Genomic DNA, 91,443 nt, shown 5'->3' on the forward strand with positions numbered 1-91,443 from the left:
AAAGGAAAAAGATGGTTATGCAGAATTTATGATAGAATTACAATATCAACAATTTTGTTTAGACTATACATTAGGAATAGAAATCAATGAGTTATTTTCTAGAATGGGATGTATTTTAAGCTATATTCATAGCTCTATAGATTATGTAGATAAATATAATCTCGTCAATTCAGATGATAAAATGAATATTATTATATTAACTGAATACTTTGAAACTGAGGAGCTATCTAATTTATTAGGGCTTTGTATTCTATTTGAACGGCAGGATTGGTTTGAAACTATCGTTAAAGCTGTCGATTTTGATCAAGAAAATCGAGAGAAAGCGTTAGATAGTTTAATTGCGATGAAAATTCCAAACTATCCAATTACTGAAGAAAAAACACCACGAGAACTAAGCTTTCGTAATCCCCTTTATAGCGCTATTCATGCGGAAACTGACAAAGATACATTAAAGTTTTTAGATGAATACTTACGCCATTGGTATGACGGATTGCGTAAAACTGGATATAGTTATATTGATAGTCATTTAAAACAACAGGGCGACTCTAGAGATACTTGTTCTTTTGTGGGCTACTGGTGTTTTGAAGCCGCTGCGGTAGCGTATTTAAAAGATATTGATGATAGCAGCCTACACCGTTTTATTTATTACCCAAAAGATATGGTTGAATATGCTCGCAATAATCGTAAATAGCTAAGCTATAAAGTAATTCGCTTTCTACTTTCTGGATTAACCTATAGAAGATGGTGGAATGGATTTGTACTCATTACTAATAAACAGGTATTGCATTAATAAAATATAAGGAGGCTATTGTGTGGTCTAAAGTTACCCTAGCAAGATTACCTGCAGTTAAACCAATAAAATTGGTTAATTGGCTTAGTATTTTCGTATTAGTTTTTATTTGCTTACTTTTTTTGATGCTATTTGTTTTTCAAATTGACATTATGAATAATAATTTTATTATAATACTTACTGTTGGTGCATTATTTATCTCTGGATTACTTTTTAGCATTCGTCTTTTTATTTATGGTCTAGCTATAGAAAATGTTAAAATTTGGGATGAAGAGATTAAACAGCATGAGGAAAGCTGGCAAAATTGGGCCAGTCAATCAGTAGCAGTGCTACAAAGTGTTGTTATTACGCCACAAAATTTATCTAGTGACGACTTCCAAAGCGATGAAAGCGACCTGAATTTTGCTGCTAATGAAATATTTAAGTTTAGAGAAACTGACGCTCAATTCTATTTAGACAGCTATGAGTGGATTTTTTCTAATTTATACGATTGTTTAAATTCGCTTGAATTAAGCTGCCCTCTACTTGTTTTACAATTGGATACAAATGAACAGAAAAAGAAAAAAGAAAAACTAATTCAAAAGGCATATAACAATGTAGGATTAAATTTACCCTTAGAATTTAGTTATCCAGATATGTTAAATGATAATAAATTCGATCTTAACCAATTAATTGATAATGAAGATAGTGCCCTCTATTTAATTATCACCGATAATGTTCAAGCAATAGATAGCTCTGCTTTTATGAGTGCATTATTGCTTACCAATGCTCCTTTATATACCAATATAACAAGTTTGCAGCCTGAAAGCTATCTGTTACGTACAATGAAAACCACTCACGATACATTTACTCAGGCGATTGCACAAATGAATGAAATTCAACAGGAATTTAAGAATATTCAACAAGTCTGGTATAGTCAACTTGACCAAAAATCCATGAGACAATTAAGAACACTTTTTTCTCAACATGAGATAATACTTTACGAATCAGATAATTACTTAGCAACTCATGACTTAGATGTCTACTTTGGATATCCCAATAAAGTACTAAGCTATTGGTTATTGTTAGCACTAGCTATCCAGTCTGTAAAAAAACAAAATCAAACCCAACTTGTTGCCACAAAAGTGGCTGATGAATTAGTATTCACTGTGATTAAACCTTGAATATCAGTATGACTCTCAAAACAATATGATCATATAAAAAAATTATGATTAAGGTAGATTTCTTGAATAGAGATAAATAGTTTCATATTTAGAAAACATTAAATAACTGTAGGTAGCTCAGACGACGCTGGTGTTGTAACTCATTAAAGAATAAAAATCATGATAGCCAGAATAGAACTCAATCAACTTGAAAAACGCATTAAAGACTACTTATTGACTTTTTTACTTTTTAAATGATGCATTGTTTAGTGAACTGGCTTATGACTATCGAAATAACCAAACTTATTAAGTATATTTTATTTCTACAAATCATCACCCAAAAAACCGTCAAAAATCACTTTGATTTTATTTATGTTTTTGTCTTTATGTTTGTACGTTAAATAAAAAGTGAAAGTTTAATAAAACTTACCTACATCTAAATAACAATAATTAACACCGTTAACAACTTATAAATATAAATAAAGCTAGCAATCTTATACTATTTATGGTATAAAACGTGCGCTACATTTCACATTATTTTTTTGCAAAAGTAATGATGGATAAAAGCATTAAATTTAATGATTAATTAACGTTATAACACACACATATCATTACACTTTTCCGGGGTGCCTTTTACTTTATGTATAGGTCGGATAGAGCGGATATGTGGAGGCATAACCCCAACGTCAAAATGAGGAAATCATGACTACAGTATCAATGCGCGATATGTTACAAGCGGGTGTACACTTTGGACACCAAACTCGTTATTGGAACCCAAAAATGAAACCATTTATTTTTGGTGCACGCAATAAAGTTCATATTATCAATCTTGAAAAAACAGTACCATTATTCAACGAAGCATTAGCTGAATTAAACAAGATTGCCGCTCGTAAAGGTAAAATTTTATTTGTTGGTACAAAACGTGCAGCTAGCGAAGCAATTAAACAAGCTGCTGAAAGCTGTGGACAATACTACGTTAATCACCGTTGGTTAGGTGGTATGTTGACTAACTGGAAAACAGTACGACAATCAATCAAACGTCTAAAAGATTTAGAAACACAAGCTAGTGATGGTACATTCGATAAATTAACCAAAAAAGAAGCACTAATGCGTGCTCGTGAAATGGCTAAATTAGAAAATAGCTTGGGTGGAATTAAAAATATGGGTGGCTTACCTGATGTGATCTTTGTTATTGGTGCAGACCACGAACATATCGCTATCAAAGAAGCTAACAACTTAGGTATTCCAGTCATTGCTATTGTTGATACTAACTCAGATCCTGATGGTATTGATTACGTTGTTCCAGGTAATGATGATGCGATTCGTGCAATTCAATTATATGCAAATGCAGTTGCTGAAGCAGTACGTTCTGGTCGTGAACAAAACCAATCTCCAGTATCTGAAGAAAGCTTCGTAGAAGAAGCGCCAGCAGCAGAGTAATAAACTCAAATATTTTCAGGGTCGATAATAATATCGACCCATTCTAATGAAAATCATCACAATGGTTAAATAGAGGATTAAAAAATGGCTGAAGTTACCGCTTCTATGGTAAAAGAACTGCGCGAAAGAACTGGCGCAGGTATGATGGAATGTAAAAAAGCATTAGTTGAAGCAAACGGTGATATCGAACTTGCAATTGACAACATGCGTAAATCAGGTCAAGCAAAAGCAGCTAAAAAAGCAGGTCGTGTTGCGGCTGAAGGTGTTATTATTTCTAAAATCTCTGCGGATAAAAAATTTGGCGTAATATTAGAAGTAAACTGCGAAACAGACTTTGTTGCTAAAGATGCAGGATTCTTAGCATTTAGTGATAAAGTTGCAGAGGCGGCATTAACAGAACGCATTAGCGATATTGCTGCATTACAAGCTAAATTTGAAGAAGAGCGCACAGCTTTAGTTGCTAAAATTGGTGAAAACATCGGTATTCGTCGTGTTGCTGAAATTGCTGGTGACGTAGTAGGTAGTTACCAACACGGTGCTCGTATTGGTGTATTAGTTGCTGCAAACGGTGCTGACGATGAATTAGTTAAACACATCGCAATGCACATTGCTGCAAGCAAACCAGAGTACGTTGATCCAAGTGACGTACCTGCTGACGTGGTTGAACATGAACGTAACATTCAAATTGATATCGCAATGCAATCAGGTAAACCACGTGAAATCGCTGAAAAAATGGTTGAAGGCCGTATGCGTAAATTCACTGGTGAAGTATCACTAACTGGTCAACCATTTGTAATGGAACCTTCAAAAACTGTTGGCGACTTATTAAAAGAAAAGAGCGCAGCAGTTACTTCATTCATTCGTTTTGAAGTGGGTGAAGGTATTGAAAAAGTCGAAGTTGACTTCGCAGCAGAAGTTGCAGCAATATCAAAACAATCTTAATTGTTTTATAAAACCGCCGTTAAGGCGGTTTTGTTTATCTACAAAATATTTTAAAATTACTGCTAGATAGGAGCCCTAGCTCCTTATTTTATTAAATAACGAAACAGTGAGACATCATATGGTAACCCCTTTTTATAAACGTATTCTTCTTAAACTCAGTGGTGAAGCACTACAAGGTGACGAAGGTTTTGGTATTGATGCAACCGTTCTTGATCGTATGGCTCAAGAAATAAAAGAGCTTATTGAAATGAATGTTGAAGTTGCTGTTGTTATTGGGGGTGGTAATCTATTTCGTGGCGCAGGGCTTGCTAAAGCGGGAATGAACCGAGTAGTTGGTGATCACATGGGCATGCTTGCAACTGTCATGAATGGACTTGCGATGCGAGATGCATTGCACCGAATAGAAGTAAACGCTCGCCTAATGTCAGCCATTCCATTAAATGGCGTGTGCGATGACTATCGTTGGACTGAAGCAATTAGCTTGCTTCGTCATGGTAAAGTCGTTATCCTTTCTGCTGGAACTGGTAATCCTTTTTTCACAACCGATTCAGCAGCATGCTTACGGGGTATTGAAATTGGTGCAGATGTTGTCTTAAAAGCGACCAAAGTAGATGGTGTTTACTCTGCCGATCCTGTTAAAGATCCAACAGCAACACTTTATAAAACACTAAGCTATGAAAAAGTGCTTACAGATGAGCTTAAAGTAATGGATTTAGCGGCATTCACATTAGCAAGGGATCATAATTTACCAATTTGTGTCTTTAATATGAATAAACCTGGAGCGTTGCGTCGTGTTATATTAGGTGAACAAGAAGGGACATTAATTAATAACAAAGCAACAGTAACCAGTTAATTATCTTTATTTTAAATAAGGCTTTTATTATGTTAAACGAGATTCAAAAAGAAGCGCAAACGCGCATGGAAAAAAGTATTGATGCGTTTCAAAATCATATTTCTAAAGTAAGAACGGGTCGCGCATCACCAAGCTTATTAGATGGTATTATGGTTGAATATTATGGTAGTCCAACGCCATTACGCCAACTAGCTAACATCGTTGCTGAAGATGCAAGAACGCTAGCGATTACTGTATTTGACAAATCACTTACGCCACTAATTGAAAAAGCAATCTTAACATCAGATTTAGGACTTAACCCAGCATCAGCAGGTACCGTTATTCGCGTTCCATTACCGCCACTAACCGAAGAACGCCGTCGAGACTTAACCAAAATTGTCCGTAACGAAGCAGAACAAGGTCGAGTATCGATCCGTAATATTCGCCGTGATGCCAACGACCAAATCAAAGCATTACTAAAAGATAAAGAAATATCTGAAGATGATGAACGTAAAGCACAAGATTTAATCCAAAAAGCGACAGATGCCGCAATTAAAAAATTAGATACAGTGCTTGCCGATAAAGAAAAGGAACTAATGGAATTCTAATTTTTATCTTCTTTTTTCTCTTTTCTTCCAAACGCTTTGTTTTATAAAGCAGAGCGTTTTTCCTTGATTTTAAAAATCGGTCAGTAAATGAATTGATTTTATTTATTTTTTAATCTAATTTTCATCCAAAACAGCCCCCTAAAACAGTCATCCAAAACCGAACTCCAAAAAAACATCCCACAGCACCAACATCCGCCGTTACCTCACTACGCACAATTATTTACAAAAAAGTCCGCCAAAAAACTAGCCAACTATTTTATAAATGGTTATACTTTTATCGCTGTAGGAAAACAAGCTTATTAAATAAGCGAATAATTATAAAAATTCAAATAAAATAAAACAAAATATTACTTGACACGAGGAGCGTAATGTATTATCATTTTAGCTACCAGGCACTGGTAAACCTATGTCTTAAATTTATCAAATAACCCTATTCGACGATTTTTTGCACGAAACTCATTTATATCATCGAAATTATCTCTCGAATTATTATCGAAATTATTCACAAAATTATTTGCAAAAATCTCATTAGCATTAGCGCCATTGTTGTTATTGCCGTACTCTTTAGAATCGCAGGCATTATCGGCCACGACTTCTGAGCGCATTCATGGTACTGCACCTTATTTAACCTTTGATGGCGGTGTTACTAAAGTGACTAAAATAGAGGACTTATTAGGTATTAAGTTATCGGATGGTCGAACATTCACACCGCAAAATAATCCTTCATCATCGACAGCGCCAATCGAGTTACCTAATGTAGGGGATGCTTTTGCTGATATTGAAATGATAGTTCCGTCATCAAGCGACTCAATAAATATAAATGACTTAGTAACACAAGGTAAATGGGGCGATGATGATGGCGATGGACAGGGAGTGGATGGAGTTAGCGCATCAGGGAGTATATCGTTAGTAATAAAAGATAAAGATGGCAATACCGTTAATCGTAGTGATACATTAAGTCTATGTAAGGCACCTTATAAGGTAACCTTAGATAGTTCAGAGGGAACTTTAAAGACTCGTTATGGCATGCCGAATAGTAGTACTTTTAGTGGAGGAACAGCGGAGTATTATATCACTCCGCCATCACAGCCCGTTATTTGTTCGGTCAGGCCGAATCTAAATTATGGCACAGGCAAGTATGTAGGCCCATCTAGCATGTGGAATCCAGCAAAGCGCTTTCTAACTCAATCAACAACCCCATCATCTTACGGTTTAAATTTTCCAACGACTGGTTCAGATGGATTGTATTTTGATTTGGATATAGGTGGAATAGATGTAACTCAGTTGAATTGGACAGTTAACACGAGTGGTAGTCTAAATGCAACAGTGAGTTGGACAAGGCCGCTAACAGGGTCATTCACAACCCCATGGGGAGGAACGATGCCAGCTGATGACTGGATTAAAGATAAATCCAAGAATGTAACACGGGTAACGTTGCATGGTCCAGAGGCAAGAAGCCAGTGGAAGAATCCTAGTCCTAGTCAAATTACCGTGCCATCTTTGCCGCAGACATTTGAGTTGGTTGGTAGGGATAGAAGTGGTAATGAGGTGAGGTATGGCTTTGTGTTGAGGCAGTGGTTCGTCAATCGTGGTGATCAATCGAAAACTTATAGTGACCAGTTAGCATGGTGTAATGGTTTGGGTTATTGCATACCGAGGGTAAGGGATTTAACCAATGCGAAGTGTGGTACAGGGGGGGATGAGTTTTTTCCCATGTATAAATGGCATAAATGGCGCAGCACCTAGTTCATCAGATAATAATTACATGCGTCACATAGGCGCTGGATTTTTCACGGAGTGGGGCGACATGCACGTCTACCCCCCTGATGCGGGCTTCGTCTACGGCTACTACTGGACGGGCGACGCTACAGGTAGCAGCCAGTTCAATGTCTACTCGTACCTCGGCGGCGTCCACAGCGACAGTGCCAGCAACTCCCGCTATGGCCTTTGCACCGCACCTTAGCTTTTAGCGTTTAGTTCTTAATCCTTAGGGAGCAGAAGGTCTTATGGTGCCTGAGAGGACAATATAGATAAGAATAAAGCCCCCGCGCAAGTTGGGGCTTTTAGCAGGCAAAGCTTGCGAGCCTTGCAAATTTATGGTTCGCCAATAAGTAGTTAAATGTTGATTATTATCCGTAATAAATCAGCAAAAAATTAATCAACTTTATTTTAGCCTTAATTTTGTTACGTTTATGCCGATTTTATGTATATAATTAACGTAAATTCATCTATTGTGTATTATTATGGCTAATGTATCTTCGTTTCGCCAAAAGCAAAGCACTATTTTTGTCGCATTTCTAGTCACAACTTTTATTGTTGGTATTGCTGGTGCTTTACAATCTCCTACTTTAAGTCGATTTTTAACTTTTGAAGTTAATGTTAATTCACGGCTAGTTGGACTTTTTTTTTCTGTTAATGCTTTAGCAAGTATTGTGGGTAGCTTTTTATTGGCTAAATATTCCGATAAAAAGGGCGATAGGCGTTATATTGTTATATTTTGCTGTTTAATGGGCATTGCTAATAGCATTACTTTTGCGTTTACACGTCACTATTTGGTGTTAATCACGCTGGGTGTTTTGTTTGCTGCGTTATCGTCTGCTGCTATGCCACAAATTTTTGCTTTAGCACGCGAATATGCCGTTAAAACTGGGCGTAATGTTGTGGCATTTAATTCACTTATTCGAGCTCAACTTTCGCTTGCTTGGGTATTTGGCCCACCAATTTCTTTTGGCTTAGCTATTAATTTTGGTTTTACGGCAATGTATTTAACGGGCATGTGCATGTTTATGGTCGCGATGCTGTTTGTTGCTATTTTTTTACCTTCGGTTGAAAAAAATCCTACCTCACAACTAAATAACGAAGCAGAGTTACAAGCAGCAAATCAACCACTTTGGAAGAATACAAATGTGCTTTGTTTATTGCTATCTACGGTATTTATGTGGACAGCAAATATGATGTATATTATTGATATGCCAATTTATGTTGATGTTGTATTACATCTTTCAGATTCATTGCCGGGTGTATTGATGGGGCTTGCTGCTGGTATCGAAATTCCAGTTATGCTTATCGCTGGATATTTAGTGCCACATTTAGGTAAACGAAATCTGTTTTTTATTGCGATTGTTTGCGGTTTGATTTTTTATCTTGGTATGATTTTTTGTACTGGTAAATATGCCTTATTAGCATTACAGCTCTTTAATGCTCTATTTATTGGTATTGTAGCTAACATTGGTATTATCTATTTTCAGGATTTATTGCCTACTCGAATGGGAGTGGCTTCTACTTTATTTAATAATGGTATTATTTTCAGCATAATTATAGCTGGAATGTTGCAAGGATTTGTATCAGAAGCCTATGGACATGAGGTTATCTATTGGATTGCGTTAGTAATGGTTGCGATATCATTGTTATTCTGTACGTTGGTGAAAGATGTAAAAACTAACGTGGGCTGAAAGTAGATGAATAGTTAGATAATTAATAACAAAATCAATAGTAAATAAATAATTAAGTGTAATTTGTCTTCTTAATAGTTAGGAAGACAAATTACTGAAACAATTAAAGATTAGATGTGTTTAACAGTTTTTCATAAAAGGCATAATCGGTCCTTTCATAACCCAATGGCGTAATGGCAATAAAGTTGGCATTAGCGGCATCAAGTTCTTTATTGTCATCAAGTATTTGTAAATTGCGTTTTGCTCTAAACCAAAAGTAATCGTTGCCTTCGGGATCTTGTGTTGGTATCACCATAAAACGACTTACATCGCTATCGCCTTGTTTTGTTATTTTCAAACCTTTAATTTGTTGTGCTGTACATGCAGGAAAATTAACGTTAAAACAAATATTTTGCGCAGATGGTAACGAAAGTAATTTAGCAATAACTGTTTGAGCGTGATGTTTAGCACAACTCCAGTCAGTTGGCTGGTTATCTTCACTGGTTAATTGACTCAATGCAATTGCAGGAATGCCCAAAGCCATAGCCATCATTGCCGCACCAACAGTGCCAGATAACACTGTTTCAAATCCTACATTTGAGCCATTATTAATTCCAGATAGTACTAGATCGGGTAGGTTGTTAGCCATCAAATATTTAATTGCAAATAGTGAGCAATCGGCAGGTGTGCCATAAACGGCAAATTCTTGTTTTCCACGTTGAACAACTCTAAATGGCGTTTTTAAGCTCACTGAACAAGATACTCCACTTTGATCTATGGCTGGTGCAACTACCCAAACCTCGTGAGCTATCTTTTTTGCCACTTCTTGCAATAGTTTAATACCTGGTGCATCAAAGCCATCATCATTGACTAGTAAAACGCGATTAACTAACTTTTTTAACATATTATTTCCTTATTGAGCAAATGTATTACATTCGTTTATTGCACCGTTATCAAACCCACGTTTAAACCAAGTATAACGTTGCTTAGATGTACCATGGGTAAAACTATCAGGTACAACATAACCTTCGCTTTGTTGTTGCAAGCGATCATCACCAATGGCTTTTGCGGTGTTTAAAGCTTGTTCAATATCACCTTCATCCAGCCGATTTTGCTGTTGCATTGCATTGCCCCACATGCCAGCAAAACAATCGGCTTGGAGTTCTAATTTAACCGACAATTGGTTATTTGTGATTGTGGACTGACCTTTTTTTAATTGTTCAACGTGGCTAAATGTGCCTAGCAAATTTTGGACATGATGACCAACTTCATGCGCAATTACATAACCTTGAGCAAAGTCGCCACCACCACCGAGTCGCTGTTTCATCTCTTGATAGAAAGACATATCTAGATAGACAGTTTTGTCAATACTACAATAAAATGGTCCCATAAAGGTTTGACCAGTGCCGCAAGATGTTCTTGTAGAGCCGTTATAAAGTACTAGCTTAGGGGGAGTATAGGTTTTACCTAAACGTTGAAATTCTTGATGCCAATAATCTTCAGTACTTGCTAAAATGATAGACGTAAATTTGACGGCATCTTCATCATCAATTGAATATTGATTAGTATTTTGTTCGGTACTGTTCGTATCAATTAGTGTTGAATCTAGCAAGCCAGTTAAATCAACACCATAATAGCCAGCAATTAACACTACAATAAATAAAACAACCTTACCTTTACCACCAATAGGAAGTCTTGTTCCTATTTCACTTCCTGATTGTGAGCGACGATCTTCAATGTTATCACTCTCTCGTTGGTCTCTCCAGCGCATAGGAATTACCTTGTCAGTTTTAGTTTAATTATTTTAATGGATAACAAATAAGTATTCTAGATTAAGTTATTAGCGTTGTTATAAATTGAACAAATTAACCATATAAAAATAAGTAAAGTATTTGTTTGTAAATTTGGTTATTTCTTGCTTTTTTTAGGTATATAATAGAATTCATACCATTATATCTTCATACTAATATTTGGGTATTGTTATGCCATATTTATTGCTTACTTTGGCGGCTTGTTTTTGGGGGGGTAATTACGTTGTAGGGCGTGTTTTAGTTACTCAAGCCGATCCTATGGTAATATCCGAAGGTCGTTGGGTTATTACTGCGCTGTTATTATTGTGTTTATATCAACGTCAAGTTCGTAATGACTTATCCAAAATTAGAAAATCAATTGGTCCCATTTGTTTGTTAGCCATTTTTGGGCAGATTTTGTTTCCATTAACACTTTATGTTGGATTGCAATATACTTCATCGCTTAATGCATCAATTTACCTTTCTGCAACACCATGTATGGTGTTGGTTATGAATAAATTGTTATTTAATGATACGATTTCAAAAAATAATATTTTAGGCGTGCTATTTAGTTCAATTGGCGTGATTTATTTGATTTTACAAGGAAATCTAACCAATTTAAGTGAGTTGAGTAATATTAATAAAGGGGATTTGTGGGCAATGGCATCAGCAATGAGCTGGGCTTGTTATAGCGCATTTATACGGTTAAAAGATAAATCTATATCTGGCAATGCTTTTGTGACTGTTAGTGCCGTGTTAGGTTCGGTTATGTTACTTCCTGTTGCGTTAGTGTATTTTTATTTTTACCCAGTTTCCAACCTAGCGCATTATACCTCAACAAGTTTTTTGCTTGGCTTATTATATATTGCTATTTTTGCGTCTTGGTTATCTTATTTATTTTGGAATAAAGGTATTATGGATATTGGCGCAACACGTGGGCAAATCTATACTCATATTATCCCTTTGTCAGCAGGAATTTTCAGTATTCTATTTTTACATACGCTAGTTGCGTATTTTCATATTGTGTCGATAGTGCTAATAGTTATTGGGATCTATTTTTGTTCACGGAAATAGTTAATAATACAAACAATCGTTTTTAAAATAGCTTTAGTTTTAACTTAAAAATCAAGAAAATTTTACAAAATGAGGTTATTTTGCTATAATTAGCACTCAATTTTCACAAAAAGGAATTGTTTTGTTGTTATTTAGTAGAAATTAAAACAAACAATAAAACATTAGTTTTTGCTTTTTTATTATCCTCTTTTTTTATCTTTGCTGTATTTTGCTTCAATTTTAATTAACTGATAAACACTTTTTCAAAGTGTAATCTAAAAAGTATTGTTCTTTGTGTATTAAAAGGTAACCGTTTACCTTGTTGCATCATTCCTTTTTATTATTTGTATGTAAACAGGCGGTATTTTATGAAAAAAATAAGACAGTCCCAAAATAAACCATTAAACATCAACGATATTACTATAATTGATGATAGCAAGTTAAAAAAAGCCATTACCGCAGCAGCACTTGGTAATGCGATGGAGTGGTTTGATTTTGGTGTATATGGCTTTTTAGCCTATGTTTTAGGGCAAGTATTTTTCCCCGATGCATCCCCTAGTGTGCAAATGGTTGCCGCACTTGCCACGTTTTCCGTACCATTTTTAGTTCGGCCGTTAGGCGGTTTAGTGTTTGGGATCCTTGGTGATAAATTTGGACGTCAAAAAGTATTATCAATAACCATCATTATTATGTCGTTAAGCACTTTTTGTATTGGTTTAATTCCTTCTTATGCCTCAATTGGTATTGCTGCGCCAATATTATTATTGCTAGCTAAATTTGCGCAAGGATTTTCAATAGGGGGGGAATATTCTGGTGCGGCTATATTTGTTGCCGAATATTCGCCAGATCGCAAACGTGGTTTTATGGGGAGTTGGTTAGATTTTGGTTCGATTGCTGGTTTTTTAGTTGGAGCAGGTTTAGTCGTGCTTTTATCTAGTATTCTTGGCAAAGTTGCATTTCATGATTGGGGTTGGCGAATTCCATTTTTATTCGCTTTACCGCTAGGACTAATTGGGCTTTACTTACGTCATGCACTAGATGAAACACCTGCATTTCAACAGCATACCGATTTGATGGATCAAAATGTTCGCGATCATATTACTAATCAACCTAAAATGACTTTCAAACAGATTATTATCAAATATTGGAAAAGCCTATTAGTCTGTGTAGGGTTAGTGATTGTTACTAATGTGACTTATTATATGTTGCTTACCTATATGCCTAGTTATTTATCTCATAACTTAAATTACGATACAGATCATGGCGTACTAATTATTATTGCTATCATGATAGGTATGTTATTTGTTCAACCATTAATTGGTTTTATTAGCGATAAAATAGGTCGCAGGCCGTTCATTATTGGGGGAAGCTTAGGTTTATTAATTCTTGCTTATCCGTCATTTGTTATGATCAATAGTGATATTATAGGTCTTATCTTTTTAGGATTATTGATTTTAGCTGTATTACTTAACTGTTTTACTGGTGTTATGGCCTCAATTTTACCGGCTATCTTTCCGACTAGTATTCGTTACAGTGCTCTAGCTATATCATTTAATATCTCGGTATTAGTTGCTGGTGCTACTCCAACAGTGGCGGCTTGGTTGGTTGAAGAAAGTAATAATTTATACATGCCAGCTTATTATTTAATGGTTGTGGCATTAGTGGGTTTACTTACAGGCATAAAAATGAAAGAAACCGCAAACCGTCCACTCCGCGGCGCAACGCCCGCAGCATCAGACAGGTCAGAGGCAAAAGAAATATTATCGGATCACTTTGACTCAATAGAACAAAGAGTCGAAGATATAGAACAGCAGATCGAAACATTACAACAACAGCGTCAGAATTTAGTCGATCAGCATCCTAAGTTAGATTGATGTGGTTATTTTTTGGTTTTGTATATTTTGTTTAACATGCAAAACCAAAATTTAATAAAATCAATACGATACGTAAGTAATTTTTAACGGTAAAATTGATCCATCATAGAAATAGCTAAAACACTGCCAACCCTTTTTTTATTAATAAATAAAAGTAAATAAAAACAAAGTATTATGTAAGATCTATAAAAAAGGTTTTGAAAACAGAAATCCTATTTGCCTTTTGCTAAACAGAGTTTATAGTATATCGGTTTCTAGTTTACCTCCGCATAGGCGGTTTGGAAGTCATTGGTTATGTTATCCAGTGATTATTTTGCCTGGATAGGTTTTGTTATAGTGTTTAGTTAGCTTGTTGTCTTAATTTATCTTCAATGGACTTTTTAACTTTAACCAGATGTTTAATTCCATAACCAATGGTTTTATAACGTTTACCTTTACAGGTTAGAGGCACAAACAGCTTCAATCGGACTTTCTTTAGCACGCTATAAATGGTCGTCAGACGACTAGTCATAAAACGTTTAGCCAATTCAGTGACAGTTATTTTTTCTTTATGATATAGGTGACATATCTCTTGTTTTTGATAAAGGTTTATTTTTTATTTATATTCATTATAATGTCTTACCAAATTACTATAAACAACTAAGCGAGTAAACTGGCTGATGAATTAGCAGATCGTTCATATGTTGGTGGCGGTAAGAAAGAATCTAAATCTAAAGTAATGAGAAAAATTTAGTTGAAATTGATGAAAGCCAATATGAGGAATTAGAAGATATTGCAATAAAAAATAAATGGCGAAGTTGCCTTTAAAAACAATACCTGATTTACTTAGGTTAGCTGTAGATGATTTTTTAATAAAATACAATAAAGCTTAATCTAATATTAACCAACGATTTTAAGGAATTTATATGAAAAAGATACTAGTATTAATTACAGCCATGTTTTTATTTGGATGTAATGAGAAGACCTATACTGTGGATGATTTCAAAAATAACAAAGAACTACTAGATGAATACCGTAAAAAATGTGAAAACGGTGAAATTGATGGTGATAGCTTAAATTGTCAAAACTCTCACAAAGCAATAGTTTCAAAAAATAGAGTTAGTAATGCAAGTTGGAATTAATGCAAGTTCAGAAAGCCACTCATGTAGTTGTTAAAGTTCTATCTGTGATAAGTTTATAGACTTAATTTGCTCCTTATTTGTAGGAAAAAGCTTATGAGTTTTTAGATGATTATTTTAATCATGAAGTGTAAACAATTCGGCATTTTCCTACAGTTTATCTATTTTTTCAATTATAAAAATAGCATTATTCTAATATATTTTGTTGTATGATGATGCCATTTAGCAATAAATATAAGGATCAGCTGATGGATGAAAAAATAGGAAAAATCAAATTCAATAAGAAAGTCATCGTCAATGCGTTATTAACAGTATTGAATATTGAAAAAATATCTCCCAGTTTTATTCGCATACAGTTTAGTAGCGATAAACCAGTAAATATCGATCCATTATGGGTTTGTCCGTATTTAAAATTGCTTTTTCCTGATCCTTCGACCAATGTAATTACTTTCCCTAAACTTGATGATAATAATAAAATCGCTGTTGATGATAAGCAACGTCAGCTAGTCCGTAGTTATAGTGTGCGCGAATTTGAGCGTGCCTCTAATCAATTTTTTGTTGATTTTGCTATTCATGATACAGGATTGGCTTCAGTGTGGTCGCAAAAAACTAAGATTGGTGACCAAATTGGTTTGATTGCGGCAGCCAGCAAGTTGCGATTTACTGATAATTGTTTGGTGTTAATGGGGGATATTTCGGCTGTGCCCGCCATATGTTATACGCTTGAACATCTTCCTCAAAATCAGAAGGCTTTTGCCTTTATACAGGTTAATCATAAAAGTGATATAGTGCCGTTGCCAGATAATAAAAATATTAAGGTGAATTGGTTTATACAAAATAGGGATAATCCCTTTCAATTAGTTGATGCGGTAATTAATGCTGATTTATCAGAGCAAAATAAGTTGTTGTTTTGGGGAGGGATGGAGCGTTCGTTGGCACAATCTGTTCGTCATGCTATTAAAGATAAATATATACATTTGTCGCCTGATGCTTTTCATATTACTAGTTACTGGCGAGAAGGTTTCGCCGAAGGCGAATTTAAACATCGTGAATAATTAACGGTTACTTTTATGAATATTCTTGCTCATTTGCATTTGGCTACGTTAGCACGTAGTTCGTTGATTGGTAATACAGTTGCTGATTTTGTTAAAGGTGATCCTTATTTAATTTATAACTCTAATATTGCCGATGGCATTATGCTACACCGTAAAATTGATAGATTGACCGATAGCCTGCTTGAAGTTAAGAAAGCCAAGCTGCTGTTTAGAAAATCGCATCAGCGAGTTGCACCCATTACATTAGATATTGTGTGGGATCATTTTTTGTCAAAGCATTGGGCTAATTATGGTTTGTTGTCGAGTGTGTCTCAATTTAATCAAATAACAAAAGCTCATATCCAACCTTATATTGACGTTTATCCGGTAGATTATCAGCATTTTATGAATTCAATGTGGCAAGGGGAGTGGCTCGAAAATTATGCTTCTATTGACTTTGTTGGTAATGTCCTTAGTGGCATGGCAAATAGACGACCAAAATTATATTTGTTAAAAGAAACAATTGTTGATGTTAAGCAGCATTATGCTCAATTAGAGTCGTTATTTTTTTTGTTATATCCCAAAATCTGTTTAATAGTAAAAGATAGCACCAGCTAAACTGGATTTTGGTGCTACCAGTTCAAGCCGCTATGCTTAAACCAGTAGTGTTTTAGATTATTTGCTGTTAATTTGGCAATATCAGTTTGCCATCTGCTTTTTGGATAATGCTGTTGCTATTTGGCGTTTGAGCTATCGGTTTTAGGTTGTTGTCGGTTATTTGTGGCGCATAACCGCTTTTACCTCCACGAGTTTTGGTACGTACAACTTGGCTTACTGGTAGCGTAGCGTTGTTGGTTAAGTTAGCCCATAACCACTCGATGGCATCTTCGCCATAATAATCAATTGGTAGTAATGTGTTGTCAAATGGGGCTCGGCCATCTAAGTAGCTGGCGTTTTCTACTTCAATATATCGCAGTTGTGATTGTTTACCTTCAACTAAGCTATTTAGTGCGACATAAGCGCGCGATGTATAATTTGGTAATTGTTTAACATTGTTCCGACCATGGACAATAAAGGTTTTTATACCATGTAAGTTACCCGATGCCATAACTTGTTTTATGCCTTCTTTAATGCGTGGTTCTTGTGATTTTTTATAAACACAGATCGATCCTTTAGTGCCGTAATCGATTGTATTTTTCGTTTGCGAGCTAGAATAAAATTCACGTCTTGGGGTGTTGAGATCTTCGTTTTCAACTAGATCCAAAACCGTTGCATTACGGCCATTCCAAAGCGGTAAATGGCCGTTAGCCATTCCCCATATTTGTTCAAACGAAATTTCTTTTAATGGTGCAACTTTTCCTGTGTTGTTAATTGGGTTTTGCTGGGTGCTTGCTACCGAAAAATTGCACATATTTTCGGTGACACTATATTTGCCATAGGCACTAATATATTGATATGGTAGACCAATAGATTCAGTGTAGTAAAAATAGGGTAGTTGAATATCCATTTCTGGTGTCCAACCATTTTTATGTAGTTTTTCTAACGCTTCTTTTGGTGTTCCTGTAGTAAGTAACTTTGCTTTTTTAAGGGCGTTACAGCGCTCTTGTGAATAAAGAAAATAATCAGCATAAGGTACATAAGCATCGTCTTTATAAGCTGTTATGGCTGGTATGGCACATGGTATATATAACGCACCATAAGCACTGTAATTAGCAATAGATTTGGCTTCTAACTTTTGCGAGTTGTTGTTGCCGATTTTGAGTTTAACTGAGGCTTTGTCAAGATTTGGTTGAATTTGTGGATTAACTGCAACAATACCGTCAATCATATTTTGATCATCTAATTCGCCAGCTTTTAATGCTGCTCCACCACCATCGCTTGCGCCATAGACTAAAACCAGAGTGTTGTCTTTGTTAAATATAGCTTGATCATTCGGTGAAAACATAATATTAAGTTCATAAAAAGCAAATTCTAGGGATTTTAATACGTGTTCCCCCCAGCGGGCTTCGGCATTGAGTTGCGAGTGTAGTTGTTTTATAGCATAGCGGTGGGGATATTTTTTAATATATTTTTCTTCATTATTAATCCAAGGAGAAAATAAGATGTTACCATTTTGCACTTCTCCCCATACGGTGAACCCAAGTTTGCGTTCAATATCATAAATGCCGTTACCTAGCCCTTTGTCGTTATATACTACTGCACAGTTGTGACGGAGTCCCCACAATCCACGAATTTGTATATCTTTGGTATTAAATACTCCATCCGAATCACTAGCGGGAACCGCAACAATGCAAGGTTTATTTTTGTTAAAATCAAGTGGAATTTGTAGCAACATGCCAACACCGTCTTGTCTTTGTACGGCTGATATTTCGGTACCTGCAATTTTACCGTCAAACAAAGGAGTTAGTTCTTGCTTTCTAAAACCAAATAGTGTTCCTTCACCAATTTTGGTGTCAATATAGCGATTTAGTTTAGCTTGTCGGCGTTCTTGAAAGTTTGGTTTAGCTGGAATTTCAACTTCTGGTACGATAGTGGTGGTTGATAATGGGGTAAACCCAAGCCCAGCTGTAACAAGGTCATCACTATCACCATCATAATAAGCCAATGTATTGCGGACTAGCCACTTTGGCTTTTTAATTGTGTTATCAATTGGGGATGGCGTGCTGCTGTTAGTTTCAGTATTGGTTGTTATAGTTGTGGTTGACGTTGCCGTTTTGCTGTCAGCTTTTGTATTGTTTTTGCCAGTACCAGCGTTTATGTTAGAGGTGGTTGGTTTTGTGGTATTGGACTGTGCCATTAATGGCATAGTAACAGCGGCAAAAAATATCAATGAGGCTAACGTTCTTAATTTTATCTTTTTCATTTTCAATACCATGCAATGTTATTCTGCTACATAAAATCTTAATAAAAAATTAGGTATATGCTAGTTAACACGTTATATAGTTTTAATTTTTTGAGGTGTGATTATACACTATATTTTTGTTATGCGTTATTAGGTAAATTGAGATTGCAAATTGCCCAAAAGGCAGCAATGATTTTCTCTGATAATCTTCTTTTTTGTACACAAATACCAACATCAAACGGTTCCATTAAGTTTGTTGACCATTCGGTTATGCGCTCTCTTATTCGTTCAGGGCTATTGTCCATTACGACTTTAGGTAATAAGGCTACCCCACAACCTAAAGCAACCATCGATACAATGGCTTCGTGTCCTGCGACCGTAGCATAAATTTTGGGATTGGAAATTTTTCTTTGCTTAAACCATAAATCAATACGGTGGCGACTAGGGCCATGTTCAGGCAATATAAAGGGAATATTATGCCAGTCAGGCTGTTTTTGATGTAATCTGTCACTAAACGTGCTATTAAGTTTAGGTATTAGCAATACCATTTCAATTTCGCCAAATTTTAAAAACTCAATACCAGTAGGGAGCTGTTTTGGTTTGCCTGCTATAGCTAAATCGGCTTCATTTGCTTGAATTTTCTTTACAGCGTCAGCAGCATCACCCGTTGATAGTTTGATTTCAACTAGAGGATAGTGGATCCTAAAGCGATCAAGTATTTCAGGTAGATGGCTATATGCAGCGGTGACTGAACAAAATAGAGTGAGTTCGCCGACAATTTGTTGGTTAGATTGATCTAAATCATATTTTAGTTGTTGGTGCATGTTTATTACTTGTTGAGCAAAACGTTTAACTTTTTCGCCCTCCGAAGTGATTTGTACTTGCCTATTGTCGCGAATAAATAGCGCGTGACCAAAATGTTCTTCAAGTCGTTGGATCTGCCTTGATAAGGTTGATGGACTAACATGCATAGCATTTGCCGTTATACCAAAGTGACAGGTTTCGCATAAATGTAAATACAATTTTAAATCACGAATGTTCATAGCAAATCCCAGTTTTTATACTTAAACATATAGTTACCTGAAACTTTTTAACAAAAAGCAGTAAATAGTGCATTACTTATTAAGTCAAATATTATGCATAGATAAATAAATAAGGCAAATAACGTTGCATATAACATCAATAGCAAAACAGACAGATACCTGCTAAAATATGTGATTATTTTTGTGTGAGTTAAAACAGTTTTATGATAGAACAAGCTTATTTAGACGAAGTTAATGCACGTCGCACTTTTGCAATTATTTCTCACCCCGATGCTGGTAAAACAACCATTACCGAAAAAGTATTGTTATTTGGTCATGCAATTCAAACAGCTGGTACAGTTAAAGGCCGTGGCGCTAATGCCCAGCATGCTAAGTCAGACTGGATGGAAATGGAAAAGCAACGTGGTATTTCAATTACTACATCTGTGATGCAGTTTCCTTATAATGACTGCTTAGTTAATTTATTAGACACTCCAGGGCACGAGGATTTTTCTGAAGATACTTATCGTACGCTAACAGCGGTTGATAGTTGTTTGATGGTAATTGATGCAGCAAAAGGGGTTGAAGATCGTACTCGCAAATTAATGGAAGTGACACGATTACGCAATACACCAATTTTAACCTTTATGAATAAGTTAGACCGTGATATTCGCGATCCAATGGAACTGCTTGATGAGGTTGAAAACGAGTTAAATATTATGTGCGCCCCTATTACTTGGCCGATTGGTTGTGGCAAGTTATTTAAAGGTGTTTACCATTTAGCTAAAGACGAAACTTACCTTTACCAATCAGGGAAAGGTCATACAATACAAGAGGTCCGAATTATTAAAGGGTTAACTAACCCTGATTTGGATTTAGCGGTGGGTGATGATTTAGCGCAGCAACTGCGTGAAGAGCTTGAATTAGTGCAAGGCGCATCAAACGAATTTGATTTAGATGCTTTCTTGTCAGGCGATTTAACGCCAGTCTTTTTTGGTACGGCATTGGGTAATTTTGGCGTGGATCATATGCTTGATGGTTTAACAGCTTGGGCACCAACTCCTCAACCTCGTCAAACCGATAAGCGTGAAGTCGAATCATCAGAAGAAAAGTTCAGTGGTTTTGTTTTTAAAATTCAAGCCAATATGGATCCTAAACACCGTGACCGCGTTGCATTTATGCGCATTGTATCGGGTAAATATGAAAAGGGCATGAAGTTACGACATGTACGTATTGCTAAAGATATCAATATTTCTGACGCCTTAACATTTATGGCAGGTGATCGTGAACATGTTGAAGAAGCCTATGCTGGTGATATCATTGGTTTACATAATCATGGCACGATTCAAATAGGTGATACTTTTACACAAGGTGAAGATCTAAAATTTACAGGCATTCCTAACTTTGCACCAGAACTGTTTCGCCGAATTCGCCTTAAAGATCCGCTGAAACAAAAGCAACTTTTAAAAGGACTGGTTCAGCTTTCAGAAGAGGGCGCAGTACAAGTTTTCCGCCCATTAACCAATAATGACTTAATTGTGGGTGCTGTTGGGGTTTTACAGTTTGATGTGGTGGTTGCTCGATTAAAATCAGAGTATAACGTCGAAGCCATTTATGAGCCAGTTAATGTGACAACAGCGCGTTGGGTTGAGTGCTCAGATGTGAAAAAATTGGAAGAGTTTAAACGTAAATGCGAACAGAATTTGGCATTAGATGGTGGTGATAACCTTTCTTATATTGCGCCAAGCATGGTTAATTTGAATTTGACGCAAGAACGGTATCCTGATGTTGAATTTAGAAAAACTCGAGAGCATTAAATTTTTTATTTTTTAATTACGGACTTTATTAAGATACATTTGTATTTTTATTAAATTACTTTTTGTATTATTTTTTAAACTGAGTTGAGTGAGCAGATATTATGGTTTATAAAGACAAAAAATTAATTAATTTTATTTTTAGTGGGGTTATTGGGTTACTGCTTGCCACTTCACCATCTTTTGCCATCGAAAATAAGCTTACAAAGCCAGTTTTGATAGAAAAGGTACAACAAAGCGAACGTGATAAGCGTCAATATGAAGTGATTGAGCTAGCAAATAAAATGCGAGTGTTGCTTGTTTCTGATCCTAAAGCAGTTAAATCATTGGCATCATTAGCACTGCCCGTTGGTTCGTTGCAAGATCCTAAAGATCAGCAAGGTTTGGCGCATTATACTGAACATATGGTGTTAATGGGGTCAAAAAATTATCCTGAACCAGCTAGCTTTTCTCAGTTTTTAAGTCGTCATGCGGGTAGTTATAACGCCAGTACTGCCACACATCGAACTGCGTTTTATTTTGAGGTCGAAAATAGTGCATTTGATAAAGCGCTAGATCATTTAGCCGATGCTATTGCCGAGCCCAATTTAGATCCTAAATTTGCCGATAAAGAACGCAATGCTGTTAATGCCGAAATGACGATGGCTAGATCGAACGATGGTTTTCGTATTGAACAAGTTAATTCCGAAACTATTAACCCTAATCACCCATCGTCACAATTTTCGGGTGGTAATTTAGAAACATTAAGTGATAAACCAAGTAGTAAATTACAAGATGCTTTAGTGACTTTCCATAAAGATTATTATTCGTCTAATATCATGGTGGGGGTAATTTATAGTAATCAGTCGATCAATAAATTGGCAAAGTTAGCTCAAAACACTTTTGGTAAAATCCCTAATAAAAATATTAATGCTCCAATAGTTGATAAGCCAGCGATCACACCAAATGTGCTAAGCAAACGGATTGCAATGGTGCCAGCGCAACCTAAGAAATTGCTATTTTTACAATTTCCAATGGAAAACAATTTAGATAAATTTGCTGATAAAAGCGATGAATATATTACTTATTTAATTGATAATAGTAGCTCCAACACGTTGTCTGATCAGTTACAAAAGCAGGGGCTTATTGAAGGTATTAGTTCGTCTATCAACCCTATCCGTTATGGTAATAGCGGTATGTTGAGTATTAATGTGAGCTTAACCGACGATGGTCTCGCTCAAAAAGATAAAGTTATTGGCGCTATTTTTAATTATTTACAGTTAATTCAAAAGCAAGGAATTTCTGATGCTTATTATGAAGAACTTAAGAAAGTCTTAGCGTTAGAATTTAAGTATCAGGATGTTGAGCGTGATATGTCTTATGTGGAATGGCTATCTGATCAGATGTTGTTGTACCCCGTTAAAAATATATTAAATTCTGATTTTATTGCTAATAATTTTGATAAAACAGCGATCACCGCTCGTTTAAAAAGCCTAACGCCCGATAACGTTAGAGTTTGGATTATTTCACCAAATCAAACAACTAATAAGACAGCTTATTTTGTAGACGCACCTTATAAAATCGATAATATTACTAGTGAGCAAAAAGCGAATTGGTTGGCTTTAGGCAAAAATTTCACATTTAGTTTACCTGAATTAAATCCTTATATTCCCGACGATTTTTCAATTGTGAAGCAAAACCGTGCTCAAGCTCAACCAGCTGGGTTTAGTAAACGGGGTAATCATCTTCATTTTGTTAGTCAATATTTCAAAACTGAACCTAAAGCGGCGATTGTGGTTTCGTTACGGAATAACGAGGCTTTTAGTGATGCTAAAGCAGAGGTCGCTTTTAATTTACTTGATTACATTGCAAGTCGTAATTTAGAACAATTACTATTTCAGGCAGGCGTTGCGGGTATTTCGTTGTCAACGGATGATGATAATGGCTTAATGATTTCAGCCAGTGGTTTTAGTCAGCATTTACCAAAAATGGTGACAGCAATTCTTAATAGTTATCGCAATGTGACGATTGATGATCAAAGCTTAGTGTTAGCTAAATCTTGGTATTTGCAGGAATTGGATAAATCTGAGCATGCTAAAAGTTATTGGTTGGCGGTTAATCCTGTTAATGAATTGTCAGATTTACCATATTTTGAACGGGATGAAAGACGTCAAATTACAGCAACCATGACTATTAATGACGTGTTAACTTATCGCGATAATTTATTAACCCACTCAGTACCTTATATGCTTAGCTTGGGTAATTTGTCTAACGAGGATTCTTTAGATCTTTATCATTCCATCCAAAAAACACTAGTGCGTGATGTTGAATTTACTCCTGTTGATAATATTCAGATTAAAAAATCATTGGAGGCCAAAATGACTCAATATGCGAAAAGCACTGATAATGCTTTGATGATGAGCTATATTCCAACGGGTTATGATCGAATTGGTAGTAGTATGTTAAGTTATACGCTGTCTAAAATCATATCACCATGGTTTTTTGATCAATTGCGTACTAACGAGCAACTCGGCTACGCTGTATTTGCTGGCCCTGTTACAGTTGGAGATTCAGTTGGAATGAGTTTTATCATTCAAAGCAACCAATACGATCCAGCTTATTTATTTAAGCGTTACCAAGAATTTTATCCTGTTATATCAAATAAGCTTAAAGCATTATCTAAAGAAGATATTGAGCAATATAAAAAAGCGGTACTTGATGAATTGAAAATGCCTCCGCAAACATTGGATGAAGAGTTTAGTCGTTATATGGCTGACTATCGAAATTCGCGTTTTACGTTTGATTCACGGCACAAAAAAATTGAACAATTGAAAAAAATCACTCAACAAGATTTAGTTGATTTTTATAACCGTTCAGTGATGGATAAAAAAGGTTTTGTATTTGCATCGCAAGTTCTTGGTAAGCGTGAAGATAATGCTAAACAACCAGAGGCAATTTCTGAGTTTACTGAATTTGAAAATGTATCGGCATTGCAAGATGTGTTATTAAAATAGTTGTTAAAAATATAGGCTACACCTAAAACATTTTGCCAAAAATTGGCATTGCTATCACCTTGTGATACACTGCCAAAATCCTAATAGTTTGAGTGTATTATGATTACTGGATCGATTGATTATTGTGCTATAGGTCAGCGTCTGCGTGCGTATCGGATTGCTGCCTCTTTGAAGGCTGAAGATGTTGCAGAAAGTCTTAAAATTTCAAGAGCAGCAGTATATCGGTTAGAAAAAGGTGAGATCGTTAAAATTGAAACTCTAGAGCGATTGGCTTCCTTACTTGATACGTCTTTTGCTAGTTTACTTGGCATTGATACTGAATACTATTCGAGTGGTGAAGGCTTTTTTGAACGTATGCGTCAATTAGAAGAGCAATCAACTCATATCTATTCTCATTTCGATCCTTTTTCCTTTTTATTAACTTCTTCTGATTATTTGTCTCATTTAGCAATGATGTTAAATGAATCGAGTAACCCCGCTGATCCTCAAAAATATGCCACTACCTTATCCATTTTAAAAGATCGTAAAACTCAGTTCTGTCAATCAATTCCAAAAGTTATTAATTTAATCAGTTTACGTAATGTAGAACGTTTTTTACATATTGGTTTGGTTGGTAATTTAACCATTTCGCCGGGTAAAAAATCGGAAAGAATGCTACTAGCACGCAAAGAAGTTTATCACTTAATTCAGTTAATTGAACAACAATCTCTTGCGCCAACAATTGCTATTACACAAGAAGCTATTCCGTCAATTGCTTTTCAGATTTTTTATCAAGATGGGAATCCTATTTCATTAGCAATGAGCCCATTTCGATTAGGTGAGTTACCTAATGTTACTACCGGTATTGCATCGATTACGTCATCTTATGATGCAATTAAACGGTATCGCCATTTATTTGATAAGTTATGGGAAAATAGTGCTAAAGATAAGCAAGCAATTGATTTATTGAAAGCGACGTTAGAGAAATTTTAAAGAATATTAAAGAGAGTCCTTATGTTATCCTTAACATTACAACCGATAAAAAGATTTAATGGTACTATCAATTTGCCTGGTTCAAAGAGTGTTTCTAATCGTGCTTTATTACTATCAGCATTGAGTAAAGGTAATACACGGTTAAAGAATTTACTTGATAGTGATGATGTGCGTTATATGCTTGATGCGCTTGCAGCGTTAGGTGTGAAGTATCAGCTATCACACGATCGCACGATTTGTGATGTGCAAGGTGTGAGCGGTATTTTGCAACCCGACCATGCATTAGAGCTTTTTTTAGGTAATGCTGGCACAGCAATGCGTCCTTTAGCTGCTACGTTATGTCTTGGAAATAATAATATTGTGTTAACGGGCGAACCTCGCATGAAAGAACGCCCAATTGGTCATTTGGTCGATGCTTTGCGACAAGGTGGAGCTAAAATTGATTATCTTGAAAATGAAGGTTATCCACCACTACATATTCAAGGTGGTTTTACAGGTGGTGATATTAAAGTTGATGGTTCGGTCTCTAGCCAATTTTTAACTGCACTATTAATGGCTGCGCCATTAGCAAAACAAGACACAGAAATTACTATTATTGGTGATCTTGTTTCTAAACCTTATATTGATATTACAGTCAAAATGATGGCTATGTTTGGTGTTTTGGTTACCAATCACAATTATCAAAAATTTACTGTTAAAGCTAATCAGTGTTATCAATCGCCGGGAGATTATTTAGTTGAAGGGGATGCGTCTTCTGCTTCTTATTTTTTAGCAGCGGCTGCAATTAAAGGTGGTAGTGTTAAAGTAACTGGCATTGGAAAAAATAGCTTACAAGGCGATACCCAATTTGCTCATGTGCTTGAAAAAATGGGGGCTAAAGTTATTTGGGCTGATGATTATATTCAATGCTCTCGTGGTGAATTACACGGTGTTGATATGGATATGAATCATATCCCAGATGCAGCAATGACTATTGCCACAACAGCGCTGTTTGCTAAAGGTCCAACTACAATTCGTAATATTTACAATTGGCGAGTTAAAGAAACTGATCGTTTATATGCGATGGCAACAGAATTAAGAAAGGTTGGCGCAACTGTTGATGAAGGTCACGATTATATTACTATTATTCCTCCAGTTAAATTAAACCATGCCGAAATCGAAACCTATAATGATCACCGTATTGCTATGTGTTTTTCGCTAGTGGCGCTTTCTGATACTTCTGTGACGATATTAGATCCTAAATGCACAATGAAGACTTTTCCTGATTATTTCGAACAATTTAAACGATTAAGCGAAGAATGAAATGAATAAATCTGTTCCCGTTATTGCTGTTGATGGACCAAGTGGTGTCGGTAAAGGTACGTTATGTCAAGCATTAGCCAATCATTTTAAATGGCATCTTTTAGATTCTGGTGCTATCTATCGTGTGCTAGCACTTAGTGCGCTTAAGCAAGATATTGCGCTAGATGATGCCAATAAACTTGAACAACTAGCTCTTAATTTGCCACTAACGTTTGATACGCAAGGTTATAATGTTAAAGTGTTATTAGATCAGATTGATGTGACTAAAGAAATCCGTACAGAACAGACGGGGGGAGCCGCATCAAAAGTGGCGGCAATTAATTCGGTTAGAGTAGCTTTATTACAACGTCAACGAGACTTTAAGCAAGCACCTGGATTGGTTGCAGATGGTCGTGATATGGGCAGTGTAGTATTTAGTGATGCCCCTGTTAAGATATTTCTTGATGCTAGTGCCCAATCTCGTGCAGAAAGGCGAATGAAACAGTTGCAAGATAAGCAAAATAATGTTAAATTCGCCGAAATTTTGCAGGAAATAACTGTGCGTGATGAAAGAGATCGTCATCGCGCCGTTGCGCCACTTAAACCTGCAATTGATGCTCTAATAATTGATACTACATCACTGTCTATTGAAGATGTTTTTAATCAATCTATTAAGTATATAAACGAAAAACTTGCGTTGTAACTTAAATTATAGCGTGAAACTAGCTCCATTATAAGGATGTATGGAGTATTATAAACAACCCCACAAGACAGGATGTAATGTGGACGTTAAAATTAACTTAAGTATATAAATATGACTGAATCTTTTGCTCAACTCTTTGAAGAGTCTATCAATCAACTAGACACTCGTTCTGGTAATATGATCCGTGGTACTGTCGTTGCAATCGACAAAGATGTTGTTTTAGTTGACGCTGGTTTAAAATCTGAATCAGCGATTCCAGTAGAGCAGTTTAAAAATGCCCAAGGCGAATTAGAAGTTCAAGTCGGCGACGTTGTTGACGTTGTGCTTGACTCAATCGAAGATGGTTTTGGTGAAACTATCTTATCTCGTGAAAAAGCTAAGCGTCATGAAGCATGGCTTACACTAGAAAAAGCAGTTGAAGATGCTGCAACAGTTTTAGGTGTTATCAATGGTAAAGTTAAAGGTGGCTTTACGGTTGATCTTAATGGCGTTCGTGCGTTCCTTCCAGGTTCACTAGTTGACGTTCGTCCATTACGCGATACTTCTCATATTGAAAATAGAGAAATCGAATTAAAAGTTATTAAATTAGATCAAAAACGCAACAACGTTGTTGTTTCACGTCGTGCAGTTATTGAATCTGAAAATAGTGCAGAAAGAGAACAACTTCTTGAAAATCTACAAGAAGGTTCTGAAGTTAAAGGTATCATCAAAAATCTTACCGATTACGGTGCATTTGTTGATCTTGGTGGGGTTGATGGGTTACTTCACATTACAGACATGGCTTGGAAACGTGTTAAACACCCAAGTGAAGTGGTTGAAGTTGGTCAAGAATTACTTGTTAAAGTACTTAAATTTGACAAAGATCGTTCACGTGTATCACTTGGCTTAAAACAATTAGGTGAAGATCCATGGGTTTCAATCGCTAAACGTTATCCAGAAGGTACTAAAGTAACAGGTAAAGTAACTAACTTAACTGACTACGGTTGTTTTGTTGAAATTGAAACAGGTGTTGAAGGTTTAGTTCATGTTTCTGAAATGGACTGGACAAACAAAAATATTCATCCATCTAAAGTTGTTAGCTTAGGTGATGTTGTTGAAGTTGTTGTGCTTGAAATTGACGAAGAACGTCGTCGTATTTCTCTTGGCCTTAAACAATGTAAACCAAACCCGTGGTTACAATTTGCTGAAACACATAATAAAGGTGATAAAGTTAGCGGTAAGATCAAATCAATCACTGATTTTGGTATCTTTATCGGTTTAGAGGGCGGTATCGACGGTTTAGTTCATCTTTCAGACATTTCTTGGAATATGCCTGGCGAAGAAGCTGTTAAAGCTTATAAGAAAGGTGATGATATCGAAGCTGTTGTTTTACAAGTTGATGCAGAACGTGAACGTATCTCTCTAGGTATTAAACAATTAGAAGATGATCCATTCAGTAGCTTTGCTTCTAACTATAAAAAAGGCACAATAGTTAAAGGTACAGTAAGTGCAGTTGACGCTAAAGGTGCAACCATCGAAATCGCTGAAGGTATTGAAGGCTACTTAAAAGCACAAGATATCGCTCGTGAGCGTATTGAAGATGCAACAACTGCATTAAAAGTTGGTGATGAAGTTGAAGCTAAAATTGTTAACATCGATCGTAAAACTCGTGCAATTTCGTTATCAGTACGAGCGAAAGATGAAGCTGATGAAAAAGAAGCTCTCGCAGCAGTAAACAACACAGCAACTCAAGAAGATGCATCATTTACTAATGCAATGGCAGAAGCATTCAAAGCTGCATCAAAAACTGAGTAAAAAATATTTATGTAAAGAGTAAAGAGGGCTTGCCCTCTTTTTCTTTTATGGGATAAAATGAAATAGTTACATGCCACATAAATAAATTAGGAGTGATCATGAACAGATCAGATTTAGTAGAACGAATTGTTAACTGGCGGACACATCTCCCTGTTCAACTAGTTGATGATTCAGTTAGAGATATCATTGAACAGATCGCTTTAGCTATGGAAAGTAACGATCGTGTAGAAATTCGAGGTTTTGGTAGTTTTAGTTTGAACTATCGGGCACCACGTAAAGCAAGGAATCCAAGAACTGGTGGTAATGTTGAAGTGAAACATAAATATATACCTCACTTCAAACCAGGTAAAGAATTACGTGAAAGAGTAAATAATGCTGCAAACGCATAATCTTTAAATTTCACACCTAGATGGAAGCCTTTGAGTTAAATCAAAGGCTTTTTTGTTTTAGCTAGTTTAATTTCTATCATCTAGTCGTACTTACTTATTTAAATAACCTTTACCATTTATCATTAAGGAAAAACCAGTCAACGTTATGTTGATTTAAGTCGTTAAATCCCTCTTTTAAAATATGCAATATTGCGAATAATTTCAGTAAATTTCATTAAGATTAATGATTAAAATGGAACAAAGATCGAAAAATTCAACATCAATTATTTTTTTATAATATCAAGTGATAAACTTATATTGTTCAATTTAAAGATGGTAAAGTGCTAGTGCAAAAAATTTGTTCTTTGGATTTAATGGCTATCATGTTTTCATTAGGTTGTTTGCCATTACTCTTTTTGCCCCATTTATTGTCTGATCTATATTGGTGTTTACTTGCTTTTATCTTGTTTTTAATTGTGTTAACCGTTCCTGTTAATTTTCGTTGGTATTTATCTGTTTTTGTTGCATTTAGTTTAGGTTTTTTGTGGTCAACTGCTTATTCTAAGCAATATTTATCCAACATTTCTCCCTATATTGATAAAACGCTAGTTGTTCATGCCAAAGTAGTTAATATCAATACTCATCAGGCAGCAACGGTCAACGGACCTTATTACATGTCATTTTCTATTTTTTCCATTTCAGATGTTACGCTTGCAAATGATATTCCGATTTCTGTTTACTGGGATAGGTTAGATCCTCCTAAATCTGGGGAAATTTGGCAATTGACACTAAAAACAAAAGTTGTACATGGATACTTAAATGATGGAGGATTTGATAGCCAACGCTTTTCGATAGCAAATCGTAGCTTATTATCGGCTAAATTGGTTGATGCCAAGTTATTAAATGATAAATCTGACTTAAAACAATATATTACTGATTTGGCTATACCTTATATCGATTTATTTATTTATAAAGGTATTTTGCTAGCCCTTGCTTTTGGTGATCGTTCTCAATTAGATGACGAGCATCGTATGGTAATGATGCAAACAGGTATTGCTCATTTAATGGCTATATCTGGTATGCATATTTTAGTTGTTTATGGACTTAGTTGCTTTTTGGCTAAAGCTATACTGTTTTTTATTCCAAAGCGTTTTATCTATTTTTTTGTACCAATTATAATAGGGTGGTTATGTGCATTTTTTTATGCATGGTTAACAGGTTTTAATCCGCCTACTTTGCGAGCTATTGTTGCTTTGTCAATTTGGATCTATTTTCGTTATAAAAAATATAAAATAAGTTCATGGCAAAAAATCAATCGGATCATTGCGTTGTTATTATTATTTGATCCATTGATGATTTTATCTGAAAGTTTTTGGTTATCTTGCTATGCAGTAATAACTTTAATTTTTTTGCATGATTGGGCGCCGCTTTCCAAAGCAGTAAGGCATAAAAAACGTTGGTATATAATTAGGATATTGTATTTGCAGTGTGGGTTAACCTTATTGCTGCTTCCAATTCAGTTTTTTGTTTTTCAAGGTGTTAGTGGAGTTTCGATTTTAACAAATCTAATTGCAATTCCTGTTATTTCATTAGTTACATTTCCTACCATTTTATTGGCGTTAATATTTAGTATTTTTGATTGTTTTTCTATTGCCTTATGGTTTTGGCTAATTGCTGATAAATCTCTAGAATGGCTATTTTTGAGTTTAAATTGGCTTAATCAATTATGGATTAACATCCCTTCAGATTTTTATTTATTAGGTCTTTTAGGTTGGTTAACTTTAGTGATAATCCGTACAGGTGTTTGGCAACGCTTTAGCATTACTTTGCTCGTAATTTTGATGATACTGGTTACCCCTTTTTTTAAACAGCAACACTATCGTTGGCGGTTAGACATGTTAGATGTAGGTCATGGATTAGCTATCGTTATCCATGATGGTAAGTCTGCAATTTTGTATGATACAGGAGCTAAGTGGGAAAAAAGTTCCGCTATGGAAAGGGTTATTATTCCTTTTCTACAATGGCATAATTTGAATGTACAAGGTATTATTATTAGTCATCAACATAATGATCATGTTGGCGGTTTGAAATTAATTCAACTTATTTATCCTGAGGCATGGTTAATGAGTTCGTCTTCTGACTTTAATAATGATTATCAATGCTTAGCAGGTAATAGTGTTATTTGGAATGATCTGACGTTTAATGTGCTGTGGCCTAATCAGCTGGTTAGCGATGCTCAAAATAAGGATTCCTGTGTGGTGCAAGTTACCGATGGACATTTTTCTGTATTGTTAACCGGAGATCTAGAACGTAATCAGGAATATCAATTAGTTACTAAATATCGAAATCAGCTAACGTCTACTATTTTACAAATCCCCCATCATGGTAGTAGTACATCGTCAAGTTATACATTTTTAAATCATGTTAAACCAGTAAAGTCTTTGGCGTCTACATCTCGTTATAATCCTTGGAAACTCCCCTCCAATAAGGTAATGGCAAAGTATAAAGATTTACAATTAGACTATTATGTTACTGCTAGAACAGGTCAAATAAGTCTTTTTTTTGATAAACAAACATGGAAGCTAAAAACTATGCGAGGTGAAATTAAACCTAGATGGTATCATGATTGGTTTGGTAGTTTACCAAATTATGAGTAAAATAGGCTATCGTTTGCTATAGGCAACTATAATAATTGTTATATTGAGATATAAAACAATTTTACTAAATGTAATTGAGTGATGTTAAAGTTATGATTGAAAAACTGTGGTATGGTAAAAATCGTTTATTTTGGTTATTCATACCATTTTCCTTATTATATGGTTTAATTGCTATTTTCCGTCGCTTTTTATATCAAGTTGGTATTTTAAAATCTTGGCGATCTCCTGTACCTGTTATTGTTATTGGTAACTTATCTGTTGGTGGTAACGGTAAAACGCCACTAGTTATTAGTTTAATTGAATCGTTAAAACAAAAAGGATTACAGGTTGGAGTCGTTTCACGAGGATATGGAGGCAAAGCTGATAACTATCCGCTTATTTTAGATAATACAACCACAACCGAACAAGCAGGTGATGAACCTGTGCTTATTTATCAACGTACTAGTGTACCTATTGCTGTCTCACCTTATCGCTCTGAGGCTGTTCAAGCGTTATTAAAGCACTACCAATTAGATGTTATTTTGACTGATGATGGTTTACAACATTATGCTTTAGCGCGTGATATTGAAGTGGTGGTGATTGATGGAAAGCGCCTATTTGGTAATGGATGGTGGATGCCGGCAGGGCCAATGCGAGAGCGTGAAAGTCGGTTAAAATCGGTTGATCTTATTGTCATCAATGGTGATAGTGTAAATAATTTAGCGCAGCAGTATCCTAATAAAACCTTTACTATGCAATTAATGCCCCTGTATGCAGTGAATTTACTTACTCAAGAAAAAAGAGCGTTATCTTCGTTGTCAAATATATGTGCTATTGCTGGTATTAGTAATCCAAAACGTTTTTTTGATATGTTAAGTAAATTGCAAGCGGATGTGGTTGAAACCGTTTCCTTTGCCGATCATCAAAAATTTACTTTACCGTTGTTAAACAATGTTGCACGTAATAAACAAACACTTTTAATGACTGAAAAAGATGCAGTTAAATGTAGACAATTTGCTCAACAAAATTGGTGGTATCTGCCCATCGATGCGGTAATACCTGTGCAAGTTATTGATCAAATCTGTTTATTACTAGCTAAGACAAAATCCCAAGAGAAGAAAAAATGAAAGATATCCTATTAAACGCACTTGCTTGTCCTAAATGCCATGGTCAATTGCAATATAATGCTACTAATCAGCAGTTAATTTGTCATACAGATAATTTAGTTTATACAGTTAAAGATAATATTCCGGTGTTGTTAGAATGTGAAGCTAAACCACTTAACCAATCTGAATGTATTCAAGAATAAATAATAAGGTCTTAATTATGAACTTTTCGGTTATTATTCCCGCTAGGTATGCTTCGAGCCGTTTACCTGGTAAGCCACTAGCGGATATTCATGGTAAACCAATGATTGTTCGTGTGATGGAGCAAGCAAAAAAATCATCAGCCAATCGAGTGATTATTGCCACAGATCATCAACAAGTTTATGAGGTAGTCAAGGAGTATGGTGGTGAAGTCATTCTGACAAGTGATAAGCATAATTCAGGCACTGAAAGGTTAGCAGAGGTCATTAATGCCTATCAATTTGCTGATGATGAAATTATTGTGAATGTACAGGGCGATGAACCCTTAATTCCGCCTGTTATTATTCACCAAGTGGCAGAAAATTTAGTGCAATATAAAACAGGAATGGCAACGTTAGCAGTGCCAATTGATTCTGTTGAAGAAGCATTTAATACGGGTGCAGTTAAAGTTGTGACAGATAAAGATGGTTATGCGCTTTATTTTTCTCGTGCAACCATTCCTTGGGAACGCGATCGTTTTGCGAAATCAGCTGAACAGTTAAAACCATCGAGTATCGGTGATTTTTATCTCCGCCATATTGGTATTTATGCTTACCGTGCTGGTTTTATTCGTCAATATATTAAATGGGCACCATCAACGCTTGAACAAATTGAAATGTTAGAGCAATTAAGAGTACTTTGGTACGGTGAAAAAATTCATGTCGCTGTGGCAAAACAACCTCCTGCAATTGGTGTCGACACTTTCGAAGATTTAGAAAAAGTAAGAGCGTTATTTAAGGAGTAAGCAATGGCAAACTTTACTGGCTTTAGCCAAGCTGGACTTAATTTTTTACAAGACGCTTGGATTAAAAACAGCAAACAGTGGTTTGAAGAGCATCGTGCTATTTATGATAACGATTTAGTTAAACCGTTTAGGCTTTTGGTTGAACAATTAACACCAGAGATGCTCAAAATTGATGAGTGGTTTGAAACTCGTCCTGCTATTGGTAAAACGATTTCACGTATACATCGAGATACTCGTTTTTCAAATGATAAATCACTTTATCGTAGCCGATTATGGTTGACATTTAAACGACCAAATAAAGATTGGAAAGAAGCGCCCGCTTACTTTTTTGAAATTAGCCCAAGCAGTTATCAATATGGGCTAGGCTATTATTGTTCATCAAAACAAACAATGGATATCTTTCGAGACGAAATTCTTAACGATACTAAGAAATTTTTAGCAATGATACGTTGCGTCAAAAAACCATTTGAGCTTGTTGGCGAAAGTTATAAACGCCCATTAATTAAAGAGCAGGACGAAAAAGTTGCAACCTGGTATAACCGAAAAAATATTGCGGTTATGGTGACAAGTAATCATATTGAGGATGTGTTAAATAGCGATTTACCCGATAAACTAATTAAAGGTTTTAAACAGTTAGTTCCACTTTATGATTATTTAATGCGGGTAGAAATGATTAAAAATATACCGACTCTTTAGCTTTGTTGAGTCGGTGTTTAATATTAAATATTAGGAAAATTCAATATAATTTCTTTAATACCATTAATTATGAATTGAGTTCCAACACAAACTAATAAAAAGCCCATAATTCTTGAAGTGGCTTCAATGCCACTTTTCCCCATAAAACGCATTATGCTACCTGCACTGCGCATGCAAAACCAAAGGATAATACATAACAATAAAGGCACTAAAATCGAAGCAGTATAAACAACCCAAGTTGAAACGTCATAACCTCCACTTTTTACTGTTGATGACATGCTTATTATCATTGCTATAGTTCCGGGTCCTGCTGTACTTGGCATGGCGAGAGGAACAAAAGCGATATTATTTGAGATCTCTTTCTTTTTTGCATCTGCTTCAAGAGTTTTGTGTGATGGTTGTTGTGGAAATAACATTCTAAAACCAATAACGCCAACAATCATGCCACCAGCAATACGTAATCCGGGAATCGATATGCCAAATGTGCTCATCACTAGTTGCCCACAATAAAACGATACAACCATAATTATAAACACATAAATACAGGTCAATTTTGATTGGTAATTCCGCTCTTCATTGGTCATATCGCCCGATAGACCTAATAACAGTACCACAGTGGTTAAAGGATTCGTTAAAGGAATAAATAAAATTAAACCAAAGCCGACAGTTTGTATAAGTTCCAACATAGATTTATTTTAAATCCAACAAAATTTGCAGCTAAGTATAATTGAAATAGACAGAAAATGATATATGGAGGTAGTTGTAATTCGGTATCGGATTTTATTACCATGTTTGAAAAAATTGTAGGCACTACACTGATAATTATAGGTCTAATATTAGTAGAAATAATGTCAAGCGTGAATGATTTTTATGCATTAGTAGATAAAATGTAATATCAAATTAAGGTTTGAAAGGAGTAATATTCGACTCCTTTCATTAAATCAAATTGAACTTTTAATACTTAAAATGGAATATCGTCATCAAAATCCATTGGTGGCTCTGGTGTTGCTGCTGGTTGCGCTGGTGTATTTTGCGTTAGAGGACGAGAAGGAGCCACTGGTGCAGATGAAGAATTATTAGCACTTTGTCCCCAATTTTGTGAACCATCGCCCATGTTTTCACCACCATTGCGTGTTGCTAAAATTTGTAAAGTACCACCAATTGGGTTGACTACAACTTCAGTTGTGTAACGATCTTGTCCTGACTGATCTTGCCATTTTCGAGTTTGTAATTGCCCTTCAATATAAATTTGGGAACCTTTTTTTAAGTATTCGCCAGCAATTTCAGCTAATTTACCGAATATAACAACGCGATGCCATTCAGTACGTTCACGGTATTCATTTGTTTGTTTATCTTTCCATGATTCTGATGTTGCAATGCTAATATTAGCAACTGCATTACCATTAGACATATAACGAACTTCGGGATCTTGACCTAAATTACCAACTAAAATGACTTTATTTATTCCTCTATTGGCCATTATTAACTCCTAAACATGACATAAGTATTTTAAGCTGCATATTGTAACATGAGACTGTAGTAATATCAGCGAATTTAATTTAATAATGGAATTTTTCTCCCATTTTATAAAGATATAGAAAGATTGGTTTAAACATAGGAATTTGCTGCCATAGCGAGTATAATGCCAAGCATTTGTTAATGTGATGTTCTAAAAGATTTTTCCTATAGGAGGCCTTATGATTAATGCGTTTGGATTAAAAAACAAACAATTAGTAAAAATTAATGAAGGCGATATAAATAATGCAACTTGGATTGATTTAATTGAGCCAGAAGAAGCTGATCGAGATTTTGTTTTAACACATTTAGGACAAAACTTAGCAACTAGTATTGAACTTGACGATATTGAAGCGTCAGCTCGTTTTTTTGAAGATAACGAAGGTTTACACGTCCACTCTTTCTTTTTTTATGAAGATGCAGAAGATCGTGCAGGCAACTCAACAGTAGCTTTTACAGTGCATAATGGTCGTTTGTTTACACTACGTGAGCGAGATTTACCAGCATTTCGTTTGTATCGCATGCGATCGCGCTACCAAGGAATGAACGATGGAAATCCTTATGAAGTATTACTTGATTTATTTGAAGTTAAAGTTGAGCAGTTAGCAGATCAAATTGAAAATATCTACAGTGAACTCGAAGAATTAAGTTTAATTATTATGGATCGTTCAGCTCAAGAGCATTACGATGAAGCTATTACCTCGTTGGCTGAACTTGAAGATACCGCGTGGAAAGTTCGTCTTTGTTTGATGGATAGCCAACGTGCAGTTAATTATTTAGTTCGCCGAGCAAAGATGCCAGTAGATCAACTAGAACAAGCTCGTGAAGTTATTCGCGATATTGAATCGCTTGTTCCACATAATGAGTCATTATTCCAAAAAGTAAACTTTTTAATGCAAGCTGCAACTAGTTTTATCAATATTGAACAGAGCCGAATTATCAAAATTTTCTCGGTTGTATCTGTTGTGTTTTTACCCCCAACGGTAGTTGCTTCAGCTTATGGTATGAATTTTGAATTTATGCCAGAATTAAAATGGGAATATGGTTATCCTTTTTCATTACTATTAATGTTGCTAGCAGGTGTTGCTCCTTATATTTATTTTAAACTTAAAAAGTGGTTGTAGATTTATTGATTTAAATTGAGTTTTTATTCGATAGTTTTTTAATATATTAGATGAAATTCTTATCGTACTAACTGCTTAGGATAATTTAATATAAATAATTATTAATATCAGCAATATACTTTCATCGAGTGATGGGTAAAACTTAATATTTTAACTGAAAGAATTAATTTATTATAAAGGAAGTAACATGAATCAATATGCACTTGTCACCGATATCGGTGGAACTAATGCTCGATTTGCGCTTTATAATTTGGCTACAAATGAGCTATCAGCAATAACTAAAGTTCTTATTGCAAAGGATGATGTATTGCTAAAATTAATTAAGAATTACTTACAAGCCCAATCGGTTACCGTTAAAATGGCTTGTATTGCAATTGCCTGTCCGATTAATGACGAAGATATAATTAGTATGACAAACAATGATTTGTCGTTTTCACGATCTGAATTAGTTAAGGAACTTAATCTTGAAAAACTAGAAGTAATCAATGATTTTACAGCAGTATCAACTTCAATTCCTAAATTATCTAAACAAGATCTTGTTCAGATTGGTGGTGATGAACCTGATTTAGATTATCCAATTGCAATTTATGGTGCAGGTACAGGACTTGGAGTGTCACATTTAATTAAAGTAAATGGACGTTGGATTAGTTTGTCAGGAGAAGGGGGGCATACAGAGCTTCCAATGATAAGTGATGATGAAGACCGTATTTTAGTGCAACTTCGCAAAAAATTTGGGCGTGTTTCTACCGAGCGGTTTTTATCAGGCAATGGTATTGTTAATATTTATCAAGCGTTGTTACAAATTAATAATCAACCAGTAATAGAGATTACACCCGACATTATTGTTGAGAAAGCGCTATCTAAAAGTTGTCCACTTTGCTTGCAAACTTTAACCTATTTTTGTACTTTTATGGGGCGTTTTGGTGGTAATTTGGCATTAACACTTAATACACAAGGTGGCGTTTATATTGCTGGGGGTATTGTGCCACGCTTTATCGAATTTTTTAAAACATCTCCATTTAGAGATGCTTTTGAACATAAAGGTCGTATGTCCTATTTAGTCAAAAAAATTCCTGTTTATGTAATAACACATGAAGATCCAGGCTTGTTTGGTGCAGGTGTTTATTTACAAAATTGTCTTAATAAATAGTATTAATGAGTAAAGGTTTTATTTTATGATGTGGTGTTATATTTACCGAAGTACCAAAAAAGAGAACTGCTATCTATATATGGAACATGAAAATGATTTTTCAACGATTCCTGAAAAAGTAATGTCTATTTTTGGTTCACCTGTTTTTGTCATGAAAGTATTACTTGACGGTAAACGAAAATTTGTAGTTGGTACCGCCACTGAAATAGAAGAAAAGATTAAAACTGATGGATTTTTCTTACAAATGCTAAAAGAAGATGATTTCAAAGTATGATTGAGCCATTTTGGGAATATAAGACATTAGCTCAGATGAGTGATGAAGAATGGGAACAGCTCTGTGATGGTTGTGGTCAATGTTGCTTAAATAAATTGATGGACGAAGATACAGACGAGATCTTATATACTAATGTTGCTTGTAATTTGCTTGATTCTAATACTTGTCAATGTAAACACTATTATAATCGCTTTGATTACGAACCTGATTGTATCAAGTTGACTCGTGATAACCTCCTTACCATTGAATGGTTACCTTTAACCTGTACCTATCGTTATTTTTCTGAAACAGGACAATTGCCTCATTGGCATCCGCTTATTACGGGTAATAAAAAGCTTATGCATAAGCTGAAGATATCGGTTAAAAATCGGATTGTTTATGAAAAAGATGTGATTTGTTGGGAAGACCATATTATTTAAAATAGGGAGCTACAGCTCCCTTTTGATTTTAATTTAAAGCACAATCCATAAATATCCAAATACATCAACAGCGAGCATATTTAAAAACATTAAAATAAATACAAAAATCATAAATGAGATATCAATCATTCCAAGCGGTGGCACAATACGGCGAATTGGTGCTATAAGTGGTTCAGTTAACTGAGCAAGTAATTCATCCGCGTTTGATTGTCCACGGCTAACCCAACTTAGAATTGCTCGAAATAGTAATAACCAGAATAATAAATGCCCAAATGCATGAGCTATGACAGCAATAGCATAAAGTAGGTATTTACTAGTCCAAATTGATTCATTAATCATTCCATAGTAGGAAATAAAAATAATTTTAATGACGGCAACAAAATATAAAAGAACCCATGTAGCGGTATCTATTTGTTTAATAGAAGGAATGACTTTGCGTAGTGGACCGATAACAGGTTGAGTTATTCGTACGATAAATTGGGTAAATGGGTTATAGAAATTTACACGCACACGCTGCATCCATAAACGCAAAATTAAAACATAGAGACATACCGTTAAGATGGTATTACCTAGAAAATAAAGCGATGTCATTTAAGACTCCTTAAAATAAACTATTCGGGCAATATATCACAAATACTGCCTTGCTCCAAAGATCGCTGTACCTATTCGAACCATAGTGCTACCAGCAACAATAGCAGCTTGCATGTCGCCACTCATGCCCATGGATAATGTATCCATAAATGGATAATCAGTTTGTAAAGAACGCAAAAATTCGTGCATTTTGTTAAAGACGTTTAGTTGTTTGTCAAAATCATTTTCAATTTCAGGGATCGCCATTAATCCACGTAAATTTAAATTGGGTAGTGTTATAATTTGTTTTGCTAAATCAGCAACTTGTTCAGGATAAACCCCCGACTTGCTGGCTTCTTTACTAATATTAACTTGAATAAGTACATTTAAGTTTTCCATATTAGCTGGGCGCTGATCATTTAAACGTTGAGCAATTTTAAATCGATCAATGGTATGCATCCAATCAAAGTGTTCGGCGACTAATTTGCTTTTGTTCGATTGTAATGGACCAATAAAATGCCAAGTTAATAAAGTATTGGGGAGAATTTGTTTAAAATACTGGATTTTTTCAACGCCTTCTTGAACATAGTTTTCACCAAAAGATAGTTGACCTGCATCTATCGCTTGTTTGATTAAGGTTACTGGCTTTGTTTTACTGACCGCAATAAGTTCGATTGTATTGGGATCTCGTTCGCATTTTTTTGCTATTTCTTGAATTGTGTTTTTTATAGTAAGTAAATTGTCACGTACTGTATTCATGTTAATTCCCAATTAATAAACTAATAGGTAAAATATAATGTTAAAATCGATGTTGTCGCTTAGTGTAACGCAAAAAGCATCCGATTTGCATCTTTCAAGTGGTGAAGTTGCACGCATTCGCATTAATGGACAATTACAGTGTGTATCAAACGAAAAGTTATCGCCGTTAGATTTAGAATCTGAACTATTAGCGTTACTTAATGAATCACAAAAATTACAATTACAGCAAGATAAACAAATTGATTTAGCCTATCAATCTCCTGAAATAGGTCGCTTTAGAGTCAATATTTTTTATCAACAGCGTGGTATTTCGGCAGTGTTTCGAATGATTAAAAAACAGATTCCAGATCTAGATGAAATAGGTGCGCCCGAGGTTTTTAAAAAGCTAATAACGCACGAAAGTGGTATTATTTTAGTGACAGGTGCTACAGGAAGTGGTAAATCAACGACGCTTGCATCATTAATTGAATATATTAACTCAACTCAATCCAAACACATTATTACTTTAGAAGACCCCATTGAGTTTATTTATCATAATCAACATTCATTAATTCAACAAAGAGAGCTTACAAATTTTGACTACGCACTTGATAGCCTTTTAAGGCAAGATCCTGACATAATATTACTTGGGGAATTACGTAATAAAAAATCTATCCAAACTGCATTAACAGTAGCTGAAACAGGGCATTTAGTTTTTGCTACGTTACATACATGTTCTGCTATTCAAAGCATTAATCGTATTATTGATGTATTTGATGAAAATTCGCGTAACTTTATTCGCACACAATTATCAAATAATTTAAGAGCAATTATCAGTCAAAAGCTAATATTAACAAAAAATGGGCGTAAAGCGTTGTTTGAAGTGCTTATCAATACTCCTGCTGTCAGTAATTTAATTAATGAAGGCAAAATTAAACAAATTATTTCCCTTATGCAGACGGGGCGACAACATGGTATGCAAATTATTACGGATCAATAATTACTGAAATTGAAATAATCTTTAATCATAAACTAATTTTATTTATTTACCTGTGACTACAAACGAATGGCAAAGCGGAAAGAGTGATAAAAACTTTGAATTGCGATATGACATAATCAGCAAATATTTATCGATTTAAAAGATAGAAAACAAAAATTTAAACGCTTTATTAATTTTTATAATACCGTTAAAGCACATAGAGCGATTTCAGGGAAAATGCCTTATGATTTTTAGAGGATTATTTTAACCATGAAGTGTAAACAACTCGGCGTTTTCCTGAAATTATCAAAGTTTAAAGCAATTAAAATTAACCCAAAAGCTTAATTGTAAAAAACGTTTACAAATGTTTACAAATCTTTACAAAAAAAATTTCATAAAAGTAGTCAAATTTTTTTTAATAGCTATACTTTAATAATTGAAAAACCTCAAAAGATTGAGTGTTAGTAATTGAAATTAGAGTAAAATAAAAAATATCTGACAGAGGGATATTATGTCAAACTATTTTAAATCTCAGCAAATCGATATCTTAGCTTTACAGTGTTATCGTGCTACCCGTATTTTTACGTTCATCTCATTTATATTCTCGACATTGCCTAAAAAATTATTGCCTGATTTAATGCGAAATTTAGTATCAAACGTTATATTTTTAGCTTCATTACTATTGTACTCTTTTGGTTCACAAGCATTAACATCTTATTCTGCCTATGCTATTCAAGGATCTGCACCATATTTTACGGTCGATGGTGGGCAAACTAAGATAACTTCGTCTGATGGGTTATTAGGGATTCGGTTATCTAACGGTACAATAATTACACCTTCAACTAATGATTCAACCACTGCAAATCCAATTGTGTTACCTAAGAGTGGGGAACGTTTTACTGATATTAGTATGTTTGTTCCACTATCAAAAAATTCTAGCGAGCTAAATATACCGTTAAACACACTTGTTACAGAACCATATAACTATTGGGGTGATGATGATGGTGATGGTCAAGTTTCAGCAACTGGCGAAATATCAGTAAAAATTACTGATAAAAATAATCGAGCTGTTAATCGTAGTGAAGTATTAACGATATGTCATGCACCTTATAAAGTAGTATTAAGTAATACTGATAGCACATTAAAAACAAAATATGGCACACCTGACCATATTATGGTTAGTGCTGCCACCACATCGTATTACATTAACCCAAAAGACTCACCAGCTGTTTGCTATGCCAGGCCGGGGCTACGTTATGGTGGTTTAGATTATGCAGATGATGAACGCTATCACGGCCCAGCAAATATATGGGATCCAGATAGAGGCTTTCTTACCCAAACTGCTACCCCTGAATCATACGCTCGTAATTTTCCAACGACGGGCGGTGATAATGTGTATTTTTATTTAGATATTGGAGGAATAGACGAAAAAGAGCTAACTTGGTCTTCGATTACAAAAGAAGGAATAACGGCGACAATAGAAGTAGTGCCACCAGATGATCGCGCTAGTAACCAGTTTGACCGTAAAGGGGGAACACGAGTTACTTTAACTGGCCCAACAGTGGAATATTTAGGTATGATTAGTTTTCCTGATCGAATATACAAACCAAACTTACCACAAACATTCGAATTAGTGGGCGAAGATAACCATGGTAATAAAGTAAAATACGGGTTTGTATTGAAAAAATGGTTTGTAGGTAGAACCGAATCAGGGTATGTTGAAGAGATGCCGCCTATCGATACGTGGTGTAGTCGTTTAGGAGATTATCGTGCGGTAAAAATAGAGGATCTGACCAATGCAAAATGTGGTATTATAGATAATAACGCTTATTTTCATTTTCCGTGTATAGATGGGGTAGATGGTGCGATGCCTTTCTCAAATGGAAATTATTACCAACGTCAAATAGGTGCTGGTTTTTTAACAGAGTGGGGAAGTTATGGTAATTACCCGATGTCTAAGTTTAGCAATAACTCTCACTTTGTGGGTTTCAGTAAAAATAATGATTATACTTTTGAAATTATAGCGGAGAACGGCGTAGTGTCTGTTAAGGAAAGAGGATATGTTGACGACAAATATCCAGGGATATGTGTTACCCCTTAACCTTTTAATCTGTAAGTTGGCATATAGTATTAAATAAGAATAATCATAATAAAAAAACAAAGCCCTAACCGCAAGGTTGGGCTTGATTTATATTTATACTTTTTAAATAATCATGTAACGATTTCCTAAAATAGTGTAACAAAAACTATAAAACTTTTATGATAAAAATAAAAGATAAATAGAAAAGTAGCTAAACATCAATTGCATCATATATTTAAATAAGGTAGATATTTAGGTTGGCTAAATGGTTGTGCCATTCCAAAAATTGACATAGTTTTGTTATGCTATAATGATATCGATTTGCTTTTAGGGTAGCAAGTTTCGTTCTATTATCAGTGTTGCTTGCTTTAGAATATCGTTTTCCATATGGAATTGTTTAAGCTCTTTACGCAACGCGATTAACTCTTGTTCTTGTGGACTGCGATTATCTTTTGTTTTAAATGAGCCGCTTTGGCTTGCTTGCGTTATCCAACGGTCCAATGCGGATGGTGTCAAATCATATTCTGCAACGATTTCACTACGTGATTTACCATGTTGATAAAGACTGACCCTTGGTGTTTTAAATCATCTGTGAATGTTCGTCTTTTGCGTTTAATCTTATTCATATTTGTCCCCGTTTTAGTTGTGATAAGTTTACCTTACTCCTTAAAAAAGTTGTATGAATTAGTGTAGCCGATCCAAGTAGGCTAATTAGGGATTGATGAATTTGGTTTTATTAGGTAGATAGAAATTGGTACAAATTTAAATATTTTACAAGGCGAAGATAGTTTAAAAAGGCGAATATTATGGCTAAGACGAGTAACTTTAAGTCGGCTACATTTTTCAGCCAATCCACTATAACTATTCTTACTAAACACCCTTTGCTAAAAGGTCAAAGGTAGTACATAATATGTGGTTAAAATTTAGATAAAAATAATTAGTAATAAGAATTATTGTTTATGGGGTGGAAAATGGGGTTAGTAAAGCATTTAGTTGTATTTAGCCTGCTGTTAGCATTAGCTGGTTGTGATAATAAAGACGCTGAACAAAACACACGCGCTGAACAGGCAGAAACGCAATCAGAAACAAAAGTTATTGATAATAATACAACCGCTGATATTAGCAATCCTAGTGATGACAACGATATCGTACAAGATGAATCGTCAAAACTAGCCTTTAACCCCACACCAGAATTAGTTGAAAAATATCACGGTAAAGAATTAACTGTTATTGATAGTTCAGAGGTCATTATTGATGGTTCAAGTACTTTAGTTATTACCTTTTCGGTTCCTTTAAATCCTAAACTCAATTTTTCTAATTTGCTTCGTTTAGTTGATCGCCAAACGGGTAATGTTGACGGAGCTTGGGAGTTGTCGGATAACGGATTAGAATTAAGACATCGCTATCTTGAACCAAATCGTCAATTAGATCTCACCATTGATAAGATGTTAGCTGCAATTAATGGCAACAGCTTAAAAGAAGTCTACCAAGCAGAAATTAAAACTCAAGATCGCCTGCCGATGGTGGGATTTGCTAGTAATGGTTTTTTGTTGCCAAGCAAATCAATGACAGGTTTACCTGTTACTACGCTTAATGTTAATAAAATTGATGTTAATTTCTTTAAAATTAAACCTGAACAGTTATCTGATTTTATCGCTGATTATGGTTTTATTAACCAAGTGTCAGCTTGGAATTCAAAGAATATTAATAAATTTGCTGATTTAGTTTATACGTCTCGGTTTGATCTTAATCCTAAGCGTAATTCGCAAGAAACCGTATTACTTAACTTATCATCCATTCCGCAACTTCAGCAAGAAGGGATTTATTTAGCTGTTATGAATCAAGCAGGAAGTTACGATTATACAAATCCTGCATCGCTATTTTCGATCAGTAATATAGGTGTTGCGGTTCATGCTTACAACAATGGTAAATTATCTGTTATTACCCATGGACTTGACAATGGAAAACCATTTGCTGATGTAAATATATCGATTTTATGTAACAAAAGTATTCGAGATAGTAATAAAAACTGTACCACTATTTCGGCTAAAACTGATGCTACAGGTTATGCTGAAGTCACTTTGCCAAAAGATATGGATTATGCACTACTTACGGCAAGTGATGGTAATCAAATTTCTTTGGTGAATTTGGATCGTAGCGCATTAAATTTAAGTGAATATAATTTAACGGGGTCTACTTTTTATCAAAAGCAACTATTTGCTTTTGGGCCTCGTGATTTGTATCGCCCACAAGAGACGGTCTATTTTAATGCACTTTTGCGTAATGCTGATGGTAAGCCATTGCCTTTGCAACCAATTGTGGTTGATGTTATGTCACCCGATAATCAAGTTGTTGAGAATTTTACTGTCGATGCTAAAGCAAAATCTAACGGTTTATATCAATGGCAATATGTTATTCCAGCTAATGCAGCAACGGGTAAATGGGCATTTCGTTTTAATTTAGGCGACGATAATTACCGTTATGTGTGGTTCCGTGTGGAAGAATTTTTACCAGAGCGTATGGCAATGGAAATTACGACCGCATCCAATAAGCCTATTACGCTTGATAAACGTGTCAATTTTGATGTTAAAGGTTGGTATCTTTATGGTGCTCCAGCAGCAGGAAATAATTTAGAAGGTAATATTTATCTTAAAAAAATTGATTCAATACCTGAACTTGCTGATTATAAAATTGGTAATGTGACTGACAATAGTATAGGTAGACAACTTTATAATATTGAGACGACTTTAGATAAAAATGGCAATGCACAAGTAGGAATTGATACTAGCGATTGGGGTAAATTGGGTTTTCCTATCAAATTTATTTTGCAAGCCAGTTTACTTGATTCAGGAGGACGCCCTGTTACTCGTTATGCCAGCCAAATTATTTGGCCAAATCAGCAAATGCCTGCTGTGCGTGCACTATTTTCTCAATCACCTTATTATGATTGGTCATTAGATAAATATGAAACTAGTCCGACAGTTGATAAAGGTGCTAATGCTGAATTTGAAGTGGCTTATGTTAACACTGATGGGCAAAAGCTGGCTGCTAGTCATTTAAAGGCAAGAATTATTCGTGAACGTCATAATTATTATTGGACTTGGTCTGAACATACTGGGTGGTATCAAGCATACAATTCAAGTGAGTTCGTTGTGCAAGAGCAACCGCTGTCTATCGCTGCTAATGGTACAGTTAAAGTGAGTTACCAAACGGATGATTATGGCTTTTATCGTATTGAAATTGTTGATACTAAAAATAATATTATCAGTAGTTTACGTTTTAGAAGTGGTTATAATTGGGAAGATAATACCAATGGCACCAATGCTGTTCGTCCAGATCAGGTTAAATTAAGCCTGGATAAAACTGCCTATTCGGTTGGTGATACTGCTAAAATACATGTACAAGCTCCAGTAGCAGGCTCGGGTTATATTTCACTTGAAACCAATGATGGTATATTATGGAAAAAAGATATCACTGTTGGTGAAAACGGTCTTGATGTTGAAATTCCAATCCAAGATTGGGGACGCCATGATATTTATATTAGTGCGATGATTATTCGCCCATCAACTGACGCTGCAGTTCAGACAATTAAACGAGCAATTGGGTTACTTTATTTACCAATTGACACTTCAAATCGTCAATTAAACTTGAGCATTGAAGCACCTACGAAGACAGAGCCTGAAAAAACTATTCCAATAAAGGTCAAAATAGATAAAAGTGCAATCCAAAAGGATCATAAGGTTTCAGTATTGGTTTCGGCTGTTGATTCAGGTGTTTTGAACATTACTAATTTTGCAACACCTGATCCTTATAGCGCATTTTTGGGTCGTAAACGTTATGAAGTTGATCTTTATGATGTGTATGGCAAATTAATTGAAGGTAAAGGACGCAATTTGAATGTGAGCTTTGGTGGTGATGCTATGCTTGGTGAATCTGGCCCAGGCGGTAAAAAAACATTAAACGAAGTTAAAATTGTGGCTCAACAATTGCAAACTATTGATCTTAATGATGACGGTGAAGGTGTTGTTGACCTTGCTTTGCCTAATTTTAATGGCGAATTACGCATAATGGCTCAAGCATGGGATGATAGCCGTTATGGTAAAGCGGAACAAGCCATGATAGTTGCATCGCCAGTTGTTGCTGAGCTATCTACACCTCGCTTTTTATCGGGTGGTGATCAGGCTACCTTGGCACTAGATCTAAATAATCTAACCGAAAAAACACAAACAATGCAGGTCAATGTTTTGACGGATGGTTTGATTCATCAAAATGCAGTTGAGTCTACGAAAGTTACACTTGATAGCAAGCAAAGACAGATTATTCAAGTGCCAGTTGTTGCTGATTATGGTTATGGACAAGGTACGGTGACAATTAATGTCACAGGAATTTTATTGGAGGATGGCTCAAATTATCAGATCAAGCGATCGTGGGCAGTCGGTGTTAGACCGGCTTATGCCGCTACCAATAAATATTATGCAGCAGCAATCAATGGTGGTGAAAGTTGGGTTTTACCTGAAGATAGTATAGCTGAGATGATTGAAAACACGGTTGATGGTAAATTAATTGTATCTAATCAACCGCCGTTAAATATTGCTCAATATATTAAATCGCTATTTGCTTATCCATATGGTTGTTTAGAACAGACCATTAGTGGTTTAATGCCATCATTGTATGCAAACCAAGACCAGCTTGCAGCTTTGGGAATTAAAACCGAATCGGATAAAGAGCGACGTGAGAAAGTACAATTAGGTATTTCACGAATTTTATCAATGCAACGTAATAATGGTAGTTTTGGTTTATGGAGCAAAGACAGTGCCGAGGAATATTGGTTAACGGTGTATGCGACTGATTTTTTAATCCAAGCAAGTGAGCGTGGTTATAATGTCAACAATAAAGCGCTTGATGCAGCAATTACCCGTATCAGCCAATATACTTATGATGCCAATGCATTTAATGGGTTACAAAGCTACTATGATAATTCACAAGCAAGCAATTATACGCAATTTGCAACTAAAGCTTATGCTTTAGCTGTGTTGGCAAGGCAAAATAAAATCACTGTGCCTATGCGTAATGAAATTAATCGAATGTATCAACAGATCACTGAGAGTGATTTTAAAGTATTGTCACCATTACCAGTTGCTCAGTTAGCGCTTTCCGCCAAGCTGGCTGGTTTTGATAATATCTATAATAATTTGATGCCTCGAGTATTTACAACAAGTTATGATAATCGTTATTCTTGGTTAGGCGAATATGGTAGTGCTATTCGTGATAATGCATTAGTTTTATCTTTATTGGTAGAAAATAATTTAAGTGTTGATAAGCAAGCTGATTATTTAATTCAGTTATCTGATTTGCTTAATGATACTCGTTATTTTTCAACTCAGGAACTTAACGCATTATTTGTGGCTGGCTGGTCATTAGAACAACATAAATCTTCACATAAATTTAATGTGGTGATCAACGAGCAGTCAAATGAGGTTGATTCGACTTTATCACGCTCTTTTGATTTTGCTAATTTAGCCAATAGATTAACGATTTCTAATCCAGAAAATGCACAACCACTTTATATTAAATTCACCGTTTCAGGTTATGACAAGAAAGCGCCTGCACCAACGAGTGATGAAAATGTTTTAACTATCAATCGTTCCTATTACGATTTGAAAGGTAACAAAATTCAACCTGATCACTTGAAAGTGGGTGATTTAGTGGTGGTATTATTGGATGTTAGAGCACATAAAGAAGTCGTTCACGATGCGTTAATTGTTGATTTTTTACCTGCTGGACTTGAGTTAGAAAATCAAAATCTCACAAATAGTAGTGTGAGTCTACAGGCAATACCGGAAATTGCCAATTTGTTGAAAGATGAAGATAGCAATGATATTAAATATCAAGAATTCCGTGATGATAGATATGTTGCGGCTGTTGATATTAATCACTATGTGAGCGATGGTACTTATCGATCGCAGGTTGCTTATTTGGCTAGAGCAGTGACGGCAGGTAATTATATGATTCCATACCCTTATGTTGAATCTATGTATCGGCCCGATCGGTTTGCAATTGGTCAATCAATTGACTTAATGTCTATTGTTGAGCGCAATGTAGAGCCCAATGAACCTAAACAACAATAGCTAGTATGTATCAATTAAATTTGATTTTTAAAATGTAAACAAATTGATTATCCGCTAACAATTGTTAGCGGCATCTATTTATACTGAAACATATTATACTGAAACATAGTGTTACCTGAAACTTTTTGACAAAATGAAAAAGCGCCTACTTAAAATTCTGGCTTTCTTATTTTTTTCTATCCTTTTGTTATTAGGTATCTTTTTTGTTGCCGATTACTTTTATCCTTTATCAATAACAAAAAATAAAACAACACAAACAATTCTTGCGCAAGATGGTACGCCTCTGTGGCGATTTGCTGATGAAAATGGTATTTGGCGATATCCTATCAAATTAGATGAAGTCCCCAATGATTACCTTGATGTGTTATTAAATTATGAAGACCGCCATTTTTATGATCATTTTGGTATTAATCCTGCCTCTTTATTGAGAGCAGCTTGGCAAAATATCACCAATAAAAGAATTATTTCAGGTGGTAGTACTATTTCGATGCAGGTTGCAAGATTGCTTTATCCACACGATCGCTCCATGGCAGGAAAGTTACAACAAATATTTCGAACACTACAACTTGAATTACATTTTACAAAAGATGAAATTTTAACTTTATATATTAATCGAGCCCCATTTGGCGGGACAATCGAAGGCTTAGGGGCTGCTAGTTGGTCATATTTTGGTAAAGAGCCCAAAGCGTTAACACGTAGTGAGGCGGTTTTATTGGCCGTATTGCCACAAGCACCCAGTCGTTTGCGTCCTGATAGGTACCCCGAACGAGCCAAACAAGCACGCGACAAAGTTCTAGCAAGATTGGCCCGATATCAGGTATGGTCATCTGATATTATAGAGCAAGTTAGAAAAGAAGAAGTATGGGTTTACCCACGTAAAAAGCCACAATTAGCTCCTTTATTAGCTCGAAGGTTAAGTCAACAATATCCTGATGTTGATATTATTCGATCAAATATCGATCTTTCCCTTCAATACAGCCTTGAAGATATTGCTGCTAATCGTAAAAATCAGTTACCTCCCAAAAACTCACTAGCTATTTTAGTTGTCGATCATACGGATATGTCCGTAAAAGGCTATGTTGGGTCGGTTGATTTTAACGATAAAGAGCGATTCGGTCAGGTTGATATGATAAGTTCGCTTCGATCTCCTGGATCGACATTAAAGCCTTTTATGTATGCTTTAGCGATTGATGACGGCATGATTCATTCTGAATCGTTATTGCAAGATACACCTAGAATCAGTTCTGATTATCGACCTACGAATTTTGATGAAGATTTTTATGGACCAATAAGTGCCTCAGATGCATTAAAGAATTCATTAAACTTACCTGCTGTTGAGTTAATTGAGCTTTATGGACCAAAACGATTTGCTGGCAAGCTGTTTAGTATTGGCTTACCGCTTCAATCTAAAGGTAATGATCCTAATATATCGTATATTTTGGGTGGTGCGTCGTTAAGAATGGATAATTTAGTTAGCGCATATAGTGCCTTTGCTCGTCATGGGCAAGTAAGTCCTTTACGATTTACGCAAGCAGATCCCTTACTAAGCAAGCCATTTATTAGCGATGGAAGTGCATGGATCACAAGACAGATGCTAGTTAATAATTATCAGCTTGCCTATAAAACAGGCACTAGCTATGGATATCGTGATGCATGGGCGATTGGGGTCAATCCTCGCTATTTGATTGGCATTTGGGTCGGTCGTCCTGATGGAACGCCCGTTGTTGGTCAATATGGCAGTATTACAGCGGTGCCGATACTACAACAAGTTAACACGTTATTATTAAATAAAGAGCGACGAATAAATCGCCCACTTCCCTTAGTAACTAAACCGACAACAGTAACCTTAGAAAAAATTTGTTGGCCATCAGGACAAAAGTTACCTGCAACTGATGAAAACTGCCACCGTCAAAAAAATGCATGGGTATTAAATAATATGATACCTCCAACACTTGATACGCTAACGGCACTTAATAATAATATTTATCGTTCAGGGTGGGTGACTATTTGGGTAAATGATGCCGGCAAACGTGTGTCAGCAGACTGTAGCAATGCACATAAAAAACAGGTTGCACTTTGGCCAATAGCTTTAGAAAATTGGCTACTACCCAAAGAACGTCGACAATCGCTAATTCCTGAAGTTGATAATCATTGCCCAGTGTTTGGTAAAGATATCTTTTTGCCACTCAATATTATTGGGCTGCAAGATAAGCAATTGGTAAAACGATTACCTGGGCAGCAAGATGTCACTATCGATCTAACTCCACAAGGTGGTGTTGGTGACAAATGGTGGTTTTTAGATGGTCAACTTATTGAGAAAACGTATGGCGATCAAAAGGTAGCTTTGACAGTTACTCATAAAGGTTTACATCATCTATTTTTATTAGATCAAAGTGGACAAATTTCACGAATGACATTTACCCTTGACTAAACTAACAAGGAGCAAACCTATGGCTATTGAAAGAACCTTATCTATCATCAAACCTAATGCCGTTAAAAAACAATTGATTGGTGAAATTGAAACCCGTATTAGCCAAGCAAAACTTAACATTATTGCCTTAAAAATGCTTAGATTAACAAAAGAACAGGCAGAAGGATTTTATGCTGAGCACCAAGGTAAATCATTTTTTGATAAGTTGGTTAAATTTATGATATCTGGGCCGATAGTTGTTCAGATTCTCGAAGGCGATAATGCTATTAAGCGTTATCGAGAATTGATGGGACCAACTGATTTATCTAAAGCAGCCACAGGCACTTTACGAGCTGATTTTGCTGACAGTATGACTGAAAATGCCGTACATGGCTCAGATTCTCTAGCCACGGCTGAAAAAGAAATTGCTTATTTTTTTGTTGATAGCGAGATAGTAGGGTAAATCAATATTATTAAATAAATCAAAATAGTGATATAAGCTGTTTTAGCTTGTATTAGTTTTTTTAATGTCATTAATCGAAAGCTACTACATATAACTTTAAGTTATAACCATGTGAGTATTTGTTATTTATTTATTCGATTCTTTGTTGCTAGACTTTAACGGTACATAACATAACCTTGATTGAGGGAGAATCAGAATGAAATTGTTGACTAAATCACTAGCTGTTGTTGCATTAGTAAGTAGTTTGTTAGGTGCAAATTCTGCTTATGCAGATCGCCTTGATGATATTGAGAAACGAGGAGAAATAAAAATAGCGGTATTTGATAGTAATCCGCCATTTGGTTATATTGACGAAAAGACAAATAAAATTGTTGGTCTTGACGTTGATTATGCCAACGAGATAGCAAAAGCATTAAAGGTTAATGTTGAGCTAGTTCCGACTAATCCGGCCAATCGAATTCCGTTATTAACATCCCAAAAAGCCGATTTAATTGTAGCTAATTTTACCGTTACTGATGAAAGAGCAAAAACTGTTGATTTTAGTCTTCCTTATTTTGCGACTGGTCAGAAATTTGTAGCAAAAAAAGGAGTATTGAAATCAGCAGATAATTTGAAAAATCTTCGTATTGGTGCCGATAAAGGTACAGTTATGGAAATTACATTGCGAGAAAAATACCCAACAGCTAAAGTAATTTCTTATGATGATACACCATTTGCGTTTGCAGCGTTACGTAATGGTGTTGTGCAGGCAATTACTCAAGATGATGCAAAATTAATCGGCCTATTAGCGAATTTACCAGAAGAACAACGAGCTGTATTTGAAATTTCACCATTTAGTATTACTCAAGAATATCAAGCTGTTGGTATACCAAAAGGGGAAGATCGCTTGAAAGAAAAAGTGAATCAAATTTTGTTAACACTAGAAAAAGATGGTGAAGCATTAACGATTTATAATCGTTGGTTTGGACCTGAAACTGCATCAGCGATGCCTCGTGGTGATTTTAAAATTGGTAAAGGTCAGTAGTTATGTATGAGCAATTACTTGAGCCTCGTTATTTGTGGTGGTTATGGGATGGTTTTTTAGTTACGTTAGCTATCTCATTGCTAACCATTATATTTTCAACATCACTAGGTTTTTTGCTGGTTATTGCTCAACAAAGTCGAATTAAATTCATTCAAGTTATAGTAATGGGGTATAACGCAATTTTTCGTTATTCTCCGTTATTGCCTCAACTCTTTTTTTGGTATTTTGGTGTGGGTAATTTATTACCAATAGAATTTAAATTATGGTTATTTGACGAACCGCAAATCCAGTTGCTGTTTTTTTCACTGAAAATGCCATCATTTGAATTTATAATCGGTTTAGTTGGTTTAACTTGTTATTCCAGTGCTTTTATTGCCGAAGAATTTAGAGCGGGTATAGCTGGTGTAAGTCGGGGGCAAGAACAGGCTTCATTGGCATTAGGTTTAACTTGGTGGCAAAGTATGCGATTTATTATTTTGCCACAAAGTTTTCGTATTGCATTTCCGCCTTTAATTGGCCAGTACATGAATATTATAAAAAATTCGTCGTTAACAATGGCTATTGGTGTGTTAGAACTTTCTTATGTATCGCGTCAAGTTGAAACCGAATCATTAAAAACCTTTCAAGATTTTGCTATTGCAACTTTATTATATATTTTGGCGATAGTGATTGTTGGAACTTTGGGTAATATTTATCAAGTAAAACGATTGCAAATAGGTAAGGTGTAATCATTTATGGAGCTTAAAGGTTTAGAGGTTATTTACCACAATTTCAGTTATATGATGTGGGGAAATTTTCCCGGAGGAATTTTTTTAACGCTGTTAATGAGTTTTGCCGCAATTATATTTTCAAGTTTTTTGGGTATTCTTGCTGGAGTCGGGTTGACTGTTTTAAAAGGAGTTATGCGTTATTTTTTAGTTGGTATACTTGGTTTTTTAAGAGCTATTCCTGTCATTATGCTTATTTTCTGGACTTACTTTCTTCTACCTGTGTTACTTAGTGTAGATGTGCCAGCAATTGCAACGGTAATATTTGCATTATCCTTGATAGGAGCTGCATACATTGGACATTCAGTTCATGCAGGTATGATTGCTGTGGCTAAAGAACAATGGCAAGCGGCGTTTTCATTAGGCTTAACTAAAAAGCAAGTTATTATATTTATCATATTACCACAAGCCCTTAAAATGATGTTGCCGTCTTTTGTAAATCAATGGGTATCACTGATTAAAGATACTTCACTGGCTTATATTGTTGGAGTAGCGGAATTTACTTTTATTGCAACCCAAATTAATAATCGTAGTATGATTTATCCAACAGAAATCTTTCTATTTGTTATAGTTGTTTATTTTATCATCTGCGCCTCGCTTGATTTTGCGGTTACGTTTTTCTCAAAACGCCAATTATTTTGCTTTAAATAAAACAATATTCTCATAGAGTATATGGGGGATTTCACTATTTACTTGAATAACGTTCTCTTAATTTATTCATGTAAAATTCGATTGAATCTTTAGCTTTGGGATGTGTTTCAATATAGCTATTAAATATTATTTGTATAAGTCAAAAAAATGTGGAAGATATATTATTGAATTTTCATGATCACTAATCTTAAAAGATGCATTTTTAAATGTACTAGCTTAAATTAAATCTGAGCTACTACAACTGATTTCTTGAAGAGCAAGTCCCTTCTCATTGCTCATTTTTTAAAGCGATAATAATTATCTCGATTATATCCTATGACTTTACAGGCTTATTGTGCGTACTAAGTTGCTGGTTAATTCTAAAAGCCATAATTTAGGTTTAATGATTTTTCTGTTTGATTCAATTATGACACTCCTAGTTACGTTATAAAATAACGCAAATGTCAGATTAAAACTATTCTTATGAGGTATAGAAACCCAGTTTATTTATATATTTTATGAAAGAGGATAATTCAATGAATTTTCTCATTGTGTTCTAAAATAGAAAAAAAGCACCTTATATTAAGGTACTTTTTATATTATAAAATGTTAAATAATAGAAGATTAACTCATTCCATATTGTTTTAATTTTTTGCGAAGTGTACCGCGGTTGATACCAAGCATATTTGCTGCTCGAGTTTGATTGCCGCGTGTATATTGCATAACCATATCAAGGAATGGATGTTCAACTTCAGCTAACACTAATTCATAAAGATCTGTCGGATCTTCACCATTTAATTGTGATAAATAGTTTTTTAAAGCTTGCTTCACTGAATCACGCAATGGCTTTTGTGTTATTTGGTCTTGAGAATTTACAGTTGTAAATTTAAGTGCTGCAGCTGTAACGCGTTGTTCTGACATAGTATTCTTAACTCTTTGGGTTGTTTCTAATTTTACTAAAAAATGCTTTTAGAGTGTTTACTTGCTCACTTGTATTGCTAAGTACACTAAATAAGCGCCTGAATTGATCGCTGTCAGCATAATTCTTGGTGTACCAATTTACATGCTTTCTGGCAATCCTTAATCCTTTGTATTCTCCATAGAATTGATAAAGATCATCAAGATGTGATAGTACAACTTGTTCTACTTCATCAATACTTTTGTTTTTCTGTAACTGTCCATGTGTTAAATAGAATGCAATTTCTTCAAATATCCAAGGTCGCCCTTGTGCCGCTCGCCCGATCATTATAGCATCAGCCTGCGTATATTGAAAAACATCTTTTGCCTGTTCAGGTGTACAAATATCTCCATTAGCAATTACAGGAATTGTAACATTTTCTTTAACTGCTCTAATAGAGTCATATTCAGCGACACCGTTGAATAAGCAAGCACGTGTTCTTCCGTGAATAGTAATTGCCTTTATACCACAATCCTGTGCAATTTGTGCGATTTCTATGCAATTTCTATTTTCTTTATTCCATCCAGTCCGCGTTTTTAATGTTACCGGAACATCAACTGCACCGACAACTTTCTGCAAAATTTTTTTAATAAGTTCCGGATACTGCATTAAAGCAGATCCAGCCAATTTTCTATTGACCTTTTTAGCCGGACATCCCATATTAATGTCAATCAACTGAGCACCGTGTTTGACATTAAATTCAGCAGCTTTAGCCATTTCGTCGGGATCAGAACCGACAATTTGTACTGCACGAATACCAACATCATCACTCGCTATCATTCGCATAGCTGATTTATCGGTATGCCAAACATCAGAATTTGCTAAAAACATTTCTGAAACAGTCATACCAGCACCAAATCGATGACATAGATTACGAAATGGTTTATCACTTATTCCAGCCATTGGTGCAGCAATTAAATTATTCTTTAATTTTAGTTCACCAATGCTAAGTAAATTAAAGTCGGCTATATTACGCATTTTTTTTCAAACTTAAAAGGGGGTAGCGTTAATTTTTTTTATTTTTTTTACCAGTGATACAACACCACTCGTCAAGTTCAACCACTGGATCTAATTTAAAATTGGGTTGGTAAGCCATGCAAACACTTGATGATTGGGTAGTTAAAATACCAGATAAACCTAGTTTACCTTCAGGTTTTACTAATTTACTTATATGTGGTTCAAGCTCTTTTAATGGTCCAGCTAAAATATTGGCAACAACTATATCTGCTTGCAAATTGTCTGGGATCTCTTTTGATAAATAAAGCTCTAGTCTTTCACTGACATCATTACGCTGTGCATTGTCACGGCTAGCTTGAATGGCTTGAGGATCGATATCAATACCGATTACTTGTTTTGCACCTAATTTTAGTGCAGCAATTGCCAAAATACCAGATCCACAACCATAATCGATAACTAATTTATCTTTAAGGTCTAAATTATCAAGCCAAGTTAAGCATAATGCCGTGGTTGGGTGAGTACCTGTGCCAAATGCTAATCCAGGGTCTAACATAACATTAACAGCATTAGTGTCGGGCACGTCACGCCAACTAGGACAAATCCAAAGTCGCTCACCAAATTTCATAGGATGAAAGTTGTCCATCCATTCACGTTCCCAGTCTTTATCTTCTAATTGTTCAATTTTATAAGAATATTGTTCAAGATTTAATATTGCTCTTAATTCATCGATATCTGTTTGAGCATCATAAAGCCCAATCACATCGGTATTACCCCAAAGTTTAGTTTCGCCGGGTAATGGTTCAAAGACAGGCGTGTCAAAGGTATCTTGAAAAGTGACTGATACAGCACCAGACTCCTCTAATTGTTCGCTAATTTGTTCAGCAAGATCGTTGGTTGTATTAATTTTGAGTTGAATCCAAGGCATAATTCTTCCTTTTATTGTCAAACATATTGGCTATAATAAAAATAATAAATCCAATAGTTAAAGAGGGGACTATTGGGTGTAGTGATAATAATTTAATATTATAACTTGCCAATAATGTATAACTTATAGCTCCTGTAAGCATTGAACAAAGAGCACCAGTAGCATTAGCTTTTTTCCAATATAATCCAAGTACTAACGGCCATAAAAAGACAGCTTCAAGTCCACCAAAAGCGAGTAAATTTAGCCAAATAATCATATCAGGCGGGGTCCATGCTGCCCAAATAAGTAACCCACCAAAAATAAAAGTGATAGTGACCGAAATCCGAGTAAGAAACTTATCACTGAAATTAATATTAGTTTTGATGCTTAAAAACAGATCTTTGATGATAACAGATGATACTTGTAATAATTGAGCATTAATGGTGGACATAATAGCGGCAAGTGGAGCAGCTAAAAAGATTCCAGCAGCAAAAGGTGGTAATACATTTATAATTAATGTCGGTACTATTTGATCAGGAATGGTTAAATCGCTAATAATAGCACGCCCTAAAGCACCAGATAAATGCATAGTTAGCATAATAACAGTAACGACAATGGTGCCAAGAATAATTCCTTGATGTACTGCTTTGCTATCTTTATAGGCCATACAACGAACAGCAGTATGAGGTAAGCCAACCACACCAAAACAAACTAATATCCAAAATGAAGCCATGAACGGAAAGTCCATAAAGTCATTAGGTCCTTGTGGTGTTAAAAGAGCAGGGTCAATTTTTATTAGCTGATCAATTATTGCAGTGATTCCACCACCTGCATAGATAATAGCACCAAGTAATAATATAGCACCTATGATCATCACTAACCCTTGAAAAGCATCATTTAATATACTGGCTCGAAAACCGCCAAATGCGGTATAAATAACCGTACCAATACCAAATATTAATAAGCCCGTATGATAAGGTATACCTACTGATGATTGTAGTAAGCGAGCCCCACCAACAAACTGTACTGTCATTGCGCCGATAAAGGCAACGACAAGGGTAATACTTGCTAGCCAAACAATAGTTTTACTTTTATAGTGAGCATAAAGCATATCACTTAACGTTATAGCATCATATTTACGAGCTAAAATGGCAAATTTTTTGCCTAGAATACCAAGCGAGAGTAATACAGTTGGAACTTGGATCATCGATAATAGCACCCAACCAAGGCCAAATTTATAAGCAGCACCAGGACCACCAATAAACGAGCTGGCACTAATATAAGTTGCGGCTAGTGTCATGGCGAGTAAAAATCCTCCCATGGTGCGATTACCGATAAAATAATCAGTAAATTGATTTACTTTTTTGCGTTTTACATAAGCATAAATTGATAATGCGAATACAAAAACAAGATAGATGACAAGCGGTACAATAATATCTAAATGCATGTTAGATCACTTAGTTTGTTCTAATGAGAAATTTTTAAATTGAAATTTTACAACTAACCAGCAAAGCAATATAAAACCGATAGGCACCATAATGCAAGATAGTTCAAACCACAATGGAAGACCTAAAAATCCTATTTTGTCGTTAATACAGTATGCACAAACGATCCATCCAAGAAGATAAATAAAAGTTAGTAATAAAGAAAGTTTAGCCTCTTTATTTGCTTGTTTATATCGAGCATCCATATTGATTTATTCAAAATTAAGGGTGGTTTAGAGTAAAAGAAAGCATTGAACTTAGCAAGTATATTGCGATTTATGCAATATTATATTTTAAATATATCAATTTTAGCAATATTAAAAGTATTATATAGTGTTTTATTGTTGATTATGAATACCTAAACTCTTGGAGAGAAAAATGTCAAACTATTTTAATACATTGAATTTGCGTGAAAAATTAGAACAATTAGGTCAATGTCGTTTTATGGCTCGTGATGAATTTGCATCAGAAGCTAATTTTTTGAAAGGTAAAAAAATTGTAATTGTTGGTTGTGGAGCACAAGGTCTTAACCAAGGTCTAAATATGCGAGATTCAGGTTTAGATATATCTTATGCATTACGTAAAGAAGCTATTGCTGAAAAACGCGCATCATGGAAGAAAGCAACTGAAAATGGTTTTAAAGTAGGAAGTTATGAAGAATTAATTCCAACAGCAGATCTTGTTATCAATTTGACTCCTGACAAACAACATTCTGCCGTTGTTCAAGCTATTCAACCGTTGATGAAAAAAGGCTCTGCGCTTGGCTATTCTCACGGATTTAATATTGTTGAAGTAGGAGAAAAGATTCGCTCTGATATTACAGTAGTGATGGTAGCACCTAAATGCCCTGGTACTGAAGTTCGTGAAGAATATAAACGAGGTTTTGGTGTGCCGACACTAATTGCAGTTCATCCAGAAAACGATCCAAAAGGTGAAGGGCTAGCAATTGCTAAAGCATGGGCAGCGGCAACTGGCGGACATCGTGCAGGTGTTTTACAGTCGTCATTTGTTGCCGAAGTTAAGTCAGATTTAATGGGTGAACAAACAATCCTTTGTGGAATGTTACAAACAGGATCATTACTTTGTTTTGATAAGCTAGTGGCAGATGGTGTTGATCCTGCTTATGCATGTAAATTACTCCAATTTGGTTGGGAAACGATCACTGAGGCGCTAAAACAAGGTGGAATTACTTTAATGATGGATCGTTTATCAAATCCAGCTAAATTGAGAGCAAATGCTTTAGCAAAAGAATTAAAAGTGATCATGACGGATCTTTATCGTAAACATATGGACGACATTATATCAGGTGAGTTTTCGTCAACTATGATGAAAGACTGGGCAAATGATGATGCGAACCTTCTTAAATGGCGTAGAGAAACAGGTGAAACCGCCTTTGAAAAAGCTGCTGACTATCAAGGTAAAATTGATGAACAAGCTTATTTTGATCAAGGCGTTGTTATGGTTGCAATGGTTAAAGCCGGTGTTGAACTTGCCTTCGAAACTATGCTTGAATCTGGTATTTTAGCTGAATCAGCTTATTACGAATCATTACATGAGTTACCACTTATTGCTAATACTATTGCACGTAAACGTTTGTATGAAATGAATGTTGTTATTTCTGACACAGCTGAGTATGGCAACTATCTATTTGCTAATGCCGCTGTACCACTATTAAAAGAAAAATTTATGCCAATGTTACAAGCTGGCGATCTAGGTAAAGCGATTCCTGAAAGTAGTGTTGATAATGCACAATTACGCGATGTGAATGAAGAAATCCGTAATCATCCAATTGAAACAATCGGTCGTAAATTACGTAGTTATATGACTGATATGAAACGCATCAATGTTGCAAGCTAAATAGCTATTTATAATTATAAAAAAGGTGCTGAAAAGTACCTTTTTTTGTATCTAAAAATTGAATTTACTGTAAAAAACTTTCAGGTAAGTATATGTTTCAGTATAAAATAATTAGATCTAAAAGGATCTAACTGGATTTAATTTAGATCCAATTTATATTTTTTTGATCCTTTCACTTTATAATTAAATTTTTAAAAATTATATAATTAAATTATTTTTATTTTAACTTTTTATTTATTTTTTATGTAATTTATGTTATCTTTTTGACCAATTTTAAATCAAATGATAAGGGTAACATATTAATGAAAATGACTTTTCGACCAACTGATTGTTGGCGATGGTATTTTGATAGCGAATACGATAGTTTAATGCTTGAAGTTTCATCTGAAATGTTATTTCGTTCTTGTTATCCAAGTAAAATGTTAGTTCCTGATGTTTTTGGTGAGTTTCCATTTTCTGTTAGTGACGCAACGTCTTATTATCAATTTTATAATAGTTGTCAGTTACTTAATTTGACAGATTCACAAAAGATTGAACTAGCTATTAACGCTATTGTTGCAGCTAATTTTTTAAAGCCTCAAATGCCTAAAAGTTGGTATTTTTCACAACAACCAATGTTATACAAGCCCAAAATAGCTGATATTGTTGAGGTAATTTTACAAGAAGATGGACAAAAGGTTTGTTTAATGGTCGTTGAAGCGGGGGAAAATGCATCTCTTTGTATTATTGCACAAGCTTCATTTATTGCAATGAATAAAACGTTTGTGTTTTCTGAAGCAATTAAAGTAATGAATGATAGATTAATATCTGTAGAGAAAAAATTTACTGAACAAAAGCTGACTTCAGATAATTTTGAATTTAAGGCTATTTCTTAAGTAATTTAATTGTAATATCTCTTTTAGGCACACAACTACAGGCTAAAATTTTATTATTTCGCCTAATAGCAGCTTGTGTTAATGCCTCTACTTCACCTTGTTTTAATTCAACTAGACAACGTCCACAAATACCTGCACGGCAAGAATAAGGTAATGCTATTTTATGTTGTTCTAACTGCTCTAAAATAGTTTGCTTATTATTACCTTTAATTATTTGATTTTCAAAATTTATTGTACAAACTTTTGCTTCAGTTTTTATTTCTGTTGGAAAGGTTTTAATATAATTTTTAGCTGGTTGCCGTTCCAATACTTCAATTTTATCGTGAACTGAAATTGTTCCATGATTTCGGGCTATCATATTCATACCAAAATCAATTTCACCTTGCTTATCGGCTCTAAAGTAACGTAAGGTTTTAATTGGTTCATTATCAGCTAAGGATGTTGCAGATTTTATGTTCATTGTCGTTATAACACAGCGACTACAAGGTTTAACAATATCAAAAATCACATTGCCAATTTTTATTGTTTTCCAGCCGTCTTCCGCAAAAGGTAGTGCTCCTTGAATAACAATATTTCCACGAAATTGTCTAATATCGAGTTTTTCAGGGCATTGCTGTTGTAAATAATCAAATGAAGCTTTATTTAATAACAAATAAGGATAACTATCAGCAAAACTAACAGGAATTTCAGGATAGCGTTTGGTTCGACGAGTTAATTGTTGACCAACCCATCTTAATTGTACATCTTTATGCAAAATTTGACTGAAAAATTGATTGACTCTTATAGGGGCAATTAATGAAGTAAAATGATTACCCCAAATTTCAGTAGGCTCATAATTCAACGAAAACTCATCAAGATTAAATATTATCATTTCAGTTGGAGATAGCGAAATATGTACTTCGTTTTTTACTATGAATGTTTTGAATTTCAGGAGCTCAGGGTGTTGTCTTGCCGTGATAAAAGTGCCATCGGGTTCACTAAGCATCAATATACGGTCATGCTCAAAGCCTCCATCAACTGTATTTGCTTTTGTTAGTTGTATCCCTTGCATCGATTTGATTGGGTAGATGTATAGTTGATTGACGAAAATCATAATATCTTACATAAATTACAAATGTTTTGATAATTATATACTTAATTACCCATATCTTATAGTTTTTAGATTTAACAAATAGAATGAATAAGTTAAGGCATATTAGCATAACTCGCTATAGCTTATTTCAGTAATATAATATAGTACTTTGCCATTAGGGGTGATAACGGCTATTTCATCATCAACTTTATGACCTATTAATGCTTTTGCTACAGGGCTATTAATTGATATCCAATTTTTTTTAGGATCAAATTCATCGCTACCAACAATACGGTAAATATGTAAATTACCAGATTCATCTTCCAATTTTACCCATGCACCAAAAAATACTTTACCTTCTTGTTTTGGGTGTGGTTCGACAATTGTTAACGTTTCTAGTCGCTTGGTAAGAAAACGTATACGCCGATCAATTTCGCGTAATCTTCGTTTTCCATAAATATATTCTGCATTCTCACTACGATCGCCGAGGGCTGCTGCATCTGATACAGCTTGTGTAACGCGAGGTCTTTCTTCTTTCCATAAATATTTCAATTCACGATTAAGGTTCAAATAACCTTCTCTTGTTATATAATTATTCTTTCTCATATTTTTATTCCTTATAGCAATCTTTATCTTTCGAGTAAAAGTTCGATATTTCTTTGTTAAAATATATGATTCGAATAAAAACTCGACATTTATTTAATAAAATTTATTCTATTTTTTAATGTTTATCAAAATAACGTTAAATAATCTTTAAAAATCAATATCGAGATGATATTATTTTTTATTGCTTGTGTTGCGTTTTTTAATTTTACTCTTGGAATATCTCTTACTTAATAAGTAATTAAGTTAATTATATCGCATAAATAAATTTAATTTCGTAATTATACAATAATAAAATAAATAAGTTGTTATTATTATCACCATTAGGAATGAATATGACTACACGGAAAGAGCCAATTTTGGGTCTAGTTTGTCTTATTAGTTTTTTTTCAACTAAATCTTTAGCATTATCGGCTGTTACTGCAAATCCTATTAATGGAAATAGTCCTCGTTTTATTAGTTCAATTGAAAATAATATTCAATCCAATAAAGCATTTAATTATTTTGGTGTCATCTATAATGGAAATACCTATTTTTATACAGGTGATTTGAACACAGCATTAGGCTCAGATGTTTCAACTAAAACTCCTGAAAGTTTAGGTTTATTAGCAGCAATTAAACAACCAGAAAACTCTGAGGTTATAGATGTTGATGGTGATGGAGATATTAAATTATCAGAGGACAAGGATAACCCAGTTTCGCTGGAATGGTATTACGAAGACGAAAATAATAAAGAAGTTAAATTAACAGACGATCAAACAAAAACGACATTTGAAAAATTAGTAAAAAGTGGTATTTATCCTTATATTAAAGTTAGTGGTGGGGTAGCATTAACTACAAAATACGGAGTTCCAAATTTTCAAAATTACCCAGATAGTAAGATTGCTATAACAAAAACACCTTATCGAAATTTTAATGTACAAGTAGGTGGTGAAGCTATCAAATATGCTAGTCCACATATGCTTTATAGTGCTCCAGCTTATTCTTGGGGGGATAGATCTGTTTTTGATTGGGTAGACTGGAATGGTTTTGTAGCACAAAATGATTATTTAAATAATTTCCCTTCAGTTGGTGCAAATGGTCTCTTTTTCTATTTAATTACCGAGAATATTGATAATTCATTAAGCACAACAAAATGGATCGTAAGAACATCGGATCCTGATAAAGGATCACCTGGCGCAATTACAGCGACAGTTGCAAAGTCAGAGGCTCCAAGAGCAGTAGTTGTAGGTGGTTTTAAGGCTTATGATGCAAAAAATATGGTTCTGGTTACGTTAAAAGGTCCTGATTCCTCATCTAAAGGTGCTAATCGAGCTACAGCGCCTAAAGCGAATTTACCTGTTGATATTGAGATAATAGGCGAAACCAAACAAGGCGTAATGCTTAGTTACAGTTTCCGGATAACTAAATGGTTTATCAATAGAGGAGAATATATTGATACATATCAAGAGCAAAAAGATTGGTGCAGAAGTTTAGGTGATTATAAATTAGCATCTCTTAGAGAGCTGAGTAATGCAAACTTTCTGCTTCATCAAGATAAATATGGTAATAATCCTGATAACTACTATAAAAGAGCTGTACATGGGGGATTAATTACTGAATGGGGGGGATTAGCGTATTATCAAGGTGATAATTTTTATAATCCAACCTATGGTTGGACTAGTGATATTTCTAATTCTACGGGTTCTCCTATTTATATCAATATGAATGATGCTGCACTAAATGGCGATAGAGATGATCAGCATCCGTATTACGCATTATGTAGTTCTAAATAAAGAAGTTAAATTTGTGGTTAGCTCTATTAAATGTTAGCCAAGCTAAAAATATCCCAATAACTAGCAGTTATATTTTTGGGGGAGGAGATAAAAGGCTCAGAATTGCAACAGAAACAAGGATAGGTATATAATCACTACTTTGCTTAAAATTGTTAAAAATACCATGATGAATAAACAAATTAGCCATATTATAGCCAGTGAGTTAGCCGTAAAGTCAGAACAAGTTCAAGCGGCGATTCAATTATTAGATGAGGGCAGTACCGTTCCTTTTATTGCTCGTTATCGAAAAGAGGTGACAGGTGGGCTTGATGATACCCAATTACGTACTCTTGATAGTCGATTAAGCTATTTGCGAGAACTTGAAGATCGTAAGCAAACAATTTTAAAGTCTATTGAAGAACAAGGTAAATTGACATTAGAATTAAGTAACAGTATTGCACAAACGCTTAGTAAAACTGAACTTGAAGATCTCTATTTACCATATAAACCTAAACGCCGTACTCGAGGTCAAATTGCCATTGAAGCAGGGCTTGAACCATTAGCTGACGACTTATGGCAAAATCCCATACTTGACCCAGTAATTGAAGCCGAAAAATATATCAATTCCGATAAAGGTATTACTGATACAAAATCAGCAATGGATGGAGCTCGTTACATTTTGATGGAGCGCTTTGCAGAAGATGCAGCATTATTAGCAAAAGTGCGTCATTATCTTTGGAATAATGCTCATTTAGTTTCGCAAGTGGTGAGTGGTAAAGAGGAAGAAGGAGCTAAATTCCGAGACTATTTTTCACAAAGCGAGCTGATTTCTAAAATACCATCTCATCGTGCATTAGCAATGTTTAGAGGGCGAAATGAAGGCTTTTTACAACTCTCCTTAAATGCTGATCCGCAATTTGAACAAGCGCCTAAAGAGAGTTATTGTGAACAAATTATCACTGAATATCTAGGCGTCCATTTTAATGAACAGCCAGCAGATAAATGGCGCAAAGCTGTGATTAATTGGACATGGCGCATTAAAATTCTGATGCACATGGAAACCGAATTAATGACAACATTACGTGAGCGAGCAGAGGAAGAAGCGATTAACGTATTTGCTGCTAACTTACATGATATGTTAATGGCTGCTCCAGCAGGTATGAAAGTTACTATGGGCATGGATCCTGGTTTAAGGACAGGTGTAAAAATAGCTGTTGTTGATGCAACAGGTAAATTAGTTGCGACTGCAACGATTTACCCTCATACAGGGCAGGCAGATAAAGCAGCTATGGTTATTGCCGCACTTTGTATTAAATATCAAGTTGAATTAGTGGCCATTGGTAATGGTACAGCTTCGCGCGAAACTGAACGTTTTTATCTTGATGTTCAAAAGAAATATCCAGAAGTGAAAGCGCAAAAAGTGATTGTAAGCGAAGCAGGTGCCTCGGTTTATTCTGCATCAGAACTAGCAGCGCAAGAATTTCCTGATTTAGATGTATCTATTCGTGGTGCAGTATCAATTGCACGTCGTTTACAAGATCCATTAGCAGAGCTTGTTAAAATAGATCCTAAATCGATTGGGGTGGGGCAATATCAGCATGATGTTAGCCAAACTCAGTTAGCAAAAAAACTTGATGCTGTTGTTGAAGATGGTGTTAATGCCGTTGGTGTGAATTTAAACACTGCTTCGATGATGTTACTTGCTCGTATTGCTGGACTTAATAAAGTAATAGCTCAAAATATAATTAATTGGCGTAATGAAAATGGACAATTTACGGATCGTAAACAATTATTGAAAGTGGCTCGCTTAGGTCCTAAAGCATTTGAACAGTGCGCTGGATTTTTACGTATAATGGATGGTAAAAATCCTCTTGACGCATCGGCCGTTCATCCAGAAGCTTATCCAGTTGTAGAACGAATTTTAGAAAAAAATCACAAATCTTTAAAAGAAATTTTAGGTGATACAAACTATTTAAAATCACTTAAAGCAATCGATTACGTAGATGATCATTTTGGTGTGCCAACAGTTACAGATATTATCAAAGAGCTTGATAAACCTGGTCGTGATCCAAGACCTGAATTTAAAACTGCGCAGTTTGCTGATGATATAGAAACGATGGAAGACCTAAAAATAGGTCTGATTATGGAAGGATCTGTTACTAATGTAACTAATTTTGGTGCGTTTGTTGATATTGGTGTGCATCAAGATGGTTTAGTGCATATTTCAGCTTTATCAGATAAGTTTGTTGATGATCCAAGAACAGTGGTAAAAGCTGGTGATATAGTCAAAGTTAAAGTGATAGAAGTTGACATTCCACGAAAACGTATCGCTTTATCAATGCGATTAGATGATCCTGTTGCGCCAAAAACTGATAATCGAAAATTCATTAATGAACGTTCGGTTAACAATACTAAAAAACAACACTCTTCTTCAATGACTAATAATGTCATGGGAAATGCATTTGCAACTGCATTTAAAAAGAATAAATAATATTTTTCTAGTTTAAGGGACAATTGTCCCTTTTCTGCATTTAAAACCATTTAGTTAAAGCTATCTAATAGTGATCTATTCAATATAGAACTGAACCATATAATTAAAGCCAACTCAGGTTTATCTTTTTTACTTAATGTAATAGTATTATCGGTTATGATATAAAGTATTGTTAGTATTAAATAACTCTATTATTTATTAAAAAAGGATGAACAATAATAATGAAAAAATATTTTTACTTAGCTCTACTGACATTAATGGTTATTTTAACAGGATGTGATAAGAGTAAAACTAAATTGAAGAATGACATTGAAGCTGCACTACAAGTTCAAGAAAAACCTTTTTGTTTTTATCTAGGTAAAGTAACATTTCCTTATCTTAAACAAGAACTTAATTATCCAACTCATGAGCGGGCAGATGTATGGGTAAATAACGAATTAAATCGACGATTAGAGATTTTTTCTAGCTTGGGTTTATTAGAGTACTCATTAGATGTCGAAAATCAAACGAAGCGCTATCATTTAGCTAAATTAAACAGTGAAACTGAATTTAAAAAAGGTAGTTTCTGTTTTGGAAAAGTAACTTTAAATAAATTAGGTGTTTATGAAAATAGAAAAGATGTAAATACTTTTATAAATGTAAGTTATACAGTTGAAAAGATCCCTTCATGGGTAAATAATGATATTTTTCAGCAATACTTTTATTTTCACCAGATAAATACAAATAAACAATATGCTAACTCTGACTATAGTTATCCTAGCTTAATTAATAAGCAATTCCCTAATGAATTAAGATCTAGAATTGAGCTAGCTAAATTGGTAAATGGTGAATTTATCATTAATGATAAAAATTCTATTAGAAAATCATTTTTTTATAATATAGATAATGATAACTCAGATTTTCAACATTTCACCTATGCATATTATGATGCTAAGAAAGCACGTAACCTAAGGAATTATTGTATCAAGTATAAACGACAGATTAATGATTGGGGCAAAGAGCCTGATCCCGTACTATTTGCCAAAGTTAAACCTTCATCAAATTTAGCTCGTTCAACTAACTTAGTTGTAATGTATTATTATTTTGATCATGCTCTTACTCAAAATAGAATTAAATCAACAAAAGGCACGGTAAAAGATAAATTGTTAGACAGTTACGCAAAATCACTTAATCGAAATAGAGAAGTAACTTTCGAAATGAATTTTGATAATAATGGATTAGTTTCTAATTTTGTTGCGATTTTCAATCAAGGTAATTATAAAAATAAGCGTATTATTAGTTCTTCTGAAGATATAAAAACAGAGGTAAAAACCTGGAAATTCTATGATCATTTTACGATGTCTTTACCTAGTAAGAATCAAAATCATTTTAATCCATTAGCTACAGATGATTACGAGAAAATAGATTTATTTAATATTTTTCAGACAGACTACAAAAATAAATTTATCCAAATTGGGATAGATTCAGATGAACTTCAACCCGTTTCTGTAAGTTACGATCCTCAAGACAGGATACTCTCTCTTGGAGATCATATGACATTTCAATACGATAAAAATAATCAGTTAATTTCGACAGTGATTGATGAAAAACAATATATAATGGAATATAACAAACAAGGGCAGCTAATCAAAATGAAAAAATACATTAATTCTAAGAAGAAAGCATCGCTTGAATGTTATTTTTCTGGGCATAATGAAAAAGGTGATTGGACAATTAAAAATTGTGATGACTATAAAATCACAACCAGAACAATTGAATATTATGAATAGTTTTCATAATATCATAATTGTTAATATATAATGATATCCTAAAACAGCTATAAAGCATCGATATAATTGACCTGCCATTTATCGATACTTAAAAGTAACAAGTAATACCATTACAAATAAACATTAGGTAATATAATATGTTGTAGGCTATGTTGTTTTAATTGTTCTGCAAACTGTTCTACTTCGGGTATACTGGCAGGTGGCCAGTTTTTAGCAATACCATATACACCATGATTATGAAAAGCATTAATTCTTATTTGAATATTGGAATCCAAATCAATTAAAAATTTGGCAATATTTTCAGCATTATCCTGTAGATCCGTTTGTTTAGGAATAATTAAAAGTCTTACCTCATATAGTTTTTTTATTTTTGCCAGATATTTAATCGTTTCTTTTACTCGTTGATTGTCTCTTCCCGTTAACTTTTTATGCACATCATTATCCCAAGCTTTGAGATCAATCATTGCGCCATCCATCACATTTTCTACTTTTTGCCATCCTGTTTTAGTTAAATAACCATTGCTATCAATAAAACAGGTAAGGTGCTTTAAATCGTTAGATTGTTTGATAACATTGAATAGCTCTTTAATAAAGGGTAACTGCATTGTTGCTTCTCCACCACTTATGGTAATACCATTTAAAAATGGTAGATATTTCCGGATAGCGATTAAAATATCATCTACACTATATCTATAAGTCATTGGTGATGAAGAATGTTTACAAGTATTAATACAAGTATCACATTGCTGACAATTTGAAGTTTGCCATATAACTTTATTGTTACTAAAACTTAATGCTTTGTGTGGACAAGTATCAACACATTGACCACAATCCTTGCACAATGATATCGTATAAGGATTATGGCAGTTTAAACAACGAAAATTACATCCTTGTAAAAATATAACTAGTCGATTACCAGGTCCATCTACACAAGAAAAGGGTAAAAGCTTATTAACGATTGCCCATGACTTGCTCATGACTAATTACTCGTGGTTTTCGACATAAATAACTATTATTTTCGGTATCGTCGGCAGCCTCGGCTCCTAAGAAAGTAGTATTAATTCGTGAGCCTTCTTTTTTATATCTTTTAATATCAGATAATCTCACCATATAACCTGTAACTCGAACAAGATCATTACCACTGATATTGGCAGTAAATTCACGGAAACCAAATTTGAAAGCAGCTTTACAAATTTGTAGCAAGGCTAGGGGATTATTTTTTATGGTCTCATCAATTGTTAAAATATCACTAATACCCGAAGTGAAATACTGGTGATGTTTATACAGTGCCATAATATGAGTGACAGGATCGGGTTCTTGCCCATATGGTATTCTTAATCCAGGTGTTGTTGCTCTATCTATACTAATGCCTGATTGTGAATGCAGCATTGCTTTCCCTTTCCAAGCATAATCTATTGTATGGTTATCAATAAATTCGGCAATTAATTGTGTAATAGTTAATGCAAGTTCATTAGCTTGTTCATCAAAACCATAACGTCCAGCTAAATTTGCTTTTTCTTGCAAGATATTGACAGCTTCAGCCATTCCAAAGATACCAAACATTGGAGCAAATCGTTTTGGATCAATTAAACCTTCTTCAACTAAAAAGCTGCTGTTAAAAAAGTTCGATTTATTGTAAAGAAAGTTTGACCTTGCTTGAATAAGATTGAGCTGCAATTGACAGTAGTGAGGTAAGATATTTGACAAAAAGTCTTCTATATTTTTACTACGTACTGCAACTTCTTTTAAATTGATTCGTGAAAGCGTGCTTCCCCCTCCAGCTACTGGTAGTGAATTATAGCAACTTACAACACCGTAACCTTGGTTATCAAAATCTTTTTGAATCATATTGTTGTTTGCAATATGAGGTTTGCTTGTTTCACAAATATTTTCAATTGCCACTAATAATAATGATTCTGGTGTAATGTCTTCATCATAGATAAAGGTTAAATTTGGAGCAACTTGTTTGAGCTCTCTATCTATACGTAAGATTACCCGACAGATAATATTATCGGTTGGTCCAATGTTTGCATGCATAAATGCATCAGGTAAATTACGATCAAGCATGATCCAAAAATGCTTTAATCGCTGATAAATCTCATCTTCAGTAAGATTACCAACGTAAGGAAGTAAAATTTGATCTAAGCATCCTAAATAAACAGGCATACCAGTTACTGAAGGAACATGATGATAGATGATGATAAGCAAATTCAATGCATCATCAAATGTTTCAGCTGGATTAAGTTCTAGCCATTGTGATCCTTGTTTTAAAAATTTCACATAATCAGGTAAAACATAACGAGGTTTATAAGGTGCGTGACCTTCGTACATATCACAAATAACGCGGTCATTTAAAGCTTGTTGTGTTTCTTCATCCAGATCTACATAAGGTAAATTATTTTCTGCTGCTAAGGCGAGCAAATTTGCTTTTTGTTTGGGTGACAAATTGGGGTCTGTCACAATATTATAACAACTTTGTTGAAATTCGGTCATGCTCATAATTATCTCAATATTTATTTCTCAATAATAAATTGTTTTGGTTCATAATCAGACGCAGTAATTGGCGAATGGTTCTCAAAATACTGTTTTACTACATCGGCATCGCGATAACCCGTATCAACGTAAGTCGGTGATGTATTAGTTATTGGATAGCCATCTCCACCAGCGGCTAAAAAGTCAAGTGTAGCAATGCGGTAGTTTTTTTGTAAATTGATCGGTTGATCATTAATTTTTACATCTTCAATATTGTTCCCATTTCTTGTTAGGTGTATATTTTTCAAATGTGCATACCCACCCGAACCTTGTTTTTTACTTAATGCAACTTTTAGATAATCAATTAATTCACTACCAGTTAATTCAAAATAAACTACACTATTACCAAAAGGTTCTACTTTTAAAATATCACGATAAGTAATATCACCTTCAATTAATGAGTCACGAATCATCCCCCCAGACATAATGCCAACGTTTGCATTGGTTTTTTCAACAAAAGCACTGAGTAACAGTTGTCCCATATTGCTTTGTTGGTATCTAACAACATCTCGATTACCTTCTAATCGTCCTTTTAACTCGCCACTTTTCACTAATAACTGCTGTTTACCTAATTCTTGATAAGGTCTTAAATTTTCAAGTAAGGATTTATCTTGAGGAATTTCTTGCGTGTAATATTCAAGGCGTTTGGTACTGTTACCATTATCAACCTCTTTTTTAAGGTTAATAGGAATTAATTGGTAATTTTTTAACGTGATTTTGCCATTTAAAAAGACAAAATCTGCACGTCCAACATATTTTCCCCATTCGTGGGCCTGCACAATCCATGTGCCATTTTGTTGATCTGGCGCACAAGGTGTACCTGGTACATATTCGGTAATACGTTTATTAGGACTAGCCATACACACAGGGTTTTGTGAGTGTCCTCCCACTATCATATCTAAATCGCCGGTCTGTAAATTTCTGGCTAATTCAACATCACCCGGTGCCATTGAGCCATGTTCACCATTTTCATAATGCCCCATATGAGTGACAGCAATAATCATATCAGGGTGTTCATTATCTTTTAACAGTTTAATTATTTTTTGTGCTTCGGGTAAGGTTTGTCGAAATTCGACGCCTTCCGTATTTTTGGGTGAAGCAAGAAAAATGGTATCGTCAGTGGTTAAACCAAACACAGCAACTTTAATACCATTCAAATCAAACATTTTATAGGCATCAAATACACGTTTATCTGTGCCTTTAAAGTAAGTGTTTGCCGATAAAAAAGGAAATTTTGCCCATTTCTGTTGCTCACGAATAATAGTCAAAGGATGATCAAACTCATGATTACCCACAGCCATAGCATCGTAACCAACCGCATTCATGCCAATAAAATCAGGTTTGGCTTGCTGTACATCAGATTCAGGGACACCAGTATTAATATCACCACCTGATAGCAGCAGTAATTTCCCTCCTTTTGCCGTAACTTCTTTTCGAATTTCATCTACTACGGTTTTTTGAGCAGCAAGCCCATACTCACCAATATCATTTTGCCAAAAACGGCCGTGGTGGTCATTGGTATGCAAAATAGTAAATTGATAAGACTTGTCTTTTTCTAAAGTTGGAACTGATGAGCTTTTTGTGGAAACAGCGGCCATGCAAGAGGCTGAAAATAGCCCCATACAAACAAGTAATGATAATTTTTTATTAAACTGATAATAGTACATGGTATCTCCTAAATCCTTATATAACAGCTATTATCCTGTAATCACCTTGTAAATAAGTTGTGGCTCAGTTGCGTTATCACTAATGGTAATATTGTCATATAATTTTTGCTTGATAGTATCAAGCTTATCAGTATTGGCGTGTATCGTTAATAAAGCTTCACCTTCAGTAACTTTGTCGCCTACTTTTTTATGTAACACGATACCAACAGCGGGATCAATAATATCTTCTTTGGTTGCGCGACCAGCGCCTAATTGCATTGCAGCTATCCCGATTTGATCTGCGATAATTTTTGATACATAACCTGATTTAAGGGCTGGTAGGGCAATTTGGTAAGGTGCACTAGCCAATTTTTCAGGATGATCAACGACCGAACTATCACCGCCTTGTGCTTCAATTAGGGTTTTAAACTTCTCGATAGCTTTACCATTTTTAATGACTTCATGAAGTTTTATTCTGGCTTCTTCTAATGTTTTTGCTTTATCGGCAAGTACAACCATTTGACTACCTAATGTTAAAACCAGTTCGGTTAAATCGGCTGGACCATGACCTTTTAACGTATCAATTGCTTCTTTTACTTCAAGAGCATTACCAATTGCAAAACCAAGAGGTTGAGACATATCCGAAATAATTGCCATGGTTCTACGGCCAATTTGATTACCAATATTTACCATTTCATGGGCTAATTTTTCTGAATCGGCCATATCTTTCATTAGCGCACCATCACCTGTTTTAACATCAAGAACGATGGCATCAGCACCCGCTGCCAATTTTTTACTCATAATTGAACTTGCAATAAGAGGAATAGAGTTAACAGTACCTGTTACATCACGTAACGAATAAAGTTTCTTGTCTGCTGGGGTTAAATTGCCTGATTGACCAATAACTGCAAGGCCTTTATTATTAACTTGATTAATAAAATCTTGTTTACTTAATTCAATTTTAAAATCAGGAATCGATTCAAATTTATCTGTGGTGCCGCCCGTGTGACCAAGCCCTCGTCCAGACATTTTAGCTACTGGAACATCTAAAGCTGCTACTAAAGGAGCTAGAACTAATGTTGTAGTGTCACCTACACCGCCAGTGGAATGTTTATCAACTTTAATGCCTTTGATTGAAGACAGATCAACAGTATCGCCAGAATACATCATCGCCGAGGTTAAATCTGCGCACTCTTTAGAAGTCATACCTTGATAATAAATTGCCATTAATAAAGCACTAACTTGATAATCGGGGATAGTTCCATTGGTATAATTAGTGATAAAAAATTGGATTTCATCAGTGGTTAATACATTGCCGTCACGTTTTTTTTCTATAATATCTACAAATCTCATTACTATTCTCTCTTACTATCAATAAATAAAATTAGTGTATTGCTTTGTTTATACAAAATAAATCTTAAGTCCTGATTACTATTTTTTATTGTTAAAAAATAATGTTAATCAAGATCACTTGGTGAAAAAGACCAAGGTAATAATTCTCCCACTGTTGTTTCTTGAATTTTCCCCTGCATATTGGTCAAAATAACAGGCATATCTTTAGCACAAAACTCACTAATAACTTGACGGCAAGCTCCACATGGTGAAATAGGCCCATCAGTATCTCCAATTACCACCAATTTTTTAAATTTTGTTTTACCTTCAGAAACCGCTTTAAAAATTGCCGTTCTTTCGGCACAATTTGCTAGTCCATAAGATGCATTTTCAATATTACAACCTAAAATTGCTTCATCATCTTCAGTAATTAGCACGGCACCAACCTGAAATTTAGAATAAGGTACATAAGCTTTAGAACGGGCTGTTTTAGCAAGTTCAATCAGTTTTTCAATTTTCATATTAATAATCCTTTTGGCCGTAATAAATCTAACTAAATTTTAGGTTGAGTGTTAACAGGAGACTGCAAATCTATCTTATAAACACCAAAACCAGATGTATCTGTATCGATAAAATGAATAGGGTATAGTGAATGTTTCTCGATATAGGTTTTAGCTTCATCTGTTGGTGATGATTCAAAGCGAATATCTAATTTTGTGTTACTAATAATTGGAGAAATTTGCCAATTATTGTCGATGGTAACATTCGTTATACTATATTTTTGGGTAGTATTGGTAATATAGGCTGAAAGAATTACTCTTAGATCGTCAGGAGAATTAAATTTGACATTTTTTTCACCAGTACCTGGAAATATACCACTATAAGCACGATAATTATTGGTGGCAATTAAGAATTCTTGGTTAGGAGCAATTGTTTTTTGTTGATAAGTCAGATTCCTAATTCTTTCAGATGTAGGGTTAATTAACTGGCAATTTGCATCATAACGGGGTGGCTTTGTTACATCTATTTGATAATTCACTCCATCAATAATATCAAAATTATAGGTTCTGAATTTATCCCAATTAATCAAATATTGTGGTTGTGATGAATTAGTATTAATTTGATTATATACACCAGCTGAACACTCTAACCACTCTTTGACATCTTTACCTGTAATTTTCACAGCAGACAAAATATTAGGATAAAGGTAAATATCTGCAGCATTTCTAAACGACAAATTACCTGCTTTAACATCAACAAAAGCGCTAGGATCGTTTTTCCTGCCGCCAGCTTTAAATGGTGCAATGGCCGATAAAACGGGCAAACCATCAAGATCAGGATCCCCTTTAATAAACTGCTTAACGTAATCGATTTGTGCATCATTAATAATTTGTAAGGCAGATGTATCTTCAACCAATGCTAGATAGCTCGTAATATCGGTTGAAACTTTACCTATTGGTTTACTAACAAATTCACGTGTTCCTTGGTGATCTTTGTTTAGAATGTCGACGATTTTTTGATCGGCTTTAACAAGTGCCTTTTTAGTTTTTACATCATAGATTGGTCTAGCTTCTGATTTACCTGAAATCACTTGCCATTTTGATTTATCACCATCAAGAACTAAGTCCACCACTCCCAAATGGCTACCCCAATGTCCGGGCATAACAGCAGGCACATGATTAATGTTACCAGTTTTGATATCAGTATTTGGTAATGATTTGAAATCTTCACTAGGAAATATGCCGTGAGAATGACCAAACATAATTGCATTAATACCCTCTACTTGACTCAAGTAGTAAACCGAATTTTCAGCTAATGCTTTATAAGGTTCAGCTGAAACACCAGAATGTGGAATAGCAATAATAACATCAGCGCCTTGTTTTTTCATTTCAGGGACTAATAGTTTGGCCGTTTCTGTAATATCTTTGACGACAACTTTGCCATCAAGATTAAGTTTGTCCCATTGCATAATCTGTGGAGGGACAAAACCAATATAGCCGATTTTAATCGTGTGCTTATTGCCGTTTCTATCAATAACAGGAGTATCTAAGATAATATATTGTGTAAAAAATGGCTTTTGAGTTTTGGCATCATAAACATTAGCGTTGATGTAAGGAAATTTAGCCCCAGAAAGACTTTTTTGTAGAAATTCTAATCCAAAATTAAATTCGTGGTTACCAATATTACCCACACTATAATTAAGTGTATTGAGCGCTTTATAAACAGGATGAATATCGCCATCATTAAAACCCTTCTTTACGGCATAATCAGCCATTGGGCTACCTTGAATTAGGTCACCATTATCAACAAGAACACTATTTTTTACCTCACTTCTTGCTTGATGAATTAAATTAGCAGTTTTTACTAATCCAAAAGAATCAACAGACTGATCTTTGAAATAATCATAATTCATCATGTTTCCATGCAAGTCGGTTGTTTCAATAATCCTTAAATCAACAGTTGCGGCATTAACAACGCCAGATATAAATAGGGTTAAAAAGGGTAAAATTAACTTATTTTTTTTCATGCAAATCTCCTATTATTCTGACAACTAAATTAGTTAACGGGTATGGCTAGTAACAGCTTCTGATATTCTAAAAATCGTTCAATGATTGCTGGATGATATTTTTTGTCATTAATAAATTTTTTAAGCAATTGTCTATCATCAGATGAAAAACATAAAAGAACTTGCTCAGTTAAACGACTTTTAACCATATCTTCAACAAATGCGGCTTGAATGCCACATAGCGTTATATCAAGCAATTCTAATCGTGAAAATGCAAATATGGATTGGGCGATACTATATTCTTTTTCAATATCAGTACCAAAAATCCCTGCATCATCGGTATTTAAGGTAATGCGAACACCTTGGTCATAAAGTTGCCTTATTGGATGTTGATAAATATCGCCATGCAATTCATTCACTAAAATCCGATTACTCGTTAAAGCAATTTCTAGAGTGATTTTTTTTTCGACCAGTTCACAAATAAGCGCTTTGTTTTCAATGGCACGAATACCATGACCGATTCTGATTGCACCGTGTTTAAGAGCTTGAATAATGCTCTCATCTGAATCAATTTCGCCAGCATGATACGATTTTTTTAAGTTCAGCTGAGTAGCCAACTTATGTGCATCTTTAAAATCATCAAAATGCCCAGCCATTTCGTTACCAGCAATATTAAATCCCGTAATAAAAGGGTGATGATTTTGCTGAATAAAACACAACGTATCATAAACAACTTTAGCGCCTAGGTGTCTAACACCAATAACATGATATCTAACTGTAATATCATAGTCGTTTTGTACCTTTATAATTGCTTTGTCCATGTAGAAAAGAGTTTTATTAAACCTTTCTTTATCCCAAATTAATTTTCCATTAACTTCGGTTGTGCAAATATGATAGGGGGACAAAAATAGCTCGCAATAAATTAACCCTTGTTTAGCATTTCTATTAAGAAAATCGTAAGTAATAGAATAATAATCTTCAGGATCTTTTAGAAAGCTAGAAACGGTATCATATGTATTAATAAATTCTTCAAATTTGGATTCGTCATACAAATATCTACCATTTTTATATTCTTTGGCATTGTATTGACCAGATTTGTAACATAGTGTACTAGGAAAAGGAATATTATTTTTTTGCGCTAACTGATGAGCCATGACAGGGGTAATGCTGCCTTCAACATGTTCGTGCAATATAACTTTAGGTATCATTTGATCGTTCATTAGGTATTTAATCTATTTTTAAATGAGCTAAATTGGCTTTAGTAACATTGGTTTTACTAACAATGACATTAAACGCTTATTAAAAAATTTTTAATAACATGTATATCATTGTTAATTTGGTTATTTTAACTTGATAAGATACTTATCTGCTATATCTTTTGCATCACTTATTTATATTTTTGTGCGGTAAATCAAATTTTTACGATAATTAATTGTTAGTAAAAAGGCAACAAAATGTATTGTTGCCTACGTATTGATTGAGTGGGAAAAAGCTCCACCACACAAAGAATAATTAATTAATGATTTAAATAGTTTTTGGATTAGGCTTTTCGTTTTTAAAGATCAACATAAATACAATTGCTAGAACCAAAGCATAACCTGCAAAAATAAGCCAAACTGTTTGCCATTCAGTAACATTTCCAGTTTTATAATAATCGACTACATAACCACTGCCTACCGAACCTAAATAAGCACCGAACCCATTAGTCATGGTCATAAATAATCCTTGAGCACTATTACGAATAGTTGGCGATACCGATTTTTCAACATACATTGAACCAGATATATTGTAAAAGTCGAAAGCACAACCATAAACAATCATTGAAAGAAGAAGTAATACAGAACCGAAAAGAGATGGATCGCCATAAGCAAATAAACCAAAACGAGCAACCCAAGCAAGCATACTAATAAGCATAACATATTTGATACCTAAACGTTTCATAAAGAAAGGTACAAATAAGATAAATGCGACTTCTGACATTTGAGAAATAGACAACAGTATAGAAGGGTATTTAACCACTAAACTATCAGCATATTCAGGGAATCTTTCAAAATCATGTAAAAATGGATTACCAAAAGTATTGGTTATTTGTAAAATACCGCCTAATAAAACCGCAAATAGAAAAAATATAACCATTCGAGGTTGTTTGAATAAAACAATAGCATCTAACCCTAATGCGCTAATGATGTTTTTTTCTTCAGTTTTATTTTTTGTTGTTGGAATCAATGGTAGCAAGAATGAATAAAGGCTGAGTAATAAAGCAGATGCAGCTGCAATATAAAGTTGCATGCTACTCAGTTCTAATTTTAAAAGACTCACAAGCCACATAGCAACAATAAATCCAATGGTGCCAAAAATTCTGATACAAGGGAACTCGGTAATAACATCAAGTCCACGTGATTCTAAGCAAGAATAAGCGATTGAATTTGAAATGGCGATGGTTGGCATGAAAGCTAGGCAATGAATCAATATCACAATCATCATCATGAAAGGAGATGTTACTGAAGCCGCAATAAATAGCGTTAAAGCACCGATTAAATGACAAAGCATATACAAACGGTTAGCAGGTATCCATCTATCCGCTACAATCCCAAGTAAGCCTGGCATAAACAAAGAAGCGATACCCATTGTTCCGTATATCGATCCTACTTCAAGACCAGTAAATTGTAATTTACGTATCATATAAGAACCGAGAGTTATTAACCAACTTCCCCAGATAAAATATTGTAAGAAAAATATAACCCTAAGTTTAAAATGAATATTCATTTATAATTCCTTAATAAACGAGATTTACTATAATCTAATATCTAAATATCAATAAAATAATTATTTGATCAAAATAAAAAATGGCAGATTAACCTGCCATTTTTTTAGTTTTGATTTAATAAAACAGACTCCAGTGCAACAGTGATCATTTCTTTGAACCCTAATTGTCTTTGTTCTGCTGACATTGCTTCGCCTTTTCGGATATGATCTGAAACTGTACAAATAGCCAGTGCTTTTGCACCATATTCAGCCGCAACGCCATAAATGCCAGCAGCTTCCATTTCGACGCCTAAAATATTGTATTTTTCCATAACATCAAACATATCAGGTTCAACACTATAAAAAAGGTCAGCAGAAAAAAGGTTACCAACTTTAACATTCACACCCAATTTTTTAGCTGCATTAACGGCATTACAAGTTAAATCAAAATCGGCGATAGCGGCAAAATCATGATCTTTAAAACGTAAACGGTTGACTTTTGAATCGGTACAAGCACCTAACCCAACAATAACATCCCCCAAGTTGACATTAGGGCTAATTGCACCACATGAACCAATACGAATGATGTTTTCAACACCATAAAATTTAATTAGTTCGGTTGTATAGATTGAACAAGATGGAATACCCATTCCATGCCCCATAACTGAAACCTTTTTATCTTTGTAATAACCAGTAAAACCCAACATGGATCTTACATTAGTAACTTCTGTTGCATTCTCTAAAAAGGTTTCTGCAATGAATTTTGCTCGTAGCGGATCGCCGGGCATTAAAACGGTTTTTGCAAAGGCATTATCAACAGCATTAATATGCGGGGTAGACATTAACTTCTCCTGATATTTGTTTTGAAATCGATATTACTTAAACTTAAATTATTTATTTTTTTATAAAAGATTTACCGTAATCCATTGGCGATAAATCAAAATAATCGGCAACACTCTGTCCTATATCGGCAAATGTTTCACGATGACCTAAAGAGCCAACAGGCACACTATCTCCGTAGACAATGACAGGTATATGTTCGCGAGTATGATCGGTACCTGACCAAGTTGGATCACAACCATGATCGGCGCTAATAATAAGCAGATCGCCAGGTTGGATAAGCGCTAACATCTCAGGAAGACGACTATCAAAATATTCTAAAGCAGCAGCATAACCTGAGACATCGCGACGATGCCCATAAGAAGAGTCAAAATCGACAAAATTGGTAAATACAATCGTATTATCTTTAGCCTGCTTAATTTCTTCTAGTGACGCATTAAATAAAGCTTCAAGACCGGTTGCTTTTACTTTTTCGGTAATTCCAACTTGTGCATAAATATCGGCAATTTTACCAATTGACACTACGGTACCTTGTTTTTCATCAACTAGTTTTTTAATCATCGTTGGTGCTGGTGGTTCAACAGCAAGATCGTGGCGGTTACCCGTACGCACAAATTCGCCCGCTTTTTTGCCAACAAAAGGTCTAGCAATAACGCGGCCAATGTTGTAATTACCTTTATTTAGCTCATCACGTGCAATTTCGCAGACTTCATAAAGTTTATCTAAACCAAATGCCTCCTCATGACATGCAATTTGGAATACAGAATCAGCAGAAGTATAAAAAATTGGCTTGCCAGATGCTATATGTTCTTCACCAAGTTCATCAAGAATGACTGTACCAGATGAGTGACAATTACCGAGGTAACCAGGAAGTTTTGCACGAGAGACAATTTTATCTAAAAGATCTTGAGGGAAGCTATTAGTGGTATTAGTAAAATAACCCCAGTCAAAAAGAACTGGCACGCCAGCTAATTCCCAATGTCCTGATGGAGTATCTTTACCTGAGGAAATCTCGCTTGCATAGCCATATGAACCAATAATTTCACCTTCAGTTTGCATACCTTTAGGATAATGACCAGTTGATTCATACGCCGCTTCGATTAAGCCTAATTTGCCTAAATTAGGTAAATTTAATGGACCACTACGACCATGCTCAGCTTTACCTAAAGCACAAGCTTCAGCAATATGTCCTAAAGTATCAGCACCCTCATCGCCATATTTATTTGCATCTTCAGCGCCACCGATACCAAACGAATCTAGGATCATAATAAAAACTCTTTTCATAATTTCCTCTAACTAATAAGCAAAACTTAACTTGTGTACAATCTTTTTTATTAGAATTCTGGTTATAATTTATAAAAACATCGCTTAGTTAGCTATAATACACGATAACAAAAAACAAAAAAGATTTAAGCGTTGCTTTAGCTGAATATTTGTATAAATAATGTGATTAATTTGATCTTAGTCATATTTTTGTATATCAAAAAATTTATAAAACATTTTTTTAAGTGTAGAAATTAGTCATGCTGTTTACACTATTTTGAGAAAAAAACGTAATGAATATACATAAAAAACAAAACATTCTGGCTTGGAACATTCTTATTTATAATTCTATTTATCTGCATTTATATAAAACAACCCAAATTTATTTAACACAATTGAATTAAGGAGTGACTGATGTCATTTGTCAATGCCTATGTGTCGGAAGAAGATGCCAAAAAATATGATTTAGATAATTTATGGAATAAGTACCGCCGCTTTGGTACCAAAATGCCTGAACTATTTACCGACTTATATCTGATACAATTTGCTTGGGAAATTGTGTCAATGAACCCGAGTAATTTACCTAGTATGTCGAAGGCGGATTTATTAACTATTTTGAAAGAGGCATTAGCTGTCTATAAATGTAGTGGAATTAGAGATTTATAAGCTAATAATAAATTATTTTTTAAGCTTAATTTGTAATAATCTTTATTTAATCTGACAGGTAATTATTACTCATCGGGAGCATTTTTCAGATAAAAACCGAAGAGTAACTTATTTTGATAAGTTTGTTCTATCTCAAATCAATCAATACCTAGCACCATTCGCCCATTCTTAGTTGCCACATTAATCACATTGTCTAAATCGGTATAACGGCATCCTGTTACTAACAATTTAAGTTCTTCCCACATATTACCCGTTGAAAATGGTAACATATAATCACTAACATTATCTGTGCCAATAGCAACAGGAATACCAGCAGCCGCCAGTTCATCAACAGGGGTTAATGAGTTACGAGTAGGACCTTGTTCTTCACGACGAGGGCTATCGATCCAAGCAAAAGGACAAGCAATAACCATCATTTTGGCCTCTTTCATTTTTTTGTAGAGTTTTTGGCGATATGCTAAACTATGCGCGGTGATAGAAATGCTATGGATAGCAACCACACGCCCGTGCATACCATGCTCAAGAGTTTTATCGGTAAGTTGTTCTGTTTCGATTTCATCTTGTGAGTTAAATTGGTCAACATGTACATGCACCATTTTGCCTAATGATTTACCTGTTTGCATTAACACATCAAGATGTTTAAGTCCCATACCTTCACCATGATCACGCTCATCACGACGCGGTAAACCGCCAATAATATCAACTAAATCAGCTCCTTTATCAAACCAATAACGTGCTTCTTTATCAATAACACCTTTAAGTGTTTGATTAACTAATTTTATGGTGATGTCATTTTTATAAGTTTCTCGTGCTCTTAAGGCACCTTTAATTGCTCGTTCTTCAGCAATAGGATCAATATCAACAAACGATCCCATGGCACTTACACCTTGCTCAATCATACGCTCAACCGCCATACTAAAATGGCGATAGTAATCATCTTCGCTCATTGATGCTTTGACTTTATCTAATGTATCCCATTTTTCAATTAAAGTCTGTTTTTGATAGACATCAAAACTATCAACCGAAATAGTAAAAGCACGATCAGCATGCATATGTGCATTAACCCATCCGCCTTTTTGCTTAATATTATTCATTAAATAGGCTTTTAAACTTTGGTCTCTTGTGGTTAATAACATGTTTTTATGTTCAATCATAATATGCCTCTACAATTCAATCTAAATGAAGTTGATAAAATCGGACGCAATAGGCAAAAAAAATCCCCCAAAAAGGAGGATAAAATGGAATCAATAATATTAATGATTAAGATTACTGAGTTACAATTGATCATTGTGCCTACACCGTGTCGATAAAAAACTGCAGAAATTCTAACCAAAATATTTTTAATAGCAAGTACTATAATTTATAAAATATATAAATAAATGAAATGGTTAAAGTATTATTTTTTAGATTTTTTACTTCAAAAAATAGTTTTTAATAAAGTTAATTACCAATAAATTAAGAAATAAAATCATAACTAATTATTTAATAACAATAATTAGTTGTCACAAAAATGAGATTATTAACCTTAAATACTGCTTTTTGATATTAGCAGTAGCAAGCGTATACTACACAAGCAACTTATTTTGAAATATAGGTAGTCTACTGACATGAGTCAATTAAATATTATTGCCACAATCACAGTTAAACGAGAATTCTATGACGCATTTCAACCGATATGTAAACGATTAGTTGCAGGTAGCAGGGCCGAAACAGGTTGTGTGCACTATGAGCTTAACCAAAGTATTGATAACCCCAATATCTTTATTGTGATCGAAACATGGGTATCACAGCAGGCAATTGATTTTTACAACACAACGCCACATTTTGTTGAATTTGCCAACTTTGCTAAAAAACATACTGATAGATTAGAGATTAATATTGCCAAACAAGTAATATAACTTAAAAGATGATAGTAGCTAACATTTGGGGTTAACTACCATATTAATTAATCAAACAGTTCGATTTTTATATTCCGTGAATCACTTCGACCCATATCGTCAAGCACTAAAATTTTAAAAGTCCCGCTTTGTGTTGGGATCCAGTTAAGAGCCTTCCGTGGCTCGGTTTGCCCAATAAAACTGTTATTAACAAACCAATAAAGTGATTTAACATCACCATCACAATTAGCAGTAAAACTAATTTGTTCATTTTTTTGTTTAGTGGTTCTAAATTGATAAACTACATTTTTAAGAGGCGAAGTTATTTTTGGCGGTTCGCCTAAAAAATTTTGTGATGAATGACAATGTTTTGTTGATGGTGGCGCTTTTTTAGCAATCCCGGCTTTAGCAAAAACAGCGGCTAAATCTGACGGCCAATATTCAAAAACAGCTAAGTGAGAGGTTGCTAAATCATAAGGAGGACAAACAGCTTTACCTGTTTGATTGTCGACCATAACGGGTCTAAAAATGGTATCGGGATTAATTGGCGACACACCCGGAATAAACCACGTTTTACCTTTTGCCTTGCACCATTGAGTCAGTAGATTGCCACTGGTTAGACAAATATCGATACGCTTTAAATTTGGAGGTAATGGGCGATTAGGTTCACGCAAGTTAGGATAATAAGCGTTAATACTTTCAACGATATTAAAAAAGAGCGGTGTGGCGGCATCGACGCCTACAAAGGCATTATTACCACTACCATCAAAGTTACCAAGCCAAACCACCATAGCATAGTTACCAAAAGTTCCAGCTGTCCAAGCATCACGAAATCCCCATGATGTACCTGTCTTCCAAGCAACGGGTACCACCTTTTTTTGCATTTTGCTAAGTACATCTTGTGGGCGGGTATTTTGTTTCAACATATCAATGATCATAAATGCTGCTTGTGGACTTAACAGATTTTGTGGCTTGGGCGAGTCGTTGGCTTCAATAAATTGCAATGGCTGCCAACGGCCTTCGTTGGCTAGCATGGCATATAACCCGACTAACTCTTGTGCGCTAACTTCACCACCACCTAACACTAAAGACAAACCATAATGCGACTCATCGGCGAGTTTTTGGATATGGGCATTGACCAAAAATTGATAAAAAGAGGGATTATGTAATTTAGAGGCCACCGATACAGCAGGAATATTACGGCTATGAATTAATGCATCGGTTGCCGAAATAGGGCCACGAAAGTTACGATCAAAGTTTTCTGGCGTGTATGAACCAAAATCAGTGGCCACATCTTTTAAAATTGTACGAGGATGTAAAACACCTTGGTCAATACCAAGCGCATAAATAAACGGCTTAAGTGTAGATCCGGGTGAGCGTTTAGCAAGTGTACCATTAACTTGACCTTGGATAGAATTATCAAAATAATTAGCCGAACCAATCAGTGCCTTAACCTTCATTGTTTGGGTATCAACCAAAATTACCGACGCATTATTAATACCTTTTACACGATTTCGCTCAATAAACAAATTGACTTGCCGACTAATGATTTTTTGCAGATTATTATCTAACGTAGTTTTAATTTCTTGAGCATCGCTTTGCTGTTGTTGAATGATTTGATTAATAAAATGCGGTGCACCAAAAGGCATTCGTTCTGGTTGACGCAAAACCAACTTTTGCGAAAAAAGAGCGACAATATTGCTATCAACAAAATATTTTTCTTGCCAACGCTCAAATAATTGATTTCTTGCTTTAACTAACGCTTTGCCAGCAAATCCTGTTTTACGATCAACTCGAAACGTTGGTGATTGAGGTAATACCACCAAAGTTAACGCCTCGGGCAAATTGACTTGTGAAGGTGGTTTATTAAAATAGATAAATGACGCAGCACCAATACTTTCAATATTGCGACCAAAAGGGGCATAATTTAAATACGCTTCTAAAATATCATGTTTAGAATACATCAACTCTAACTGTATAGCCCTAGCAATTTGATGCAACTTCCCACCAATGGTTTTAGTATTTAACCGCCAATGCATTCGCGCAAGTTGCATGGTAATGGTTGAAGCACCTTGACGATTTCCACCACCAAGATAGGTTGCTCCAAAAGCCCTAATTAGACTAAATGGATTAAAGCCAACATGATAATAAAACCACTGATCTTCGTGCAGTAACAAACCATTAACAATATCAGGCGAAATATCCTCCAAAGGCGTCCATAAACGATAACGATCATCATTGGCTAATGTCATTCGAATTAGCTGGTTATTATTATCATAATAGCGCTTTGAAAAAGTAAGTGATTCAGAAAGAGGGGCATGAGGTAACAAACGAATAATAAGGATCGCAATAAATAACAGCAACAAAGCCATTAACTTATTTTGATGACGAACAATAAACCTAAACATATTTAGTCAAAAGCTTAAAACGCATATATTAAAAAACACCACCAATGCATTCACATCGGTGGTGGTTAAATTACATTTTATCAACAGTCTTAATGCCTAGCATATCAAGGCCAGTTTTAAGTGTTTTAGCTGTTAAAGAAGCTAATTTTAAGCGACTTTGTTTCAGGCTTTCGTTTTCGGCTGCTAAAATAGGGCAGTTTTCATAAAAACTTGAAAACAGCGTTGCAATTTCATAAAGATAAGCACAAAGCACATGCGGGGTACCTTCGATTGCCACAATTGAAATAGTCTCATCAAATTGAATTAAACGAGTTGCTAAAGCACGCTCTTTATCAGATTCCAAACTAATATTAGCTGTTAAGCTATCTTCGGAAATATTGGACTTTTTAAAAATTGATAACACACGGGTATAAGCATATTGCAAATAAGGTGCGGTATTGCCTTCAAATGACAACATATTATCCCAATCAAAAACATAATCAGTAGTCCGATTTTTAGAAAGATCAGCATATTTAACTGCACCAATAGCCACCGCATCGACAATTTTTGCAAGCTCACTTTCAGAAAGATCTGGATTTTTGCTACGAATTAAAGTTGTTGCACGCTCACACGCTTCATCTAGTAAATCATTTAATTTAACAGTATCGCCAGAACGGGTTTTAAACGGCTTACCATCTTTACCTAACATCATACCAAACATATGGTGCTCAAGTTTTAAAGATTCTGGTACATACTTGGCTTTATGAATAATTGTCCAAACTTGCTCCAAATGCTGATGTTGGCGAGAGTCAATATAATAAAGAATACGATCAGCGTGTAACGTTTCGTAACGGTATTTAGCACAAGCAATATCGGTTGTTGCATAAAGGTAGCCACCATCACGTTTTTGGATGATAACACCCATCGGTTCGCCTTCTTTGTTTTTATACTCATCAAGAAAAACAACAATCGCCCCTTCACTTTCAACCGCAAGCCCTTTCTGTTTTAAATCGGCAACAATATTAGGTAGCATGCTGTTATAAATGCTTTCACCCATAGTGTCTTCAAGCGATAACGTAACATTTAAACGTTTATAAGTGGCAATATTTTGCGTCATGGTAATATCAACTAGCTTGCGCCACATATCACGACAATATTCATCGCCACCTTGTAATTTCACTACATAATTACGAGCTTTTTCGGCAAACACTTCGTCTTCGTCATAGTGTTTTTTAGCAGCGCGGTAGAATGACTCTAAATCTGAAAGATCCATATCATTGGCATGTTCATTTTGCATCTTTTCAAGATACGCAATTAACATACCAAATTGTGTTCCCCAATCACCAACATGATTAGCACGAATAACATTATGACCTAAAAAAGATAAAACACGAACGCTAGCATCACCAATAATAGTTGAACGCAAGTGTCCAACATGCATCTCTTTGGCGACATTAGGCGCCGAATAATCAACTACTATAGTTTGCGGTTTGGCGGGTAAAGTAATATTAAGCTTATCACCACTTAAAGCAACTTCATTTTGCTCAGCAATCCAGCTATTTTTCAAAAAGATATTAATAAAACCAGGACCTGCAATTTCAACTTTTTCGGCGATATCATCGATATCTAAATGTTGCAAAACAGCTTGGGCAAGATCTCGAGGTGGCATACCAAGTTTTTTGGCAACTGACATAATGCCATTAGCTTGGTAATCACCAAATTGTGCTTTGTTTGATTGCTTAATTAAAGCGTCACAGTTCTTATCTGCACCTGCCATAATCATAGCTTGCGAAACACGTTGCGTTAATAATTGTTGAATATTCACACTAAACCTAACCAATTATAATAAAATGCCCAATATAATACCGACAAAGTGATGAATTGTCACTGATCGCATAAAAAGGGAGGGATCCTTTTTATTAAAAAGAGTGTAAAAAATCAAATAAAATTGATGCACAGCCAAAATGTTTTAATCAAGCTTTAGTTTTCATCAAAAAACAAAAATATAATGTAATTGTTTGATTTTTCTAAAAAATACCATTTATAAAAACTTCAATAAAATCAATAGTCTACCTGAGCAATTTTAGAGCGGAAAAATACTCTCACAACACTGTGTAAGATCAATATGAATTTATGTCCTGACTAATATTGACAAATACCCACTTGGAAAAAGAGATAAAAATGGATACTAAATACAGGCTAAATTGGATAATAAATAAGCGTATTGTAACACGTTAGAAGGTATTTTTTATCAAATTTGAATTGGTTGTCCGTGATGAGATATTTCAATAAAAAACTCACGAAAGGGTCATATTGCTAGTGTCTATAAATATCGCCAATTGGTATAACGATATTAGCATGTTGTATGATACGGTTAAAAATGTAAAGAAGGATCATGATGAATACAAAAGCTCAACATCCCCGAGTAATATTTTTATTGCACATTTCTTTTAAAAACATATCTGAATAAGAGCTTAAATTATCTTGATTTTTACCAAGCGGGTATTTTTTCCCTAATTTGAGCAGCCAATCACTAAAATGATGTAAAAATAATTTATTATCATTATCGATTTCAAATATTGCAGAATCAGAATAAGAATCAACTAATAAATCTAATATCTCCAAAAAAGCTTTATCATTTTTTAAAATCTCATCAACTGTAATTGCTTGAAGATATTTTATTATGTCTATTATCTGAGATAACGTTAAAATAGTTGGACCATTTTTTATATTATTTAATATTTGTTGGATCATAGCATTTATCTAAAAATTAACATCTCATTCTATTTATATAGTAGATGAATTTTGTACTTTTTGAACAATTTTTAAAACGATAATTACAGATGTAATATAATTGGGGAATTAATATGATTAATATAGATAATTTTTATGACTACGAAAAAAAACTGACTGATAAAGATTTAAATGCTTGTGAAAAGAAGTTAGGTATCACAATTCCAGATTCTTTAAAACAGCTTTACCTTAATTGTAATGGAGGAATGGTATATAAAGATATTTGGAAAACAACTGTTCCTCCATACAAACTTCAAGTTTTTAATTTTATTCCTATAAAATATAATAAAGCATTTAAAAATGACCCAGATTTTATCATGGAAGGTATTGCCTTCAAACATTGGGACGATAAAAAGTTACCTAAGGAGCTGTTACCTTTTGCTCGCGATTTAAGCAATGGTTTTTTGTGTATAAATATTAATACTGGTGCGATATATCAATATCTCAGACTAGAATGGGACGATACTCTAAATACAGAACAAAATTTTAAAAAAAATAGCATTTATTTATCTGATTCATTAGAAAATTTTTTAAATGCTTTAACTTATGATGAAGAGCAAGATCAAGAAAAAAACGTTGAAGATGAAGATATTAA

General features: G+C 34.7%; 76 protein-coding genes and 1 pseudogene. 45 read left to right on the forward strand and 32 right to left on the reverse strand.

Annotation, left to right across the window (positions count from 1 at the left end; genetic code table 11):
• The 8 genes from B9N71_RS02005 to B9N71_RS02045 form a co-directional block, all read left to right on the forward strand.
• The coding region (locus B9N71_RS02005; protein ID WP_085163929.1) for a PoNe immunity protein domain-containing protein at nucleotides 1-691 on the forward strand (691 nt) is incomplete at its 5' end.
• A 119-nt stretch (nucleotides 692-810) separates the two neighbouring features.
• Entirely contained in the window at nucleotides 811-1,953 is a 1,143-nt protein-coding gene (locus B9N71_RS02010; RefSeq protein ID WP_085163930.1) for a KPHS_23130 family T6SS system protein, read from the forward strand.
• Between the two features lie 681 nt (nucleotides 1,954-2,634).
• Nucleotides 2,635-3,372 carry a 30S ribosomal protein S2 gene (gene rpsB / locus B9N71_RS02015; protein WP_034947534.1) on the forward strand — a complete coding sequence of 246 codons (738 nt, stop codon included), beginning with the start codon at nucleotides 2,635-2,637 and terminating at the stop codon, nucleotides 3,370-3,372.
• Nucleotides 3,373-3,456: 84 nt separating this feature from the next.
• Nucleotides 3,457-4,314 carry a translation elongation factor Ts gene (tsf, locus tag B9N71_RS02020; RefSeq protein ID WP_065590774.1) on the forward strand — a complete coding sequence of 286 codons (858 nt, stop codon included), beginning with the start codon at nucleotides 3,457-3,459 and terminating at the stop codon, nucleotides 4,312-4,314.
• 118 nt (nucleotides 4,315-4,432) lie between these two features.
• On the forward strand, nucleotides 4,433-5,167 hold the full coding sequence (pyrH, locus tag B9N71_RS02025; RefSeq protein WP_034911998.1) for a UMP kinase: 735 nt from the start codon (nucleotides 4,433-4,435) through the stop codon (nucleotides 5,165-5,167).
• A 29-nt stretch (nucleotides 5,168-5,196) separates the two neighbouring features.
• The gene (frr, locus tag B9N71_RS02030) at nucleotides 5,197-5,754 is read left to right on the forward strand and encodes a ribosome recycling factor (protein ID WP_065560532.1); all 558 of its coding nucleotides are present in this window, start codon (nucleotides 5,197-5,199) and stop codon (nucleotides 5,752-5,754) included.
• Nucleotides 5,755-6,297: 543 nt separating this feature from the next.
• Complete coding sequence (locus tag B9N71_RS02040) at nucleotides 6,298-7,500, forward strand: hypothetical protein (protein ID WP_143421994.1); 1,203 nt, start codon at nucleotides 6,298-6,300, stop codon at nucleotides 7,498-7,500.
• A gap of 497 nt (nucleotides 7,501-7,997) precedes the next feature.
• Nucleotides 7,998-9,206, forward strand: a complete 1,209-nt coding sequence (locus B9N71_RS02045; protein WP_085163933.1) for an MFS transporter — start codon at nucleotides 7,998-8,000, stop codon at nucleotides 9,204-9,206.
• 103 nt (nucleotides 9,207-9,309) lie between these two features.
• Here B9N71_RS02045 and surE read toward each other — a convergent pair whose 3' ends face one another.
• Nucleotides 9,310-10,089 (reverse strand): 5'/3'-nucleotidase SurE, encoded by a 780-nt coding sequence (gene surE, locus B9N71_RS02050; RefSeq protein ID WP_065574867.1) that lies wholly within the window; start codon nucleotides 10,087-10,089, stop codon nucleotides 9,310-9,312.
• 9 nt (nucleotides 10,090-10,098) lie between these two features.
• Complete coding sequence (ypfJ, locus tag B9N71_RS02055; RefSeq protein WP_065607503.1) at nucleotides 10,099-10,956, reverse strand: KPN_02809 family neutral zinc metallopeptidase; 858 nt, start codon at nucleotides 10,954-10,956, stop codon at nucleotides 10,099-10,101.
• A gap of 211 nt (nucleotides 10,957-11,167) precedes the next feature.
• Here ypfJ and B9N71_RS02060 point away from each other — a divergent pair, with 211 nt between their 5' ends.
• Both B9N71_RS02060 and proP read left to right on the forward strand, forming a co-directional pair.
• Nucleotides 11,168-12,049: a DMT family transporter gene (locus B9N71_RS02060; RefSeq protein WP_085163934.1), complete on the forward strand. Its 882-nt coding sequence runs from the start codon at nucleotides 11,168-11,170 to the stop codon at nucleotides 12,047-12,049.
• A 347-nt stretch (nucleotides 12,050-12,396) separates the two neighbouring features.
• Nucleotides 12,397-13,902: a glycine betaine/L-proline transporter ProP gene (gene proP / locus B9N71_RS02065; protein ID WP_065559897.1), complete on the forward strand. Its 1,506-nt coding sequence runs from the start codon at nucleotides 12,397-12,399 to the stop codon at nucleotides 13,900-13,902.
• A 340-nt stretch (nucleotides 13,903-14,242) separates the two neighbouring features.
• Here proP and B9N71_RS12945 read toward each other — a convergent pair whose 3' ends face one another.
• Complete coding sequence (locus B9N71_RS12945; RefSeq protein ID WP_167370038.1) at nucleotides 14,243-14,413, reverse strand: hypothetical protein; 171 nt, start codon at nucleotides 14,411-14,413, stop codon at nucleotides 14,243-14,245.
• 394 nt (nucleotides 14,414-14,807) lie between these two features.
• On the opposite strand from B9N71_RS12945, the gene B9N71_RS02070 reads away from it, so the two are divergent.
• The 3 genes from B9N71_RS02070 to B9N71_RS02080 all read left to right on the forward strand — a co-directional run bounded on the left by B9N71_RS02070 (nucleotide 14,808) and on the right by B9N71_RS02080 (nucleotide 16,672).
• The gene (locus tag B9N71_RS02070) at nucleotides 14,808-15,023 is read left to right on the forward strand and encodes an EexN family lipoprotein (protein WP_085163935.1); all 216 of its coding nucleotides are present in this window, start codon (nucleotides 14,808-14,810) and stop codon (nucleotides 15,021-15,023) included.
• A gap of 245 nt (nucleotides 15,024-15,268) precedes the next feature.
• Entirely contained in the window at nucleotides 15,269-16,075 is an 807-nt protein-coding gene (locus B9N71_RS02075; protein WP_167370039.1) for a siderophore-interacting protein, read from the forward strand.
• Between the two features lie 15 nt (nucleotides 16,076-16,090).
• Nucleotides 16,091-16,672, forward strand: coding sequence for an acyl carrier protein phosphodiesterase (locus B9N71_RS02080; RefSeq protein WP_085163937.1), 582 nt, complete (start codon nucleotides 16,091-16,093; stop codon nucleotides 16,670-16,672).
• Between the two features lie 67 nt (nucleotides 16,673-16,739).
• Here the strand turns inward: B9N71_RS02080 and B9N71_RS02085 are convergent, their stop codons facing one another.
• Together B9N71_RS02085 and ilvY are read right to left on the reverse strand one after the other, a co-directional pair.
• Entirely contained in the window at nucleotides 16,740-18,917 is a 2,178-nt protein-coding gene (locus tag B9N71_RS02085; RefSeq protein WP_167370040.1) for a 3-hydroxybutyrate oligomer hydrolase family protein, read from the reverse strand.
• Between the two features lie 119 nt (nucleotides 18,918-19,036).
• A complete protein-coding gene (ilvY, locus tag B9N71_RS02090) occupies nucleotides 19,037-19,939 on the reverse strand; it encodes an HTH-type transcriptional activator IlvY (protein WP_085163939.1) in 903 nt (300 codons plus the stop codon).
• A gap of 203 nt (nucleotides 19,940-20,142) precedes the next feature.
• Here ilvY and prfC point away from each other — a divergent pair, with 203 nt between their 5' ends.
• The 12 genes from prfC (at nucleotide 20,143) to B9N71_RS02150 (ending at nucleotide 35,266) form a co-directional block, all read left to right on the forward strand.
• A complete protein-coding gene (prfC, locus tag B9N71_RS02095) occupies nucleotides 20,143-21,735 on the forward strand; it encodes a peptide chain release factor 3 (RefSeq protein WP_085163940.1) in 1,593 nt (530 codons plus the stop codon).
• Between the two features lie 101 nt (nucleotides 21,736-21,836).
• Nucleotides 21,837-24,725 carry a pitrilysin gene (gene ptrA, locus B9N71_RS02100; protein ID WP_085163941.1) on the forward strand — a complete coding sequence of 963 codons (2,889 nt, stop codon included), beginning with the start codon at nucleotides 21,837-21,839 and terminating at the stop codon, nucleotides 24,723-24,725.
• 99 nt (nucleotides 24,726-24,824) lie between these two features.
• Nucleotides 24,825-25,697, forward strand: coding sequence for a helix-turn-helix domain-containing protein (locus B9N71_RS02105; protein WP_085163942.1), 873 nt, complete (start codon nucleotides 24,825-24,827; stop codon nucleotides 25,695-25,697).
• A gap of 21 nt (nucleotides 25,698-25,718) precedes the next feature.
• Nucleotides 25,719-26,999, forward strand: coding sequence for a 3-phosphoshikimate 1-carboxyvinyltransferase (aroA, locus tag B9N71_RS02110; protein WP_085163943.1), 1,281 nt, complete (start codon nucleotides 25,719-25,721; stop codon nucleotides 26,997-26,999).
• Nucleotide 27,000: 1 nt separating this feature from the next.
• Nucleotides 27,001-27,681 (forward strand): (d)CMP kinase, encoded by a 681-nt coding sequence (gene cmk, locus B9N71_RS02115; RefSeq protein WP_085163944.1) that lies wholly within the window; start codon nucleotides 27,001-27,003, stop codon nucleotides 27,679-27,681.
• 111 nt (nucleotides 27,682-27,792) lie between these two features.
• Nucleotides 27,793-29,475: a 30S ribosomal protein S1 gene (rpsA, locus tag B9N71_RS02120; protein WP_085163945.1), complete on the forward strand. Its 1,683-nt coding sequence runs from the start codon at nucleotides 27,793-27,795 to the stop codon at nucleotides 29,473-29,475.
• Nucleotides 29,476-29,573: 98 nt separating this feature from the next.
• Nucleotides 29,574-29,864 carry an integration host factor subunit beta gene (ihfB, locus tag B9N71_RS02125; RefSeq protein ID WP_034912930.1) on the forward strand — a complete coding sequence of 97 codons (291 nt, stop codon included), beginning with the start codon at nucleotides 29,574-29,576 and terminating at the stop codon, nucleotides 29,862-29,864.
• A gap of 353 nt (nucleotides 29,865-30,217) precedes the next feature.
• Nucleotides 30,218-32,500 (forward strand): DNA internalization-related competence protein ComEC/Rec2, encoded by a 2,283-nt coding sequence (locus B9N71_RS02130; protein WP_085163946.1) that lies wholly within the window; start codon nucleotides 30,218-30,220, stop codon nucleotides 32,498-32,500.
• Between the two features lie 92 nt (nucleotides 32,501-32,592).
• Nucleotides 32,593-33,606, forward strand: coding sequence for a tetraacyldisaccharide 4'-kinase (gene lpxK, locus B9N71_RS02135; RefSeq protein WP_085163947.1), 1,014 nt, complete (start codon nucleotides 32,593-32,595; stop codon nucleotides 33,604-33,606).
• A complete protein-coding gene (locus tag B9N71_RS02140) occupies nucleotides 33,603-33,788 on the forward strand; it encodes a Trm112 family protein (protein ID WP_065560220.1) in 186 nt (61 codons plus the stop codon). Before lpxK ends, B9N71_RS02140 begins: the two co-directional genes overlap by 4 nt.
• Before the next feature lie 17 nt (nucleotides 33,789-33,805).
• Nucleotides 33,806-34,570 carry a 3-deoxy-manno-octulosonate cytidylyltransferase gene (kdsB, locus tag B9N71_RS02145; RefSeq protein WP_065560221.1) on the forward strand — a complete coding sequence of 255 codons (765 nt, stop codon included), beginning with the start codon at nucleotides 33,806-33,808 and terminating at the stop codon, nucleotides 34,568-34,570.
• A 3-nt stretch (nucleotides 34,571-34,573) separates the two neighbouring features.
• On the forward strand, nucleotides 34,574-35,266 hold the full coding sequence (locus tag B9N71_RS02150) for a DUF2461 domain-containing protein (RefSeq protein ID WP_085163948.1): 693 nt from the start codon (nucleotides 34,574-34,576) through the stop codon (nucleotides 35,264-35,266).
• A gap of 23 nt (nucleotides 35,267-35,289) precedes the next feature.
• Here the strand turns inward: B9N71_RS02150 and B9N71_RS02155 are convergent, their stop codons facing one another.
• Together B9N71_RS02155 and B9N71_RS02160 are read right to left on the reverse strand one after the other, a co-directional pair.
• Nucleotides 35,290-35,952, reverse strand: coding sequence for a MarC family NAAT transporter (locus B9N71_RS02155; protein WP_065589244.1), 663 nt, complete (start codon nucleotides 35,950-35,952; stop codon nucleotides 35,290-35,292).
• 275 nt (nucleotides 35,953-36,227) lie between these two features.
• Nucleotides 36,228-36,746 carry a single-stranded DNA-binding protein gene (locus tag B9N71_RS02160; RefSeq protein WP_065589243.1) on the reverse strand — a complete coding sequence of 173 codons (519 nt, stop codon included), beginning with the start codon at nucleotides 36,744-36,746 and terminating at the stop codon, nucleotides 36,228-36,230.
• 217 nt (nucleotides 36,747-36,963) lie between these two features.
• On the opposite strand from B9N71_RS02160, the gene corA reads away from it, so the two are divergent.
• The 4 genes from corA to B9N71_RS02180 all read left to right on the forward strand — a co-directional run bounded on the left by corA (nucleotide 36,964) and on the right by B9N71_RS02180 (nucleotide 39,748).
• On the forward strand, nucleotides 36,964-37,905 hold the full coding sequence (gene corA, locus B9N71_RS02165) for a magnesium/cobalt transporter CorA (protein ID WP_034912903.1): 942 nt from the start codon (nucleotides 36,964-36,966) through the stop codon (nucleotides 37,903-37,905).
• Nucleotides 37,906-38,092: 187 nt separating this feature from the next.
• Complete coding sequence (locus B9N71_RS02170; RefSeq protein ID WP_065589242.1) at nucleotides 38,093-39,055, forward strand: glucokinase; 963 nt, start codon at nucleotides 38,093-38,095, stop codon at nucleotides 39,053-39,055.
• 25 nt (nucleotides 39,056-39,080) lie between these two features.
• A complete protein-coding gene (locus B9N71_RS02175; RefSeq protein WP_081296761.1) occupies nucleotides 39,081-39,329 on the forward strand; it encodes a YcgL domain-containing protein in 249 nt (82 codons plus the stop codon).
• Nucleotides 39,326-39,748: a YcgN family cysteine cluster protein gene (locus B9N71_RS02180; protein ID WP_085163949.1), complete on the forward strand. Its 423-nt coding sequence runs from the start codon at nucleotides 39,326-39,328 to the stop codon at nucleotides 39,746-39,748. Before B9N71_RS02175 ends, B9N71_RS02180 begins: the two co-directional genes overlap by 4 nt.
• A 33-nt stretch (nucleotides 39,749-39,781) precedes the next feature.
• On the opposite strand, the gene B9N71_RS02185 is transcribed toward B9N71_RS02180, so the two are convergent.
• Both B9N71_RS02185 and B9N71_RS02190 read right to left on the reverse strand, forming a co-directional pair.
• Nucleotides 39,782-40,339, reverse strand: a complete 558-nt coding sequence (locus B9N71_RS02185) for a YggT family protein (protein WP_034912890.1) — start codon at nucleotides 40,337-40,339, stop codon at nucleotides 39,782-39,784.
• Nucleotides 40,340-40,375: 36 nt separating this feature from the next.
• Nucleotides 40,376-41,077 carry a YggS family pyridoxal phosphate-dependent enzyme gene (locus tag B9N71_RS02190; RefSeq protein WP_085163950.1) on the reverse strand — a complete coding sequence of 234 codons (702 nt, stop codon included), beginning with the start codon at nucleotides 41,075-41,077 and terminating at the stop codon, nucleotides 40,376-40,378.
• A 37-nt stretch (nucleotides 41,078-41,114) separates the two neighbouring features.
• On the opposite strand from B9N71_RS02190, the gene B9N71_RS02195 reads away from it, so the two are divergent.
• Both B9N71_RS02195 and B9N71_RS02200 read left to right on the forward strand, forming a co-directional pair.
• The gene (locus B9N71_RS02195) at nucleotides 41,115-42,056 is read left to right on the forward strand and encodes a type IV pilus twitching motility protein PilT (protein WP_085163951.1); all 942 of its coding nucleotides are present in this window, start codon (nucleotides 41,115-41,117) and stop codon (nucleotides 42,054-42,056) included.
• Between the two features lie 490 nt (nucleotides 42,057-42,546).
• Nucleotides 42,547-44,136 (forward strand): hypothetical protein, encoded by a 1,590-nt coding sequence (locus B9N71_RS02200; protein ID WP_085163952.1) that lies wholly within the window; start codon nucleotides 42,547-42,549, stop codon nucleotides 44,134-44,136.
• A gap of 306 nt (nucleotides 44,137-44,442) precedes the next feature.
• Here B9N71_RS02200 and B9N71_RS02205 read toward each other — a convergent pair whose 3' ends face one another.
• Nucleotides 44,443-44,631: a hypothetical protein gene (locus tag B9N71_RS02205; RefSeq protein ID WP_244178506.1), complete on the reverse strand. Its 189-nt coding sequence runs from the start codon at nucleotides 44,629-44,631 to the stop codon at nucleotides 44,443-44,445.
• Between the two features lie 455 nt (nucleotides 44,632-45,086).
• On the opposite strand from B9N71_RS02205, the gene B9N71_RS02210 reads away from it, so the two are divergent.
• The 6 genes from B9N71_RS02210 to B9N71_RS02235 all read left to right on the forward strand — a co-directional run bounded on the left by B9N71_RS02210 (nucleotide 45,087) and on the right by B9N71_RS02235 (nucleotide 55,558).
• Nucleotides 45,087-50,243 (forward strand): alpha-2-macroglobulin family protein, encoded by a 5,157-nt coding sequence (locus B9N71_RS02210; protein ID WP_167370041.1) that lies wholly within the window; start codon nucleotides 45,087-45,089, stop codon nucleotides 50,241-50,243.
• A 133-nt stretch (nucleotides 50,244-50,376) separates the two neighbouring features.
• On the forward strand, nucleotides 50,377-52,674 hold the full coding sequence (gene pbpC / locus B9N71_RS02215; RefSeq protein ID WP_085163955.1) for a penicillin-binding protein 1C: 2,298 nt from the start codon (nucleotides 50,377-50,379) through the stop codon (nucleotides 52,672-52,674).
• Between the two features lie 19 nt (nucleotides 52,675-52,693).
• On the forward strand, nucleotides 52,694-53,116 hold the full coding sequence (gene ndk, locus B9N71_RS02220; protein ID WP_085163956.1) for a nucleoside-diphosphate kinase: 423 nt from the start codon (nucleotides 52,694-52,696) through the stop codon (nucleotides 53,114-53,116).
• 190 nt (nucleotides 53,117-53,306) lie between these two features.
• A complete protein-coding gene (locus B9N71_RS02225; RefSeq protein WP_370738293.1) occupies nucleotides 53,307-54,140 on the forward strand; it encodes an ABC transporter substrate-binding protein in 834 nt (277 codons plus the stop codon).
• Nucleotides 54,141-54,142: 2 nt separating this feature from the next.
• A complete protein-coding gene (locus B9N71_RS02230; RefSeq protein ID WP_085163958.1) occupies nucleotides 54,143-54,868 on the forward strand; it encodes an amino acid ABC transporter permease in 726 nt (241 codons plus the stop codon).
• Between the two features lie 6 nt (nucleotides 54,869-54,874).
• Nucleotides 54,875-55,558 (forward strand): amino acid ABC transporter permease, encoded by a 684-nt coding sequence (locus B9N71_RS02235; RefSeq protein WP_065589688.1) that lies wholly within the window; start codon nucleotides 54,875-54,877, stop codon nucleotides 55,556-55,558.
• Between the two features lie 278 nt (nucleotides 55,559-55,836).
• On the opposite strand, the pseudogene B9N71_RS13460 reads toward B9N71_RS02235, so the two are convergent.
• The 6 genes and pseudogenes from B9N71_RS13460 to B9N71_RS02260 all read right to left on the reverse strand — a co-directional run.
• Nucleotides 55,837-55,963 (reverse strand): annotated as a pseudogene (locus B9N71_RS13460) (IS481 family transposase); the annotation flags it as partial.
• Nucleotides 55,964-56,161: 198 nt separating this feature from the next.
• Nucleotides 56,162-56,458 carry a DNA-binding transcriptional regulator Fis gene (gene fis / locus B9N71_RS02240; protein ID WP_034883623.1) on the reverse strand — a complete coding sequence of 99 codons (297 nt, stop codon included), beginning with the start codon at nucleotides 56,456-56,458 and terminating at the stop codon, nucleotides 56,162-56,164.
• A 7-nt stretch (nucleotides 56,459-56,465) separates the two neighbouring features.
• Nucleotides 56,466-57,473, reverse strand: a complete 1,008-nt coding sequence (gene dusB, locus B9N71_RS02245; protein ID WP_065589687.1) for a tRNA dihydrouridine synthase DusB — start codon at nucleotides 57,471-57,473, stop codon at nucleotides 56,466-56,468.
• A gap of 28 nt (nucleotides 57,474-57,501) precedes the next feature.
• Nucleotides 57,502-58,377 (reverse strand): 50S ribosomal protein L11 methyltransferase, encoded by an 876-nt coding sequence (gene prmA, locus B9N71_RS02250; RefSeq protein WP_085163959.1) that lies wholly within the window; start codon nucleotides 58,375-58,377, stop codon nucleotides 57,502-57,504.
• Complete coding sequence (panF, locus tag B9N71_RS02255) at nucleotides 58,352-59,803, reverse strand: sodium/pantothenate symporter (protein ID WP_085163960.1); 1,452 nt, start codon at nucleotides 59,801-59,803, stop codon at nucleotides 58,352-58,354. The genes prmA and panF overlap by 26 nt, the downstream gene beginning before the upstream one ends.
• A 6-nt stretch (nucleotides 59,804-59,809) precedes the next feature.
• Nucleotides 59,810-60,046, reverse strand: a complete 237-nt coding sequence (locus B9N71_RS02260; protein WP_085163961.1) for a YhdT family protein — start codon at nucleotides 60,044-60,046, stop codon at nucleotides 59,810-59,812.
• 172 nt (nucleotides 60,047-60,218) lie between these two features.
• On the opposite strand from B9N71_RS02260, the gene ilvC reads away from it, so the two are divergent.
• Both ilvC and B9N71_RS02270 read left to right on the forward strand, forming a co-directional pair.
• Nucleotides 60,219-61,697 (forward strand): ketol-acid reductoisomerase, encoded by a 1,479-nt coding sequence (ilvC, locus tag B9N71_RS02265; protein WP_085163962.1) that lies wholly within the window; start codon nucleotides 60,219-60,221, stop codon nucleotides 61,695-61,697.
• A gap of 302 nt (nucleotides 61,698-61,999) precedes the next feature.
• Nucleotides 62,000-62,572: a cell division protein ZapC gene (locus B9N71_RS02270; protein WP_085163963.1), complete on the forward strand. Its 573-nt coding sequence runs from the start codon at nucleotides 62,000-62,002 to the stop codon at nucleotides 62,570-62,572.
• Here the strand turns inward: B9N71_RS02270 and B9N71_RS02275 are convergent.
• Nucleotides 62,562-63,665, reverse strand: a complete 1,104-nt coding sequence (locus B9N71_RS02275; RefSeq protein WP_085163964.1) for a YcbX family protein — start codon at nucleotides 63,663-63,665, stop codon at nucleotides 62,562-62,564. The two genes, B9N71_RS02270 and B9N71_RS02275, sit on opposite strands and share 11 nt — an antisense overlap.
• Nucleotides 63,666-63,767: 102 nt before the next feature.
• A complete protein-coding gene (gene greB / locus B9N71_RS02280; RefSeq protein WP_085163965.1) occupies nucleotides 63,768-64,250 on the reverse strand; it encodes a transcription elongation factor GreB in 483 nt (160 codons plus the stop codon).
• 332 nt (nucleotides 64,251-64,582) lie between these two features.
• On the opposite strand from greB, the gene B9N71_RS02285 reads away from it, so the two are divergent.
• The 3 genes from B9N71_RS02285 to B9N71_RS02295 all read left to right on the forward strand — a co-directional run bounded on the left by B9N71_RS02285 (nucleotide 64,583) and on the right by B9N71_RS02295 (nucleotide 70,261).
• Entirely contained in the window at nucleotides 64,583-66,022 is a 1,440-nt protein-coding gene (locus B9N71_RS02285) for a hypothetical protein (protein WP_085163966.1), read from the forward strand.
• Between the two features lie 163 nt (nucleotides 66,023-66,185).
• Entirely contained in the window at nucleotides 66,186-68,492 is a 2,307-nt protein-coding gene (locus tag B9N71_RS02290; protein WP_085163980.1) for a Tex family protein, read from the forward strand.
• 221 nt (nucleotides 68,493-68,713) lie between these two features.
• Nucleotides 68,714-70,261, forward strand: a complete 1,548-nt coding sequence (locus B9N71_RS02295; RefSeq protein WP_085163967.1) for a hypothetical protein — start codon at nucleotides 68,714-68,716, stop codon at nucleotides 70,259-70,261.
• Nucleotides 70,262-70,371: 110 nt separating this feature from the next.
• On the opposite strand, the gene B9N71_RS02300 is transcribed toward B9N71_RS02295, so the two are convergent.
• The 10 genes from B9N71_RS02300 to B9N71_RS02345 form a co-directional block, all read right to left on the reverse strand.
• Nucleotides 70,372-71,238, reverse strand: coding sequence for a YjjW family glycine radical enzyme activase (locus tag B9N71_RS02300; protein ID WP_085163968.1), 867 nt, complete (start codon nucleotides 71,236-71,238; stop codon nucleotides 70,372-70,374).
• Entirely contained in the window at nucleotides 71,213-72,760 is a 1,548-nt protein-coding gene (locus tag B9N71_RS02305) for a YjjI family glycine radical enzyme (protein WP_208610410.1), read from the reverse strand. The genes B9N71_RS02300 and B9N71_RS02305 overlap by 26 nt, the downstream gene beginning before the upstream one ends.
• Before the next feature lie 14 nt (nucleotides 72,761-72,774).
• A complete protein-coding gene (gene ushA / locus B9N71_RS02310; protein ID WP_370738294.1) occupies nucleotides 72,775-74,391 on the reverse strand; it encodes a bifunctional UDP-sugar hydrolase/5'-nucleotidase UshA in 1,617 nt (538 codons plus the stop codon).
• 99 nt (nucleotides 74,392-74,490) lie between these two features.
• Entirely contained in the window at nucleotides 74,491-75,792 is a 1,302-nt protein-coding gene (locus tag B9N71_RS02315) for a pyrimidine-nucleoside phosphorylase (RefSeq protein WP_085163969.1), read from the reverse strand.
• Nucleotides 75,793-75,896: 104 nt separating this feature from the next.
• On the reverse strand, nucleotides 75,897-76,292 hold the full coding sequence (locus B9N71_RS02320; protein WP_065560330.1) for a cytidine deaminase: 396 nt from the start codon (nucleotides 76,290-76,292) through the stop codon (nucleotides 75,897-75,899).
• A 32-nt stretch (nucleotides 76,293-76,324) separates the two neighbouring features.
• Entirely contained in the window at nucleotides 76,325-78,298 is a 1,974-nt protein-coding gene (locus B9N71_RS02325; RefSeq protein WP_085163970.1) for a bifunctional 2',3'-cyclic-nucleotide 2'-phosphodiesterase/3'-nucleotidase, read from the reverse strand.
• Between the two features lie 29 nt (nucleotides 78,299-78,327).
• Nucleotides 78,328-79,497 (reverse strand): adenosine deaminase, encoded by a 1,170-nt coding sequence (gene add, locus B9N71_RS02330; RefSeq protein ID WP_085163971.1) that lies wholly within the window; start codon nucleotides 79,495-79,497, stop codon nucleotides 78,328-78,330.
• A gap of 304 nt (nucleotides 79,498-79,801) precedes the next feature.
• Nucleotides 79,802-81,043 (reverse strand): nucleoside permease, encoded by a 1,242-nt coding sequence (locus B9N71_RS02335; RefSeq protein WP_085163972.1) that lies wholly within the window; start codon nucleotides 81,041-81,043, stop codon nucleotides 79,802-79,804.
• Nucleotides 81,044-81,147: 104 nt separating this feature from the next.
• The gene (deoD, locus tag B9N71_RS02340) at nucleotides 81,148-81,864 is read right to left on the reverse strand and encodes a purine-nucleoside phosphorylase (RefSeq protein WP_065589674.1); all 717 of its coding nucleotides are present in this window, start codon (nucleotides 81,862-81,864) and stop codon (nucleotides 81,148-81,150) included.
• 52 nt (nucleotides 81,865-81,916) lie between these two features.
• Nucleotides 81,917-83,146, reverse strand: coding sequence for a phosphopentomutase (locus B9N71_RS02345; RefSeq protein WP_085163973.1), 1,230 nt, complete (start codon nucleotides 83,144-83,146; stop codon nucleotides 81,917-81,919).
• A 393-nt stretch (nucleotides 83,147-83,539) separates the two neighbouring features.
• Here B9N71_RS02345 and B9N71_RS02350 point away from each other — a divergent pair, with 393 nt between their 5' ends.
• Nucleotides 83,540-83,791: a hypothetical protein gene (locus tag B9N71_RS02350; RefSeq protein WP_085163974.1), complete on the forward strand. Its 252-nt coding sequence runs from the start codon at nucleotides 83,540-83,542 to the stop codon at nucleotides 83,789-83,791.
• 137 nt (nucleotides 83,792-83,928) lie between these two features.
• On the opposite strand, the gene B9N71_RS02355 is transcribed toward B9N71_RS02350, so the two are convergent.
• Nucleotides 83,929-84,945 carry an amidohydrolase family protein gene (locus B9N71_RS02355; protein WP_202961539.1) on the reverse strand — a complete coding sequence of 339 codons (1,017 nt, stop codon included), beginning with the start codon at nucleotides 84,943-84,945 and terminating at the stop codon, nucleotides 83,929-83,931.
• A gap of 453 nt (nucleotides 84,946-85,398) precedes the next feature.
• Between B9N71_RS02355 and B9N71_RS02360 the strand changes: the two genes are divergently transcribed.
• A complete protein-coding gene (locus B9N71_RS02360) occupies nucleotides 85,399-85,689 on the forward strand; it encodes a putative quinol monooxygenase (protein ID WP_085163975.1) in 291 nt (96 codons plus the stop codon).
• Between the two features lie 47 nt (nucleotides 85,690-85,736).
• Here B9N71_RS02360 and pbpC (B9N71_RS02365) read toward each other — a convergent pair whose 3' ends face one another.
• From pbpC (B9N71_RS02365) to B9N71_RS02375, 3 genes are all read right to left on the reverse strand, one after another.
• Complete coding sequence (gene pbpC, locus B9N71_RS02365) at nucleotides 85,737-88,076, reverse strand: penicillin-binding protein 1C (protein ID WP_085163976.1); 2,340 nt, start codon at nucleotides 88,074-88,076, stop codon at nucleotides 85,737-85,739.
• 70 nt (nucleotides 88,077-88,146) lie between these two features.
• Nucleotides 88,147-89,880, reverse strand: a complete 1,734-nt coding sequence (gene argS, locus B9N71_RS02370; RefSeq protein WP_085163977.1) for an arginine--tRNA ligase — start codon at nucleotides 89,878-89,880, stop codon at nucleotides 88,147-88,149.
• Between the two features lie 587 nt (nucleotides 89,881-90,467).
• Nucleotides 90,468-90,809 carry a hypothetical protein gene (locus tag B9N71_RS02375; RefSeq protein WP_085163978.1) on the reverse strand — a complete coding sequence of 114 codons (342 nt, stop codon included), beginning with the start codon at nucleotides 90,807-90,809 and terminating at the stop codon, nucleotides 90,468-90,470.
• Nucleotides 90,810-90,922: 113 nt separating this feature from the next.
• Between B9N71_RS02375 and B9N71_RS02380 the strand changes: the two genes are divergently transcribed.
• Nucleotides 90,923-91,443 (forward strand): SMI1/KNR4 family protein (locus B9N71_RS02380; RefSeq protein ID WP_085163979.1); only part of this gene is annotated, 521 nt, incomplete at its 3' end.

It is taken from the genome of Gilliamella bombi, assembly GCF_900103255.1.
Classification (GTDB): Bacteria; Pseudomonadota; Gammaproteobacteria; order Enterobacterales; family Orbaceae; genus Gilliamella; species Gilliamella bombi.

Coding starts and splice junctions, on each gene's coding strand:
- rpsB (WP_034947534.1), top strand. CDS start 2,635: ATGACTACAGTATCAATGCGCGATATGTTACAAGCGGGTGTACACTTT.
- tsf (WP_065590774.1), top strand. CDS start 3,457: ATGGCTGAAGTTACCGCTTCTATGGTAAAAGAACTGCGCGAAAGAACT.
- pyrH (WP_034911998.1), top strand. CDS start 4,433: ATGGTAACCCCTTTTTATAAACGTATTCTTCTTAAACTCAGTGGTGAA.
- frr (WP_065560532.1), top strand. CDS start 5,197: ATGTTAAACGAGATTCAAAAAGAAGCGCAAACGCGCATGGAAAAAAGT.
- B9N71_RS02045 (WP_085163933.1), top strand. CDS start 7,998: ATGGCTAATGTATCTTCGTTTCGCCAAAAGCAAAGCACTATTTTTGTC.
- surE (WP_065574867.1), bottom strand. CDS start 10,089: ATGTTAAAAAAGTTAGTTAATCGCGTTTTACTAGTCAATGATGATGGC.
- ypfJ (WP_065607503.1), bottom strand. CDS start 10,956: ATGCGCTGGAGAGACCAACGAGAGAGTGATAACATTGAAGATCGTCGC.
- B9N71_RS02060 (WP_085163934.1), top strand. CDS start 11,168: ATGCCATATTTATTGCTTACTTTGGCGGCTTGTTTTTGGGGGGGTAAT.
- proP (WP_065559897.1), top strand. CDS start 12,397: ATGAAAAAAATAAGACAGTCCCAAAATAAACCATTAAACATCAACGAT.
- B9N71_RS12945 (WP_167370038.1), bottom strand. CDS start 14,413: ATGACTAGTCGTCTGACGACCATTTATAGCGTGCTAAAGAAAGTCCGA.
- B9N71_RS02070 (WP_085163935.1), top strand. CDS start 14,808: ATGAAAAAGATACTAGTATTAATTACAGCCATGTTTTTATTTGGATGT.
- B9N71_RS02075 (WP_167370039.1), top strand. CDS start 15,269: ATGGATGAAAAAATAGGAAAAATCAAATTCAATAAGAAAGTCATCGTC.
- B9N71_RS02080 (WP_085163937.1), top strand. CDS start 16,091: ATGAATATTCTTGCTCATTTGCATTTGGCTACGTTAGCACGTAGTTCG.
- B9N71_RS02085 (WP_167370040.1), bottom strand. CDS start 18,917: ATGAAAAAGATAAAATTAAGAACGTTAGCCTCATTGATATTTTTTGCC.
- ilvY (WP_085163939.1), bottom strand. CDS start 19,939: ATGAACATTCGTGATTTAAAATTGTATTTACATTTATGCGAAACCTGT.
- prfC (WP_085163940.1), top strand. CDS start 20,143: ATGATAGAACAAGCTTATTTAGACGAAGTTAATGCACGTCGCACTTTT.
- ptrA (WP_085163941.1), top strand. CDS start 21,837: ATGGTTTATAAAGACAAAAAATTAATTAATTTTATTTTTAGTGGGGTT.
- B9N71_RS02105 (WP_085163942.1), top strand. CDS start 24,825: ATGATTACTGGATCGATTGATTATTGTGCTATAGGTCAGCGTCTGCGT.
- aroA (WP_085163943.1), top strand. CDS start 25,719: ATGTTATCCTTAACATTACAACCGATAAAAAGATTTAATGGTACTATC.
- cmk (WP_085163944.1), top strand. CDS start 27,001: ATGAATAAATCTGTTCCCGTTATTGCTGTTGATGGACCAAGTGGTGTC.
- rpsA (WP_085163945.1), top strand. CDS start 27,793: ATGACTGAATCTTTTGCTCAACTCTTTGAAGAGTCTATCAATCAACTA.
- ihfB (WP_034912930.1), top strand. CDS start 29,574: ATGAACAGATCAGATTTAGTAGAACGAATTGTTAACTGGCGGACACAT.
- B9N71_RS02130 (WP_085163946.1), top strand. CDS start 30,218: ATGGCTATCATGTTTTCATTAGGTTGTTTGCCATTACTCTTTTTGCCC.
- lpxK (WP_085163947.1), top strand. CDS start 32,593: ATGATTGAAAAACTGTGGTATGGTAAAAATCGTTTATTTTGGTTATTC.
- B9N71_RS02140 (WP_065560220.1), top strand. CDS start 33,603: ATGAAAGATATCCTATTAAACGCACTTGCTTGTCCTAAATGCCATGGT.
- kdsB (WP_065560221.1), top strand. CDS start 33,806: ATGAACTTTTCGGTTATTATTCCCGCTAGGTATGCTTCGAGCCGTTTA.
- B9N71_RS02150 (WP_085163948.1), top strand. CDS start 34,574: ATGGCAAACTTTACTGGCTTTAGCCAAGCTGGACTTAATTTTTTACAA.
- B9N71_RS02155 (WP_065589244.1), bottom strand. CDS start 35,952: ATGTTGGAACTTATACAAACTGTCGGCTTTGGTTTAATTTTATTTATT.
- B9N71_RS02160 (WP_065589243.1), bottom strand. CDS start 36,746: ATGGCCAATAGAGGAATAAATAAAGTCATTTTAGTTGGTAATTTAGGT.
- corA (WP_034912903.1), top strand. CDS start 36,964: ATGATTAATGCGTTTGGATTAAAAAACAAACAATTAGTAAAAATTAAT.
- B9N71_RS02170 (WP_065589242.1), top strand. CDS start 38,093: ATGAATCAATATGCACTTGTCACCGATATCGGTGGAACTAATGCTCGA.
- B9N71_RS02175 (WP_081296761.1), top strand. CDS start 39,081: ATGATGTGGTGTTATATTTACCGAAGTACCAAAAAAGAGAACTGCTAT.
- B9N71_RS02180 (WP_085163949.1), top strand. CDS start 39,326: ATGATTGAGCCATTTTGGGAATATAAGACATTAGCTCAGATGAGTGAT.
- B9N71_RS02185 (WP_034912890.1), bottom strand. CDS start 40,339: ATGACATCGCTTTATTTTCTAGGTAATACCATCTTAACGGTATGTCTC.
- B9N71_RS02190 (WP_085163950.1), bottom strand. CDS start 41,077: ATGAATACAGTACGTGACAATTTACTTACTATAAAAAACACAATTCAA.
- B9N71_RS02195 (WP_085163951.1), top strand. CDS start 41,115: ATGTTAAAATCGATGTTGTCGCTTAGTGTAACGCAAAAAGCATCCGAT.
- B9N71_RS02200 (WP_085163952.1), top strand. CDS start 42,547: ATGTCAAACTATTTTAAATCTCAGCAAATCGATATCTTAGCTTTACAG.
- B9N71_RS02210 (WP_167370041.1), top strand. CDS start 45,087: ATGGGGTTAGTAAAGCATTTAGTTGTATTTAGCCTGCTGTTAGCATTA.
- pbpC (WP_085163955.1), top strand. CDS start 50,377: ATGAAAAAGCGCCTACTTAAAATTCTGGCTTTCTTATTTTTTTCTATC.
- ndk (WP_085163956.1), top strand. CDS start 52,694: ATGGCTATTGAAAGAACCTTATCTATCATCAAACCTAATGCCGTTAAA.
- B9N71_RS02230 (WP_085163958.1), top strand. CDS start 54,143: ATGTATGAGCAATTACTTGAGCCTCGTTATTTGTGGTGGTTATGGGAT.
- B9N71_RS02235 (WP_065589688.1), top strand. CDS start 54,875: ATGGAGCTTAAAGGTTTAGAGGTTATTTACCACAATTTCAGTTATATG.
- fis (WP_034883623.1), bottom strand. CDS start 56,458: ATGTCAGAACAACGCGTTACAGCTGCAGCACTTAAATTTACAACTGTA.
- dusB (WP_065589687.1), bottom strand. CDS start 57,473: ATGCGTAATATAGCCGACTTTAATTTACTTAGCATTGGTGAACTAAAA.
- prmA (WP_085163959.1), bottom strand. CDS start 58,377: ATGCCTTGGATTCAACTCAAAATTAATACAACCAACGATCTTGCTGAA.
- panF (WP_085163960.1), bottom strand. CDS start 59,803: ATGCATTTAGATATTATTGTACCGCTTGTCATCTATCTTGTTTTTGTA.
- B9N71_RS02260 (WP_085163961.1), bottom strand. CDS start 60,046: ATGGATGCTCGATATAAACAAGCAAATAAAGAGGCTAAACTTTCTTTA.
- ilvC (WP_085163962.1), top strand. CDS start 60,219: ATGTCAAACTATTTTAATACATTGAATTTGCGTGAAAAATTAGAACAA.
- B9N71_RS02270 (WP_085163963.1), top strand. CDS start 62,000: ATGAAAATGACTTTTCGACCAACTGATTGTTGGCGATGGTATTTTGAT.
- B9N71_RS02275 (WP_085163964.1), bottom strand. CDS start 63,665: ATGATTTTCGTCAATCAACTATACATCTACCCAATCAAATCGATGCAA.
- greB (WP_085163965.1), bottom strand. CDS start 64,250: ATGAGAAAGAATAATTATATAACAAGAGAAGGTTATTTGAACCTTAAT.
- B9N71_RS02285 (WP_085163966.1), top strand. CDS start 64,583: ATGACTACACGGAAAGAGCCAATTTTGGGTCTAGTTTGTCTTATTAGT.
- B9N71_RS02290 (WP_085163980.1), top strand. CDS start 66,186: ATGATGAATAAACAAATTAGCCATATTATAGCCAGTGAGTTAGCCGTA.
- B9N71_RS02295 (WP_085163967.1), top strand. CDS start 68,714: ATGAAAAAATATTTTTACTTAGCTCTACTGACATTAATGGTTATTTTA.
- B9N71_RS02300 (WP_085163968.1), bottom strand. CDS start 71,238: ATGAGCAAGTCATGGGCAATCGTTAATAAGCTTTTACCCTTTTCTTGT.
- B9N71_RS02305 (WP_208610410.1), bottom strand. CDS start 72,760: ATGAGCATGACCGAATTTCAACAAAGTTGTTATAATATTGTGACAGAC.
- ushA (WP_370738294.1), bottom strand. CDS start 74,391: ATGGCCGCTGTTTCCACAAAAAGCTCATCAGTTCCAACTTTAGAAAAA.
- B9N71_RS02315 (WP_085163969.1), bottom strand. CDS start 75,792: ATGAGATTTGTAGATATTATAGAAAAAAAACGTGACGGCAATGTATTA.
- B9N71_RS02320 (WP_065560330.1), bottom strand. CDS start 76,292: ATGAAAATTGAAAAACTGATTGAACTTGCTAAAACAGCCCGTTCTAAA.
- B9N71_RS02325 (WP_085163970.1), bottom strand. CDS start 78,298: ATGAAAAAAAATAAGTTAATTTTACCCTTTTTAACCCTATTTATATCT.
- add (WP_085163971.1), bottom strand. CDS start 79,497: ATGAACGATCAAATGATACCTAAAGTTATATTGCACGAACATGTTGAA.
- B9N71_RS02335 (WP_085163972.1), bottom strand. CDS start 81,043: ATGAATATTCATTTTAAACTTAGGGTTATATTTTTCTTACAATATTTT.
- deoD (WP_065589674.1), bottom strand. CDS start 81,864: ATGTCTACCCCGCATATTAATGCTGTTGATAATGCCTTTGCAAAAACC.
- B9N71_RS02345 (WP_085163973.1), bottom strand. CDS start 83,146: ATGAAAAGAGTTTTTATTATGATCCTAGATTCGTTTGGTATCGGTGGC.
- B9N71_RS02350 (WP_085163974.1), top strand. CDS start 83,540: ATGTCATTTGTCAATGCCTATGTGTCGGAAGAAGATGCCAAAAAATAT.
- B9N71_RS02355 (WP_202961539.1), bottom strand. CDS start 84,945: ATGATTGAACATAAAAACATGTTATTAACCACAAGAGACCAAAGTTTA.
- B9N71_RS02360 (WP_085163975.1), top strand. CDS start 85,399: ATGAGTCAATTAAATATTATTGCCACAATCACAGTTAAACGAGAATTC.
- pbpC (WP_085163976.1), bottom strand. CDS start 88,076: ATGTTTAGGTTTATTGTTCGTCATCAAAATAAGTTAATGGCTTTGTTG.
- B9N71_RS02375 (WP_085163978.1), bottom strand. CDS start 90,809: ATGATCCAACAAATATTAAATAATATAAAAAATGGTCCAACTATTTTA.